This is a genomic window from Curtobacterium flaccumfaciens (assembly GCF_004361695.1).
In the GTDB taxonomy this organism is placed as follows: domain Bacteria; phylum Actinomycetota; class Actinomycetes; order Actinomycetales; family Microbacteriaceae; genus Curtobacterium; species Curtobacterium flaccumfaciens_B.
The window spans coordinates 1-114014 of record NZ_SNVW01000012.1; the positions used below are offsets into that span (position 1 = coordinate 1).

The 114014-nt window shown below is 72.5% G+C and carries 104 protein-coding genes and 1 tRNA gene (1 of these 105 running past the window's edge); 52 read left to right on the forward strand and 53 right to left on the reverse strand.

The window, feature by feature from the left end:
* Window positions 1–5 precede the first annotated feature (5 nt).
* Window positions 6–104 carry an IS3 family transposase gene (locus EDF64_RS18685; RefSeq protein ID WP_432207034.1) on the forward strand — a complete coding sequence of 33 codons (99 nt, stop codon included), beginning with the start codon at window positions 6–8 and terminating at the stop codon, window positions 102–104.
* A gap of 76 nt (window positions 105–180) precedes the next feature.
* Here the strand turns inward: EDF64_RS18685 and EDF64_RS14915 are convergent, their stop codons facing one another.
* The gene (locus EDF64_RS14915; RefSeq protein ID WP_133520757.1) at window positions 181–633 is read right to left on the reverse strand and encodes an SRPBCC family protein; all 453 of its coding nucleotides are present in this window, start codon (window positions 631–633) and stop codon (window positions 181–183) included.
* A gap of 145 nt (window positions 634–778) precedes the next feature.
* Here EDF64_RS14915 and EDF64_RS14920 point away from each other — a divergent pair, with 145 nt between their 5' ends.
* Both EDF64_RS14920 and EDF64_RS14925 read left to right on the forward strand, forming a co-directional pair.
* Entirely contained in the window at window positions 779–1321 is a 543-nt protein-coding gene (locus EDF64_RS14920; RefSeq protein WP_208108919.1) for an amino-acid N-acetyltransferase, read from the forward strand.
* A gap of 64 nt (window positions 1322–1385) precedes the next feature.
* Window positions 1386–2078: a hypothetical protein gene (locus EDF64_RS14925; protein ID WP_133520758.1), complete on the forward strand. Its 693-nt coding sequence runs from the start codon at window positions 1386–1388 to the stop codon at window positions 2076–2078.
* Window positions 2079–2282: 204 nt separating this feature from the next.
* Here the strand turns inward: EDF64_RS14925 and cspE are convergent, their stop codons facing one another.
* On the reverse strand, window positions 2283–2489 hold the full coding sequence (cspE, locus tag EDF64_RS14930; protein ID WP_065963953.1) for a transcription antiterminator/RNA stability regulator CspE: 207 nt from the start codon (window positions 2487–2489) through the stop codon (window positions 2283–2285).
* A 304-nt stretch (window positions 2490–2793) separates the two neighbouring features.
* On the opposite strand from cspE, the gene EDF64_RS14935 reads away from it, so the two are divergent.
* Window positions 2794–3177, forward strand: a complete 384-nt coding sequence (locus EDF64_RS14935; RefSeq protein WP_133520759.1) for an SseB family protein — start codon at window positions 2794–2796, stop codon at window positions 3175–3177.
* A gap of 95 nt (window positions 3178–3272) precedes the next feature.
* On the opposite strand, the gene radA is transcribed toward EDF64_RS14935, so the two are convergent.
* Window positions 3273–4634, reverse strand: coding sequence for a DNA repair protein RadA (radA, locus tag EDF64_RS14940; RefSeq protein ID WP_133520760.1), 1362 nt, complete (start codon window positions 4632–4634; stop codon window positions 3273–3275).
* 10 nt (window positions 4635–4644) lie between these two features.
* Complete coding sequence (locus EDF64_RS14945; protein WP_071293386.1) at window positions 4645–5622, reverse strand: SGNH/GDSL hydrolase family protein; 978 nt, start codon at window positions 5620–5622, stop codon at window positions 4645–4647.
* Between the two features lie 142 nt (window positions 5623–5764).
* On the opposite strand from EDF64_RS14945, the gene EDF64_RS14950 reads away from it, so the two are divergent.
* Both EDF64_RS14950 and EDF64_RS18450 read left to right on the forward strand, forming a co-directional pair.
* A tRNA-Ser gene (locus EDF64_RS14950) sits at window positions 5765–5854 on the forward strand.
* Between the two features lie 133 nt (window positions 5855–5987).
* Window positions 5988–8165: a GNAT family N-acetyltransferase gene (locus EDF64_RS18450; protein ID WP_208108920.1), complete on the forward strand. Its 2178-nt coding sequence runs from the start codon at window positions 5988–5990 to the stop codon at window positions 8163–8165.
* Window positions 8166–8206: 41 nt separating this feature from the next.
* On the opposite strand, the gene EDF64_RS14960 is transcribed toward EDF64_RS18450, so the two are convergent.
* On the reverse strand, window positions 8207–9037 hold the full coding sequence (locus EDF64_RS14960) for a LysR family transcriptional regulator (RefSeq protein WP_133520761.1): 831 nt from the start codon (window positions 9035–9037) through the stop codon (window positions 8207–8209).
* A gap of 124 nt (window positions 9038–9161) precedes the next feature.
* Here EDF64_RS14960 and EDF64_RS14965 point away from each other — a divergent pair, with 124 nt between their 5' ends.
* Window positions 9162–9878 carry an SDR family oxidoreductase gene (locus tag EDF64_RS14965; protein ID WP_133520762.1) on the forward strand — a complete coding sequence of 239 codons (717 nt, stop codon included), beginning with the start codon at window positions 9162–9164 and terminating at the stop codon, window positions 9876–9878.
* A 27-nt stretch (window positions 9879–9905) separates the two neighbouring features.
* Here EDF64_RS14965 and EDF64_RS14970 read toward each other — a convergent pair whose 3' ends face one another.
* Both EDF64_RS14970 and EDF64_RS14975 read right to left on the reverse strand, forming a co-directional pair.
* The gene (locus tag EDF64_RS14970) at window positions 9906–10307 is read right to left on the reverse strand and encodes a hypothetical protein (RefSeq protein ID WP_133520763.1); all 402 of its coding nucleotides are present in this window, start codon (window positions 10305–10307) and stop codon (window positions 9906–9908) included.
* Window positions 10308–10543: 236 nt separating this feature from the next.
* On the reverse strand, window positions 10544–16000 hold the full coding sequence (locus EDF64_RS14975; protein WP_133520764.1) for a discoidin domain-containing protein: 5457 nt from the start codon (window positions 15998–16000) through the stop codon (window positions 10544–10546).
* 252 nt (window positions 16001–16252) lie between these two features.
* On the opposite strand from EDF64_RS14975, the gene EDF64_RS14980 reads away from it, so the two are divergent.
* Genes EDF64_RS14980 through EDF64_RS14995 form a run of 4 tightly spaced genes read left to right on the forward strand, consistent with a single transcriptional unit; the run spans window position 16253 to window position 22872 of the window.
* Window positions 16253–19012, forward strand: a complete 2760-nt coding sequence (locus tag EDF64_RS14980) for an FtsX-like permease family protein (protein ID WP_133520765.1) — start codon at window positions 16253–16255, stop codon at window positions 19010–19012.
* Complete coding sequence (locus EDF64_RS14985; protein ID WP_133520766.1) at window positions 19009–21210, forward strand: FtsX-like permease family protein; 2202 nt, start codon at window positions 19009–19011, stop codon at window positions 21208–21210. Before EDF64_RS14980 ends, EDF64_RS14985 begins: the two co-directional genes overlap by 4 nt.
* A complete protein-coding gene (locus EDF64_RS14990; RefSeq protein WP_133520767.1) occupies window positions 21207–22175 on the forward strand; it encodes an ABC transporter ATP-binding protein in 969 nt (322 codons plus the stop codon). Before EDF64_RS14985 ends, EDF64_RS14990 begins: the two co-directional genes overlap by 4 nt.
* Window positions 22168–22872, forward strand: a complete 705-nt coding sequence (locus tag EDF64_RS14995; RefSeq protein WP_133520768.1) for an ABC transporter ATP-binding protein — start codon at window positions 22168–22170, stop codon at window positions 22870–22872. The genes EDF64_RS14990 and EDF64_RS14995 overlap by 8 nt, the downstream gene beginning before the upstream one ends.
* Window positions 22873–22896: 24 nt before the next feature.
* Here the strand turns inward: EDF64_RS14995 and EDF64_RS15000 are convergent, their stop codons facing one another.
* Both EDF64_RS15000 and EDF64_RS15005 read right to left on the reverse strand, forming a co-directional pair.
* Entirely contained in the window at window positions 22897–23580 is a 684-nt protein-coding gene (locus EDF64_RS15000) for an SDR family NAD(P)-dependent oxidoreductase (protein WP_208108921.1), read from the reverse strand.
* A gap of 170 nt (window positions 23581–23750) precedes the next feature.
* Window positions 23751–24998 (reverse strand): glycosyltransferase 87 family protein, encoded by a 1248-nt coding sequence (locus EDF64_RS15005; RefSeq protein ID WP_133520770.1) that lies wholly within the window; start codon window positions 24996–24998, stop codon window positions 23751–23753.
* A 132-nt stretch (window positions 24999–25130) separates the two neighbouring features.
* On the opposite strand from EDF64_RS15005, the gene EDF64_RS15010 reads away from it, so the two are divergent.
* Together EDF64_RS15010 and EDF64_RS15015 are read left to right on the forward strand one after the other, a co-directional pair.
* A complete protein-coding gene (locus tag EDF64_RS15010; protein WP_166645758.1) occupies window positions 25131–26363 on the forward strand; it encodes a sensor histidine kinase in 1233 nt (410 codons plus the stop codon).
* Window positions 26360–27052, forward strand: a complete 693-nt coding sequence (locus EDF64_RS15015; protein WP_133520772.1) for a response regulator — start codon at window positions 26360–26362, stop codon at window positions 27050–27052. The genes EDF64_RS15010 and EDF64_RS15015 overlap by 4 nt, the downstream gene beginning before the upstream one ends.
* A gap of 111 nt (window positions 27053–27163) precedes the next feature.
* Here the strand turns inward: EDF64_RS15015 and EDF64_RS15020 are convergent, their stop codons facing one another.
* Both EDF64_RS15020 and EDF64_RS15025 read right to left on the reverse strand, forming a co-directional pair.
* Entirely contained in the window at window positions 27164–28348 is a 1185-nt protein-coding gene (locus EDF64_RS15020; RefSeq protein WP_133520773.1) for an MFS transporter, read from the reverse strand.
* Window positions 28349–28449: 101 nt separating this feature from the next.
* On the reverse strand, window positions 28450–29196 hold the full coding sequence (locus EDF64_RS15025; RefSeq protein ID WP_071293490.1) for an SDR family NAD(P)-dependent oxidoreductase: 747 nt from the start codon (window positions 29194–29196) through the stop codon (window positions 28450–28452).
* Between the two features lie 95 nt (window positions 29197–29291).
* Here EDF64_RS15025 and EDF64_RS15030 point away from each other — a divergent pair, with 95 nt between their 5' ends.
* On the forward strand, window positions 29292–29921 hold the full coding sequence (locus tag EDF64_RS15030; RefSeq protein WP_071293491.1) for a TetR/AcrR family transcriptional regulator: 630 nt from the start codon (window positions 29292–29294) through the stop codon (window positions 29919–29921).
* A 92-nt stretch (window positions 29922–30013) separates the two neighbouring features.
* On the opposite strand, the gene EDF64_RS15035 is transcribed toward EDF64_RS15030, so the two are convergent.
* Window positions 30014–31156, reverse strand: a complete 1143-nt coding sequence (locus tag EDF64_RS15035; protein WP_133520774.1) for an acyl-CoA dehydrogenase family protein — start codon at window positions 31154–31156, stop codon at window positions 30014–30016.
* A gap of 117 nt (window positions 31157–31273) precedes the next feature.
* On the opposite strand from EDF64_RS15035, the gene EDF64_RS15040 reads away from it, so the two are divergent.
* Window positions 31274–32545 carry a glycosyltransferase gene (locus tag EDF64_RS15040; protein ID WP_133520775.1) on the forward strand — a complete coding sequence of 424 codons (1272 nt, stop codon included), beginning with the start codon at window positions 31274–31276 and terminating at the stop codon, window positions 32543–32545.
* A gap of 90 nt (window positions 32546–32635) precedes the next feature.
* On the opposite strand, the gene EDF64_RS15045 is transcribed toward EDF64_RS15040, so the two are convergent.
* The 4 genes from EDF64_RS15045 to EDF64_RS15055 form a co-directional block, all read right to left on the reverse strand.
* Complete coding sequence (locus EDF64_RS15045) at window positions 32636–33364, reverse strand: SDR family oxidoreductase (protein WP_133520776.1); 729 nt, start codon at window positions 33362–33364, stop codon at window positions 32636–32638.
* 81 nt (window positions 33365–33445) lie between these two features.
* Window positions 33446–34684 carry an FAD-dependent oxidoreductase gene (locus tag EDF64_RS15050; RefSeq protein WP_133520777.1) on the reverse strand — a complete coding sequence of 413 codons (1239 nt, stop codon included), beginning with the start codon at window positions 34682–34684 and terminating at the stop codon, window positions 33446–33448.
* A 141-nt stretch (window positions 34685–34825) separates the two neighbouring features.
* Window positions 34826–34960, reverse strand: coding sequence for a hypothetical protein (locus EDF64_RS18615; protein WP_279512739.1), 135 nt, complete (start codon window positions 34958–34960; stop codon window positions 34826–34828).
* A gap of 281 nt (window positions 34961–35241) precedes the next feature.
* Complete coding sequence (locus EDF64_RS15055) at window positions 35242–36024, reverse strand: Pr6Pr family membrane protein (protein WP_133520778.1); 783 nt, start codon at window positions 36022–36024, stop codon at window positions 35242–35244.
* 229 nt (window positions 36025–36253) lie between these two features.
* On the opposite strand from EDF64_RS15055, the gene EDF64_RS15060 reads away from it, so the two are divergent.
* Window positions 36254–37126 carry an MBL fold metallo-hydrolase gene (locus EDF64_RS15060; RefSeq protein WP_133520779.1) on the forward strand — a complete coding sequence of 291 codons (873 nt, stop codon included), beginning with the start codon at window positions 36254–36256 and terminating at the stop codon, window positions 37124–37126.
* Window positions 37127–37157: 31 nt separating this feature from the next.
* Here the strand turns inward: EDF64_RS15060 and EDF64_RS15065 are convergent, their stop codons facing one another.
* From EDF64_RS15065 to EDF64_RS15105, 9 genes are all read right to left on the reverse strand, one after another.
* Window positions 37158–38387: a sensor histidine kinase gene (locus tag EDF64_RS15065; RefSeq protein WP_133520780.1), complete on the reverse strand. Its 1230-nt coding sequence runs from the start codon at window positions 38385–38387 to the stop codon at window positions 37158–37160.
* A complete protein-coding gene (locus EDF64_RS15070) occupies window positions 38377–39054 on the reverse strand; it encodes a response regulator transcription factor (RefSeq protein ID WP_133520781.1) in 678 nt (225 codons plus the stop codon). Before EDF64_RS15070 ends, EDF64_RS15065 begins: the two co-directional genes overlap by 11 nt.
* 221 nt (window positions 39055–39275) lie before the next feature.
* Entirely contained in the window at window positions 39276–40331 is a 1056-nt protein-coding gene (locus EDF64_RS15075; protein WP_133520782.1) for an amidoligase family protein, read from the reverse strand.
* A gap of 74 nt (window positions 40332–40405) precedes the next feature.
* The gene (locus EDF64_RS15080) at window positions 40406–41173 is read right to left on the reverse strand and encodes a hypothetical protein (protein WP_133520783.1); all 768 of its coding nucleotides are present in this window, start codon (window positions 41171–41173) and stop codon (window positions 40406–40408) included.
* Between the two features lie 77 nt (window positions 41174–41250).
* Window positions 41251–41826 (reverse strand): DUF4232 domain-containing protein, encoded by a 576-nt coding sequence (locus tag EDF64_RS15085; protein WP_071293500.1) that lies wholly within the window; start codon window positions 41824–41826, stop codon window positions 41251–41253.
* A 43-nt stretch (window positions 41827–41869) separates the two neighbouring features.
* Window positions 41870–43138, reverse strand: a complete 1269-nt coding sequence (locus EDF64_RS15090; protein ID WP_071293501.1) for an LCP family protein — start codon at window positions 43136–43138, stop codon at window positions 41870–41872.
* 94 nt (window positions 43139–43232) lie between these two features.
* Window positions 43233–46010: a helix-turn-helix transcriptional regulator gene (locus EDF64_RS15095; RefSeq protein WP_133520784.1), complete on the reverse strand. Its 2778-nt coding sequence runs from the start codon at window positions 46008–46010 to the stop codon at window positions 43233–43235.
* Entirely contained in the window at window positions 46010–47041 is a 1032-nt protein-coding gene (locus EDF64_RS15100) for a hypothetical protein (RefSeq protein ID WP_133520785.1), read from the reverse strand. Before EDF64_RS15100 ends, EDF64_RS15095 begins: the two co-directional genes overlap by 1 nt.
* Before the next feature lie 113 nt (window positions 47042–47154).
* Complete coding sequence (locus tag EDF64_RS15105; protein ID WP_166645759.1) at window positions 47155–48513, reverse strand: amidohydrolase family protein; 1359 nt, start codon at window positions 48511–48513, stop codon at window positions 47155–47157.
* 203 nt (window positions 48514–48716) lie between these two features.
* Between EDF64_RS15105 and EDF64_RS15110 the strand changes: the two genes are divergently transcribed.
* From EDF64_RS15110 to EDF64_RS18305, 3 genes are all read left to right on the forward strand, one after another.
* A complete protein-coding gene (locus EDF64_RS15110; protein ID WP_133520787.1) occupies window positions 48717–49535 on the forward strand; it encodes a hypothetical protein in 819 nt (272 codons plus the stop codon).
* Between the two features lie 90 nt (window positions 49536–49625).
* The gene (locus tag EDF64_RS15115; RefSeq protein WP_133520788.1) at window positions 49626–50429 is read left to right on the forward strand and encodes a GNAT family N-acetyltransferase; all 804 of its coding nucleotides are present in this window, start codon (window positions 49626–49628) and stop codon (window positions 50427–50429) included.
* Complete coding sequence (locus EDF64_RS18305) at window positions 50426–50569, forward strand: hypothetical protein (protein ID WP_166645760.1); 144 nt, start codon at window positions 50426–50428, stop codon at window positions 50567–50569. The genes EDF64_RS15115 and EDF64_RS18305 overlap by 4 nt, the downstream gene beginning before the upstream one ends.
* Before the next feature lie 30 nt (window positions 50570–50599).
* On the opposite strand, the gene EDF64_RS15120 is transcribed toward EDF64_RS18305, so the two are convergent.
* Both EDF64_RS15120 and EDF64_RS15125 read right to left on the reverse strand, forming a co-directional pair.
* Window positions 50600–52441, reverse strand: a complete 1842-nt coding sequence (locus EDF64_RS15120) for an AfsR/SARP family transcriptional regulator (RefSeq protein WP_133520789.1) — start codon at window positions 52439–52441, stop codon at window positions 50600–50602.
* A 53-nt stretch (window positions 52442–52494) separates the two neighbouring features.
* Window positions 52495–53208, reverse strand: a complete 714-nt coding sequence (locus EDF64_RS15125) for a DUF4232 domain-containing protein (RefSeq protein WP_166645761.1) — start codon at window positions 53206–53208, stop codon at window positions 52495–52497.
* 156 nt (window positions 53209–53364) lie between these two features.
* Between EDF64_RS15125 and EDF64_RS15130 the strand changes: the two genes are divergently transcribed.
* The 6 genes from EDF64_RS15130 (at window position 53365) to EDF64_RS15155 (ending at window position 58848) form a co-directional block, all read left to right on the forward strand.
* On the forward strand, window positions 53365–54300 hold the full coding sequence (locus tag EDF64_RS15130) for a 1,4-dihydroxy-2-naphthoate polyprenyltransferase (RefSeq protein WP_243736412.1): 936 nt from the start codon (window positions 53365–53367) through the stop codon (window positions 54298–54300).
* 45 nt (window positions 54301–54345) lie between these two features.
* Window positions 54346–55503, forward strand: a complete 1158-nt coding sequence (locus EDF64_RS15135; RefSeq protein ID WP_133520791.1) for a glycosyltransferase — start codon at window positions 54346–54348, stop codon at window positions 55501–55503.
* The gene (locus EDF64_RS15140) at window positions 55500–55994 is read left to right on the forward strand and encodes a hypothetical protein (RefSeq protein ID WP_071293509.1); all 495 of its coding nucleotides are present in this window, start codon (window positions 55500–55502) and stop codon (window positions 55992–55994) included. The genes EDF64_RS15135 and EDF64_RS15140 overlap by 4 nt, the downstream gene beginning before the upstream one ends.
* A 117-nt stretch (window positions 55995–56111) precedes the next feature.
* A complete protein-coding gene (locus EDF64_RS15145) occupies window positions 56112–57542 on the forward strand; it encodes an FAD-binding oxidoreductase (protein ID WP_133520792.1) in 1431 nt (476 codons plus the stop codon).
* 38 nt (window positions 57543–57580) lie between these two features.
* On the forward strand, window positions 57581–58075 hold the full coding sequence (locus EDF64_RS15150; protein ID WP_166645762.1) for a nuclear transport factor 2 family protein: 495 nt from the start codon (window positions 57581–57583) through the stop codon (window positions 58073–58075).
* A gap of 47 nt (window positions 58076–58122) precedes the next feature.
* Window positions 58123–58848 carry a hypothetical protein gene (locus EDF64_RS15155; RefSeq protein ID WP_133520793.1) on the forward strand — a complete coding sequence of 242 codons (726 nt, stop codon included), beginning with the start codon at window positions 58123–58125 and terminating at the stop codon, window positions 58846–58848.
* A 6-nt stretch (window positions 58849–58854) separates the two neighbouring features.
* On the opposite strand, the gene EDF64_RS15160 is transcribed toward EDF64_RS15155, so the two are convergent.
* On the reverse strand, window positions 58855–59433 hold the full coding sequence (locus tag EDF64_RS15160; RefSeq protein WP_133520794.1) for a hypothetical protein: 579 nt from the start codon (window positions 59431–59433) through the stop codon (window positions 58855–58857).
* A 113-nt stretch (window positions 59434–59546) separates the two neighbouring features.
* Between EDF64_RS15160 and EDF64_RS15165 the strand changes: the two genes are divergently transcribed.
* From EDF64_RS15165 to EDF64_RS15180, 4 genes are all read left to right on the forward strand, one after another.
* Window positions 59547–59885, forward strand: a complete 339-nt coding sequence (locus tag EDF64_RS15165) for a cupin domain-containing protein (RefSeq protein ID WP_133520795.1) — start codon at window positions 59547–59549, stop codon at window positions 59883–59885.
* Window positions 59886–60021: 136 nt separating this feature from the next.
* Window positions 60022–60285, forward strand: a complete 264-nt coding sequence (locus tag EDF64_RS15170; RefSeq protein WP_071293514.1) for a DUF4190 domain-containing protein — start codon at window positions 60022–60024, stop codon at window positions 60283–60285.
* A gap of 178 nt (window positions 60286–60463) precedes the next feature.
* Window positions 60464–61621 (forward strand): glycoside hydrolase family 76 protein, encoded by a 1158-nt coding sequence (locus EDF64_RS15175; RefSeq protein ID WP_208108922.1) that lies wholly within the window; start codon window positions 60464–60466, stop codon window positions 61619–61621.
* Window positions 61618–62550 (forward strand): ROK family protein, encoded by a 933-nt coding sequence (locus EDF64_RS15180; protein ID WP_166645763.1) that lies wholly within the window; start codon window positions 61618–61620, stop codon window positions 62548–62550. Before EDF64_RS15175 ends, EDF64_RS15180 begins: the two co-directional genes overlap by 4 nt.
* Before the next feature lie 70 nt (window positions 62551–62620).
* Here the strand turns inward: EDF64_RS15180 and EDF64_RS15185 are convergent, their stop codons facing one another.
* Window positions 62621–64402, reverse strand: a complete 1782-nt coding sequence (locus EDF64_RS15185; RefSeq protein WP_133520798.1) for a class I mannose-6-phosphate isomerase — start codon at window positions 64400–64402, stop codon at window positions 62621–62623.
* Between the two features lie 254 nt (window positions 64403–64656).
* Window positions 64657–65691 (reverse strand): LacI family DNA-binding transcriptional regulator, encoded by a 1035-nt coding sequence (locus tag EDF64_RS15190; protein WP_133520799.1) that lies wholly within the window; start codon window positions 65689–65691, stop codon window positions 64657–64659.
* 97 nt (window positions 65692–65788) lie between these two features.
* On the opposite strand from EDF64_RS15190, the gene EDF64_RS15195 reads away from it, so the two are divergent.
* The 4 genes from EDF64_RS15195 to EDF64_RS15210 all read left to right on the forward strand — a co-directional run bounded on the left by EDF64_RS15195 (window position 65789) and on the right by EDF64_RS15210 (window position 72080).
* The gene (locus EDF64_RS15195) at window positions 65789–67090 is read left to right on the forward strand and encodes an ABC transporter substrate-binding protein (RefSeq protein WP_166645764.1); all 1302 of its coding nucleotides are present in this window, start codon (window positions 65789–65791) and stop codon (window positions 67088–67090) included.
* Window positions 67087–68037, forward strand: a complete 951-nt coding sequence (locus EDF64_RS15200) for a carbohydrate ABC transporter permease (RefSeq protein WP_133520801.1) — start codon at window positions 67087–67089, stop codon at window positions 68035–68037. Before EDF64_RS15195 ends, EDF64_RS15200 begins: the two co-directional genes overlap by 4 nt.
* Before the next feature lie 13 nt (window positions 68038–68050).
* Window positions 68051–68869 (forward strand): carbohydrate ABC transporter permease, encoded by an 819-nt coding sequence (locus EDF64_RS15205; RefSeq protein WP_133520802.1) that lies wholly within the window; start codon window positions 68051–68053, stop codon window positions 68867–68869.
* A gap of 94 nt (window positions 68870–68963) precedes the next feature.
* Window positions 68964–72080 carry a glycoside hydrolase family 38 C-terminal domain-containing protein gene (locus EDF64_RS15210; RefSeq protein ID WP_133520803.1) on the forward strand — a complete coding sequence of 1039 codons (3117 nt, stop codon included), beginning with the start codon at window positions 68964–68966 and terminating at the stop codon, window positions 72078–72080.
* Between the two features lie 49 nt (window positions 72081–72129).
* On the opposite strand, the gene EDF64_RS15215 is transcribed toward EDF64_RS15210, so the two are convergent.
* Complete coding sequence (locus EDF64_RS15215; protein ID WP_133520804.1) at window positions 72130–73179, reverse strand: carboxypeptidase-like regulatory domain-containing protein; 1050 nt, start codon at window positions 73177–73179, stop codon at window positions 72130–72132.
* 183 nt (window positions 73180–73362) lie between these two features.
* On the opposite strand from EDF64_RS15215, the gene EDF64_RS15220 reads away from it, so the two are divergent.
* Complete coding sequence (locus EDF64_RS15220; RefSeq protein WP_243736413.1) at window positions 73363–74388, forward strand: LacI family DNA-binding transcriptional regulator; 1026 nt, start codon at window positions 73363–73365, stop codon at window positions 74386–74388.
* Window positions 74389–74436: 48 nt separating this feature from the next.
* Here EDF64_RS15220 and EDF64_RS15225 read toward each other — a convergent pair whose 3' ends face one another.
* From EDF64_RS15225 to EDF64_RS15245, 5 genes are all read right to left on the reverse strand, one after another.
* On the reverse strand, window positions 74437–76881 hold the full coding sequence (locus EDF64_RS15225; RefSeq protein WP_133520806.1) for a TIM-barrel domain-containing protein: 2445 nt from the start codon (window positions 76879–76881) through the stop codon (window positions 74437–74439).
* Entirely contained in the window at window positions 76881–77783 is a 903-nt protein-coding gene (locus EDF64_RS15230) for a carbohydrate ABC transporter permease (protein ID WP_133520807.1), read from the reverse strand. The genes EDF64_RS15225 and EDF64_RS15230 overlap by 1 nt, the downstream gene beginning before the upstream one ends.
* Window positions 77780–78736 (reverse strand): carbohydrate ABC transporter permease, encoded by a 957-nt coding sequence (locus EDF64_RS15235; protein WP_133520808.1) that lies wholly within the window; start codon window positions 78734–78736, stop codon window positions 77780–77782. Before EDF64_RS15235 ends, EDF64_RS15230 begins: the two co-directional genes overlap by 4 nt.
* A gap of 29 nt (window positions 78737–78765) precedes the next feature.
* A complete protein-coding gene (locus tag EDF64_RS15240; protein WP_347813193.1) occupies window positions 78766–80109 on the reverse strand; it encodes an ABC transporter substrate-binding protein in 1344 nt (447 codons plus the stop codon).
* 105 nt (window positions 80110–80214) lie between these two features.
* A complete protein-coding gene (locus EDF64_RS15245) occupies window positions 80215–81066 on the reverse strand; it encodes an alpha/beta fold hydrolase (protein WP_166645765.1) in 852 nt (283 codons plus the stop codon).
* 163 nt (window positions 81067–81229) lie between these two features.
* Here EDF64_RS15245 and EDF64_RS15250 point away from each other — a divergent pair, with 163 nt between their 5' ends.
* Both EDF64_RS15250 and EDF64_RS15255 read left to right on the forward strand, forming a co-directional pair.
* Window positions 81230–82231 (forward strand): aldo/keto reductase, encoded by a 1002-nt coding sequence (locus EDF64_RS15250; protein WP_133520810.1) that lies wholly within the window; start codon window positions 81230–81232, stop codon window positions 82229–82231.
* Window positions 82232–82250: 19 nt separating this feature from the next.
* Window positions 82251–82610 (forward strand): UBP-type zinc finger domain-containing protein, encoded by a 360-nt coding sequence (locus EDF64_RS15255; protein ID WP_133520811.1) that lies wholly within the window; start codon window positions 82251–82253, stop codon window positions 82608–82610.
* A gap of 27 nt (window positions 82611–82637) precedes the next feature.
* Here EDF64_RS15255 and msrA read toward each other — a convergent pair whose 3' ends face one another.
* The 3 genes from msrA to EDF64_RS15270 all read right to left on the reverse strand — a co-directional run bounded on the left by msrA (window position 82638) and on the right by EDF64_RS15270 (window position 84623).
* Window positions 82638–83162 carry a peptide-methionine (S)-S-oxide reductase MsrA gene (gene msrA / locus EDF64_RS15260; protein ID WP_133520812.1) on the reverse strand — a complete coding sequence of 175 codons (525 nt, stop codon included), beginning with the start codon at window positions 83160–83162 and terminating at the stop codon, window positions 82638–82640.
* A 155-nt stretch (window positions 83163–83317) separates the two neighbouring features.
* Window positions 83318–84139 carry an aldo/keto reductase gene (locus EDF64_RS15265; protein WP_133520813.1) on the reverse strand — a complete coding sequence of 274 codons (822 nt, stop codon included), beginning with the start codon at window positions 84137–84139 and terminating at the stop codon, window positions 83318–83320.
* 37 nt (window positions 84140–84176) lie between these two features.
* Complete coding sequence (locus tag EDF64_RS15270) at window positions 84177–84623, reverse strand: MarR family winged helix-turn-helix transcriptional regulator (RefSeq protein WP_133520814.1); 447 nt, start codon at window positions 84621–84623, stop codon at window positions 84177–84179.
* A gap of 183 nt (window positions 84624–84806) precedes the next feature.
* On the opposite strand from EDF64_RS15270, the gene EDF64_RS15275 reads away from it, so the two are divergent.
* From EDF64_RS15275 to EDF64_RS15285, 3 genes are all read left to right on the forward strand, one after another.
* Complete coding sequence (locus EDF64_RS15275; RefSeq protein WP_133520815.1) at window positions 84807–85460, forward strand: hypothetical protein; 654 nt, start codon at window positions 84807–84809, stop codon at window positions 85458–85460.
* 97 nt (window positions 85461–85557) lie between these two features.
* The gene (locus EDF64_RS18310) at window positions 85558–86442 is read left to right on the forward strand and encodes a S26 family signal peptidase (protein ID WP_166645766.1); all 885 of its coding nucleotides are present in this window, start codon (window positions 85558–85560) and stop codon (window positions 86440–86442) included.
* Window positions 86439–87293, forward strand: coding sequence for a LamG domain-containing protein (locus tag EDF64_RS15285; protein ID WP_133520816.1), 855 nt, complete (start codon window positions 86439–86441; stop codon window positions 87291–87293). The genes EDF64_RS18310 and EDF64_RS15285 overlap by 4 nt, the downstream gene beginning before the upstream one ends.
* A gap of 183 nt (window positions 87294–87476) precedes the next feature.
* On the opposite strand, the gene EDF64_RS15290 is transcribed toward EDF64_RS15285, so the two are convergent.
* The 4 genes from EDF64_RS15290 to aztB form a co-directional block, all read right to left on the reverse strand.
* A complete protein-coding gene (locus EDF64_RS15290; protein ID WP_133520817.1) occupies window positions 87477–88661 on the reverse strand; it encodes a hypothetical protein in 1185 nt (394 codons plus the stop codon).
* A gap of 25 nt (window positions 88662–88686) precedes the next feature.
* Complete coding sequence (locus tag EDF64_RS15295) at window positions 88687–89556, reverse strand: metal ABC transporter substrate-binding protein (protein WP_133520862.1); 870 nt, start codon at window positions 89554–89556, stop codon at window positions 88687–88689.
* Window positions 89557–89642: 86 nt separating this feature from the next.
* Window positions 89643–90839: an ABC transporter gene (locus EDF64_RS15300; protein WP_133520818.1), complete on the reverse strand. Its 1197-nt coding sequence runs from the start codon at window positions 90837–90839 to the stop codon at window positions 89643–89645.
* Entirely contained in the window at window positions 90836–91663 is an 828-nt protein-coding gene (gene aztB, locus EDF64_RS15305) for a zinc ABC transporter permease AztB (protein ID WP_133520819.1), read from the reverse strand. Before aztB ends, EDF64_RS15300 begins: the two co-directional genes overlap by 4 nt.
* Window positions 91664–91713: 50 nt before the next feature.
* On the opposite strand from aztB, the gene EDF64_RS15310 reads away from it, so the two are divergent.
* Together EDF64_RS15310 and EDF64_RS18315 are read left to right on the forward strand one after the other, a co-directional pair.
* Window positions 91714–92340 (forward strand): ATP-binding cassette domain-containing protein, encoded by a 627-nt coding sequence (locus EDF64_RS15310; RefSeq protein WP_243736414.1) that lies wholly within the window; start codon window positions 91714–91716, stop codon window positions 92338–92340.
* Window positions 92341–92414: 74 nt separating this feature from the next.
* Window positions 92415–92573, forward strand: a complete 159-nt coding sequence (locus tag EDF64_RS18315; protein WP_166645767.1) for a hypothetical protein — start codon at window positions 92415–92417, stop codon at window positions 92571–92573.
* 18 nt (window positions 92574–92591) lie between these two features.
* On the opposite strand, the gene EDF64_RS15315 is transcribed toward EDF64_RS18315, so the two are convergent.
* Window positions 92592–93824: an MFS transporter gene (locus EDF64_RS15315; protein WP_133520820.1), complete on the reverse strand. Its 1233-nt coding sequence runs from the start codon at window positions 93822–93824 to the stop codon at window positions 92592–92594.
* 229 nt (window positions 93825–94053) lie between these two features.
* Here EDF64_RS15315 and EDF64_RS15320 point away from each other — a divergent pair, with 229 nt between their 5' ends.
* Window positions 94054–94713: a TetR/AcrR family transcriptional regulator gene (locus EDF64_RS15320; RefSeq protein ID WP_133520821.1), complete on the forward strand. Its 660-nt coding sequence runs from the start codon at window positions 94054–94056 to the stop codon at window positions 94711–94713.
* Between the two features lie 99 nt (window positions 94714–94812).
* Here EDF64_RS15320 and EDF64_RS15325 read toward each other — a convergent pair whose 3' ends face one another.
* Genes EDF64_RS15325 through EDF64_RS15335 form a run of 3 tightly spaced genes read right to left on the reverse strand, consistent with a single transcriptional unit; the run spans window position 94813 to window position 98256 of the window.
* Window positions 94813–95553, reverse strand: a complete 741-nt coding sequence (locus EDF64_RS15325; protein WP_133520822.1) for a copper homeostasis protein CutC — start codon at window positions 95551–95553, stop codon at window positions 94813–94815.
* A complete protein-coding gene (locus EDF64_RS15330; RefSeq protein WP_133520823.1) occupies window positions 95550–97079 on the reverse strand; it encodes a M81 family metallopeptidase in 1530 nt (509 codons plus the stop codon). The genes EDF64_RS15325 and EDF64_RS15330 overlap by 4 nt, the downstream gene beginning before the upstream one ends.
* Window positions 97072–98256 carry an ROK family protein gene (locus EDF64_RS15335; protein WP_133520824.1) on the reverse strand — a complete coding sequence of 395 codons (1185 nt, stop codon included), beginning with the start codon at window positions 98254–98256 and terminating at the stop codon, window positions 97072–97074. Before EDF64_RS15335 ends, EDF64_RS15330 begins: the two co-directional genes overlap by 8 nt.
* 237 nt (window positions 98257–98493) lie before the next feature.
* Between EDF64_RS15335 and EDF64_RS15340 the strand changes: the two genes are divergently transcribed.
* The 5 genes from EDF64_RS15340 (at window position 98494) to EDF64_RS15360 (ending at window position 104977) form a co-directional block, all read left to right on the forward strand.
* Entirely contained in the window at window positions 98494–100290 is a 1797-nt protein-coding gene (locus tag EDF64_RS15340; RefSeq protein WP_133520825.1) for a peptide ABC transporter substrate-binding protein, read from the forward strand.
* 95 nt (window positions 100291–100385) lie between these two features.
* Window positions 100386–101345 (forward strand): ABC transporter permease, encoded by a 960-nt coding sequence (locus EDF64_RS15345; RefSeq protein ID WP_133520826.1) that lies wholly within the window; start codon window positions 100386–100388, stop codon window positions 101343–101345.
* Window positions 101346–101400: 55 nt separating this feature from the next.
* A complete protein-coding gene (locus EDF64_RS15350) occupies window positions 101401–102291 on the forward strand; it encodes an ABC transporter permease (RefSeq protein ID WP_133520827.1) in 891 nt (296 codons plus the stop codon).
* Window positions 102291–104009, forward strand: coding sequence for a dipeptide ABC transporter ATP-binding protein (locus EDF64_RS15355; protein WP_133520828.1), 1719 nt, complete (start codon window positions 102291–102293; stop codon window positions 104007–104009). The genes EDF64_RS15350 and EDF64_RS15355 overlap by 1 nt, the downstream gene beginning before the upstream one ends.
* Window positions 104006–104977, forward strand: a complete 972-nt coding sequence (locus tag EDF64_RS15360; RefSeq protein ID WP_243736415.1) for an ROK family protein — start codon at window positions 104006–104008, stop codon at window positions 104975–104977. Before EDF64_RS15355 ends, EDF64_RS15360 begins: the two co-directional genes overlap by 4 nt.
* A gap of 167 nt (window positions 104978–105144) precedes the next feature.
* On the opposite strand, the gene EDF64_RS15365 is transcribed toward EDF64_RS15360, so the two are convergent.
* The gene (locus tag EDF64_RS15365; protein WP_133520829.1) at window positions 105145–105603 is read right to left on the reverse strand and encodes a DUF4383 domain-containing protein; all 459 of its coding nucleotides are present in this window, start codon (window positions 105601–105603) and stop codon (window positions 105145–105147) included.
* Between the two features lie 206 nt (window positions 105604–105809).
* Between EDF64_RS15365 and EDF64_RS15370 the strand changes: the two genes are divergently transcribed.
* The gene (locus EDF64_RS15370; protein ID WP_133520830.1) at window positions 105810–106697 is read left to right on the forward strand and encodes an SDR family oxidoreductase; all 888 of its coding nucleotides are present in this window, start codon (window positions 105810–105812) and stop codon (window positions 106695–106697) included.
* 70 nt (window positions 106698–106767) lie between these two features.
* Here EDF64_RS15370 and EDF64_RS15375 read toward each other — a convergent pair whose 3' ends face one another.
* Window positions 106768–107124: a VOC family protein gene (locus EDF64_RS15375; RefSeq protein WP_133520831.1), complete on the reverse strand. Its 357-nt coding sequence runs from the start codon at window positions 107122–107124 to the stop codon at window positions 106768–106770.
* 173 nt (window positions 107125–107297) lie between these two features.
* On the opposite strand from EDF64_RS15375, the gene EDF64_RS15380 reads away from it, so the two are divergent.
* Window positions 107298–107594, forward strand: a complete 297-nt coding sequence (locus EDF64_RS15380; protein ID WP_133520832.1) for a Dabb family protein — start codon at window positions 107298–107300, stop codon at window positions 107592–107594.
* A 63-nt stretch (window positions 107595–107657) separates the two neighbouring features.
* On the opposite strand, the gene EDF64_RS15385 is transcribed toward EDF64_RS15380, so the two are convergent.
* Window positions 107658–108161: a MarR family winged helix-turn-helix transcriptional regulator gene (locus EDF64_RS15385; protein WP_133520833.1), complete on the reverse strand. Its 504-nt coding sequence runs from the start codon at window positions 108159–108161 to the stop codon at window positions 107658–107660.
* 391 nt (window positions 108162–108552) lie between these two features.
* On the opposite strand from EDF64_RS15385, the gene pcp reads away from it, so the two are divergent.
* Entirely contained in the window at window positions 108553–109200 is a 648-nt protein-coding gene (gene pcp / locus EDF64_RS15390) for a pyroglutamyl-peptidase I (RefSeq protein ID WP_133520834.1), read from the forward strand.
* A gap of 28 nt (window positions 109201–109228) precedes the next feature.
* Here the strand turns inward: pcp and poxB are convergent, their stop codons facing one another.
* A complete protein-coding gene (gene poxB / locus EDF64_RS15395) occupies window positions 109229–110953 on the reverse strand; it encodes a ubiquinone-dependent pyruvate dehydrogenase (protein WP_133520835.1) in 1725 nt (574 codons plus the stop codon).
* Between the two features lie 111 nt (window positions 110954–111064).
* Here poxB and EDF64_RS15400 point away from each other — a divergent pair, with 111 nt between their 5' ends.
* Window positions 111065–111775, forward strand: coding sequence for a phosphatase PAP2 family protein (locus tag EDF64_RS15400; RefSeq protein WP_133520836.1), 711 nt, complete (start codon window positions 111065–111067; stop codon window positions 111773–111775).
* A gap of 97 nt (window positions 111776–111872) precedes the next feature.
* Here EDF64_RS15400 and EDF64_RS15405 read toward each other — a convergent pair whose 3' ends face one another.
* On the reverse strand, window positions 111873–113147 hold the full coding sequence (locus tag EDF64_RS15405) for a multidrug effflux MFS transporter (protein WP_243736416.1): 1275 nt from the start codon (window positions 113145–113147) through the stop codon (window positions 111873–111875).
* A gap of 24 nt (window positions 113148–113171) precedes the next feature.
* On the opposite strand from EDF64_RS15405, the gene EDF64_RS15410 reads away from it, so the two are divergent.
* Window positions 113172–113618: a MarR family winged helix-turn-helix transcriptional regulator gene (locus tag EDF64_RS15410; RefSeq protein WP_243736417.1), complete on the forward strand. Its 447-nt coding sequence runs from the start codon at window positions 113172–113174 to the stop codon at window positions 113616–113618.
* Between the two features lie 106 nt (window positions 113619–113724).
* Here the strand turns inward: EDF64_RS15410 and soxR are convergent, their stop codons facing one another.
* Window positions 113725–114014 carry the 3' portion of a redox-sensitive transcriptional activator SoxR gene (gene soxR / locus EDF64_RS15415; RefSeq protein ID WP_133520837.1) on the reverse strand. 199 nt of this gene lie beyond the right edge of the window, so 290 of the gene's 489 nt are visible here — the last part of the coding sequence; its start codon lies beyond the right edge, outside the window; its stop codon occupies window positions 113725–113727.

Sequence of the window (114014 nt, forward strand, 5' to 3'; positions counted from 1 at the left end):
CCGCGATCCACGACTACATCACCTGGTGGAACACCGACCGCTCCCAGGCACGACTCGAGGGCATGAGCCCGGTTCAATACCGAGCTCACGCCCTCGCGGCCTAATCTGACTTCACGGTCCAACAAACCGGGACCAGTTCACAGCTGGCACCGCGCCTCCAGTCCGATCCTGGGTTGCGTCCTAGGCCTGGACGTCGCCTCGCCAGCCGGGTTCGGTCGGGGCGTTCTCGACCCGCTCCTTGTAGTTCTGCAGGTCCTTCTTGACGGCGTGGCCGCCGATGCCGACGGCGGAGCCGAGCTTCTCGAGGAAGCCGGACGGCTCCCAGTCGATCTGCGCCGTGACTCGGGTCTCGCTGTCCGACAGCTTGTGGAAGGTGACGACGCCGGCGTGGTCGGTCTCGCCGTCCTTCACGGTCCAGGCGACACGCTCGTCGGGGTGCTGCTCGGTGATGACCGCGCGGAACTCGCGCTCCTGGCCCGCGACCTTCACGGTCCAGTCGGTGGTCTTGTCGTCGACCTGGACGATCTTCTCGACCTCGTCGAGGAAGTGGGGGAACTCCTCGAAGCGAGTCCACTGGTCGTAGGCCTGACGGACGGGGACGGTGACGTCGACGGTTTCGATGATCTGGGGCATGGGCTGGACGGTAGGCGGCTGCGGCTGGACGCCGTACAGGGCGGTGTCCCCCGGTCGCCGGGTGCCGTCGTTCAGGGCGGTGCACCCGGCCGCTGGGTGCCGCCGTTCAGGGCGGTGTCCCCCGGTCGCCACTATGGTGAGGCAGATGACTGAGCACGGGAAGCACGCGTTCCACGAACGGGACGACCACGGCATCCTGGTGCGTCCAGCACTCGCCTCCGACGTCCCGCACATCCAGCGGCTGATCGCTCCGTACGTCGACCGGCGCATCCTGCTCGGCAAGGAGAACGTCGCGCTCTACGGCTCGATCCAGCAGTTCCGGATCGCCGAAGGTCCCGACGGCGTCCCGATCGGATGCGGCGCGCTCGCCGTGTTCTGGGACGACATCGCCGAGGTGCGCACCCTCGCGCTCGACCCGGAGTGGATCCACAAGCGCGTCGGACACCGGATGCTCGAAGCGCTCGAACACGACGCCCGCGAGCTCGGCGTCGCACGCATCTTCTGCCTGACGTTCGAGGTCGAGTTCTTCACGAAGCACGGGTACCTCGAGATCGGCGAGAGCGTCGTCTCGCCCGACGTCTACGCCGAACTCGTCCGATCGTCGGACGAAGGGGTCGCGGAGTTCCTCGACCTCGCCCGGGTCAAGCCGAACACACTCGGCAACACCCGCATGCTGAAGATCCTCTGACGCTTTCCGGCGTCGCCCGGCGGGGTGGCCTCGCCGCGCCCGCGCCGTTGTCTACCCTGTGCGCATGTCGTCGTTCCGTCACCCCGTCGGGCCCGAGAAGCCGGGCGTCTACTGGCGCCGTCGCGCCACCGTCATCGGGGTGCTGCTGCTCATCGTGGTCGTCGTCGTGCTGATCGTCGTCGGGCGGGGGAGCGGGGCCAGTTCGGCGGAGCCCTCCGCGTCCGCGACGTCCTCGACCGGCTCGACTGCTGCGTCGACCGCTGCCGCTGCGCCGTCATCCGGGTCGTCGGCCTCGTCCACGCCCCGCGCGACCCCGTCGGCGTCGGCGTCGCCGTCCGGGTCTGCCGCTGCCGGGTCGACGTGCGCCAAGGACCAGGTCCAGCTCACCCCCGTCGTCGACAAGACCGCCTACGGGCCCACCGAAGACCCGAAGATCGCGATGTCGATCAAGAACACCGGCTCGGCGTCGTGCCACATGGACCTCGGGTCCGCGCAGCAGGTGCTCACCATCAGCTCGGGTGAGGAGCAGTACTGGTCGTCGAAGGACTGCCAGACCGGCGGCACGAACCAGGACGTCACGATCAAGGCCGGCCAGACGCTGACCACGCCGGCGATCGCGTGGGACCGGACGCGCTCGTCGACGACGACGTGCGACTCGTCACGGCCGTCGGTGACCGCCGGGGGAGCGAGCTACCACCTGCAGGTCGCGGTGGGGAACCTCGAGTCGAAGGACTCGGTGCAGTTCATCCTCGGCTAGGCGTGCTGCTGGCATTCATGCAAGTGGATCGGGAGTGCCCCGGTCGGCGTCGAACCCCTGGCTCAGGCCGGGGGTTCTCGCTGTGTACGGGGGAGCAGCAGTGGGCTCCGCTCGCGTCATCCGGGCCTCGCGACTCAGGTGTCCGGAGATGCAGAACGGGCCCGCCGTCCAGAGGACGACGGGCCCGTTCGAAGCTGAGGGTGATCAGCCGATGACGGTGATATTCTCCGCCTGCGGGCCCTTGCGGCCCTCGGTGATCTCGAACTCCACCTTCTGGTTCTCCTCGAGCGACTTGTAGCCGTTGCCACCGATCGCGGAGAAGTGGGCGAAGACGTCAGCGCTGCCGTCGTCCGGCGCAATGAAGCCGAAGCCCTTTTCGTTGTTGAACCACTTGACGGTTCCAGTTGCCATGATGGCGTTCCTTACTTTCTTGCCAGGCGAGATTTTCGCTGCCTGTCTTGCGAAGCGGTACTTGCTACCGCCGATCCGACAACCGATTGCTGTCTGATCGATGCGCCCCGCGGGCATTGGGCCGGCGGAACGGGTTCGGGGCCAGGCGGCCGGGGAAGGCCAGTGACCGATGGCGCTCGAGGTGCAGGGCACCGGAAGAACGATGGACTCCCGCCGAAGCGGTTGGTACCAACTTACAGGCTCACGGCCGCAAGGGAAGAGCCGGAGTCGCTGAACCGTCATGAATCTGGTGGACTAGGGCGTGATGGCAGACAAGGAACAGCGCTTCCGGAGCGAACAGCTCGAGGAAGCCCTCGCACAGCAGGACGTTGCAGCGGTGGCGTTCGCGCTCCGCAACGACATCGTGATCGTCCCCCGGCTCGTCACCGGCAAGAAGGACATGCAGGTGCGGGTCTTCGGTCGCGAAGGGTCCGAGAAGCGCATCCTGCTGCTGTTCTCGTCGGCGGACGCCTACACCGCGATGGTGCCGGACGAGAAGATCCGGCAGGTCATGGTCTACGACGGCGCGCGGCTCGAGGAGTTCCTCGCCGCCCACCTCGACTCACTCGAGGGCGTGTTCTTCGACATCGCCGGACCCCACACGATGCAGGCGACACCCGGCGACCTGCTGGCCGCGCTGCGCGCCTGAGCGGTTCGGCGCGGATCGCGTCCTTCGGCGTGTCACGGTCGTCGGCGAACGCCGCCGGGCGGCCCGACGTCGGTCGGCGGGCGGCCCGACGTCGTTCAGAAGGCGCGGTCGAGTTCGCGTTCGCGCTCGTTGCTCGCCAGGGAGAACGCGACGCGCAGGGCTTCGCGGAGGTGCTGCGAGTCGGCGCCGAGCACCGTCGTGAACCCAAGGCGTGCGGCTTCGTTTGCGCGCTGCTTCGTGCCCGTGGTCGGTCGGATCTCACCAGCGAGGCTGATCTCGCCGACCGCGGCCAGTGAGTGCGGGAAGGGACGGTCGCGTGCGGCGCTCGCCAGAGCCAGGGCGATCGCGAGGTCCGCGCCGGGCTCGGTGAGCTTCATGCCGCCCACCGTGGAGACGTAGACGTCGGCGTCGGACAGCTTCAGGCCGGCTCGTCGTTCGAGGACGGCGAGCAGCATCGCCACGCGGGACGAGTCGACGCCGTTCACGACGCGACGCGGCTGCGGCGCCGAACTCGGCACGACGAGCGCCTGCACCTCGACCGGGAGAGCCCGGCGTCCTTCGAGGGCGACCGTCACGCAGGTGCCCGACACCGGGGCGCCGTTCTTCGACATGAAGAGCCCGCTCGGGTCAGGGACCTCGTGGATGCCGTCGCCGGCCATGTCGAAGCAGCCGACCTCGTCCGTCGGGCCGAAGCGGTTCTTGAGCGCGCGGACGAAGCGCAGCGCCGTCTGGCGGTCGCCCTCGAAGTGGCACACCACGTCGACGAGGTGCTCGAGCAGCCGCGGGCCGGCGATCGTGCCGTCCTTGGTCACGTGGCCGACGATCAGGACGGGGAGTGCGCGGTCCTTCGCGATCCGGATCAGCGTGGAAGCGACCTCACGCACCTGGGACGTGCCACCGGCGATGCCGTCGATCGCACTGGACGAGATCGTCTGGACGGAGTCCGCGATGAGGAGGTCCGGGCGCACCTGGTCGATCTGGCCGATGATGACGCCGAGGTCGACCTCGCTCGCCAGGTAGAGGTCATCGTGCATGGCCCCCGTGCGCTCGGCCCGGAGACGGACCTGGTCCACCGATTCCTCGGCGCTGACGTAGAGGACGCGCTTGCCGGACGCCGCCGCGCGTGAGGCCACCTCGAGCAGGAGCGTCGACTTGCCGACGCCGGGCTCGCCGGACAGCAGGACTGCGGCACCCGGGACCACGCCGCCGCCGAGGACCCGGTCGAACTCGCCGATGCCGGTCTGCCAGCGCTGCACCGTGGTGCCCCGCGCTTCGGTGATGGGACGCGCGACCCGGTTGCCGGCGACCGCGACGGCACTCGTCCCGCGTGCGCTGACCGTGGCGGCTGCGGTGTCCTCGACGGTGCCCCACGCCTGGCACTCGCCGCACCGGCCGACCCACTTGATGCTGGTCCAGCCGCACTCGGTGCAGCGGTAGAGAGACTGGGGGCGCGCCATGCTCGTCAGGTTAGGCCGTGCCGCCGACACCACCGGACTGGTCGTCCGGGTCGTCGTGCCCTGCTCCTGGGATCGGGACCGACCCCGTCATGCGCTGCCGGAGCCGGTCGATGCGCCCGGGACGGTCGGCGTGGTCGAGTGCCTCTGCGCCTTCCACGTCCTGCTCGGCACGTGCCGTCGCCACTGCGCCCGCACCGGCGCCGAGGTCCTCGGCCTCGCGCGCGGAGAGGTAGTGCCGGATCGCCGCGACCACGTCCACGCGGGCGTCGACGGCGGGCTCGAACGCGCTCGCCCAGATCTCGTACCCGCGGTCGTTCGGGTGGAACAGGTCCCCGTAGCTGTTGAAGAAGGTCCGACGCAGCCCGACGCGCTTCGTGATGGTGTGCAGCGGCGCCACCGTCAGACCGAACTCGTCGGCCACCCGGTGCACGATCTCGTTCGCCACGGCGACCTTCCGCTCACGGTCGGGCACGAACATGCACGGCAGCTCGGCCACGATGGCGTGGGACGGCACGGCGCCGTAGATCTCGCGGATGTTCCGCTCGAACTTGTCCGGGTGGAAGTCGGCGATGTCGTTCGCACCGATCGACACCGTGCAGATGTCCGGCGAGTAGTGGCGGAGCTTCGGCAGCTGGTCCTTCCGAGCGCCCCACGTCGTCGACCCGGACACGCTGAGGTTCACGACGCGGACGGAGGTGCGGGAACGGTGTCGGATCCGGCGCGCGAGCAGCCCCACGTAGCCGCGGTGCGGTTCACTCGCCCCGACCCCTTGCGCAGCCGAGTCGCCGATCGCCAGGTAGGTGATCTGCCCGTCGTGCTGCAGGCGCTCGCGCCACCAGTCCGCGTGCACGGGGAGCATGTCGACGACGCGTCGAGCGGCGGCGCGTTGCCCGCGGACGCCGGCGCGGGCGCCGAACGTCGCGCCGCCGAGGACGGCGAGGCCGCCGCCGATCGACGTGAGCAGGGCGATGAGGGTGCGCGATCTCATTCACCGGACGGTACGCCGTCCAGCCAGGTGCTCGATGAGGGGTGCCTGAACTGTGGACGGGGGCTCGAGACCGGCCACCTGTGGAGGGTGAGCCGACCTGCGGTGGTGCGACGGGCCTCCCGGATCGTGTAAACTCTTTCCCGGTACCGTGTCCGAGCGGCCGAAGGATCATGTCTCGAAAACATGTGTGGGGGCAACTCCACCGTGGGTTCAAATCCCACCGGTACCGCCACAGAAAGCCCCCGTTCACGCGGGGGTTTTCTTCGTTCACGGCACCATTCCGACGCAGGTCCCCCGCACCTTGCAGCCAGCCTGCGCAGTTCCGCTGATGCGGTCGCCGCCGTGCGCCTGCGACGATCGCGATCGTGCCGTCCTTCCTCCTGTGCTCGCCGCCCGTGCACGGCCACGTCACACCGGTGATCGAGCTCGGACGAGGGCTGGTGGAACGCGGCGACGCAGTGACCGTCCTGACCGGCCGTCGGTACGAGGACGCCGTGCTCCGGTCGGGTCTCGCCTTCGCGCCACTGCCGGCCGAGGTCGACTTCGACGACAGCGACCTGGACGCCTGGCTTCCCGGTCGTGGCAAGGCGAAGGGGCTCGCGGCGGTGCGCCAGGACATGATCGGCATGTTCGCCCGCGTGCTCCCCGGGCAGTGGCGGGCCGTCGCGGCGCTGTTGGCGTCGCAGCGGTTCGACGGGATCATCGGCGACGCGACCTTCACCGGGCTGGCCCCGTACGCGTCGCGGCCGGCTGCCGAGCGGTTGCCGGTCGTCGGGGTGTCACCGGTTCCGGTCGTCCTGACCAGTGTCGACACCGGGCCGTTCGGACTGGCGCTCTCTCCTGCCCGGTCGGTCATCGGCCGCCTCCGGAACCGTGCGCTGAACCCTATCGTCCTCCGCGGGCCCTTGGGGCCCATCGGGGTCGCTGTGGACGAAGCGCTCGCCGAGGTCGGCGAGCCACCCGCGACGATGCCGTTCTCCGACTACCCGTACCGCTCCTACGATCGCCTGTTCCAGCTCAGCATCGCGGAGCTCGAGTACCCGCGCCGTGAGCTCCCGGAGACCGTCCGCTTCGTCGGTCCGCTGCGCCGCCGGAAGGGGGTCCGCGCCGACGGCCTGCCGGCGTGGTGGGGTGACCTCGATTCCGATCGACCGGTGGTGCACGTCTCGCAGGGGACGATGGACAACCGCGACCTGGGGCGGCTCGTCGTCCCGACGCTCCGTGCGCTCGCGGACGAGGACGTCCTGGTCGTCGTCGCCACCGGTGGTCGTCCGGTCGACGAGGTCGTGCGTGCCGTGGGCGGTCGGCTGCCGTCGAACGCCCGCGTCGAGGAGTACCTGCCCTACGACGAGCTCCTTCCCAGGTGCGATGCGTTCGTCACCAACGGCGGGTTCGGTGGCGTCCAGCGCGCGCTCGCGGCAGGAGTCCCGCTCGTGGTGGCCGGCAGTACCGAGGACAAGCCGGAGATCGCCGCGCGGGTGCAGTGGGCGGGGTGCGGCATCGACCTCCGCACCGGGACCCCGACGCCCGGGCGGGTCCGGGCTGCCGTGCGGCGGGTCCTGAGCGACGGGATCCTGCGTCGTCGCTCTGCGGTCCTCCGTGACCGGATGGACGCACTGCCGGACCCGGTCGACATCGTCCGGGACGCCCTGATCGAACTCGCCGCCGCCGGATCCGCCGGTGACGCGAACGGGCCCTCGAGGCTCCCCAACGAAAGGCCTTCCGTGTCACTTCGCACCCTTCCCATCGCCGACGTGCAGCAGATCGAGCAGGCGGAGGCCGACTACTTCCTGCGGTTCCTCGCCGGAGCGTCGGCACCGGACCGGGAGGCCCTCGGGATCCGGACCGCGAGGTACGGTGGCGCGACGGCCGCGGCGATGGCCAGCGACCCGACGGGCTACTGGAGCAAGAGCATCGGCCTCGGCTTCGACGTCCCGCTCGACCGTGCGGTGCTGACCGACGTGCTCGCGTTCTTCCGTGCGTCGGGGCGGCAGTCGGCGCTGGTCGCGGTTGCACCACAGGTGCTGCCGGACGACTGGGACGCCATCTGCGCGGAACTGGGTCTGACGGCGAGCCCGTCGTGGGCCAAGTTCGCGTGCCCGGTCGACGAGTTCGTGCCGGGGGAGACCGACCTCGACGTCCGGGAGCTGACGGCGCACGACACGGCGGCCTGGGCGCGGATCATCCGGGAGGCCTTCGGGATGACGGACCCTGATCTCACGCCGATGCTCCGCGGGGTGTTCGACGACCCCGAGGCGCGGGTGTTCGGCGCCTGGGACGGCGATGAGCTCGTCGGGGCCGGCGCCGTGCACGTCGTCGGCGAGGTCGCCTCGATCAACACCGGCGGGACGCTGCCGTCACACCGGAACCGCGGCGTGCAGGCCGCGATCCTCACCGCGCGCCATGCGGCTGCGGTCGAAGCCGGCTGCCGGCTCCTGGCGGCCGAGACCGGTCTGTCCACGAGCAACCCGTCGTACCGGAACCTCGTGCGCTCGGGCTTCACCCACCACTACGACCGGACGAACTGGCTCTGGAACGCCTGATCGGCCGGTCGCCGCGGGCGTCCGTCAGCGGGGGGCGGCCGTCACGAGCCGGCGCTGCGGACCGCGTCGGAGAGCGCACCGGCGACGGCGTCCCACGGGCCCACCGACCGCGCGACGACCGCGACGTCTCGGTGGAGCGGCGGGTCGAGCGGTGCTCGTGGGTGGTCGCCGGCGACCGCGGACACCGGCACGACGGCGACGCCGAGCCCCGCCCCGGCGAGTGCGGCGGCGGCGCGGGGCGACCCGACCGTCGTCACCGGTGACACGGCTCGCCCCGCGAGGGTCTCGGTGAGCCACTGCCCGTAGCCGCTGGCGGGGTCGATCCCGATGAAGGGACCGGCAGCGACGACGTCGAGCGAGACCGACGGCGCCTGCGCGCCGGCCGCGACGATCTCCTCGTGTCCGGCGGAGCGCACCACCAGGTCGGGCGCGACGACGGGACCCGGCACGACGGCGAGGTCCTGGTCACCCCGGCGGACGGCCTCGACCATCGAGGTGGCACTCGCGCCCTCGGTCAGACGGGGCAGCAGGCGCCCGGAGGAGTGGAACGAGCGCAGCACCGGCACGATGAACGGCTCGGTGAAGGACTGCGCGACGACGATCCGCAGCGCGACCGTCCCCCGTGCGGCGTCCTCGGCCCGCCGGGCGGCGTCGACCGCGACCCGTGCCGCCGGCGCGAAGGCCCGGCCCGCCGCCGTCAGGGTGGCTCCGTGGCGACCGCGATCGAGGACCGACACCCGGAGCTCGCGCTCCAGGGACGCGATCTGGTGCGACACGGCCGGTTGCGTCAGGTGCAGCGTGCGGGCGGCCCGCGAGATCGAGCCGGCGTCGACCACGGCGAGGAACACCTCGAACGCACGCAGGTTTGCCATCAACACATCTTATGGCTGACCCAGAGAACATCGAAGAGACTTCGGGAACCGATGGCGGCGGCCGGTCGTTCTCCTGTGGTGCACGGCGACCGCCGCGCACCAGGCACCAGGGGAGGAACCCACCATGACGAACCACGACCAGAAGCGCATCCTGCTCGTCGGCGGCGGCTCGGGCATCGGTCACGCGATCGCCGCGGCCCTGCTCGAGCGCGGCGACCAGCCGATCATCGGGGCACGTGACCCGGAGCGTGCGACGGCGGCGCTGCCCGCGGCGCTCCGCGATGTACCGGTCGTGCGCGCCGACGTCACCGACGAGGAGACGATCGCCGCACTCACCGCGTCGGGCCCGTTCGACGCGGTCGTCTCGCTGGCCGCGGGCTCGGCGAACGGGCCGGTCGGGTCGCTCGACCAGGCAGCGGTCCGCAACGCGTTCGACGCGAAGGTGGTCGGACCGATGCTGCTCGCGAAGCACCTCGCGCCCTCGGTGCGTCCCGGCGGCGTGTTCGTGCTCTTCTCCGGCGTCGCCGCCTGGAAGCCGGCGCCCGGACTCAGCGTCATGGCGACCGTGAACGGCGCGGTGTCGTTCATGGCGGAGGCGCTCGCCGTGGAGCTCGCCCCGGTGCGCGCGGTCGCGGTGTCGCCCGGCATCATCGACTCCGGCCTGTGGGACTTCATGGGCGAGGACGGCAAGCGCGACTTCTTCGCCTCGACCGCCGCGACGAACCCGGCACGACGCGTGGGGACACCGGACGACGTCGTCTCCGCGGTGCTCCTGGCGGTCGACAACACCTTCGTCACCGGGACCACGCTGCACGTCGACGGCGGCGGCCACCTGGCCTGAGCGACGTCGCGGCGCGGACCGGCCCGATCAGGCTCGGTCCGCGTCGACGACCAGCCAGCGGAGCAACTCGGTCGTCGACCGTCGGTCCGGCGCAGCGCCACCGAGAGCGGCAGCCGCCCGCTCCGCGACCGCGTCCGGCAGGAGGGCCAGGAACCGCTCGACGGCCATCGGACCGGACGGGTCGGCGCGCGCGTGCAGGGTGCCGCTGCCGATGCCCGTGGCCTCCGCGAGGAAGGTCACGGGGAAGCCCGCCTCGCGGGCAGCACCGATCAGGCGGCGGGTGTCGCGGAAGCGCCGGAGCCGGTCGTCGCCCGACGTCCGCCGTTCGACCGCGAGCGCTGCGAGCAGGAGCCGGGCGACCGCGCGGCGCGCGGCCTCGGACGCGGTCGGCAGCGGTGCGGTCGGGAACGGCTCGGTGGAGAGGGGCACCCGCCCACCCTGGTCGAGCGCTCCGTCGCGTGCATCCGTGACTCCACCGGTCTCCGCGACCGGCCACGATCCGACGGGAGGCGCGGGGCGGCGCCGTCACGCGCCTCCAGGCCGTCCGCTGGTCGCGCAGGGCGGTGGGTCCGGCCGTCGTCCGTCGTGTGCGGGGGCGGACGCACGAACGCCCCGCCCGTCCGTGCGGACGAGCGGGGCGTCGTGCTGGTGGTCAGCGCTGCCGGTCAGCGCAGCTGCAGGGAGTACACCGAGTAGCCGTACGGCGTGGCACGGTGCACGCCGTGCAGCCGGACGTACCGCCAGTCGCCGGAGAGCGTCACGTCGTCCGCCCCACCGTCACCGTCGGTGACCGACGCGATCGTGGTCCAGTCGTCGGTGCTGCTGTTCCGACCCTCGATCCGGTAGGCCGACCCGTAGGCGACCTCCCAGTCGATGTGCGCCGAGCGCAGCGTCCGCGCCGTCCCGAGGTCGAGCTGGAGCCACTGGTCGTCGGAGTGGCCGCTCGCCCAGCGGGAGGTCGCGTCGCCGTCGACCGCGTTGCGTGGTCCGACCGACGAGGACTCGCTGCTCGAGGCCGTCACCACCGCGTTCCGGGCGAGGTCCGGCGACGGTGCACCCTTGGTCGAGAACACCTTGACCGCGTAGAGCGAGTAGCCGTAGGCGGTCGCCCGCTTCCCGCCGAGCATCCGGACGAAGCGACCCTGGACGCCCTGCAGGTCGTGCGTGTCCACACCGCCCGTACCGCCCGTCACGTCCGCCACGGTCCGCCAGTCGTCGGAGGCGCTGTCGCGGACCTGGAGCTGGTACGTCTTCGCGTACGCACCCTCCCAGTCGAGCTCGACCCGGTCGATCGGCAGGACCTCGCCGAGGTCGACCGTGATCCACTCGCCGTCGCGCGCGGCACTCGCCCAGCGCGTGGACGGGTCGTCGTCGACGGCCTGGATCCCGGACAGGTCGCCGCGCTCCGCCGACGACGTGCTGACGGCCTTGCCGACGGCGACGTCACGCGAGGTGCCCGACGGAGCGGTCGGGGCCGGGGCCTCGTTCCGCACGGCGGTGACCGTCGCGGTCCCGTGGAGCGGGCCGACCGTGGCCGTCACGGTGGCCGTCGCACCGGCGTCGGCCGGGGCCGTCACCGTGCCCGAGGCGTCCACCGACCCGCCGCCGACGACGGACCACGAGGCGTCCGACCCGACCGGACCACCGAAGCCGTTGCCGTCGAAGGCGTACGCGCCGAGCTCCGCCGTCGCGCCGGGCAGCACCGCGCTGCTGCGCGGCGACACGAGGAGTTGCGTCGGGGTGATCGCGGCCTCGGCGGGGGTGCCGGAGATCGCGAGGTCGAGGATGGAGTAGCCGTAGCTGGTCAGACGCGTGATGCCGTGCATCCGGACGTAGCGCCCGGTGCCGGCGACGTCGAGGTCGTCCGGCTTGGCGTCCTTCTTGCTGACCGTCGTGATCGTCGTCCAGGGGCCGGACGCGGCGTCGGCCACCTGCAGGGAGTACTGCTTGGCGGCAGCCGTCTCCCAGTCGATGTGGACGTGCGCGACGTCGGTCTCCTTGCCGAGGTCGATCGTCAGGTCGGCGTCGTCGGTCCCCTGGGTGCTCTCCCACCGCGTCGACGGGTTGCCGTCGAGCACGTTCGCCGGCTTGTTGCCGACGGTGTTCGACGTCGCGGTGGCGGTGGCACCGGCACTCGCGACCGGGATCGACGCGACCGACGAGGCGACGGCGCTGCCCTCGACCGATCCGGCGGTGGCGACGACGTACCCGGCACCGGGGCCGCTCGTGGTGAGCGTGCCGTCCGCGGCGATCGTCCCCGGGCCGGTGTACGACCAGGTGGTGCCGGACGGCAGGGCGAACGGGTCGCCGTACTGGTCGGCGCCGGCGGCGGCGAAGCGCTGGGCGGAGCCCACCACGACCCGGTGGAAGCCGGGCGTGACGTCGATGCTCGTCAGCACGGGTGCGGGAGCGACCCGGAACGCGTAGCCGTCGCTCGTCGAACCGACCGTCGCGGTGACCGTGGCGTGGTCGACCGCGGCGCTGGTGGTCAGCACGCCGGACGACGAGACGGTCCCGGTGCTCGACGTCCACTGCACGTGGTCGAGCGGGATCGTCGCGCCGTACTGGTCGTAGCCCGTCGCGGTGAAGGTGGTGGCGGAACCCGGGGTGAGGGTCTTCGGGCTGCCGTCCGTCCCGACGACGACCTTCGCCAGGTGCGCGTCGAGGTGCGACGTGATCTGGGTGTGGGCCGGGACCGCGACGGAGCCGATGACCTTCGTGCCGTCGTACACGTCGTACGACTGCTGCGTGTCCCCGACGTTGTCGAGCACGTACGACCAGTTGCCGTCGGCGTCACGGAACGCCTGGCTGAGCGGGTCGCTGGTGTGCCGCGTGGTCGACTCGGTGCCGAGCGTCAGGTTCGACATGCCCTGCCAGTAGTTCATGCCGGCCATCGACTTGCCCGTGACCGCGCCGTCCTTCGCCTTCCACAGCGCCGCGTGGATGTCGGCGTAGGTCGCCGGGTCGTACTGCAGCAGGAAGCCGAGCACGACCTCGCCGAGGGCGTCGCCCATGTCGCTGATGACCCCGGCGGCGCGGGCCGTGTCGACCCCCGGCGTGTAGTGCGTCGGGTCGAACGAGTACAGCCGGTCGACCGTGTCCGTGTCGGCGGTGTAGTTCGTCGACAGGTAGGGCATGAGCGGCGACGCGTGCGTCCACTGGCTCGGCTTCTCGTCGGCCTCCGCCGCCGAGATCTCGGTCGGGACCAGTGATGCCGGCAGCGTCGTGGGCGTCCAGTGCTCCTTCGGGAAGGTCACCTTGCCCGTGGAGTCGACCGAGACGAGGAGCGTGTCCGTCGACGGGTCGTACAGCGGGTTGTCGGCGGTCTTCGCTGTCGCGTAGCCGGGGTGGTTCTTCTCGGCGGAGCGGATCGCGTCCTCCAGCTCGCCGATCGCGGCGTTCTGGTCCTTCGTGATCGCGACGGAGCCGTAGGTGCCGATGCCGTACCACTTCTTGGTCAGCATCTGGATGTGGTCCTGGTTCGCGGACTTGACGTCCGCCTCCCCCTGCTCCTTCGGGCGTTCCTCGAGGATCGTCTTCAGGATCGAGGCCGAGAACTCCTTGTCCCAGCCGAAGTAGCCGAACCACGGTGCGGTCGGCATCCACTGGATGCCGCCCTTCCACGCGGCGTCACCGTCGAAGTACGTCGACCACGCCTGTCCCCAGTCCTGCAGCATGCCGGCCTGCGGGTGCTGGTACTGGCTCGGGAACGCGCCGTTGCCGTCGTACGTCGCCGAGTCCGGGTTGCCGTGGACGTTCTGGTAGTAGTCGCGGACGGCGAGGCGCTCGTTGACGTACTCCATCGCACCGGTGGCCTGCATGTCCTCGTTGCCCAGGACGGTGCCGAGCAGGAAGAGTCCGGCCTCGGACTGGATCGCCTCGGACGAGGACTCCTGGTTCTGGCCCTGCGGCGACGAGACGCCGGCGGCGTTCGAGTGGCCCGCCCAGACGCCGAAGGTGCGCAGGTGCGGGAACGCGTCGTCGTCGCGGTCCCAGTTCGCGTACTCCTTCGTGACGAGCGTGGCCATCCCCTCGTACTGCTTCACCCACGCCGGGTCGACGGCGCCGAGCAGCGCGGTCGCGACGGCGAAGTAGCCGTAATGGAAGTGCTGGTCGTTGAGCTGGCCGGAGCCGTAGGAGTCGGCGAACCCGACGAGCGCACCCCAGGTGGGGTACCGCGCGAAGAAGTCCTGCTTCTCGCCGGTGGTGTACGTGTACCAGTCGGTGAGGGACGTCTCGAGGGTCGCCTGCATCTTGGCGGCGTCGTCGGTGTCACCGATCTGCTTCGCCACCGTCATGTACTCGGCGAGCTGCTCGAGGCACTTGCCCTGCCAGTAGGTGTCGCCCGTGCAGGCCGGCATCGTGGAGTAGTCGGACAGGTACTTCTGCAGCACCGGGTCGGACGCGGCGCCCTTCGGCGTCCCGGCGATCGGCGTCATGCCCTCGAAGGGGTAGTCGATCGTCCAGTCGTCCCCACCCACGGCGGTCTTCATCGTGCCGCGCGGGGTCGCGTACTCCGCCCCGGTGAGGGAGAAGTTCGTGGTGCCGTCCTCGTACTGGTGCTGGAGCCAGCCCTGCACCACGCTGTGGTCGGAGCCCTGCAGCAGGTCGGTCGTGACCTTCCACCGCTCGTGCACGATGCCCTTCGCGGAGTCGTAGGAGTAGTCCATCCGGGTGTCGCGCGGGATCGCGCCGGCGTGCTGCTGCAGCTGCGCCATGGTCAGGCCGCTCTTCGGGACCGCGCTGACCGCCAGCCAGGTGCCGGTCGTCGCGTCGATCGTGTTCCCGGTCAGGGTGAAGGTCGTGCCGTCCGCGGCGTGGACGCCGAAGACGTGTCCGCTCTGCCGGACCTCGAAGCTGTTGCCCGTGAACGGGAAGGCGATCGGCTGCCCGTCACCGTCGGTGAACGTCGCGCCGGACTCCGTCGTGATCCGCGGGGTCTCGTCGTGGTACTCGAACCACTGGTACGGCTCGCCCTGCACGCTCGTGACGTCCATGTACTGGCCGCCGTCACCCTTCTGGGGCATCCGCCAGCTCACGTTCCAGTCGCCCCACCGCAGCGCGTCGTTCTCCGTCGCGGAGAACGCGGTGCTGCCGTGGTCGGCGATGTCGGCGCGGCTGTCGGTGAGGGTCACCTGGTCCACCATGAGGTGCCCGTATCCGCCCTTCGTCTGGTCGACGAAGCGGATCTGGGCCTGCTGCCCCCGGTAGGCGCTGACGTCCCAGCTCGTCCACGCCAGCTGCTCCGACTGCTTGCCGGTCGCGGTCGCGACGACCTTGCCGCCCACGAGGAGCTCGGCCTCGTCGACGCCCGGGTCCGGGTAGCTCCCGCCGCCGAGCAGGAACGCGATGCCGGAGCGGTCGATGGTGAACGGCGCCGTCGTCAGCGTGCCGGTCGCCGCGTCGCCGTTCTTGGCGCCCCAGGACGTCAGGTAGCCGGAGTCCTTCCAGCCGACGACCTTCGACTGGCCGGCGCCGGTCCCGCCCAGCGTGGTGAACGCGGTGCCGGTGGCGGTCCAGCCCGAGGGGATGCCGTGCTCGAAGTCGGCGAGGACCCGGTCCGTGGAGGGCGGCGGCGTCACCGCGCCCGAGACGGTGATCGCGTGGTTCTGCACCATCTGCGACCCGTCGGCGTTCCACGAGTCCGGGTACGTCACCTTCGTGCCGGCGGCGCTGTTCGACGAGACGAACGGGTTCGACCAGAGGTCACCCGAGAACCCGTTGCCGTTGTGCACGATGCTCGTCCACCACTGGTTCGAGGGCACCGGCTTGCCGGCGACGGACGGGTCCACGTGCACCTTCTGGCCGAGGAAGGCCTGCACGTCCCCGATGTCGGAGATGGAGTCCGGCGGCGTCGGCGCGTAGGAGCCGGCGCCGACGTGGACGCCGTCGACGGCGGGGGCGGACCCGGACGGTGCCGGGCTCGCGGCAGCGGGCGGCGGGGGCGAGGGATCCTCCGAGGTGGTCCCGCTCGCGGCCGTGGTCGAGGGGGTCGCGGCGGAGGCCGCGGTGGACGAGGAGACGAGCACTGCACCGGGCAGTGCCGCGAGCGCGACGAGGGCGACGGTCGCGGTCAGCGACCGCGCACGCGTGTGTCGGACGAACCAGTTGTCTGTAGGCACGGGGCGACGGTAGCCAGCGGACGGAGCCGACAGCGTCAGCGGTTCTGCGGACAAGCACCGCCCGAGAGGCCCCCAGTTCGGGGGTTCGGAGCCCGGCACGGTCGGTGTTGCCAGTGGAAACACGGAGATTGCGCCGAGGACGACGCGCGGCTCCCTCGAACCCCTAACGTTGTCCCGACCACCGAAGACCCGAGCGATCGTCGCGCGGACGAACGGCCCCACCTGCCGCTCGCCGAACCAGGAAGGGGCAGCATGTTCGTCGCGATCCGCCCGTGGCTCCTCCGGTCCCGCGCCCGGGCAGGACTGCTGCTCGTCGTCACCCTCGTCGCCGCGGTCCTCGCCGCCGTCGTCGGAGTGACCCTCGTCCTCGTCCTCCAGGCCCCGACCACGGACCTGCGGAGCGCGCTCCACGGGATCCCCGTGGCCTCACGCACCCTCGAGATCGAGGCGTCGGGGGACCCGACGAGCCAGGGCCGCGCCTTCCGGGGTCTGGTGACGCGGACCTTCGGTGCGGTTCCGGTGCACGTCCGGACCGAGGTCCGCGGCGACACGTCCGAGTGGCGCGTCAGCGCCGATGCGGACCGGATCACCGCCGAGGACCTGAGCGGTCTGCAGTCCGGGTTCACGAGGCTCCCCTCCGCGGCCGCCGAGCGGTTCGCGGTCGACGGCGGCACCACGACCCGGCACGCCGCCACCGTGCGTGCCGATGCGGCGGTGCTCGCCTCCGCGGCGTCCGCCGTCCGTGCCGCCGCGCCCGTCCCGCTGTCGATCGTCGTGATCGCCGGCGCGGTCGCGCTCTTCCTGACGGGCCGGTTGCTCGCAGGGGCCCGGGTTACCGAGGACCGGCTGCTCCGGGCACGCGGTGCCTCGGACGCCCGCATCGTCGGCCTCGCGGGGCTGGAGGGACTCGTCACCGGTGCGATCGGTGCCGCGGTGGGCAGTACGGCCGGCACGCTCTGGGCTGCTGACCGCTGGGGCATCGCCGGTGCGGCGACCAGCGTCGACGTCGTCGTCGCGGCCGCGTCGGTGACCGTGCTGACGGTCGCCGCGACGACACTGGCGGCCGGCCGACGTGCGCGGTCCGCAGACGCTCGTCCCGCCGATCGGGCGTCCCGTGTCGCTGCTGCCCGGATCGGCGCCCTCGTCGCGCTGCTCGACCTCTTCGCCGGCGTCGCCGTCTGGCGGTACAGCAGCCCGGGCGCCGCCGCAGCCGGGGACGCGCTCGCCGTCGTCGCCCCCGCCGCGCTGCTGACGGCGCTCGCCGTGACCGGGGCGCTCCTGCTCCCGCCGACCCTGGCGCTGCTCGCTCGCCTGGCCGAGCGTCGCACCGGCTTCGTGCGCCCGGTGGGCCTGCGGCTCGCCGCGCGCGACGGCCGGCGGCTGTTCGTGCCCGCGGCGCTGCTGGTGCTCGCCGTCGCGTCCGGGGTCCTCAGCGCCACCGTCGACGCCTCCACCCGTGGCTTCCTGCACGACAGCACCCGGATCGAGCACGGTGCCGCGCTCCGGGCGGACGTCGGTGGCCCGATCCCGCTGAACGGGGTGTCCGACCTCCTGCCCGTCGGCGTCCGCGACCAGCGTGCCCAGGACCGCGGAGTCCGGCCGGTGCTCCGCGTGACGGGCACCACGGGTGACGCCGCGCAGGCCGAGGGATCGGTGCAGGTCGTCGGCGTCGACGCCTCCGCGGTGCCCGCGATGCTCCCGGTCTCGCCACGGACCCTCGACGTCCCGGAGACGGTCCGCGGGCTGCGCCAGAGCCTGCCCGGCGTGGAGCTCGGAACCGGCCGGAGCCGCGCGGCCAGCACGCTGGAGATCGGGATCCGCAGCTCGGTCGCGCCGACGCCCGTCGTCGGCGCGGACGTCCAGGTGCAGGCCGTCGCCTGGGTCGTCGACGGGGTCGGCGACGTGGCACCCGTGACGACGGCGGCGGGAGCGCTGCCGACCGGCGGCCGTCCGACGGCGCAGGCACTGCGCGCCACCCTGCCGAGCGGCGGCCCCTGGCGACTCGCGGCGCTCGACCTCCGCTTCCGTGGCGACGCCGACGTGACCGGCGTCAGCCTCGCCGTCGGGTCCCTCGCCGTCGACGACGTCGCCGTCGCGCTGCCGAGCCGGTCCTGGACGGCCGCGCCGGACGCCTACGACGCCTCCGGCCTCCGCGCCGGTGCGTCCGCGGGGAGCGGCGCGGCGTCCGGTCCGATCGGTGTCCACGCCGCATCGCTCCAGCTCGCGGCCCAGTCCGGGAGCAGCTCCGCGATCCGGCTGATGCCCGTGACGGGGCGCGTGGTCCCCGTGCTGGCCAGCGCGTCGAGCGGCGCGGCCGTCGGCGACAGCGTCTCGGTGGCCGGCGACTGGGCGAGCTTCCGCGCGCGGGTCGTCGGCACTGCTCCGACGGTCCCCGGCACCGACGGCGGAGCGGCGTACCTGGCCGACCTCCCCACGCTGGACCAGGCCGTCCTCGCCGCGTCCCAGCGCCCTCCCCGCATCCGAGAGATCTGGGCCGCCGACGCGGCCGCCCGTTCCCTGGTCGCCGACGCCGCCCCGGATGCGACCCTCACGGTCCCCTCCACGGCACTCGAGGCACCCTTCGCCCGCTCGGTGGTCCTCGCCCTGCTGGCCGGTACCGCTGCCGCACTCTTCTGCGCCGTGCTCATCCTCGCCGCGACGGCCGTGTCCGTCGCTCGGAGCCGTCGTGCCGAAGCGCTGGGACTCCGGATCGTCGGGGCCTCGGCGTCGCAGCAGTCGCGTCTCCGCGCGATCGGTCCGGCGCTGACCGGCACCTTCGGCCTCGTCGCCGGCCTCGTCGCCGGTGTCGCGGCCGCCGGCCTGGTCGGCGTCGCCGCGGTCCGGGCGAGCGCGCCGCGCGCGCCCGTCGGGCTCGGCGTCCCGCTCGCCCCGGCGTGGTGGGACGTCGGAGTCGTCGTCGCGCTGGTCGTCGTCGCCGTGGTGGTCGTCACCGCCGCGCACGCAGTCGCGGTCCGTCGAGCGGCCGGCCGCACCGGACGGGAGGCACGATGAGCGTCCACGACACCGGTCGCGCCCGGCACACGGCGCGTCCCGGGCGCAGCGCACCCTGGCCCGGACGTCTCGTCCGGCGGTCGCTCGCCGACCAGGCGGCGGCGCTGCTGGCGCTCGCGGTGCTCGTCGCGGTGACCACCCTGGCAGCGGTCGGGACCCCGAGACTGGTGACGTCCCTCCTGGACGCCGACCTGAACCGGACCGTCGCGAGCGCGTCACCGTCCTTCCGCGACCCGGCTGCCGGCGTGTCCCTCGCCGTCGACGACACGGTGTCGTCGCCGGGCGACTTCTTCCCGCGGATCTGGAACGCGCTGCCGGACCGACTCCGGACCGCGCGTGCGCACACGGCGCCGGCACTCCGCGCGCTCCTCGACGACGGGCACGTCTCGGGTCGCGCGGTCGGGCTGCACGCCGGTCCGCCGGCCGCGGGCGCCGTCACCGAGTTCGCCGCGAGCGGTCTGCGCGGCGGTCTGTCCGTCGCGACCGGGTACCGCATCGACGCCTACCCGGGCCTGCGCGCCGACTCCCGCCTCGTCCGAGGGCACTGGCCGGCCCCCGCCTCGAGCGTCGGCGCAGGCTCCGTGCTCGAGGTGGTGGTCACCACCCGCACCGCACGCGAGATGCAGTGGCGGGTCGGCGAGGAGCAGCAGCTCGCGCAGGAGGGCGGGACGATCACCGCTCGGTTGGTCGGGCTCGTGTCGCCACGGACGACCGACTCGGACTTCTGGGCGCTCGATCCCGGTCGGAGTCGGACGTCCGTGACCTACGACCGGTACCAGACGCCGACCCGGCACGGGATCGTGTTCGTCGATCCGAGCACCTGGCCGCAGATCGGTCCGCAGCTCGGCGGCACCGACGTGGCGACCTGGTACCACCTCGACACCGCATCGATCTCGACGGCGAGCCAGCCGGCCATCAGCGCGGGCCTCGACCGGCTGCTCGCGAACCCGCCGACGGTGACCACCCCGGCGGGGGACCTGCGCGTCCTGCGCTTCAGCTCGTTCCTGCCCCGGCTCTTCGCCATCGCCGAGCAGCGCGCCGCGTCGTCCGGGGAACTGCTGGCGGTGTCGGCGACCGGACCGCTCGGCGTCGCACTCGTCGTGGTCGTCCTCGCGACGTCCGTCGTCGTCGCCCGCCGTCGGCCGGACCGTGCCCTCCTCCGGGCGCGCGGGACCGGTGGCGGGGCGACGGTGCTGCGGACCGTCGCCGAGACCGCGGTCGCCACCGTCCCGGCCGCGGTGGTGGGGTGGCTCGTCGCCGTGGCCGTCCTGCCGCACGTGCCCTGGGCCGCAGGCCTCGCAGCGGGTCTGGCCGGGATCGTCCTGCCGCCGGCGGTCGCTGCGGTCGTCGCCGTCGCCGAGGCCGTCGAGGTCCGCGGACCACGGGCGGCACCGTTCCGGTGGGTGCTCGAGGCGCTGGTCGTGACCGGGGCCGTCGCCGCAGCCGTCGCCGTGCTCCGCCGGGCACCGAACGGCGCCGGACCGCAGTCGATCGTCGGCGACCCGCTCGTGGTCGCCGCGCCGCTGCTCGTCGCCGCGGTCCTGGTGGTGGTCCTCCTCCGACTCCGCCCGACGCTCGTCCGCTGGACCGCGCGCCTGGTGCGGGACCGCAGCGCCGCAGCGTTCGTCGGCACCGCCGAGGACGCCCGCGGCGGGAGCGCACCGGCCTGGGTGCTCGGAGCGGTGGTCCTCGCGACCGGGACCGGCGTGGTCGCCGCGGCCCTGCTCCGCGCGGTCGGGGCGGCGACCGCCAGCACCACGGGGGCGACGACGGGGTTGGACCGGAGCGTCCTGGTCGGCGGTGCACCGACCGTGGTGGTCGGCGGCCTCGCCCTCGCGGCCGTGCTCACCGCGGTCGCCGTCGTGATCACGGTGGTCGCCGCGGCGCCGGAGCGGCGTCGTCGGAGTGGGCTCCTCAGGACCTTCGGACTGTCCGGGCGGGACCGCACCGCGGTCACCGTGTGGGAGCTGATCCCACGCTGCGTGGCCGGGGTGCTCGGTGGGACGGTGGCGGGTCTGCTGTCCGCGATCGTCGTCGTGCCGGCCGTCGTCCCCGGCTCCGGAACGGTGTGGCCGGCTCCGCTGCCGGTCGTGGCCACCGCCCTGGGCTTCGGACTCGCAGCCTCGGTGGCGACGGTCGCCGCGGTCCTCTCCGACCGGCGACGGCCGGCCCTCGTCGACGACAGGAGTGCAGCATGACCGACACGACGCCGACCGCCAGCAGCGGACTGCCCGCCGTGGGACCGGACCGAGCGATCCACTGCCGGGAGCTCGTCCGCATCTACGTCTCCGACGACGTCGAGGTGCAGGCGCTCCAGGGCCTCGAGCTCGACGTGGCGAGCGGTGAGCTCGTCGCGCTGGTCGGGGCGTCCGGCTCGGGGAAGTCGACCCTCCTGGGGATCCTCTCCGGTCTCGACCGCCCGACGGCCGGCTCCGCCCTGGTCGCCGGCGTGGACCTCACGACGATGACGCGGAAGACCCGGCTGCACTACCACCGGCGGGTCGTCGGCTTCGTCTGGCAGCAGACCGAACGGAACCTGGTGCCGTACCTGACGATCGCCGACAACGTGCTCCTCGCGATGCAGATCGGTGGGACGCGCGACCGTGCGGGGCGCCTGGACACCCTCGTCGAGCTGCTCGACCTCGGCGACGTCCTCGAGCGTCGACCCGCCGACGTCTCCGGTGGTCAGCGGCAGCGCGCGGCGGTCGCCGTCGGGCTCGCGAACAGCCCGTCGGTGCTCCTCGCGGACGAGCCGACCGGTGAGCTGGACGAGTCCACGAGCGCCCAGCTGCTCGAGACGCTCCGCACCGTGAACCGCGAGACCGGGACGACGACCCTCATCGTCACGCACGACGCCGCCGTCTCCGAGCACGTCGAGCGGACCGTGCGCATCCGCGACGGGCGGACCTCCACCGAGACGCTCCGGTCCACGACGACCGGGTCCGCACCGGACGGGGACGCCCAGGAGTTCGCCCTGGTCGACCGTGCCGGTCGGCTGCAGCTCCCGCAGGACTACGTCGACCGGCTCGGCCTGCGGGACCGCGTCCGCCTGGCGATGCGGCCGGACCACGTCGGCGTGTACCGCGGCGACGACGCACACCCCACCGCCCACGACGCGCCGCGGTCGGCGGCGGACGACCGAACGGAGCACGACGATGTCTGAGGCCGTGGTCGACGCGATCCTCACCGCTGAGGGGCTCACCCGCCACTACGGTGACGGCGAGGCGCGGGTGGTGGGTTGCGAGGACGTCTCCCTGGCCGTCCGGCCGGGCGAGCTCCTCGTCGTCCGCGGTCGCTCCGGGGCGGGCAAGTCCACGCTCCTGCGACTGCTCGGCGGGCTCGACCGACCGACCGCGGGTGCCGTGCGCATCGGGGACCTCGACGTCGCCGCCGCCACCGAGGGGGAGCTGGTCGAGCTGCACCGCGACGTGGTCGGGTTCGTGCACCAGGAGTTCGGGCTGCTGCCGACCCTGACGGCCGCCGAGAACGTGGAGCTCCCGCTCCGCATCGCCCGACGTGACGCCGGCGAGCGAGTGGCCCGCGTCGCCCAGGCGCTCGCCTCGGTCGGGCTCGACGGGCACGAGAACCAGCGCCCCGGGCAGCTCTCCGGCGGTCAGCAGCAGCGGGTCGCGATCGCCCGGGCACTCGTGTCCCCGCGGAGCGTGCTCATCGCGGACGAGCCGACCGGGCAGCTCGACAGCGAGACCGGCGCGCAGGTGATGGACCTCGTGGTCGCCCTCACCCGCGAGCGCGGGGTCGCGACGGTCGTCGCGACCCACGACCCGCTCGTCATCGCCATGGCGGACCACGTCGTCGAGCTGCGCGACGGTCGGGTCCGTGCGGTCGGCGACGAGGACTGACGACCGGACGTCCGGACGACCGGGTCACTCCGGGTCGGGCGCGGCCTCGACGAGGGGCTCGGCGAGCGCGGCCTTGAGCGCTGCCGAGTGCGCGTCGGCAAGGATCTCGAGCGCGCCGGCCTCGTACCGGTCGTACGCGGTCCGGACGACGTCGGCGGGCCGGTTCACGTCCGGCATCCCGGGGAAGAAGGTCCGGCGCAACGCCGTGTCGGTGAACGAGAGCACGAGCCCGACGACCCGGATGCCGCGCGGGGCGAGCTCCAGGCGCATGCCGTTCGTCGCCGCCCAGAGCGCCGCCTTCGAGACGCTGTAGGACCGCAACCAGTGGTCCCACGCCGCCCCGGACAGGACGTTGAGGATCGCGCCGCCGCCGTTCGCCTCGAGCAGGGGCGCGAACGCGCGCGCCACGCGCAGGGACCCCCACAGGTTCGTCTCCACGACGTCCCGGAGCTGGTCCAGGTCACCGGTGACGAGCGACGCCGCGGAGCCCGTGCCCGCGTTGTTCACCACGATCCTCGCGTCCGCAGCGGCCGTGGCGGCTGCCTCGACCGACGCGCCGTCCCGGATGTCGACGACCAGGGGACGAACCCGGGGGTCCGACCACCGGTGGGGCTCGAGCGTCGCCGCGTGGACGACCGCGGCGCCCCGGTCGAGCGCCTGGGCCACGAACTCCGCGCCGAGTCCGCCGTCGGCGCCAGTGACGAACACGGAGGCGCCCGCGATGGGGACGGGGGAGGATGACCGGGGCAGGGGTGTCGGTGGGGTCATGGTCGATGGTGTGCACGGCACCCGCCGCTCCACCACCGGGGAACCACTGACCCGACCCCGACCGACCCGACCGACCCGGCCGGGCGGGGGCCGACGCGCTGACCGCGGGATCAGCTCGTCACGAGCGGCCGGTCCGGTGCCGTCCGGCGGGGCGACGTGGTCGCCAGGACCGCGATCAGGCCGGCACCGCAGAGCAGGAGCGACTCCCGCCAGACCGGTGCGACCGCGGCGGCCCAGGGCGCGTCGCTCTGGATGAAGTCGGCGAAGCTCGGCCCCGGGACGACCAGCAGGAGCAGCCCGACGGCGATCGCGGTGCGGGTCCGACGGTCCTCGACGGCGCGGAGGGCGACGAGCGCGGCGGGGAACAGGTACACCCAGTGGTGGATCCAGCTGATCGGCGAGAGCATCGGCGCGAGGAGCCCGATGACGAGCACCGCGGCGACGGGACGGCCACGCCGGTGCACCATCGCGGCGACCGCGAGTCCGGCGATCCCGACGACCACGACGAGCGGCGTCGTCAGGCCGGCCCAGTCCGGGGCGAGCCCGGCGATCGCGCCGGCGACCGAGTTGTTGCCGGAGGAGGCGGAGGCGCTCCCCGTGAGGTCGACCCGGTCGGACAGGTGGAACACGGTCGAGGTCCAGAAGTGGAGGCTCGCCGTGGGTGCGACCACGAACCCGATCGCCACGGTCGCGACGGACGCCGCGCTCGACCAGCCGAGTCGGCGCCACTGCCCGGTGACCGCGAAGTACACGATGAACAGGGCCGGCGTCAGCTTCACGCCCGCGGCGATGCCGACGAGGAGGCCCGTCGGGCGGCGGTGGCCCCGGATGCGGTCCGGCAGCACCAGGTCCGCGAGGACGAGCGCCATCAGCAGGAGGTTGACCTGGCCGTAGACGAGGTGCTGCACCGCGACCGTCGTGCTGCAGGCCAGCAGGAAGAGCCCGAGGTGCCGGTACCCGACGTCGGCGGCGCTCCGGCACCCTGCGGACCAGAGGACCGTGACGAGGAGGATCGCGACGCTGAGGACGGTCCAGCCGACGAAGGCCGCGTACCACGGCAGGAGGCCCGTCGGCGTGAACAGGAGCGCGGCGAAGGGCGTGTAGGTGAACGGCATGCCGACCGGGCCGAGCTCCGGGGCGCGGAGGTTACCGGCGTACACGTCCCCGCCGCGCAGCAGCACCGGGACGACATCGCGGTACACGAGGAAGTCCACCGGCAGCATGTGCGGCAGGAACGGGAGCAGGGCGAAGACCAGGACGACGGTCGCGGCTGCCACGACGAGGGCGACCACGGGTCGACGGCTGGTGGCCGATCGAGTCGGGCGGGGCGTGGACGTCAGGACGGTGTCGGTCGGCATCCCGGAACGCTACGGCCGGGGACCCCGTCACCGGATCGGCCCCGACGGTGACCCTCATCCGGAGACCGGGCGAACCGGTCTTCCCCCGATCGGACGATGTCCGGTGCGTCCGGAGCGGGATACGGTTCGCTGGTGGAACGGAACGAGGGCGGTGTGACCGAGCGCGCGGTCCCCACCCTGCGGGCGGTCGAGTCGTTCCTCCGACAGCTGCCACCGGCGGACGTCCTGCTCGGGCTGGCCATCGTCGGCGCCTCGTTCGCTCCGTTCGTGGTGCGTCCCTTCCTGTTCGGCGTCCCCTCGCCGGTCGCGCTCCTCCTGGGGTTCGTTGCGGTGGCGGTGCGCCGCCGTCCGGCCCTGACCACCGCCGCGACGCTCCTCCTGGTGGTCCTCCAGCCCTTCCCGGGCGACGGGCTCACGCCGCTGGTCCTGACGTACGTCGTCGTCGTGTACAGCCTCGCGCTGTACGGGGCTCCGCTCCTGCGGATCGCGAGTGCCGTCGGGGCCGTCGTCGGCGGCGCCTACGCGGCGTACGACTTCTCGTTCGCCGGCGGCCGCCTGGTGGCGGGGATCGCGAACGACCCCGACACCCGGTGGCCGGCGCTGGTCGGGCCCGCTGCCGTGCTGTTCGTCGCGTGGTCGGTCGGGCTGGCGGTGCGCCTGCGCCGGTCCGCCGTGGCGGAGACGGCGCTGCGGCAGCGGGCGCAACGACGCGCGGTCGACGCGACGGAGTCCGCACGCATCGACCGGCTCCGCGCGGACATGGCCCGGAACGTGCACGACGTCGTCGGGCACTCGTTGGCCGTGATCGTGGCGCAGGCGGACTCCGCGGCGTTCACGGACGACCCGGACGAGCTGCACCGCATCTCCGGGAACATCGCCGCGGCCGCGCGGGCCTCCCTGCACGAGGTCCGCGACGTGTTGGCCGGGATCGACGCCGAGCCGAGCGCGACGGACGCGATCGGCCTCGCCGAGGTGGTCGAACGCCTCCGCGAGACCGGGCTCACGGTCGAGCACGCCGTCCGTGGGCATCGCGGGCGGCTGGCCGCACGCGAGGGCGCGGTGGCCCGACGGATCGTGCAGGAGATGGTCGCGAACCTGCTGCGGCACGGCGACGCGGCCGCGGTCGTGTCGGTACGGGAGACCTGGTGGCCGGACGTCGTGGTGCTCGAGATCGAGAACCGGACGTCACCGGACGCCGAACCGGGGTCGGGACGGGGGCTCGGGAACATGGCTCACCGCGCGCGCGAGGTCGACGGCGCCTTCGAGACGATCACCGACGACGAGCGCTTCGTCGCCCGTGTCCGGCTGTCGGTCGAGGGTTCGGCGGACCCCGGCGCGGCCGCTCCGGACGGCGCGGCCACGTGATCCGCGTCGCACTGGTCGACGACCAGGAACTGTTCCGCGCCGGGCTCCGCTTCATGCTGGACAAGCAGGCCGACATCGAGGTCGTGGGCGAGGCCGCGGACGGCGAGGCGGGGGTCGACCTCATCCGGGAGACCGTGCCGGACGTCGCCCTCCTCGACGTGCGGATGCCACGGCTGGACGGTGTCGAGGTGGTGCGGCGTCTGCTCGGCGACGACGGCCCCGAGATCGCGACGAAGATCATCGTCCTGACGACGTTCGCGGTGGACGATGCCACCGCGGAGGCGGTCCGGCTCGGCGCCGCCGGCTTCCTGCTCAAGGACGCGACCCCGGACGCCCTGCTGACGGCGATCAGGACCGTCGTCGCCGGGAACGCCGTGGTCAGCCCGGATGACCTCGCCGCGCTCCTGCGACTCGAGTCGGGGACCCACGCGCCCCCGGCGCCGGCGGCGTTCCGCTCGCTCGCACCCCGCGAACGGATCGTGTTCGACCACGTCGCGGCGGGCCGGACGAACGTCGAGATCGCCCGGATCGAGTTCGTCAGCGAGTCGACGATCAAGACGCAGGTCAGCAGTGTCCTGACCAAGCTCGGCCTCCGCGACCGCGTCCAGCTCGTGATCTACGCGCACCAGTACCGGCTCACGGGCGACCGGACGGCCGGTGGGGACTCCCCGCCGATCCTCGCGTCCTGACCACGGGCAGCACCCGCACGTGCCGACGCGCGCCGACGCCGGCCCGGGGTCCGGGTCGGCGTCGGCGGGTGGTGCCCATCGTCCGGTGCGGCCGGCGGCGGGGTGCTGGGGCTACTGGTGTGCGACGGCCAGCCGGCTGCGGGTCGAGCGCACGCCGAGCAGGACCAGGACGGCGGAACCGAGCAGCGCGACGACGGCGGCGAACCCGAAGTCGGCGGCGAGCCCCGAGACCGATACCGCGACGCCGCCCAGCGTGGAACCGACGGCGAGGGCGACCTGGATGGTCGTGACGAACATCGCGAGTCCGGCCTCAGCGCCCTCGGGCGTCGCGCCCGCCATCCAGGTCTGCAGGCCGAGCGGCAGCCCGCCCCAGACCAGTCCCCAGACGACGAGCAGTGCGAACACCGCGAGGGACAGGTGCGCGACGAGGGGGAGGAGCGCGACGGCGGCGGCGAGTGCGAGCCCGCCGGCGACGAGTGTGCCGAGCACCGAGCGGTCGAGGGTCGCGCTGGCCACGAAGTTGCCGACGATGCCGCTGACGCCGAACACGAGCAGGGCGACCGACACGACGTCGGGGCTGAGCTTCGCGACGTCCTGCAGGAACGGGCTGATGTAGGTGTACGCGGCGAACTGCGCGGCGAACAGGAACGCGGCGACGACGAGTCCGACACGGGCCCGCGGCACACCGAACAGGCTCGTGAGCGCCGTGGCGCGGATGCGCTGCTGCGAGGGGATCGTGGGCAGGGCGACGAGCTGCAGGACGAGCGCGACGACGCCGAGCGCGGCGCCGATGACGAACGCGAGCCGCCAGGTCGAGAAGGCGGCGACGAGCGCACCGAGGGGGAGGCTGACGACGGTGGCGATCGAGATCCCGGCGGTGATCAGGGACGTGGCTCGGATGGTGTCCTTCGCGGCGACGAGGCGGGGAGCGATCCCCGCGCCGATCGCCCAGAACCCGCCGAGCGCGACGCCGAGCAGGACCCGGGCGACGAGCAGGACCGGGAAGACCCCGGCGATCGCGGCGACGACGTCGGCGAGGACCAGGACGGCGCTGAGACCGATCAGGACCACGCGACGGTCGAGGCGGGACGTGGCGACCGTGACGACGGGGGCGGCGACCGCGGCTGCGAGACCGGTGACGACGACCATGAGCCCGGCGGTGCTGATCCGGACGCCCAGGTCGGCCGAGATCGACGGCAGCAGCCCGATCGGCAGGAACTCGGACAGGACGGTCCCGAAGGACCCGACGGCGACCGAGGCGACCCCGAACCACCCGTTGCGGTGTGTGCGTGACATGTTCTTCCTCCTCTTCCTGCCGGACGTGGGGCGTCCGGGTGGTGGCCGCGACCGCGGGTGCGGTCGCGGCGGTGTCCCGTCGTGGGGCGGGGCCGGGTGGATCAGACGATCGTGCTGCCGCCGTCGACGGCGAGTTCGCTGCCGGTCATGCCCGAGCTCTCGTCCGAGACCAGGAACAGCACGGCTGCGGCGACCTCCTCGGGGAGCAGGACGCGGCCGAAGGGGAGCTTGCTGGCGATCGCGGCCAGGAGCGCGTCCGGGTCGTTCGGGGCGAGGCCCTTGAGTCCCGGGGTCTCGGTGGGGCCGGGCACGACGGTGTTGATCCGGATGCCCCGCGGCGCGAGTTCGGCCGCCCAGGTCCGGGTGAGGGTGGCGACGGCGGCCTTCGAGGCGCCGTAGAGGCCGAACGCCGGTTCGGTGCCGGACGCCGACGACGAGCCCGTCACGACGATCGCCGAGCCCTTCCCGAGGAACGGCAGGGCGCCCTGCACCGTCAGGGTGGTGGCGCGGACGTTCGTGCCGAAGGTCTCGTCGATGTCCTCTGCCGTGACCTCGGCGAGCGGCTTGAACTCCCCGATGCCCGCGTTGACGTGCACCGCGTCCAGACCGGCACCGCGCGCTGCGACGGCCCGGAAGACGGTCTCGATGCCCGCGGGCTCGGTGGCGTCGGCCTGCACCGGCGTGACGTGGTCGCCGAACTCCTCGCGGAGGGCGTCGAGCGCCTGCTGGCGTCGTCCGGTGACGAAGACGTGGGCTCCCTCGGCGACGAACCGACGGACGACCGCCAGGCCGATCCCGGAGGTGCCGCCCGACACGAGTGCGGTCTTGCCGTTCAGTGTTCCGACCATGATGTGCTTCCGTTTCCTAGTTGTTGACTGCTTAGTCCAGAACGATAGGGCATAATGGACGCTTCAGTCAATAACCGGTTCGAGGAGGATCGCGAATGCCACGACCACGCATGTTCGACGAGGCAGAGGTCATCGACCGCGCGCGGCGCACCTTCGCCGAGACGGGTTTCGCCGGCACGTCCCTCGACGACCTGCTCGAAGCGACGGGCCTCGCACGCCAGAGCCTCTACAACGCCTTCGGCGGCAAGAAGGAACTCTTCATGCGGGCCTTCCTCAGCGACACCGCCGAGGCGGTGGACGCCGTCAAGACGAGCCTGCAGAGTGCCGAGCACCCGATCGTCCGCATCCGCACGGTGCTCGTCTCCGCCGCGGTCGAGCACGGCGCCGGCCAGGCGCCGCCCTCCCTGTTCCTGCGGGCGGCGGTCGAGCTCTCCAGCCGCGAGGTCGAGGTCGCCGCGGCCGTCGCGAGCGCGTTCGACGCCATCCGGGCCGACTACGTCGCGTGCATCGTCGACGCGCAGGCCGCCGGCGAGATCGAGGCCGACGCCGACGCCGAGGCCCTGGGGACCTACTTCTGCGCGGTCATCGAGGGCATGTCCACGCTCGGCCGCGTCGGCGTCTCGCGTGCGACGCTGCTCCAGATCGGCCTCACCAGCCTCGCGACGGTCCCGATCACGTCCGTCGGACGCGAGCACCTGGGCACCGACGACGGCGACTGGACCTGACCGTCGGCACCGCCGACGGACAGCACCGCTGACAGACGGCACCGCTGACGGACGGGAGGCGCGGGGCGGGCCCGCACCGCGCCTCCCGTCCGTCACCCCCCGGTTCCACGGCACGGTCCCGGCCCGTCGTCCGCGATGAGGAGGGCACCCGCTGCCGGGTAGCCCGTGGCCGACTGGTTGCCGTGCCGGAGTGCGGTGGCGCCGTCGCGCAGCACCCGCTCGAGCGCGGAGCCCCGACGGAGGGACGCCGAGCCGCCCAGCGCGGCCGCGGCCTGGAGCGCGTCCGAGGCGACCTCGGCCGCGTGGAACATGCTCGCCATCGTCCGGGCCCGCTCCCGGGGCGGGACCGCTTCGCCGGCGGTCCGCCGACGCTCGACCTCGGCCGCCGCGTCGAGCAGCCCGCCGAGCGCGGCCCGTAGTGAGGCGTCGGCGCGCGCGAGGCCCATCCGGTGCACGGGGTCGGCGCCCCGCCGGGGATCCTCGCGGAGGCGCTCGGTGGCGAGGTCGAGCGCGCCACGCGCGATCCCCAGGGTCACTGCCGAGACGCCCGGCGCCACGAGCAGCAGGGGCGTGAACCCGTCGGGCTCGGCGGAACCCGGTGCGGGACGCATGACGGTGACGAGGTGGTCGAGCACGGCCGCACCGTCGGCGACGACGACCCGGTTGCCCGCTCCGCGGAGACCGGTGCCGTCCCAGTCACCCTCGATCCTGACCTGGTCGGCGCGCAGTGGCGTCCGCAGGACCGTTCCCGGCGCATCGCCGTCCTCGGCCAGCGCCCCGAAGACGAACCAGTCGGCCGTGTCGGCACCCGACACGAGCGGCCACCGCCCGTCGACGAGCCACCCCGTGGGAGTCCTCCGTGCTCGACCCGGCTGTCCCGCGTTGGCGAACCGAGGGGTCCCGTCCCGCGCGCCGCTGTGGAGTGCATCTCGCCCGGCCGGTCCGAGGAGGTCGTGGAGGAAGCCGAAGTTGCCGTTCCACACGCGCCACGCGATCGAGGCGTCGGCGCGGGCGATGCGCTCGTAGGTGCGGAACACGGCGGGGAGCGGAACCCGGGGCGAGCCGTCGGGCGGGGTCGTGAGCATCTCGAACAGTCCGCTCGTCCGCAGCTCGGTCAGGAGGTCCGCGGGGACGGAGGCGTCCTCGTCGATGGCCGGGGCGGCGTCCCGCAGCCGGTCGAGCAGCCGGTCGGTGTCGGGGAGTTCGTCGACGGGCAGGGGTGTGTGCGTGCGCATGTCGTGACTGTAGGAACGCCGCGGCGTCTGGTCGTCCGTGGTTCCACCCGGGCCACCCGACGCTCAGTGGGACCACGGGGGTGGAGTCGAGTGCTGCTCGGTACCGTTCCGGCCACGATGCAGATCACGTTCATCACACCCGGCACCCGCGGCGACGTCCAACCCGCTGCGTTGGTCGCCGCGGAACTCCACCGCCGGGGACACCGGGTCGTCCTGGCGACCGCCGACGACCTCGTCCCGATGGGCCGCGCGCTCGGCCTCGAGACGGTCCCGCTCGGCGTCGACATCCGCGCCTTCCTTCGGTCGGACGAGGGCAGCGAGTTCCTCCGGACCGGCGGGACCCGCGCCTACCTCACCGGGATCGCCGCGTTCAAGCAGCGCATCGCGCCGACCTTCTTCCCGGCGGTGATCGCGGCGAGCTCGGGTGCGGACGTGATCGTCGGCAACCACCTCACGATCGAGGAGGTGCGACACATCGCCGGCGTCGCGCGCATCCCCGTGGTCGCCCTCGTCCACTCGCCGCGACGGTCGAACCGGTTCTTCCCCGCGTTCTCCGTGTCGACCGCACGGCTCCCCGGTGCGGTGAACCTGATGACCCACCGGATCGCCGCTCGCCGCGACCGCATCGCGAACGCGGAGTACCTCGGCGACTTCCGCCGCGCGCTCGGACTCACCCGGCGTCCCGAGGACCGGGGTGAGTTCCCACCGCCGGACCTCGAGGTGCAGGCGTACAGCAGCCTGCTGGTCCCCGAGCTCCGGGACTGGTCGCCGATCCGGCCGTTGACCGGGTTCCCGCGGGCCACCGCGCACGACCACACCCGCTGGGGCGACGCCGGCGTCGACGGACGGCTCGAGGAGTGGCTCGCCGCCGGGGAACCGCCGGTCTTCTTCGGGTTCGGGAGCATGCCCGTGCGGGACCCCGCTGCGATGACGGCGCTCGTCACCCGCGTCTGCGCCGAGCTCGGCGTCCGCGGGCTGATCGGCGCCGGCTGGTCCGACTTCGGCGACCGGGAGGACTCCGAGCGCGTCCGGGTCGTGGGGTCGGTCGACCACGCTGCGGTCCTGCCGCGCTGCGTCGTGGCCGTGCACCACGGGGGCGCCGGCACGACGGCGGAGGCAGTGACCGCCGGGATCCCGAGCGTCGTCTGCGCGGTCTCGTTCGACCAACCGTTCTGGGGGCAGCGTCTCGAGGACCGCGGACTCGGGACCTGGATGCCGTTCGCGCAGCTGACCGGCGCCCGCCTGGTCGAGGCGATCCGGCCCCTGCTCGGGCCGGACGCTCGCCGACGGGCTCGCTCGTTCCGGACGTCGCTCGCCGCCGAGGACGGGACGCGCGGGGCAGCCGACGCGATCGAGGCCGCGGGGGCGCCGGCCCGGCGGGGCCGCTGACGGCGGCGCCCGCGCGGGGGTTCGTCCTCGGTTCCTCGGTTCCTCGGTTCACTCGGGTCCTCGGTTCCTCGGTCCGCTCGGGTCCTCGGTTCAGAGGAGTCCGAGCTGCTCGAGCTCGGGGTACGCCTCTCCGAGCGGCAGCGCCAGCGTCTGCCGGACCGTGTGACTGCGCTCGTCGGCGAGGACCTCGAGCGCGCCCGCTTCGATCTGGTCGTACGCCGACCGGACCACGTCGACTGCCTCGCCCATGGGCGGCATCGGGACGTCGTACTTCGTGAGCATCGGCGTGCGGGTGAAGCCGAGGTGCACCCCGACAACGCGGACGCCACTCGGCGCGAGTTCCAGACGCAGGACGTTCGTCGCCGCCCAGAGCGCGGCCTTGGACACGCTGTAGGCACCCAACCGGTGCGCCCAGCTCGCCGCCGACAGCACGTTGACGAGCGTGCCGCCGCCGTTCGTCGCCATCACCGGCGCGAACGCCCGCGCGACGCCGAGGGCGCCCCAGAGGTTGGTCTCGACGACCTGGCGCAGCACGTCGACGTCACCGGTCGCCAGCGGCTCCAGGGAGGCGATCCCCGCGTTGTTCACGGTGATCGTGACGTCGTGCGCCACCTCGGCCGCTCGCTCGACGGCTCGGGGATCGTCGACGTCCAGCGCGATCGGCACGACGCGGTCGTCGTCCCAGTCACGGTGCGTGCGCGTGGTCGCGTAGACCCGCTCCGCGCCGCGCGCGAGTGCCTGGTCGACGAACTCGACCCCGAGTCCGCCGTTCGCTCCGGTCACCAGGATCCGGGAGCCTTCGATACGAGGCAGGTCCATCGGTCTTCCTCTCCGACGCTCCACCACCGGAGCGCCTTCCGAGTGCATCGTCGCGCGCCCGCCCCGGCCGGGCATCGGTGATCACACGGGTCGTCGGCGACCCGCACGGGGGACCGGGCCGGAGTCGTCGGTCGCCCACCGTGCCGCGACGGCCCCCGGGGACCACGGCTCGTCCAGCGAGACGGCCGGTGCGGGGCGACAGGTGTGACCGTCGCGTCGGCGCAGGTACTCACCCGGGGAGTCGTCGTGCATGAACCACCGGAGGCTCCGGTGCGCCGCCGCCGCGTTCGGGGCCGCTCGGCGCCACATCCTCGCCTCGTAGGCGACGAGTGCCTCGTCGACCGTCGCGGCGCCGTCCAGTGCGTCGGCGAGGTCGGCGGCGTCGAGCAGCGCGCCGTTGGTCCCGAGCGCGCAGAACGGGGACTGCAGGTGTGCCGCGTCGCCGACGAGCGTCGCGGCCAGGGGACTCGCCCACCGGTGGCCGGCCGGGTGTTCGAACACCGGACGGACCGTCCCCGGTTCGGCACCGGCGGACACGAGCTCCAGGAGCGACGGGGCCCACCCGGAGGCGTCGAACGCCGTTTGGAGTCCGGCGCGAAGCCGCTGCACCGGTGTCTCGCGCACGCGTGCGAGCTCCGCGCGGAACGCGACGTACACCCGCGCGTTCCGCCCGATGCGCTGCGCGATCAACCCGAGGCCGCTGTCGGCGCCGAAGAGCGTGCCCCGGCCGATGGTCTCCGCGACGCGCGGGAAGTCCCGCTCGACGTCCGGGAACCGGCGGTCGAGGAACGTGATCCCGCTGTAGACCGGCTCGGTCCCGCCCACCGCGGCGCGGACGCGCGACCACGCACCGTCCGCTCCGACGACGAGGTCGGCGACGGCCTCGGTGTCGTCGTCGAACCGGAGGCGCACCCGCCCGCCGTCGTCCTCGAGCGCACGGACGCGGTGCCCCCACTCGACGGTGCCGCGTGGGAGCCGGTCCAGCAGCAGACGACGGAGGCGCGGCCGTTCGACCTCGGCGTCGCCGGAGTCCGTCACCCCCGGCGACTCGCGCAGCACGGTCCCCGCGGCGTCGACGAGCCGCCCGACCGCTGCCTCGGGGTGGGCGATCTCGGCGAAGGCCGCGTCCAGGCCCATGCGTCGGAGCACGACGCGGCCGAGCGCACCGTCGATCCCGATGCTCCCGCCCTGGTCACGGGCGTCGGCGTCGGCGTCGCGCTCGTGGACACGGACCCGGTGCCCTGCGCGGGTGAGCAGCAGCGCGGTCGCGAGGCCCGCGATGCCGCCACCGCAGACCGCGATGTCCAGTACTCGTTGCATCCGACCTGCACGTCCTCACGTTCCGTGCGCACTGCGCGCCTGTTCCGTGCCCGTACCTGGTCGACGGACAGGAGCAGCATCGGGTCGGACGGCTCGTGGTCGCATCCGTGCGACCACGGGGAGGGCCGGCGGACGCGCCCGTCACCAGTCGCTGCGTGGCTGCGCGTGCTGCTCGTCCGGCCGGACGTCGTCGTCGCTGGCGGGGGTGCTCGTCGTCCCCGGTCCGGTGGTCCCGTCGAACGGCACGTCGGCATCGTTCACATGAGAGTGCATCATGCGAGCATCCTCGACGGCCGCTCCGGCTTCTCCCTCAGGGTTCCCACCGGTTCCCGTTCCGGCGCGGGCCGGGCACAGAGGCCGGGGGCGGGTGGTCGGTGTCCGGTGGTCCCACCGATGCACGACCGACCGGTGTCGCGGATCCTGGTGCGGACGCGGCCGTTCGGGTCGGCCCGTCGCTGGAGGCCGTGCCGGGGAACCGGGTCCCGCTCGGGGCCACCCGGCGGGGACCGTGGGGGTTCCCGCCGCGGTTCCCCGGTGCGGGTTCCGTCCGGCGCCGTTCACTCGTGGACCCCGTCCCCGGGACGGCGCGACGTCGACGGTCGCGGATGCCAGCGCAGCCGCGTGGACCAGCACAGCGCCAGCGTGGTCACCGTGAGGAACAGCAGGAGGGCGAGGACGTACGCGGCGACCGAGGCGTACCCGTACCGAGACGTGTCGGGGTCCAGGAATCCGTACGGGTAGTAGTGGACCGCATCACTCGCCTGGTCTCCGGTGAAGGGTCCCCGCGTCAGCGTGACGACGAGCCACACGACCGGCGCAGCGGCCACGAGGCCGACCGTCCGCAGTCGGAGGGGGAGCCGGACGCGGTCCGGGGCGACGAGCCAGTCGAGGAGCACCAGCGCGGGGCCGACGATGTGCACGACGTCGTCGGCCCAGGGGAGCACCGAGCCGTCCGGGTGCGGCAGGCCGCGGAGCAGCACGTTGTCGGCGACGGCCGTCATCACGACGCAGACCGTCACGGCGAGCCGTGTCGTCGTCCACGCGGTCGTCGGGCGGACCGCCAGCGCGAGCCGCACCACACCGACCACCAACACGACGACCGCCGCGGCGTTCGAGTCCTCCGTGAAGAACAGCGCGAAGTCGAGGGTCTTCCCCGGGATGCTCGTCACACCGATGTGGTGCCAGAAGACCACGCTCTGCCCGTACTGGGCAGCGAGTGCCAGGGCGATCAGGGTCGCGACCGCCGCCCGGGCGCTCGCGATCCCGGTCGCTGGCGCGTTCCGTGTCGACGGTGCGGACGTCGGACTGGACGTCGACTGGTGCAGCTGGAGATCAGCCACGATGGTCCTCCTTCGATCGCCCGGCCGGGATCGACCGGGCGCCACCACCCTCGGCCGAGCGGCCACGGTCGGCATCCGCAGGGCTGCTGAAGTCCACGCCGCCCTCCTGCGCCGTCCGGCGCCCTGTGCGGGTCGGCGTCGACCTCGGTGAGAGTGCGGAGGTGTCAGCGGCGCCCGGCCGCGCAGACTGTCCCCGTCCTCACCCCCCGACCACGGACTGGAGCCTCCTGTGCCCGCATCCCCCGCTGCCGTCACGAGCCTCGACCTCGGCGGCATCACCCTCACCTACGTGCCGGACGGCGAGTTCCGCGCCGAACCCGCGCTCGCCTACCCCCGCGGGCACGACGCCGTGCTGTCCGACGGCCTCGACGTGCTCGACGACGACGGGATGCTCGTCCTGAGCGTCGGCGCGATCCTCATCTCGACGCAGGGACGTCGCATCCTCGTCGACGCGGGCATCGGCAGGCGGACCATCCCGCTCGTCCGACCCGGGACGACACGCGACGCGTTCATGCGCGGCGGCATGCTCCTCGACAACCTCCGCACGATCGGGGTCGAGCCCGGCGACGTCGACACGGTACTGCTGACCCACCTGCACGCCGACCACGTCGGGTGGATCGGGGACGAGGACGTCGACGGGGTCCACACCTTCCCGAGCGCGGAGTACTGGCTCGACGACGCCGAGTGGGCGTTCTGGAACCGACCCGAGCACCGCTCCGACGCAGTCGCCCCGCGACCGAACGAGCTGGCCCTGATCGACGAGCGCCGACACAGCCTCACCGAGGGTGCCCGACCGGTCGAGGGCGTCACCGCCGTCGCGACGACCGGGCACACCCCGGGCCACCACGCGTTCGCCGTGCAGGGGAGCCGCTCGACCGCCTTCATCGTCGGCGATGCGGTGCACTGCCCAGGAGAGGTGTTGCACCCCGACGTGGTCTGGGTCGGGGACCACGACGCCGAGGAAGCCGTCCGGACCCGTCGCGCCATCGCGCGTCGTGTCGGCACCGAGGACGTGGTCCTCGTCGGCCCGCACTTCCCGGACGCGGTGTTCCGCCGGTTCGACCCGGACGCCGCACGACCGGTCACCGACGCGCTGCGGTAGCCGAGCGGCGGGGCCGGGTGTGGGGCCCGGGTCACCGTGGGGCCGAGCGCGGTCGTCGAGCGCTCGGCCCCGGGAAGGTGAGCGTGACGCGCAGCCCGTGTGGTTCGGCGTCTCCGAGGGTGAGGTCGGCCCCGTGCACGTCGGCGACCCAGGACACGATGGCGAGCCCGGTGCCGGTCCCACCCGCAGCGGTCGTCCGTCCACCCTCGAGCACCCCGCGGCGTCGGCGGACCGGGATCCCCGAGCCCCGGTCCGTGACCGTCAGCACGTCGCCGCGGAGCGCCACCACGACCGGGCCGGTGCCGTGGCGGAGCGCGTTCTCGACGAGGTTCCGCACCGCCTGCGCCAGGAGCTCCGCGTGCCCGACGACCACCGACGGGTCGAGGTCCAGCCGGACGTCGGACCCGCCCTCGGTGTCCTCGAACTCCTCCACGGCGAGTTCGATCACCTGGTCGAGGCGGACGGGCTCGAGCTCGAACGACGCGGGGTCGGCGCTCCGGATGCGCGCGCGGTCGAGGAGCCGGCCCACCAGCGCCGACATCCGCGTGACCTGCGTCGAGATCGACCCGAGGTGCGGCGACCCGTCGTCGAGCGCGAGCCGCATCACGGCGAGTGGCGTCCGCAGTTCGTGGGCAGCTTCGCGGAGGAACTGCTCGTGCTGCTCGATGCTCCGGATGGACGGACGCACGGCGAGTCCGGAGAGGAGGTGTCCGAGCGCGGTCCCGAGGGCGCAGAGCCCGGCGACCGTCAGGACCAGCAGGAGATCGAGCCGACGGTGGTCGGGTGGGGCAGTGGCCGAGGCCCCGGCGAAGACGACGGTGTCGGAGTAGGGGACCGCCAGGACGACCCAGTCGACGGGCCGACCGCTCCCGACGGCGGGCGCCCTCGTCCGGACGGCCCCGTCGCCGTGCCGTGCTCGTGTCATCAGGTCGGTCATCGTCGCGGACGTGGGGAGCGCACGCTGCGACGGCGAGGCCACCACGATGCCGGCCGGGTCGACGTACGCGAAGGTGCCGTCGATCGACGTCCAGGTCGCGACGTCCTGCGCGTCGAACCGGACCTCGGGGCCGGACGACTCCGCCGACCGGGCCAGCTGCTCCGCGAGCACGGTGAGTTCGCGGTAGGTCTCGCGCGTGTGCGAGCGCGAGTCGATGACGGACGCCATCACGGCGAGGACCACCAGGCACATCGCCGTCGTGATCGCGAAGAGCACCGTGCCTCGCCACCGCAACCGGCGGAGGTGCCGCGCTTCAGGCGTCACCGGCCGCCTCGTCCCCCACGCGGTAGCCGACGCCGCGCACCGTGTGGATGGCGGGCGGCGACCCGAGGCGCTTCCGGAGCTGCCCGATCACGACGTCGACGACGTTGGACGCCGGGTCGTGGAGTTCGTCCCAGCACCGTTCGACGAGCTCGGCCCTCGTCACGACGCCGCCGCCCGAACGGAGCAGTTCCTCGAGCACGGCGAACTCCTTCGCGCGGAGGAGCAGCTTCGTACCGTGCCGGTGCACCGTGTGCCGCTGCACGTCCAGGTGGATGCCCACCGCATCGAGCACCGGGGGGAGCGTGACCTGGCCACGACGGCTGAGCGCACGGACCCGTGCGACCAGCTCGACCGCGGCGAAGGGCTTCACGAGGTAGTCGTCCGCGCCGAGGTCGAAGCCCCTGACCCGGTCGGCCAACGCGTCCCGTGCGGTGATGAGGATCGCGGGCGTCAGGTCCCCGCTCCTCCGCAGCGCGGCGACCAGCTCCGAGCCGTCGCCACCGGGAACGCTCCGGTCGAGGACCAGGCACGCGTAGTCGCCGGAGACCGCGGCGACGTCGGCGTCCTGGTAGGTGCGGGTGACGTCGACCGCGTACCCCGCACGACGCAGGACGCGTTCGACCTCGGTCGCGAGGGACCGGTCGTCCTCCAGCAGCAGGACCTTCACGTCGTCGCCGTCCCACGCTCGCCGACGGACGGGGACGACCCGGCACCGGTCGGCCGGGTGCCGTCCGGACCGCTCACCACCGGAGCGCTCCGCGTTCGTGCTCGCCCGCGTGCCGGTCGGGCCGGACGCACCGCATGCCGTAGACGTGGCAGCGGCACTGCGGTGCTGCGGGGAGCGCCCAGGTCGTCATCGTCCCGCCGGTCGGCATCGGCCGCGTCAGGTCAGACGACGTGGTCGGCGAGCGCACGGAGGTCACCACCCGCGCGCTCGGGCGACGGAACGGGTTCCGACAGGAGGCACCGGTCGAGGAGCCGTTCCACGAGCGCGGCGCGCTCGGTGATCCCGTCGGCGTCGATCGAGCCGGGCAGGATCCGCACCTCGACGGTGTCGCGGACCGGGTCGGCGTCGAGGAGCGCGGTGAGGTTGACGTCGAAGAACTTGGTCAGACCGACGCCGGCCGCCGCGGTCTGCAGAGCGGGCCAGCCGTCGGCGGTCTCGACCAGTGCGAGGAGTTCGTCCGGCAGCCGACGGACCCTCGTGGCCGCGGGGTTCGAGCCGAGCGCCGATCGGAGCTCATCCCGCCAGAGCGCGAACAGCCGGACGAGGTTCGCGAACGGTCCGGGCGCTCGGAAGGGCGCTCCGTCGAAGTGCAGGTGCACCGCCGCTTCCCTGGGCACGGTGAAGCCGAGCGCCCGGGCCCGGCCGAGCAGGAGCTCGAGGGTCGCGTGGTGGTCGGCGGTCAACGGGGCCGTCACGATCTCGCACGGGCGGTCGCGTCCGCGCGCGAGTGCCGTCGCCATGGCGAGGGTCGCTCCGCTCTCGTCGTCGAGCCGGCGGACGGGACCGATGACGTCGACCCGGGTACCGAACAGTTCCGCAGCCGACCGGAGGACGCGGTCGAACGGTGCGCCGGGGGTCTCGTGGCGCTCGACGAGCCGGAGCAGACGGGGCTCGTCGGACAGGATCCGGTACCAGCCGTCTTCCGCGCTCGGCACGTCCGTCGGGTCCGCGAGGTCGCGGAGGTCGTCGACCAGCGTGATGTCGTCGACGAACGACGCGACCGGTCGTCCGGCACCGTCGGTCACGGCGAACCCCGGGGTCAGGTGCCAGAACTGCCCCATCCCGGGGACGAGCGACGGTTCCGAGTCCGTGTGGAACACGGTCGACACGCGGCCGCCGACCTGGTCGGCCACACTCCGTGCGAGGGCACGGCGGTCGGAACCGCGCGGAGCCAGCAGCTCGATCTCGAAGCCGATGCGGCGCCTGAGGGTGGTCATCGTGGGTCCTTCGTGCGGTGGAGGGGAGATGCGGGACCGGTGCCGGGTCCGGGGACCCGGCACCGGTCCGTCGGTCACGGCTGGATCGGGAGCGGGATCTGCGGGGAGCTCAGCAGGTCCTGACCGGCCTTGACCTTGGCGCTGTAGGCGTCGATCTTCCAGATCTGGGCCAGCTTCTCGGCATCGGCGTAGTCGTACCCGGCGTTCGCGAACGCAGTGGCAGCGTCACCGGCCGAGGGCGTCGGGTGCTCCAGCGGGACCGGCTGGTTCGCCAGGGCCAGTGCGCCGGCCTTGGCCTTCGCGGTCTCCGGGGACACCTTCCACGAGGCGGCGAGGCGTGCCGCGAGCCCGCCGTCGTCGACCTCGGCGATCTCGAACGCGTGCACCTGCTGCGCCCTCGTGTAGCTCCGGGCGAACCCGGCGCCGGGAGCGAACGGCAGCGTGTGGCCGGCACGGAGCTCCGCCCCGGCGGTGAACTTTGCATGGTTCCGGTCCGAGGCGTTCCACAGGGCCGCGAGGTCGAGCGCGTCCTCGTACTTGTAGCCCGCCGCGTAGTACGCGTCGAGGTTCTTCGTCGTGGGGTCGTTCTGGATCTTGCGGATCGCGGCGTCCTTCTCCGCCTTGGCGCGCTGGGCGCCGGTCGCAGCCGCCGCGGGGACGGTGCGGTCGGACGTCGTGCGCACCGCGGTGGTCGTCGTCGCGGCGTGGTGCGTCACCGTCGCCTGGGCGGGCAGCGTGCCGAAGAGTGCTGCGACAGCGCACGCCGCAGCGCCGGTGACGAGGGCTGCGCCGCCGATGCGTCGGAACGCGCGGCCCCGTGTGCTCGAGGTGTTCGTGTTCATGGTCGTTTCCTTCCGATGGTGGAGTGGGACTGACTTCGCCGGATGAGTTCAGGAGGGACGAGCGCATCGCGCCGACCTCAGAGGGGGAGCACCGCCTGGATGCCGATCAACGTCGCCGTCTCCGCGCGACAGGTCGATCCGAGGTACCCGGTGGGCAGGCCGGCCGTCAGGGTGCTCTCACTGTGCGGCAGCACCACCGCCAGCGCCTCCGGCTCGGCCTCGACGCAGTCGATCGGCGACTCCCCCGCGTGCAGGGCGACGTACACCTGTGCGCGCTTCGCCGGGCGGAGTGTGACCGCCGGCGAGGGGACGGCTCGGATCTCGAGGGCGTCCGGACCGAAGGGGCTCCCGTGGGAGACCAGGCGTGCCGTGGGCCATCCCTGCAGGACGCAGCTGTGGTCGCCCTCGTTCGTGAAGACGACGGCAAGGAGCACCGCACCCTCGTCGGTCGGACGGGGCGGCAACGCCGTTCCGTCGCGGCCGCTCACGCTGGCCGACAGCGAGGAGTCGTGGCACCGCGGCGACCGCAGGCTCTGCACGTGCTCGTGGTCCCGGCCGGTCGGGCGTGTGGACGACGTGCAACCGGCCGAGGTCACGGCGAGGGCGACCACCAGGGTCGCGATCACCGTCCCTCGGAGCGTCAGCTGCTGCATACGGAAAACCTGACACTGGCGGCATGAGACGACGATGAAGCGGTCACGACCCGACGGTGCAGGTCTGCTCCGCCGCGCTCTGCCCCGTGATCGCCGACGGCAACGGGGTGGCTGACGGGCCCGGCTCGGCGGGCTGCGCCCGGGTGGTCCCGGGAGCGCCGGCGCTGCCGTGCGCGGCCCCTGCGCTGCCGTTCGCGGCGTCGGACGACGGCGGAGCAGCGGTGACCGGCGTGGACGCCCGCCCCGTCGTGGAGTCGCTCAACGACGTCCGCTGGTCGTCCTGGATGGCGACGTCGAGCGCGTGAGCGGGCTCGGGCTCCGGGAGGACGTGCGCGGGCGAATCGGGGTCGTCGGTGACGGGGTACTGCACGAAGAGCATGTCCGACGTGTCCATGGACCGGAGCATCGACGCCAGTCCCACGATCGTCCGGGGCTGGTGCAACCCGTCGGACAGCGTCATGTTGCTCAGCGCCGCACCGGCGAGACGGTAGAGCGTCACCGGATCGCTCAGCGTGCCGTTCGACGTCACCTTCCGGAGGAGCGCCGAGAGGAACACCTGCTGCGAGCTGATGCGGGCGAGATCGCTGGCGTCACCCACGCCGTGGCGCGACCGCAGGAACTCGAGCGCCGTCGCACCGCTGAGCGCGTGCGTCCCCGCCGAGAGGTGCAGCCCGACGTAGTCGTCGTCGATGGGCTTGGCGACGCAGACGTCGACACCACCGACGGCGTTCGACATCGCGATCACCCCGTCGAAGGTGATCAGACCGGCGTACGGGATCGTCACGCCGGTGAGGTTCTCGATGGTGTCCACGACGCACGAGATCCCGCCGTGGCCGAGCGCGGTGTTGAGCAGGGCCTTCGCGGCGGCGGGGTAGGTCGTTCCGCTCTCCGGGTTCCTGCAGGACGGGAGCGGGATCTCCAGGTCGCGCGGGAAGCTCACAGCGGTCAACCGGGTGTGGTCGGCCGAGACGTGGACGAGGATCGTCACGTCGTTGCGCGCGCCGGCGAGCCCGTCGGCCGCGTCGAACTGTCCGACGCGGGTGTCGGATCCGATCAGCAGGATGTTGGCGCCGCCCGGGATCGCGGTGATGTCGGCGGCCCGCGCCACGCTCTGGTCGTCGGTGCTGAGGGCGACCGTGTGCGGTGCCGCGTCGAGCTGCGCACCCGCGATCGCGACGAGACTGGTGGCACTGACCAGGACGACGGCCGCCGCTGCGCCGACGATGCCCGTCACGCGGCCCCATCCGCGCCGGCGCGGAAGCCGTCCGTGACGGGCGATGCCGAGGGGCTGCGACCGGTGGCGCTGTGTCATGGGTACTCCGTTCGGTTGTGGTGCCGACCGGTCCTCCGGCTCCGCCCCGAGGCGGAGCCGGGGCCGGAGCCGGAGCCGGACGCGTGTCCGACGCTCATGCGGGGCCGGAGCCTCGGCCAGGGCTCGGGTCGTCTTGGCCGAGGTCGTTCAGGGCGAGGGCGAGCTGGGTGCGCGTGCGGACGCCCATCTTGCGGTAGGCGTTGCCGAGGTGCGTCTCGACCGTCCTGACGCTCACGAACAGCTGGGCGGCGATCTCGCGGTTCGTCCGTCCGGCGGCAGCCGACTGCGCGACCCGGGTCTCGGCGGCCGTCAGCAGCGCTCGACCGTCGACGGTGTCGGCCGCCTCGGCCAGACGCAGTGTCCGGGCGGCGATCCGCGGGTCGTCGGCGTGGATCCGGCTCGTCGCGACGTCGGCGAGCACCTGTCGTGCCCGTCCGCTGCGGCCGGCGTCCAGCAGGAGCTGCGCACGGTCGAGTTGCGCGCGCGCCGACTCGGGTGCGAAGCCGCCGCGGCGGAGCTCCTCCACGGCTTCCTCGGCGAGCCGGAGCGACTCGTCCTGCTGGCCCCGCCGCATCGCGACCATCGCCCGGATCCGGAGTGACTGGCCGTGGGCATGGGGTCGCCGGTGGGACTCGTCGAGCGCGGCGAGTCGACGGGCGAGGTGTTCGGCGCCGTCGAGGTCGCCGAGGTGGACACGGGCACGGGCGAGCTCGATGTCGATCCACAGGCGTCGTCCCGGCTCCACGATGCCCTTCGCCTCGGCCAGCTCCAGGGCCAGCTCGAGCTCGGTCCGCGCCTCCGTCCAGTTCTCGGACCAGGCCGCGTCGATGCCGGCGAGGCCGTGGACGAGCAGGCTGCCGCGGATCGTCGCCGCCGGGCTCGACCACCCGGTCAGGATCTCCTCGAGCGTCTCGCGGTCGTTCCGGGTGAGTGCGAAGAGTCCCCGGGCGCGGGTGAGCGGAGCCGGCGGGTCCACCAGGCGGAGCGCGTGCTGCTCGGCCTCGTGGAGGAGCGATGCCGCCTGGACGACGCGTCCGGCGAGGATCTCGACGATGGCCGCGTGCGCGAGCGCACGGGTGGTGGTCGGGTGCGCACCGAGCAGTTCCGCGGTCCGGACGAAGGCGGTGAGTGCGGGACGCGAACGGCCGAGGTCGTCTGCCTGGTAGGCGCCCGTCGCCTCGATGGACGCCGCGCTCGAGGTCAGGTCCAGCGTGCCGCTGGCCGACTCGACGGCCCGGGTCCTCGCGATGATCTCCGACGAGAGTCCCTCGCCCGCGTCGAGGAGCCGGAACGCGAGGTCCTCCAGCGCTGCGCGCAGCGTGTTCGGAGCGACCTCGGGCGGGAGCTCGGCGGCGCGGTCTCCGAGCTCGTGCGCGACGTCGCTCGCTCCACCGGAGGACCAGAGGATCCGGAGCACGTCGATGATCGATGCGCGCACGTCGCCCGACTCGAACGACCGTCTGGCGTTCGCGAGCCGACGGTCGAGCGCGTCGACGCCGAGGTCCTGCGCGATCGCCTCGGCGCTGACGACCGCGATCCGGTCGAACTGCTCCGGTGCCAGGACGGCGGGGTCGAGGGTCGCCGACAACCGCCTGACGAGCGCGGCATCGCCGTGCGCTCCCGCGAGTTCCGCGGCGTGCAGGACGCGGTCCACGTGCGCGTCGGAGCGTCCGTCGGACCGCGCGACCGCGCGCATCGCCAGGCGCAGCGCGTTCGAGGTCGTCCCGATCCGGCGGGCGCGGCCCGAGGCGGCTCGCAGCTCCTCCGCGAGGTCCGGTCGCGGCCCCGGCAGGACGGCGTCGTCGCGGTGCTCGAGTCGTTGTTCAGCGGGCAGGGGGGACTCGGCGAGCCCGGCGTGCAGCGCTCGCCGCTCCTGCGCGGACAGCCTCGCCGACATCGCGGCACGCAGGAGCGGGGTCCGGACGGCGACCTCGTGCCCCTTGGTGCTGAGGACGCCGAGTGCGACGCCCTCGGCGAGGGCGTCCTCCGCCTGCCCGACCACGTGGAAGAGCGCCTCGACGGTGCCACCGCGCATCGACGCCGTGACCGCGAGGACTTCTCGGACGGCCGGGGGGAGTCGTTCGATCCGACGGATCGTCGACGCGAGGGCACGTGACGTCGACGCGGCCGTCCGGTCGTCCCCGGAGAGCCGCGTGATCGCCAGGTCGATCGCCCACGACGGGTTGCCGCCGCTCTCCGTCGCGATCTCGTTGAGGTCCGTCGCGGAGAGGCCCCCGAGCTCGGAGTCCTTCAGGACGCCGGCGACCGCCGCGGGGCTGAGCGGCGCCAGGAAGGCGAGTTGCGACGCGGTGAACACCACCTTCCACGAGGTGACCGGGCCGCCGGCGTCCAGCTCCCGCGCGACGATGAGCACCGTCCCGGCGGCCTCGTGCGGTGGCCGGAACATCGGGGCCATCAGGTCGACGGACTCCCGGTCCGCCAGGTGCGCGTCGTCCAGGATCACCACCGTGTGCGCTGCGGCGAGGACGTTGCAGAGGTGCCGCAACGCCGCTTCGAGCATCCGGTGGTCGGCGAACCCCGGGGGAGCGGTCTGGAGCACCTGCTCCAGGACCGCCCGGTAGCCGATGGGCAGGGTGCGGAAGATGCGGTCGGGAACGAGTCGCAGGAGTGTCCTGACCGCCGCGTACGGGCCTGTCGTCCCCTCGTCGAACCGCAGCATCAACACGATGCGGTCCTGGGCCAGTCGGCCGGCGAGCGCCTCGAGCATCGTGGTCTTCCCGACGCCGGGTTCCCCGACGATGGCCAGGCGGCCGCCGCGTTCGCCGGCGACGCGCACCATGCGCTCCAACAGGTCGCGACGCTCGAGCGGGATGCGGTTGTGCGACGGCTGCTCGTCGCGTTGTCGGGCCATCAGGAGCGACCCTCGAACAGCGCGTCGGTGTGGGCGAGCGCCGACTTGGTCGGCGAGAGCGCCGTGTGCCGCGCGCCGACGGCGACGTCGCGGACCGTCCGCGCGAGCGGGTGCCCCGTGCGCAGTGCCGCCGCTCCGGTCCCGCTCACGAGGAGCGGGAGCGCCTGCTCGGCCGCGGCGAGTGCCTGCACGGCGAGGTCGGCCGAGGTGGCACGGGCCACGGCGGGCAGCGCGTCCACCTCGTCGCGGGTTCCGAGGGCGCCCGACGCAGCCGCGCGCAGACCCGCGGCACGGGCCACGTCGCGGGCAGCGGCACCGACGGCTGCCCGCACGTCGGCTCGGGCGGATCGTTCCCCGTGGGCTGCGACGTCGTCGAGGACCCGGTCGAGCGCGGACTCGACGGCGCCGATCAACGGGGCGGCGAAGAAGATCGTGGCGAAGAACGTCAGCGGAGCCACCGACGGCGCCGGCGCGAGGGTCCGGGTCCTCCGAGCGGGCACGACGACGTCCTCGAGGTGCGCGGTGTCACCACCGGAGTCCTGCAGGCCCGAGGCGTCCCAGGTCGTCTCCACGCGGACGTCCGCGATGGGGACGAGGACCCGCACCAGCGCGCCGGAGTCGGCGTCGCGGACCGTCGCCATGACCCAGTCCGCCCAGGGCAGGCCGCTCGCCGGGGTCGAGACCGCGCGCACGTGGAACGCGCCGTCGGTCCAGGTGCCGGTGCCCTGCGGGGCGAGGGTGCCGGCCACGAGCGTGTCGCCGTCCGACTCCCAGACCTCGTGCAGCGTCTCGTCGGGGAACTCCGCGACCGCGAGGTTCGTCACCGCGGCGACCGCGCCGATCCACCCGAGGTCGGCGTCCGCCGCGCCGAGGTCGCGCAGGCGATCGGCGATGTCGGCGACGGTCCACGGGGTCGGACCACCGCGGTCGGGGCGCCAGGCGTCGAGCACCCCCGAGCGCGCGAGGTGCTCTCGGACTGCGCCGCGGTCGTGCTGTGTGGTCGGCTTCGAGACGGAGGGGGACATGGGCATCGGGCATCCTCAGGGCGATCGGTCGGTGCGGACGGCTCGCTGGGAGTCGGCATCGGGGGTTCATCATCGGTCGGCGGTGTCGACGTCGTGTCGACGTCACGCCACCGGACGCATCAGGGGCGCCACGTCCGCTCCCGAGCGCGAGCCCGTGGGTCGAACGCGCGCCGGTCGAGGCGACGACCCCGGGTGATGGTCGTCGTGATCGACCGCAGCGCCGACAGGTCGGACGTGGGGTCCTCCGCGGTGGCGATCATGTCGGCGCGTGCGCCCGGTGCGATGCGCCCGAGGTCGGCGGAGCGCCCGAGTGCCGCCGCGCCGCCGACCGTCGCGGCGGCGAGTGCGCGGGCCGGGGTGAAGCCGGCCTGCTCGACCAGCAGGGCGAGTTCCCGGTGGATCGCGGGGAACGGGTCGTCGGGCGTCGTCGGGAAGTCGGTCCCCGCGGAGACCACGACACCGAGCTCGGCGGCACGGGCGGTGATCCGTGCGGCAGCGGACAGGCGGGGCGTCGGCGTGCCGGTGTGGGCGTCGACGAACAGCGTGGCGTCGAGCACGCAGTCACGACGACGCATCTCCCGCAGCAGCGTGTCCACCGACTCGGGGACCCGATCGCGGAACCGATCCAGGTCGATGTCCTGCCGCGGCGGTGCGTAGGCGGCGGGGACGGGTCGGCCCTCGTGGCCGAGCAGGCAGGCGTGGCTCACGGAGTCCACTCCTGCCGCGACGACCTCCGAGGGGCCGGACGGGAACACGGTGCCGTGCGCCCAGACCAGGAGGCCCTGGCGGTGCGCCTCGTCCGTGATCCGACCGACGGTCTCAGGGGCGAGGTCGGCGTAGACCTTGATCGCGCGGGCGCCGGTGCCGCGGGCGACCGCGACCGCCTGCGCCAGATCGGTGTGCGTGTCGACGGCCTGCATCCACGGGGCCGTCCCCGGCTCGTACCCCGCCGAGGCGACCCGCACCCGTTCGTCGTCGAAGAACGACGGACCGGCGAAGAAGGCCGCGAAGGCGATGTCGGGGGCGGGGAGCTCGCCGGCGGCGGAGGCCCGCGCGAGTTCCGCGACGACGCGGAGGTCGTCGGCCATCACCCGGATCGTGGTGACGCCGCCGTACACCTCGCGCTCGAGCTGCGCGGTGGCGTACGGCACGCACGGCGGGGTTGCGACGTGCTGGTGGCTGTCGACCAGTCCGGGGAGGAGGAAGGCGCCGTCGAGGTCCACACGCACGGTGCTCCCGGGTGCGGCGGAGGCGAGTGCGCGACGTGTCCCCACGGCGAGGATCCGTTCGCCCCGCACCAGGACGGCTCCGTCGGGGACCGGCGCAGCGCCCGCTCCGGCCAGGACCGTCGCGTGCTCCCAGAGGACGTGGCGGTCGCCGTCGAGGTCGGGGTGGTCGTGGTCGATGAGGAGCTCCTGTCGCTCGTGGTGAGCCGATCCGCCCGCGGACGTTACGGCGTCCGGCCGGGCCGGCACCACGGTGGTATCCCCGAGACGGCCGCGGGTAGCCGGTACTGGACCGATTGGTCTCGAACTGTACGCTTTATGGATCGACCGGTCAAGAATGTTCGGCCACACCACGCCGCGCCTGCGTGGACGCTCAGGACGAGCACTGGTCACGATGGCCGAGAGGTGCTTCATCCACATAGGTCGGTCACAATCGACCGACGAGAGGACCACCCGTGCCACAGGAAGCCCGACGGATCGCCGAGACCGCACACTGGTGGGTCGACCGAGCGGCCGACCTGTCCACCGCGCCGCTCCGCGCGGACCGCCGCGAGCAGTGGCACGCCGACGTCGCGGCCGCTCCGGAGGTCGGCGTCCCGCGCACGGCCCTCGTGCTCGGGATGATCACGACCGCTGCCTTCCACCGCTCCGCGCACCCCCGACCAGGAGGATCGATGAACCCGTCCCGTCCCGCGCACGCTCGCCCCGCCCGGCTCCTCCTCGCTGCCGCCGTCCTGTCCGTCGTCGCCGCGTCCGTCCTCGACCAGACGGTGTTCTTCGTCGTGTCCAGCACCGCGCAGTACCGCGTGGGCGAGGCGTTCGAGGTCGTCCTCGGCTTCCTCGTCCCGCTGGCCCTGGTGCTCGTCGCGCTGTCCCGCGTGACCACGAGCCGCCGGCGGTGGGGCGCGGCCGCGGTCACGGCCGTCGCCGGCTCCTGCACGGTCGCGGTCGGCGTGGTCCTCGGCGGTGCGGTCTGGTTCGTCGCCGCGAGCATCGGGTTCGCCGCCCTGCTGGCCGCGTGGTTCCTCGCGAACGCCGTGCGGCCTCGCGCCCGGTTCCTCGTCGGGGCGCCGGCCGTGGTGCTCGTCGCCATCGGCCTGGCCGCGCTCGTCGCCCGTGCCGCCGTCGACGCGTCGACGTCGACCCGCCCTGTGCTGTGGCAGGTGGAGGGCGTGGTCACGCTCGCGGCTCCGCTCGCCGTGGCCGTCGCCGTCGCCGTGCTGCTGCCGCTCCGGACCGTCGACCGCTCCGGCGGCCAGCGGGTGGCCGCCTGACGGAACCGCTCACCCGTGCGACCGCCCCGGGCACAGCGTCCCGGTGATGTCACCGATGCGGGGTCCGCCGGCTGCGGCGAGCATCGCGCCATGACCACGAAGACCGCAGTGCTCCTCCGACAACACGTCCACGCTCTCCAGCGGCTGACGGCGGCCAGCCCGGTCGGACGGGTCGCCCGCGCGGGCTCGCTCGCGTACACCGACTCCGGCATCGACGTCGCGGCGTTCAACGCGATCACGGTGACGGGTGCGGCCTGGTCCGCCGGCGACCTCGACCGGGCGGCCGGACTCGCCGCGGCGAGTGGCCGGCCCTGGTCGATCACCGCCCAGCGGGGGACGGGGACGGTCCGGGACGGGGCTCGCCTGCGTGCCGTCGAGCACGCCGCCGCGTGCCACGGTCTCACCGAGCGGGACGAGGACCCGTTCCTGGTGTGCCAGCGCGCGGACTTCCGACCGGCGACCCGGTCGGGACCGGCGGACGGACCGGCGGCGCGGATCCGGGTCGACACGGTGTCCGCCGACGCGTGGGGTGCGTACACCGCGACCGTCGCGGCCGGGTTCGAGGTACCGCGAGCGGCGTTCGGCTCGGTCTTCGGAGGCGGACTGCTCGACGACCCGCTGGTCACCGGGTACGCCGTCCAGCTCGACGACCACGTCGTCGGTTCCGGCCTCGGCGTCCGGACGGACGACGGGCTCGGGGTCCACAACATCGCGGTCCTGCCCGGTGAACGCTGCCACGGCGCAGGGCGGGCGGTGACGGAACGGGTCGTGCAGGACGGCTTCGCCGACGGCGCGACCGCCGCGTACCTCGTCAGCTCGGTCGACGGGCTCCGGCTGTACCGGTCGCTCGGGTTCCGGCAGGTGGACACCCTCGTCCGGTGGTCCGCGGCGTGAGCGCGCGTCACGCCCGGTCCCTCGTCGCGCTGGGCATCGGCGTGGCCACGGCCTGGGTCGTCTGCCGCGCGCTCCTCCGGTGGGTGGTGCTGCAGCTGGGCGGAGTCGGTCCCGACCCGCTGCTGCCCGAGGACGACTGAGGTGCCGCCCTCCGCCGTCGAGCGCGGTCGTCAGGCCACGCGCTCCCGCACCGGCTGCCGTCGCGCGAACGCGCGGACCAGGGCGAAGAAGCCGTACCGCCCGCCGGGCTCGGCGACGATCAGGTGCGCGTCGAGCAGGTCCTCGACCACCGCACGCGTCGACCTCGTGTCACGGCGGAGCGCACGTGCCGCCTCCTCCACGGAGAACGGTCCCTCCGGCAGGTGCGACAGCCGGTGGAAGGCATCGCGCTGGTCCTCGCGCAGCCCGGCGGACGCGCGTCGGAACGGCGCGTCGACGATCCGGCAGTCGGCGTGCATCACGACCGGCTGGTCGAGGTCGTCGTAGAGCTGCTGCTCGATCTCCGCGACGGTCCAGGTCGGCCGGTCCGCCAGGCGGGCAGCCGCGACACGGACGGCGAGGGGCTGGTGGGAGCAGGCGGCCGCGAGCCTGGCCGTCGGCCCCGGCTCGGCCGCGAGCCGCTCGTGACCGACCAGTCGACCCATCAGGTCGATCGACTCCTCCGGCGCGAGGGGGAGCAGGGTCGTCCACCGCGTACCCGGAAGGTCGAGGAACCGTCGGACCGATGTCACGAGGGTCAGCGAGCCCGGTCCGGACGGCAGCAGCGGACGCACCTGGGTGCTGCTCGCCGCGTCGTCGAGGACGAGCAGCACCCGACGGTCGGCGACCAGGGACCGCCACGCCGTGGAGCGTTCCTCCAGACCGTCGGGGATCGTCGACCGTGGGACGCCGGCGGTCCGGAGCAGCGACAGCAGGGCGTCCGAGGCGGTCAGCGGGTGCCCGCCGGCGGCGCGGAGGTCGACGAAGAACTGCCCGTCGGGGAAGGCCGTGCGCACCCGGTGGGCCGCGTGCACCGCGAACGCCGTCTTGCCCATGCCGCCGAGTCCGGTGATCCCGAGGACGCCGCCGGACGAATCCTGGGCGACGACGCGTCGGACGCGCTGGAGTTCGTCGGCACGGCCGACGAAGTCGGCGAGGTCCGGGGGCAGCTGGGCGGGCGCCGCGGCGGTGGGCGGTCGGACCGGCGGGCCGGGAGGCGCGGTGACGGACGCGGGGGGCGCCTCCAGTCCGACGGCCGGTTCCGTGACGTCGTCCTGCAGCAACCGTTGGTGCACCTGCCGCAGCGCGCTGCCGGGGGAGACGCCGAGCTGGTCGGCGAGCCGGTGCCGGAAGTCGTCGTACGCGCCGAGGGCCTCGTTGCGGAGGCCGAGCGCGAGGAGCGTCTCGAGCAGGAGCGCGGCGACGCGCTCGTCGAGCGGACGGTCCTCGGCCACACGTCGGAGCTCCGGCAGGGCGTCCTCGTACCGACCGAGCCGGACCTCGAGCGTCGCGCGCCCGAGGGCGACCTCGTCGTGGAGCTCGCCGAGCCGGAAGCGCTGGGCGTCGGCCCACGAGCCGGGCAGCCCTCCGAGTGCGGTCCCGGTCCAGCGGGCGGCCGCGGCCGCGAGCTCGTCGGCGGCTCCGGTGACGTCACCGACACGGACCAGTTCGCGGGCGCGACGCCGGGCCGTCTCGACGACCGCGACGTCGAGTTCGGCAGAGCCGCGGTCGAGGTGGTAGGCCCCGCCGTCCGTCCCGATCACCAGCCCGTCGGCCTCCGCGTGGGGTGCGAGCACCCGTCGCAGGCGGTACACGTACGTGCGCAGGACGCCGGCGGCGCTCCGGGGCGGGGTGTCGCCCCAGATCCGGTCCACGACCGTGTCGACGTCCACCGGGCGTCCGTCGGCGAGCAGCAGCATCGCCAGTACGGCTCGCTGCTGCGGCGACCCGATGTCGAGGTCGACACCGTGCGCGGCGGCGGTGACCGGCCCGAGGACGGCGAACCGGACGGTGGGGAGCGCGGATGGGCGCATGGGCGTGCTTCCTGTGCAGATCGGTCCCGGTGCCCGGGACACGAGCGCCCGCGTCAGAACGACGCGAGTGCGGTGGTGGTGAGCTGGTGGATGCTCGTCGAGGCGCAGGCCTCGAACAGCGAGCCGGAGGCGGCGACGAAGAGCGACTGCCGCGATCCCGGCGGGATGACCCGGAACCCGTCGGTCGTGCGCGGCTCGCAGGTCGCGGCGTCCCAGTCGCCCGACTGCTCGACGGTCACGACCGCCTGGACCTCGTGGCCCGGTCGGAGCGTCAGGGTCGGGTGCGGCGCGGACCGGTCGAGCGTGGCCGGGTTGCCGATCTGCGCGCCGTCGCCCCCGCCCACGAAGGACACGCCGGGCCAGCCCTGCAGGGTACAGGACCGGGTGCCGGAGTCGCGGAGGACGATCGCGACCCGTTCGGCTCCCGCGCCGCCACCCCCGCCGCCGTCCGCGATCGAACCCGACAGCTCGGCGACGGTGCACCGGGCGCCGTCGGCGTCTCCCGCCCCGGCAGGCGACGCGCCGGACGCGGTGGTGGAGCCACTCGGTGCGGCGCTCGCGGGCGCGGTCCCCGGCGTCGAGGGGGTCGTGCCCTGACCGGACGTGGGCGTCGCGGTCGGGGCGGAGGTCGTCGCACCGGTGCTCGCAGCCTCCGGGGTCGAAGCGCTCGAGGCGCCGTTCCCGGTGGCGGCGCACCCGGTCAGCAGTACCGCGAGCGTCACGATCGCGATGGTCGGCGTGAGGAGCCGTGCACGGGGAGTCGTCATCGTCTCAGCGTGCGACCCCTCGGGGGTCCGGGCCACGGCTGTCAGGATGACCCGCATCACCCTGGAGGATGAATGTTCCGGGTCGGTACCACCGGACCGGACGAGGTCGGTGGTTGTACGGATGCCGGCGCGCCCGGTCGCGACGACCCTTGCCCCATGCCGGAACCCGAAGTCATGGCCGCTCGCCCCACGACCCGCCAGTGGATCAGTGGTGCCCGACCGCGCACGCTGCCGCTGAGCGTCGTCTCGGTGCTGCTCGGGACGGGCGTCGCCGTCGCCGGCACGGACGGCGGCGCGGCGGCGTGGGCCGGCCACGGTCGGCACGTCGGCATCGCCGTGCTCTGCCTCGTCGTCGCCCTCTGCCTGCAGATCGGTGTCAACTACAGCAACGACTACTCGGACGGTGTGCGCGGGACGGACCGCTTCCGCCGTGGTCCGGCGCGGCTGACCGGCGCCGGCACCGCGACGCCGCGGGCGGTCCTCCGCGTCGGCCTGACGTTCTTCGGGATCGCAGCGGTGGCCGGACTGGTCATCGTGCTGCTCACCGGACTCTGGTGGATGCTCGTCGTCGGGGCGGTGACGATCGTCGCCGCCTGGTACTACACGGGCGGCAAGCGGCCGTACGGGTACCGGGCGCTCGGCGAGGTCTCGGTGTTCGTGTTCTTCGGGCTCGTCGCCGTCCTCGGCACCCAGGTCGCGCAACTCGGGCACGTCACCGGGCAGGGCTGGGCAGCGGGCACCGCCGCGGGGCTGTTCGCCTGCGGGGTCCTCATGGTCAACAACATCCGTGACCTGGAGGTCGACCGGCTCGCCGACAAGCGCACCCTCGCGGTCGTCGTCGGCGAGCGGGGCGCGCGCTCGCTGTACGCGTTCTTCATGCTGGCGCCCTTCCTCGTCCTGCTGGTCTTCGTCGTCGCCGCTCCGCTGACCCTCGTCGCGGCCGCAGCGCTCGCCCTGGCCCTCCCGGCAGTGGCCATCGGCTCCCGGCCGGCGGAGGCGCCCCGGCTCATCGCGGCGCTCCAGCTGTCGTCGTTCGCCTCGTTGGCGTTCGGCGTGCTCCTCACGGTGGCGCTGGTCACCAGCGCCGCCTGAGCGACGCCCCCACTCTCGTAGTCCCACTCCAGACGGAGGTCCACCATGCGCATCGTCTTCACCGCCAACCCGCTCCCGGGGCACATCGTGCCGATGGTCCCGCTGATGCGTGCCGCCCTCGCTGCCGGCCACCGGGTCGCCCTGGTCACCGGTGCCGACGCGGCGGACTTCGTGCACGCGCAGGGCAGCCCCGACATCGAGGTCCTGCCCGCCGGCCCGCCCACCCTCGTCGCGATGGCCGACATGCAGCGGGAGACCGGCACGAGCCCGGCGACCGCGCCGCGGCCCGACACCGTCGCCGAGTACTTCGCCGTCCGGCGGGTCACAGCGGCTGTGGACGACGCCGTCGAGGCCGCACGGGCCTGGCACCCGGACGTCGTCATCAGCGAGAGCCTCGACCACGTCGGGCCGTACGTCGCCGCGGCGCTCGACGTGCCGTTCCTCCGGCACGGCTTCGGCCCGGAGCGCCCGGAGCCCGTCCTGGCCGCGATGGCCGCGGCGTCCGCGCGTTCCGCCGCGGCGCGCGGTGTCGAGCTGCCGCCGGTGGCGGCGTGGATCGACGTCTACCCGGCGTTCCTCGAGGCTGCCGGGACGGTCCGCGAGGGTCGTCGCATCGCCCTGCGCCCGTCGGCGCACGGAGCGGTCGGGGCGTCGGACGCCCCGGTGTCCGCAGCGCCTCGGACCCGTCCGCGGGTGCTCGTGACGATGGGCACCGTGTTCACCGACCAGGCGCTGCTGGACCGCGCGGTCGCCTCGTCGGAGCGGGAGGGACTCGCGGTCGACCTCGTGACGACCGCCGTCAACGGCGTGCAGGCCCGTGCGGGTTCGCCCGACTCCGCCGTGCGCGTCGTCAACGTGCCGTTCCGTCCGCTCGCCGAGCTGCTCGCCGACGTCGACGCGGTCGTCACCGTCGGCGGCGCCGGCACCGTCCTCGGGGCGCTCGTCGCCGGGGTCCCGCTCGTGGTGATGCCGCTGGGTGCCGACCACTCCGTGAACGCCCTGCGAGCGACGGCAGCCGGTGCCGCCGTGACCGTCGACTCCCCGGAAGCCGTCGGTCCGGCGCTCCGCCGCGTCCTCGAGGACGAGGGCCTGCGTCGGTCCGCCCGGGACGTCGCAGACCGGATCCGTGCGCTGCCGTCGGTGGAGTCGGCGCTCGCCGAGGTCGAGCAGGTCGTCGCTGCCGCGACCCGGGAGCGCGTGTGACCGCCGACCAGCGGGTCGCGGACGGTCGTGCTCCCGCGTTGGTGCCGATGCCCGCGCTGACCCTCGCCGTGACCTCCGGCAGGAGCGCAGGGTTCCGTCCGGCTGCGACGCACCGACGTGCCGACGAACTCCTCCGTGACCTCGTCTCGGAGCTCGCCGACCAGGGCGTCAGCAGCACGGGCTCTGCGTCGATGACGATCGTCGCCGCGGACGACGCCGGCATCGGCATCGAGGTCGGAGTGGTCGTGCACGAGCCCGTGGTCCCGACCGAGACGATCCGGGTCGTCGAGCGTCCGAGCCACGAGGCCGTGACCCTCCTGGTCCCGGGGGACCAGACCGACCGTGACTGGGGCCGGTTGCGGGTGTTCCTCGCCGAACTCGACGTCGTGGCGCACCGCCGGTCCTACGTCTCCTTCCACCACCCACCAAGCCCTGACCGGGCATCGCGCTTCACGCTGCTCGTGCAACCCGTGACGCCCCGCCACGACTGACCCATCGGCACGCTGCCGATCGGGCGTCGACGGTGCATCGACCCGACGTCGACGCCGCGCTGGTGTGCTCGATCCCGACCAGCCCCGTGCGGGGCGCGATCACTCTTGGAGGACCCCTTGTCCCAGACCATCCCCGACGACACCGAAGACACCGACGACACTGTCGACCACGGCGCGCGCGCCGCGTTCCGTGAGGCCGTGGAGACCCTCGACGCGACCCTCGACGGTGCCGCGCTCACCCCGGAGGACGCCGACTACCCGGCTGCGTGCGCCGGCTACAACCTGGCCGGCGAGCGACACCCGGACGTCGTGGTGACCGCGCACAGCGCGAGCGACGTCGTCGAAGCGGTGTCCTTCGCCGCCGCGCACGGCCTGCCCGTCGCCGTCGTCGCGACCGGCCACCACGGCACACGCCCGCTCCGGGGCGGGCTGCTCGTCACGACGGCGGCGATGAACGAGGTGCACGTCGACGCTGCCGCTCGCCGAGCCGTGGTCGCCGCCGGCGCACGCTGGAGCGACGTCGTGTCCCGCACCGCGGCGCAACGCCTCGCGCCCGTCCACGGCTCGTCCGGGCAGGTGGGAGCGGTCGGCTTCACGCTGGGCGGCGGGCTGAGCCCCGTGCTGGGGCGCAAGTACGGGTGGGGGTCCGACCACGTCGTCTCGCTCGACGTCGTGACGGCCTCGGGCGAGCTGGTGCGCGCGTCCGCCGAGGACGACGCGGACCTGTTCTGGGCCCTGCGCGGCGGACGGAGCAACCTCGGCATCGTCACGTCGATGGAGATCGAGCTGTTCCCGGTCGAGCGGTTCATCGGCGGCGGCCTCTTCTACGACGGCGAGCACGCCGCTGCGGTCCTGGCTGCCTTCGCGACGGCGACGGCGACCGCCCCGGACGACCTCACACTGTCGCTGGCCTTCCTCCGCCTGCCTCCGGTGCCCGGGATCCCCCCGCTGCTCGCCGGGCGCTTCGTGCTGCACCTGCGCGTGGCGCACCTCGGGGACGCCGCCGGCGCCGACGCGCTGCTCGCGCCGCTCCGTGCCGCCGCCCCGGTCGTCCTCGACACGATCGAGGAGACCCGAGTCGAGGACTTCGAACGGATCCACAACGACCCGGTCGACCCGGCCCCCTTCTCCGAGGAGACGGCGATGCTCGCCGACCTCGACCCGTCGGCGCAGCGCGCGCTGCTGGACGTCGTCGGACCGTCGACCGACACCGGTCTCCACATCGTCGAGCTCCGGCACCTCGGCGGAGCCTTCGACGTCACCCGCCCCGGTGCCGGCGCGATCGTCGCACCGTCCGCCTCCTACGTCCTCTGGGCCGTCTCGATCGGCATGCCCGAGTCCGACGCGGAGGGTATCGCGCAGGCGCGGGCGCTCGTCGAGGCCATGCGGCCGTCCAGCACCGGAACGCGGTACCTGAACTTCGCGCCCGACGACGGGCACCCCGAGCGGTCGTTCTCCGCGGCCGACTGGGAGCGACTGCTGCGCGTGAAGGCCGCCGTCGACCCCCGGAACCTCTTCCGCACGCAGCAGCCGCTCATCGAGTCCTGACCATCCGACACCACCGACCTTCCCGAAGGAGCACCACCGTGACCACCACCGAGATCACCACCACCCTGCCGATCGAGACCGAGTGGGAGCTCGGGCGGCTCCCACTGCTGTGGGCCCGCGCGCTCGACACCGCCGACGCCTCCGTGCTCGAGGACCTGCTCACCGAGGACGTCGTCGTTGACATGACGCCCGCCACGACGAAGATCGGGCTCGAGTTCCCGGTACTGCAGGGGCGCGAGACGGTGATCCCGACCATGATCGGGGCCGTCGGGCCGCTCGACACCATGCACGCCGTCAGCAACGTCTCCGCACGTGGGCTCGGCGACGGCTACCTGGTGGAGGCGTACGCACTCGCCCAGCACTACCTGCCGGGCGAGGGGCCCGACGTGCGCGCGACGCGGCACGCCCTGATGGGGAACACGTGGACCTTCCACGTCCGTGCCACCCCGGCCGGCCCCCGTGTCGCGCGGTTCACGATGGACTGCCGGTGGATGGAGGGCGACCCCACGGTCCTCCTCGCGGCGATCAGCTGAACGCCGGCCAGCCGCACCGGCCCCGAGGGCAGACCAGAGGACGACCGTTGCGCCTGCCCTCGCTGTCGCGCCTCGTCGCGGCGATGTGGTCGCGGCGGGGGAGTGCGGCCTACCGCCGCCACCCGAGACCGGAGAGCACGACCCCGGTCCGGGTCGCGGGCCCGCACCCGCTGCGCGTCCTGGTGTTCGGCACCGACGCGGCCAGCGGCTGGGGCGTCCTCCGGCAGGACCTCGCGCTGCCCGGACACCTCGCGCGGGCGCTGCGCGGCACGACGGGTCGCGGGGTGCACGTGACGCTGGTCGACTGCGGCGTGGCCCGGGTCGCGGACCTCGCGGCGGTGGCGAGCGTGCTGCCGACCGCTGCCCACGACGTCGCGGTGGTCATCGGCGGTGTGAGCGACGCCGTGCGCCTCGGCGACGTCGAGCGGTGGCGGACTGCGATGGCGGTCGTCCTCGACGCAGTCCTGACCCGGTCCGGAGCGCACGTGTTCCTCGTCGGGATCCCCAGGCCGAGCACGCTCCCCGCCTTCCGGCTGCCGGCAGGGGGCGCCGCCGACCGGGCCGCCGAATCGTTCGACCGTGCGTCCCGGGAGCTGTGCCGGTCGAGGCCGCGAGCGGCCTTCGTCCCCGCGATCTCCCACGCTGCACCGGTGTCCCGCGACGAGCGCCTGGTGTCCGCCGACAGCTACGCGGCGCTGGCGAGCCACCTCGCCGCGGCCGTCACGGCGCACGTCGACCGTCCCACTCGGCGTGCGGACCCCGGCTCGGCGTGACCGGACTCAGCGCGCCCGTGTGCGGGCGACGAGGCGGAGTGCGGACGTCCCGAGGGCGGCGAGCAGGACGGTGACGGCGCCCAGCTGACGAGCGAGCCCCCGCATCCGTGGTCCCCGTGATCCGTCCGACGCGATCGCCCGGATCGCCTGCCCGACCTCGGCCGCCGAGCGCACCACGACACCGGCGCCGACGGAGGCGAGTGCCCGGCCGACACCGTCCTGTGCGTCGCTGGCGGGGAACACCACAACGGGGACCCGGTGCTGTGCGGCGGCGAGGGCGGTGAGCGCGTCGCCGGACACGACGGCGACGTCCATGCCCTCGAGCAGCTCGGGGAGCGCCTCGTCCACCGCGTAGACCAGGTTCCGCGACGGCTCGGTCGACGGTGTCCCGGAGCCCTCGGCGAGCCGGACCACCGTGTTGGCCTGCGATGCCCCGATCGAGGCGAGCACGGCGTCGAGCGTCTCCGGATCGCGGTCGGGGAGCGCCACGAGGACGTTCCAGCGGTACTCCCAGCCGTCGGTCAGCGGGTTCGTCCAGCGGTGCCGGCCCTCGCTCCCGCTCCGACTCGCGCGTTGCTCGTGCATCGCACCATGCTGCGGATCGGGGTCGACGGGGCGCGTCCGTGCAACCACTGAGTGGCCCGCGCACCCGGCCGGACCCGCGACGAGGGGGAGGTGCGCAGTCGTACGATCCCGTCATGCCCTTCTCCGTCGTGCACGTGTCCGATGTCCCCGCCAGCGACTCGGAGCACCCGGCGTCGAGCCCCTACGACCGACGACTGACGGGTCCGCTCGGGATCACGCGGTTCGGTCTGTACGAGGTGGACCTGCCCGCGGGAGCGGCCACGGTGCCGCACGACCACCGCGACGACCACGCCGAGGACGCGTACGTCGTCGTCCGGGGGTCCGGGTGGCTCGTGGTGGACGGTGCCGAGACCGCCCTCGTCGCCGGGGACAGCGCCGGTGTGACGGAGGAGCCCGAGCGGTGGTTCCGTGCCGGCCCCGAGGGGTGCACGCTCATCGCGATCTGCGCCTGACCGGGAAGTACCGCGGCGGAACGATCATCCTGCGGGGGATCGGCGTCATCCGCACGGCCGTCGAACCCGTTCGGCTGCGAGCGCACGCTGGTCTCGACGGACGCCGAAGGTGTCCGACCTCACCGAAGGAGACCCCATGTCCACCCTGGACCAGCAGACCGCAGCCCCGACCCCCACCGACCGCCTCAACACCCTGTCGATCGTCGGGTTCGTGCTGGCGTTCGTCGCGAACATCGTCGGCCTGGTGGTGTCGGTCATCGCCCTCGTCCAGATCGGCCGCACCGGCGAGCGGGGCCGAGGCCTGGCGATCGCGGGCATCGTCGTCGGCGGGTTCTGGTTCGTCGTCTTCGGCGGCGCGCTCCTGCTGCACGCGATCGTCGTGGCCACGCACGGCGCGTGAGCGGGGGCGCGGAGGGGGCTTGTCCGGTGTTCCCGATGAGGTTATGGTAACGATACCAACCGACGGGAGAGCGACGATGCTCGGAACGACAGCGACAGCGACAGCGACAGCGACAGCGACAGCTCGGACGCGGCGCCGCCATGCCGCCCGGATCACCACGGCCGCGATCGTCCTCGGGGTGGTGGCGAGCACCGTGCCGCTCGCAGCGGAGGCTGCGACCCCGCCCCGACCGACCCCGGACCCGGTCTGGCAGCAACGGGCGAGCGCGACCTACGACGCGATGCAGGACAACCTGTACACCGGAGCCGCAGGACACGGGCTCTACCGCGAGAACACCGACACGACCACCGGCAACCCGTACTCGTTCCTCTGGGAGTACCGCGAAGCGACCCAGGCGGCCCTCGACCTCCAGGGGATCGACGGCGTCGGACCCGCGTACGCGAACTCCGCCGCCGCGCGCGTCGACGGGTTCGAGCACTACTTCGCCGTCGCTCCGGGTGGCCGCCCCGGGTACGAGTCGTACCTCCCCGCACCGCTCGGTTCCGGTGGAGACGTCTACTACGACGACAATGCCGTCGTGGGCCTCTCGTTCGTCAGCCAGTACCGGGCCACCGACGACGCCGCCTCCCTCGACCACGCGCGGGCGGCGTTCGACGTCGCCGTCCGCAGCTGGAACACGGATGCATCGCTGACGTGCCCGGGTGGATCCGACTGGATCGACCGCCCGGACAACGCGACCCGGGCGGCGAACGTCACCGGACTGACCGCGCAGCTCGCGGCGCACCTCTACGAGGAGACCGGCGACGCGTCGTACCTGCGCTGGAGCACCCGGCTGTACGACTGGAACAACCGGTGCCTGCGGCAGTCGGCCGGGCTCTACCGGAACAGCCTCGGTGACGACGGCAGCGTCGACCCGACGCTGTGGACGTACAACTCCGGCGCCATGATCGGCACCGCGACGATCCTCTACCGCGCGACCGACGACCCGAAGTACCTGCGGCAGGCCTCGGCGGCGGCACGGGCGTCGCTGCGCTACTGGAACGCGGACGGTCGTCTGCAGCAGCAGCCCGCGGTCTTCAACGCGTTCTACTTCAAGGACCTGCTGCTCCTCGACTCCGTGCAGCACGACCCCTCCTACCGGGCAGCCGCCGAGCAGTGGGCCACCGCGACCTGGCGCGACAACCGCGACCCGGCGACCGGCCTGTTCCACTTCCAGCCGAGCGGCGGCGGCGACCCCGCCTGGGACCGCCCAGCAGCGACGCTCGACCAGGCGGCGATGATCCAGGTCTTCGCGGTGCTCGGATGGCCGTCGGGCCGGCTCGGGGACGCCAGTTGACCGCATCGCACGCGACCGCGACCCCCGTCGGCGTCATGGACGTCGGCGGGGGTCACGTCACGGCAGCGCTCGTGGACCCGGCATCCGTGGGGGAGGTCCTGGTCGAGCGCGGAGCGACGATCGACCCTCACGCGGACCGCGACGTCCTGCTCGACCAGCTCGCCGGCCCGGGTCGCGCGCTCGGACCCCTCCGAGCCGGATCGGTGCCACTCCGAGGCTGGTCGATCGCCATGCCCGGACCGTTCGATGCCGCGGCCGGCACGGGCACGTTCGCGGGCGTCGACAAGTTCCAGTCGATCGCCGGGATCGACCTGCGCGCGGCGCTCGCCGAACGCCTCGGGGTTCCGCCGAGTGCGGTGCGTTTCCTCAACGACGCCGTCGCCTACGGCATCGGCGAGTGGGCCGCGGGGGCCGGAGCGGGTGCGGGCCGGATGGTCTGCATCACGCTGGGCACCGGCGTCGGGTCGGCGTTCCTCGTCGACGGCGCAGCGGTGGACTCCGGTCCGACGGTCCCGGAACAGGGGGAGGTGCACCGCCTCGCGATCGACGGACGTCCGCTTGAGGAGACGATCTCGTCGCCGGCGCTCCGTCGCGCCGACCACGAGCGGTCCGGACGGGATCGCTCGGTCGAGGAGCTCTGCGCGGCCGCTCGTGGCGGTGACCCCGTGGCGCTCGACGTCGTGGGGACGGCGATGTCCGCACTGGGCGGCGCGCTGCGACCGTGGGTGGAACGGTTCGACGCGACTCGGGTCGTGGTCGGCGGGTCGATCGCGCGCTCGTGGGACGTCATCGCTGCGCCGTTGCACGCCGGGATCACGCGGGACGGTGGGACGGCCACCCGAGGCCCGCAGCTCGTGCCGGCCGCGCTCGGATCCCGCGCCCCGCTCGTCGGCGCCGCGGTCGCGTGGACACGCGACACCGACGGCTAGCGACCCGCGGCGGCGCCCCGCACCCGCACCCGCACCCGCGCCCGCGCCCGTGCGCCGGCGCACCGGTTCCTCAGTCGCTGAGACCGGTCCCGCGGACCGAGGCCTTCACGGTGCCGAGGCGCTGCCCCACGCCGCGCCCCCACGGCCGGATCGTGTAGCGGCCGACGCTCGCCGGCACGATGAAGGTCTCGGCGTAATGCACGACGAACGGCTCGAACGCACCGTCCGGGCTCTCGACGACGGCCTCGGCGCCCTCCACGAGGTTGAGGACGTTCACCGTGCCGTCGGTGTCGTGCGGGACGACGCCCTCGAACCAGTGCCGCCGGACCTCGATGAACTCAAGCTCGTGCAGACCGGTGCGTTCCTCGACCCAGCCGTCGCCGCGTGCGACCTCGGTGACCTGATTGACGAGTTCGTCGCGTGCGAAGTCCGTGCGACGGTCCCACTGGATGTTCGCGAACGCGTGGTCGAGGTGGACCGGCCGCGGGACGCCGTCGAGTCCGACTCGACCCCAGTCCCACATCTTGAACGTGAAGATGTACGGCGTCGCCGAGATCTCGAGGACCATCGAGTCCGCGCCGGAGCAGTGCACGGTGCCGGCCGGGATGAGGAAGTGGTCGTGCTTCTTCGCCGGGAAGGTGTTCACGTACCGGGCGGCGGGGAAGGGCTCCTCGCCGACGGAGGCCGTCCGCAACGCGGCCTGCATCGCCGCGGGGTCGGCGTCGTCGCGGACGCCGAGGTACACGACGGCGTCGTCCGCGGCGTCGAGCATGTAGTAGCTCTCGTCCTGCGTGTAGGGCATCCCGAACACGTTCTGCATGTAGTCGGTGAGGGGGTGGACCTGCAGGGAGAGGTTGCCGCCCGCCATGGTGTCGAGGAAGTCGAAGCGGATCGGGAACTCCGCGCCGAACCGGGCGTGGGTCTTCACACCGAGGAGCTCTCGTGGGTGCCGGAAGACCAGGTCGAGCGCCGGGAGCTCGACGACGGTGTCGCGGATGCGGAACAGCAGGCTGTTCTCCTCCGGGACGCAGTCGAAGCACCACGCGTAGTTGTCGGCGTCCCCGACCTCGAGGACCTCCTTCATCCACTGCCCGCCCCAGACGCCGGGGTCGAAGAACGGCACCACGCGGAAGGGACGACGGCTCGCGAGCTCGAGGCCGGCGAGGAAGGTCCCGGCCTCGACGAGCTTCGCGTCGGCCATCGAGCCGTTGGCGTCGAGCACCAGGTCGATCCGCTCGAACAGCTCGCGCTTGTGTCGGTCGGCGACGCGCCACTCGACGAAGTAGCCGCGCTTGACCTTGCGGAGCTGGTCCTCGTCGCCGTTGTCCGCGCGCCAGTTCGGCGCCCCGGCTCGCTGTCGACGCTGGATCTCCCAGCGAGCGAGGTCCGCGAGCACGACGGTGTCGAACGACGTCGGCACGAGCGTGGCGCCCCAGCCGTACACGACCACGGGCCCGTCGGTGGTGCGGACCCGTTCGGCCACGCCGGTCAGGCGGTCCGCGTCGTAGAAGTCGGACAGCACCTGGTGGCCGAGGACCCCGAAGACGCGGTCGTCGGTGAGGTTCGCGGCGATGCGCTCCTCGATCACGGAGTTCGGCAGGGCCGCCGCGTCCTCGACGTCGATGAGCACCGCGTCGGGCACGGCCGCCGCGACTGCCCGGCGCAGACCGTCGAGGTCGCTGCCGGGGTAGGTGTCCACCGCCATGGTGCGTCGACCGGGCCCGGAGAGGAGCGAGGCGAGGCGCTGCCAGGCGGCCGTACCCGCCCAGACGTCGTGTCCGGGCGGCAGGTCGATGACGGGCGTCTTGTCGTACTGACCGACGGTCACTCCTGTGGGCAGGAAGGCGGACATGAGGCCCCTTTCGCGCTGATAACGTTACCAACACTACAGCGGAAGCGGCGCGAGGACGCAAGCCGCGCCTCCAGGCCGACGGTGCCGCACCGGATGGAACCGCCCGAACCGCACCGGATGGAACCGCCCGAACCGCACCGGACGGAACCGCCTGCACCGGACCGCACCGGACGGAACCGCCTGCACCGGACCGCACCGCACGGAACCCCGAACCGCACCGGACCGCCCGACCGGACCCGCACCCGACCCCGCGCTCAATGATGGACGATGTGCACCGGCAACTCGACGAGCCGCGGCGGCTCCCCGTCGGCCGTCCCGTCCAGCCGCGACAACAGCATCCGCGCAGCGACCCGCCCGAGCTCGGCGGGATCGTGGTCGATGACCGACAGCGGGATCGGCGCCATGTCCGCGAAGTCGAACGAGTCGAAGGCGAACAGGCGCGGCGGCGAGGCGATGGTGCCGTCCGCCACGGCCTTCGCGATCGCCCGGATCGCACCGACGCTGATCCGGTTGTTCGCGGCGAACACGGCGGTCGGCGCGTCCGGACGCTCGAGCAGGCGTCGCATCGCCCGCTCGGCGGTGTCGGTGTCCTGCAGTTCGAGCACGACGAGCGAGTCGTCCGGCTCGACCCCGTGCGACGCGAACGCGTCCCGGAAGCCGGCGAGGCGGCGCTGACCCGTCGAGACCGTGACCTTGTTGCCGAGGAAGGCGATGCGCCGGTGGCCGTCCTCGAGCATGAGCGCCGTGGCCTCTCGTGCGCCGTGCACGTCGTCGATGAGGACGGCGTCGGCGGCGACGTCGTCGACGGTGCGGGAGGCGAGCACGAGCGGGGCGTCGTGCAGGCGGTCGGTGGTGAAGCGCTCGCCGTCCTGGCCGACGGGGACCACGATGAGCCCCTCGACCTGGCGGCCGAGGAAGTCGGAGAGCAGCTGCCGTTCGAGGTCCGAGTCCTCGTTGGTGGTGCCGACCAGGATGCGGCGGCCGGTCGCGGCGACGACCTGTTCGATGCCCTGCACGACGCCGGCGTAGTACGGGTTGCCGATGTTGGTGATCATCACGCCGACCAGTCCGGAGCGCTGTCCGGGCCGGAGGCTCCGGGCGTTCTCGTTGCGGTGGTAGCCGACCTCGGCGATGACGCGTTCGACGTGCTCGCGGAGCGCGGGGCGCACGTTCTTGCCGCCGGAGAGCACCCGGGAGACGGTCATCGGGCTGACCTCGGCGACCCGTGCGATGTCCTTCACGGTCATCGCGGGCTTCCGTCCGGGTCCGGATCCCGCGGCTGGCTGCATGTGTCCCTGTATACCGGACATCCCCCTTGCGGCTGGTCGCGTGCCGTGTATGCTCCGGTTGGTAACGTTATCAATTCATCGTCGAATGGAACGCCCGATGCCCAACCCGTTCTCCCGAGGGCCCGCCGTGACCCGCCGCACCGCGCTCGCGCTCGGCGGTGGCGGGCTCCTCGCCCTGACCCTCGCGGCCTGCGCCCGCGGCTCCGACACGCAGCCGTCGGCGCCCGGCACGGTCACGCTGAACAGCGACAACCCCACGTGGGGTCCCGGGTACGCCGCGGCCTCCGCCGTGCTCGCGAAGCGCATCGGGTACCGGATCACGTCGCGGTCGATCGCCAGCGTGAACAACTACACGCAGGTCATCAGGATGACCGCGCAGACCGACAGCACGACGGACCTCATCAAGTGGACGAACGGGTACCGGCTGCAGGACATCGCGCGCGCCGACATCCTCACCGACCTCAACCCGGTGTGGGACTCGGCCGTCGAGCGCGGCTGGGTGGACCCGGCGCAGCGCGAGTCCTTCAGCTACCGCGGCAAGGCCTACGGCGTCCCGCTCTACAAGAGCTACTACGCCGTGTTCTACAGCAAGAAGGCGTTCGCCGAGCACGGGATCAGCGTGCCGACCACCTTCGACGAGATGCTCACCGCCGCACAGCAGCTCAAGGACGCCGGCATCACCCCGTTCCTCTCGCCCGGTGCCACCACGTGGGAGGCCGAGATCTGGTTCATGCAGCTGCTCGCGTCGATCGACCCGGACTACTACAAGGCCGTCACGACCGACAAGGCCAGCTACACGGACGAACCGGCGAAGCAGGCGATGGACCTCTGGTCGTCGATGTACGCCGACGGGTTCTTCTCGGCGCCCGACGTCACGTCGAACGACCTCCCGGGGCTCGTCAGCAAGGGGAAGTTCGGCATGATGCTCTACGGCACCTGGTTCGCGAACACCCTCCTCGCCGCCGGACTGAGCGACGCGGACATCGGCTTCTTCCGGGTCCCGCCCCGCGGTTCCGCCGCACCGGCCATCGTCGTCGAGAGCGGCTCGCTGTCGGTCCCGGTGAAGGCGCACCGCCACGGCGCCGCGGTGGACGTCGCGGAGAACTGGCTCGCCACCGACGTGCAGACCGCCTGGGTCGGCTTCCTCGGCGACACGAGTCCGAACCCGCACGCGCTGCCGAAGTCCCACCTCGTGCAGGACCTGGCGAAGGACATCGCCGAGACGCGCCCCGTCGAGCTCACCCGCTACTGGGAGGCCTCGCCCACGCCGCTCATCGAGGGGAACGTGCAGGACCTCGGGTCCTTCATGGTCAACCCGTCGAAGGCGAACGGCGTCGCCACCCTGCGATCCATGCAGAACCGAGCAGTGACCGAGTGGAAGACCTGGAACGCCGCATGACGCTCACACAACCGCCCGTCCCCGACACGGTCGTCGACCTGGAGGCGCGTCCCGCGTCACGACGTCGGCCCACGCCGACGAGACGCGCACCCCTCAGGGCGCGGATCACCGGGGGCGCGTTCCTCGCCCCGTCCGTGCTGCTGGTCGTCGCGCTCCTGGTCGTCCCGTTCCTGTTCACGATCTACCGCAGCTTCTTCGACGACAACGGCTTCACCCGGCGCTGGGTCGGGATCGCCAACTACCAGGCGATGTTCGCCGACCCGGCGTTCGGGCAGTCCGTGCTCAACACGTTCCTCTGGGTGGTCGGCACGCTGCTGCTCCCCGTCGGGATCGGCCTGGCGATCGCCGTCGGGACGTGGAAGCTCAGGCTCGGCGGCCTCGCCCGGTTCGCGATCGTGCTGCCCTACGCCATCTCGGGCTCCGCCACCGCGGTCGTCTGGACGTTCATGCTGTCGACCGACGGCGGACTCGACACGCTCCTGCGGATGGTCGGCCTCGGCGGGCTCGTGTCGCAGTGGCTGCTGCAGTGGCCGCTCAACACGGTCATGATGATCATCGCGACGACGTGGCAGGCCACCGGTGCGTGCGTGATCCTCTTCCTCGTCGGGCTGCAGTCGATCCCGCCGAACACCCTCGAGGCCGCGCAGATCGACGGTGCCTCCGGATGGCGGCTCTTCTGGTCCGTCACCTTCCCCCAGCTGCGCCCTATGACGGTCGTGGTCGTCGGGATCTCGATCGTCGGCAGCCTGAAGGTCTTCGACCAGGTGCTGCTGCTCACGAACGGCGGCCCCGGCACGGCGTCCGAGACGCTCGCGCTGACGATGTACCGCGAGACGTTCACGCTCTCCCGGTACGGCTCGGGCGCAGCGGTGGCCGTCTTCCTGACGCTCGTCGTCGTCGTGGCCTCGTGGGCGTACCTCCGCCGTCAACTCCGCCCGACCGACTAGCTGGAGCAGCTCGATGACCAAGACCTCCCGCCGCATCCTCGCGGCCGTGCTGACCGTCGTGTCGCTGATCTGGCTGATCCCGTCGTACCTGCTCGTCGTGAACGCGTTCACGAAGAGCGCCGACTACTCGGGCACGCCGTCCTGGTGGCCGACCTCGTGGTCCCTGTTCGACAACATCGCCACGGCGTTCCAGAACGCGAACGTCGGCCAGGGCATGGCGAACAGCCTGCTCTACTCCGTCGTCGGAGCGGGCGCCGCGGTGTTCATCGCGGCGCTCGCCTCGTTCGCGGTCACGATCATGCCGGTGAAGCGCCCGACGTTCTGGTTCTGGGTGATCTACATCGGCACGATCCTGCCGCTGCAGGCCTTCCTGTCGCCGCTGTTCACCGGGTACGCCGCCGCGTCGCTGTTCGACACGCAGTACGGCATGCTGCTCGTCTACGTCGCGCTGACGATCCCGTTCGCGTTCTTCGTGGTGCGCGGGCACATGACCGGGCTGCCGAACGAGGTGCGCGAAGCCGCGTCGCTCGACGGGGCCGGGTGGGTCCGGATGTTCTTCCAGGTCCACCTGCCGCTCTCCACGAGCGCGCTCCTCGCCGCCTTCGTCTTCCAGTTCACGTGGATCTGGAACGACCTGCTGTTCGGCCTGACGCTGTCGTCCAGCCCGAACATCCGTCCGGTGATGGCGACCCTCGCCGACCTGACCGGCAACTACTCGACGTACGGGCCGCCGGTGGCGCTCGCCGGGGCGCTCGTCGCGTCCCTGCCGACGATCATCGTGTTCTTCTCGTTCCAGCGGTTCTTCGCCCGCGGCCTGAACCCGACGGCCTGACCCCGACGGCCTGACCCTGACGGCCTGACCCCGACGGCCTGACCCGTCCTCCGTCCCACTCCCTGCTCCGACCACCGAAGGAAGTCCTGCTCCGATGACCGAACCCGCCCTCGTCTCCGCCCAGCCCTGGTCGCACCTGGAGGCCCGCGACGGACTCCTCGACCGGGCGACCGTCGCCACGGGCTCGATCGGGGGCGTCCGCGTGCGGGTCCTCCCCGAGCCGCTGCAGACCGAGCGGGACGGCACCACCGTGCAGGCCGTGCGACTCCTCGTCGACGGACGGCTCCCCGCTCCGGAGGCCGCGACGCTCACCGGGCCGGCGGGCGAGCTCGTCGTCGGCAGCGCTCCGGCACCCGACGACACGTCCGTCCGGCTCCTCGTCCGTGCCGTCACCGAGCCGACCGAGGTGTCCCTGGCGCTGCCCGACCTCGGCGACGAGTCGATCTCCTTCGTGCTGCTGCCCCAGCGGCAGTGGTCCGTGCACGTCGTGCACCACTCGCACTTCGACTTCGGGTACACCGACCCGCAGACCACGGTGATCTCGTCGCAGCGCTCGTACCTCGACTCCGCGGTGGAGCTCGCCGCGGCGACGAGCGAGCGGCCCGACGCTGCCCGGTTCCGCTGGAACGTCGAGGCGCTCTGGGCGTTCGCCGACTGGGAGCGGCACCGTCCGGCGGCGAAGGTCGCCGAGTTCGTGCGGCTCGTGCAGCAGGGGTCGATCGGCCTGAGCGCGATGCCCTACAACCTGCACACCGACACGTGCTCGACCGAGGAGCTCCACGAACTCCTCCGCGAGGCCCGGCGCATCCGTGAGCAGTACGGCATCGACTTCACCACGGCCATGCAGACCGACGTGCCCGGACAGGTCGCGGGCCTGCCCGACGCCCTGCAGGAGGTCGGCGTGCGCTACCTCGCCGTCGCGCACAACTGGGCCGGCCGGTCGATGCCGCACCAGAACGGCGCCCTCGACCTGCCGCGCCTGTTCCGGTGGCGCACCCCGGCCGGCAACTCGGTCGTGGTCTGGATGACGGACAGCCCGCACGGTCTCGCGTACATGGAGGGACCCATGGTGGGGCTGACCGAGTCGTACGAGGTCGCCGAGACGTACCTGCCCGCCTACCTGACCGCGCTCGCGACCCGCGGCTACCCGTTCCCGCCCGGGGTCTTCGGCGCGCACGGCGAGACGGCCGAAGGGCGACCCGGCTACCCGTGGGAGGTCCTGCACCTGCGGACGCAGGGGTTCATGGGCGACAACGGGCCGGCGCGACTGCACCTGTCCGAGGTCGTCCGCCGGTGGAACGAGACCTGGACGTCGCCGACCCTGCGCGTCTCGACGAACGAGGACTTCTTCGCCGAAGCCGAGGCCCGGCACGGCGACGAGCTCGTCACGGTCGAGGGGGACTGGGGCGACTGGTGGGTCGAGGGCGTCGGGTCCGCAGCCGTCCCCCTCGCCCTCGCGCGTGAGGCACAGGCGACCGTGAGCGACGCCCGCTCCTTCTCGCAGGCCGCCGCGTGGCTCGGCGGGCAGGCGGTCCCGACGGAGCGCGCGGACGCCGACGCCGCCTACGACGCGATCTCGATGTTCAACGAGCACACCTGGGGTGCGAGCAACTCGTGGACCCACGGTGACGAGGGCTACGACTCGGGCGAACGGCAGTGGCAGTGGAAGGTGGCGCAGGCGCTCACCGGCCACCAGCGCGGACGCGACCTCGAGGAGCACGCCCTCGTCTACCTGGCGGACACCGTGGCCACGCCGGACGACGCCCTCGCGGCGATCGTCGTCGCCAACGCCTCCGGAGCCACCCGCACCGGCGCCGTCCGCTTCCTGCTCAAGGAGTCGACCGTGCCGCTCGACGCGCACGTCGCAGTGCGCGACGGCCGCACCGGCGAGCGGCTCGACCCGGTGCTCGAGCCGCAGTCGAACTCCCTGCACCGTGAGTCCGGTCGCTGGGTGACCGTGCAGCTGCGCGACGTGCCCGCGTTCGGGTTCGTCCGGATCGACGTCCTGCACGCCGACCAGGGCGCCGTGGTGCCGCGGACGCACGACGCGCTGACGACCCCGGCGGCCGACCTGTTCACGCTCGAGAACGAGTACCTCCGCGTCGTGGTCGACCCGCAGACCTCCACGATCCGCTCCGTCGTCGAGCTGGCGACCGGACGCGAGGTCGTCGAGCAGCACGCGCCCGCCGGATTCAACGGGTACGTCTACGACGAGTACGGGTCGTCCGGTGCCGGCGTGAACCACCTCTCCAACAAGCTGTGGAGCTCCGACCGCCTCGAGCTCCTCGCCAGCCGGACCACCGGCGGTCCGGCGGTCCTGGTCGAGCGGGTGTCGGACGCGGTCGAGGAGCGGCTGGTCTACCGGTTCGCGGCCGCCGGCGTGGACAGCGTCACCGTCACGCTCCGTCTCCGGCACGGTGAACCCCGACTCCGCATCGAGAACCGTCTCGAGAAGCCGGTCACCCGCACGAAGGAGAGCGCGTTCTTCGCGTTCCCGTTCGCCGCGGCCGAGCCCGTCGTCCGCTACGAGGTCTCCGGCGGCGTGACCGGCGACGGCCTGGCGCACGTCCCCGGCGCCCCGCAGCACATGCGCGCGATCCGGAACTGGGTCAGCGTGCAGGACGCCGACGACGCGGTGGTGTGGGTCACGAAGGACGCTCCGCTCGTGCACCCGGGCACGATCTCGCTGCCGTACGCGCCGTTCCCCGCCAGCACCAGCCCGGCGCGGGCGGCGACCGTCTACTCGTGGCTGCACAACAACGTGTGGGACACGAACTTCCCGATCGAGCAGGGCTTCACCGCGACCTTCGAGTACGCGATCGGGGTCCGCTCGCACCCGGCCGAACCGGTCGAGGCCGTGGCGGTGCAGACGACCGCCGACCTGGTCCGACCGCTCTCGGCCGTGCCGGCGTCCGGCTCCGGTGGTGCGGGTGTGGCGTCGGCCGAGCTCCTCACGATCAGCGACCCGCGCGTGCGGCTCGTGTCGGTGGTCGCCGGCGACGACGACGGGACGTCCGTCGTGCGGCTCCAGTCGTTCGCGGACGTCCCCGTCGACGTCGAGCTCGCCTTCGGGGCCCCCGTCGCGACGGCCGTCCGGACGACCTACCTCGGGGACGCGACCGGCGTGCCGATCACGCTGGACGCCAGCGTCGCGCGGACGACGCTCGCGCCGTTCGAAGCGGCGGCGGTCAGCATCGTCACCACGGTGTGAACCGCGGTGCGGCCCGGCGGCGAGCCGGGTCGCACCGGGACACCGTCCGTCAGCGGGTGCTCCAGAACGAGATCGACCGGCTCTGGTCCCCGCTCATCACGACGGTGTGCGACGCCGCCCGGTCCGCGACCGGCCGGTTGCCCTCGCCGCCGTACCAGTACGACACGTAGCGGCGCTGGCTCGGCGACCACCCGACGACCTCGACCTTGTAGCGCCCGGCGCTCAGGACCGACCCGAAGAGACCGCCGCGTCCGGGCGACCAGTACAGGACCGTCGTGTCGAAGGTGCTGCCGATGGACTCGCCGTACACGTGCACGGTGGCGTTCGTGAAGTCGGTGTCGAGCTGCGGGTTGAGGATGCCGGTGAGCGTCACGCCCTCGGTCGATGCGCCGTCGATCCCGTCGACCACGGTCTCGGGCCGGCCGACGGCCTCGTGCGACACCCGGACGTACGTGCGCTCCGCGGTGGACCCGGGATCGCGGTGGAACCCCCACGACTGGTTCTTCAGCGCAGGCCATGAGTCGAGCGTCTCGTCGTGGGCGTTCACCTGCACGCTGTAGTCGTCGCTCGGCAGCCCGTGCACCCAGTAGTGGCCGTCGGGCGACGAGACGGTGCGCCGCACGGTGCCGGTGTTCCAGCCGCGCACGACGACCGAGGCGCCGGACAGGTCCGCCCCGTACGGGTTGCGGACCGTACCGCCGATCGAGGCCCCGGTCCGCATGACGAGGACGACGGTGTCGTGTTCGCCGGGCGCGACGACGACCCCGGTGCGCGTCGCGGGGATCGTGTCGGCGAACCCGTACGACCCCTCGCGCTCGCCGTGCAGCGTCCAGGTGCCGGCGGGGACGTCGTCGAAGGTCAGGCGTCCGCGCTGGTCACTCGTCGCGGACATCGCGGTGCCGCCGTCCGCTCCGCGCAGGTCGACGGCGACGCCCTCCATCGCGATCGGTCGCTTGTCCGGATCGGTCAGCATCACGGTGAGTGCGCCGTCGTCCGGCACCGCCGCGGTCGCGGTGACCGGTGTCACCAGCACGCCGATCAGTGTCGTGGCGATCACGGCGGTGGTGATGCCGGCCGTCGTCCGTCGTCGTGTGGTCATGGTGGGCCCCTGATCCCTGTGCGGGACCCCCTGGCCCCGGTGGAGTGGATGCTAACCACATGCGCCGCCGCCCGCGCCGCCACAAGCGCCGCCGCCCGCGCCGCCGCCCGCGCCGCCGCGCGTGCGCCACGAGCACTGCCGTGGAGACCGTCCGCGCCGCCCCGCGCCCGGTACGGTGGCCACGTGGGCACGGTCACGCTGCAGGACGTCGCGGACCACGCCGGTGTGTCGATGAAGACCGTGTCGAACGTGGTGCGCGGCTACCGGCACGTCAGCGTGGCCATGCGCGACCGCGTGCAGGCCGCCGTCGACGAGCTCGGCTACCGCCCCAACGTCTCCGGCCGGAGCCTCGCCACCGGCCGCTCGAACATGCTCGCCTTCGCGTTCCCGGACCTCCGCCGGCCGTACTTCGCCGAACTCGCGCACGTGTTCTCCCGTGTCTGCGCGGACCGCGGGTACCAGCTGCTCCTCGAGGAGACCGGCGGCACGGCGGACGGTGAGCGCTCCGCGGTCCGTGGTCGCGAGGCCGGTGTGGTCGACGGCGTCGTGATCCACCCGCAGGTGCTCACCCCGGAGTACATCGACGGCATCCGCGGGGACACCGTGGTGGTGTTCCTCGGCGAGGACGTCCGGCCGGAGTGCTCCGACCAGGTGGTGATCGACAACGTCGGTGCGGCCACGGATGCGGTGGACCACCTCGTCGCGCTCGGTCGGCGACGGATCGGGTTCCTCGGGCACGAGACCGGACCGGCGTCACGCACCTCGACGTTCCGGCTCGAGGGCTACCGCGCCGGCCTGGAACGCGCGGGCCTCGCCGCGGACGACGGCCTGCTCGTCGCACGCGAGATCGGTGACGCCGCGGGCGCCGAGGCAGCATTCGGTGCGGCCCTCGACGCCGGTCTCGACGTCGACGCACTCCTCTGCCGCGACGACCTGGCGGCGATCGGTGCGCTCCGCGCGATGCGCCTGCGCGGACTCGAGGCACCGGACGACATCGCGGTGGTCGGGTGGGACGGCTTCGGCCTGGCCGCGAGCCTCGCCCCCAGCCTCACCTCGGTCGCGCCGGACACGGTCGCCCTCGCCGAGTCCGCACTCGACCTGCTGCTGGGACGCATCGACGGTGACGACGCGGCCGGCCGCCTCGTCACCGTCGGCCACCGGCTGGTGGTGGGGGAGAGCGCACCGTACGCGGACGGTTCCGTCGACTGACCGGAGGCGCGGGGCGGGGCCGCCACGCGCCTCCAGTCCGTCACACCGTCAGTCCCCACCCGTCTGGTCGCTGTCCGGGTGGACCGCACCGAGCAGCTCGACCAGGGCGGCGCGGAGCGCGACCGGCAGGTCGACGCTCCCGAGTTCGGCGATCCGGTCGGCGCGGGACGCGTCCCGCGCCACGACGGTCCACGCCTCGAGCTTCTCCGGGTTGCCGGCCTGGGCCCGTTCGAGCAGGCGGCGTGCGCCGTCGCGTGCGTCGACGCCCACCGACGGCGGGCCGGCGAGGGCGAGCACGACGCCGTCAGCGGTGTCGACCTCGAGGTCGACCGAGAAGCGGTCCGCACCCTGCGCGTCCACCGTCTGTCCTGCTGCCGGGGCCGCGAGGAAGGTGACCCGCCAGTGTCGGTGCGCGGGGACGGACGAGCGATCCCCCTCGGCGGCGTGCACCCGGAAGACGGACTCGTCGGCATCCCACGACAGGCGGGTGGTGCAGACCGAGCCCGGGTCGTCCTCACGGTCCTCGACGAGGGTGAACGAGCCGGACGCGCCCGGCGCGACGAGCACCTCGAGCGACGTCGGGTTCACGGTGGCGTCGACCTCGTCCTCGGCGGCGAGCGGCAGGATCCCGCCGGCGCGGAGGAGCACCGGGATGCCCTCGATGCCGCGGTGCAGCTCGACCCGGCGGTCGCCGGCGTAGGTCGTGCCGGTGAAGACGTCCGTCCAGGTGCCGGGCGGCAGCCAGGCGCGGGCGCGACCCAGCAGGGACTCCGGGTCACGCGGCTCCACGATCGGCGCGACCAGCAGTTCGCTGCCGAACGCGTACTCGTTCGGCACCCCGTACGCCTCGTCTCGGTGCGGCTCCAGGTGGTAGACCGGTCGCACCAGCGCGGTGCCGGCGACAGCGCGGTGGTTCATGGTGTGGAGGTAGGGGACCAGCCGGTGGCGGAACCGCAGCGCCTCGCCCATCGCGTCGCGGGCCTCGGCGGGGAAGGCCCACGGCTCCTTCCGGATGAACGGGTTGTTGGCGGAGTGCAGCCGCATGATCGGCGAGAACACCCCGAACTGCACCCAGCGTGTCGCCAGCTCGTCGTCGCGGACACCGCGGGTGTGCCCACCGACGTCGTGGCTCCACCAGCCGTACCCGATGTTCGCGGCGGTCGCGGTGAACTCGGGCTGGAACGCCAGCGACGCCCACGAGACCACGGCGTCGCCGGAGAACCCGACGGCGTAGCGGTGGCTGCCGGGGCCCGCGTAGCGCGAGAACGTCATGCCGGCACCGCCGTCGCGAGCGGAGTCGAGGTGGTGGAAGTGGTTGAGGAGCCACAGCGGGTCGACGCCGGGCAGGTTCGTGGTGCGGCCCTGCTGCCAGTCGATCCACCAGAAGTCGACGCCCTGCTCCTCGAGGGGGTGGTGCAGGTCGGCGAAGTACGAGCGGAGGAACGTCGGGTCGGTCGGGTCGAACGGGACGGCCTGCTCGGACGCCGGGTCGATGCCCATCGCCCGGGCGACGGCGGGGTAGGCGTCCTCGAACGCGCGGACGCCGTCGGCGGGGTGCAGGTTCAGCGTCGTGCGCATCCCGCGGCGGTGCAGCTCGGCGAGGAACGCCGCCGGGTCGGGGAACAGCGACGGCTCCCACGAGTAGCCGGTCCAGCCGTTGCCGAAGCGCTCCGGGACGGAGCCCACCCGGTGCCAGTCCATGTCGATGACGGCGACCGAGAACGGCAGTCGTTCCTCGGCGAACCGGTCGACCAGGGCCAGGTACTCGGTGTCCGTGTACGGGTGGTACCGGCTCCACCAGTTGCCGAGCGCCCACCGCGGCAGGAGTGACGGCGCACCGGAGACGGCGTGGAAGGCGTGCAGTGCGGCGTCGTAGTCGCGGCCGTACGCGAAGACCGTGACGTCGCGGCGACCCGGGATGCGGGTGCCGATCCAGCCGTCGTCCGTGAACAGGAAGGAGTCCGAGTCGTCGAGCACGGTGATGCCGTCGCGCGCGAGGATCCCCGACTCGAGCGGCATCCGACCGTCGACGTCGTCGAGGGTGCGTCCGGTGCCGCCGAGGTCGCGCGGCTCCTGGCCCCACCGCCACCGGTTGGCGTCCGGGCCGAGGGTCTCGACGGTGAAGCCGCCGGGCGAGAAGGGGCGGCCGTCGTAGCGCAGGCGGGCGCGGGCGGTGGTGACGACGACGCCGGTGGCGGACTGGCTGCGCGCGGCGTCCGCGGTACCGGCGGCGTCCGCGGAACCGGCGGCGTTCGCGCTGCCGGTCCGCTCGACGGTGAACGACGGGACCGGCAGGTCGCGCCGGAGGGCGAACGTCGAGGCGCGGTCCTCGAACCCGCCGTCGTCGCTCCACTCGACGCGGAACACCCCGTCGGCGAGCACGGTCACACGCCAGTGGTCGCCCGTGATCGTGGCGGCCGGGTCGGCGCGGGGCGCTGCGCCGGGGAAGGGGCGGATCACGTCCGCGGTGGCCTGGGTCTCAGTCGATGCCATCAGTTCTTCACCGCTCCCTGGGTCACACCCGAGATCACCCAGCGCTGGGCGAACAGGTACACGATGATCGTCGGCGCCATCGCCATCAGGTAGGACGCGAACGCCACGTTGTAGTTCGTGCCGAACTTGCTCTGGAAGATGTTCTGCACGACCGGCAGCGTCTGCATCGTCGGGTCGGCCGTGATGAGCGACGGCAGCATGAAGTCGTTCCACGAGGCCAGGAAGGCGAAGATGCCGACCGTGGCGTTCATCGGCGCGAGCAGCGGCAGGATGATCTGCCAGAAGATCTGCCACGTGCTCGCCCCGTCGATGCGGGCGCTCTCCTCGAGCTCGACCGGGATGGACCGGAGGTAGGCCGAGTAGAGGAGCACGCTGAACGACAGCTGGAACATGGCGTGCAGGATCCCGACGCCGATCGGGTTGTCGAGGCCGAGCTGCGCCGTGAGCTTGATCTGCGGCAGGGCGATGACCGGGAACGGCAGGAACATCGCCGCGAGCAGGTACACGAACGAGAAGCGGAAGAACCGCTTGTGCCAGTTCCGCACGATCGCGTACGAGGCGAACGAGCTGAGGAGCAGCGTCGCGACGACGGTGAGCGCGGCGACGCCGACGGACACGGAGAACGAGACGGGGAAGCGCGTCAGCTGCCACGCCTCGACGAAGCTCGCCGGGTTGAACGGCGCGGGCAGGGACAGGGCGTTGCCGTCCACCGACTGCGCGCTCGTCTTGAACGCCATCGCCACGGTGACGTAGAGCGGCACGAGGACGGTCAGGGACGCGACCGCGAGCAGGATCGTCAGCGGCCAGTTGATCCGGCCGAGGCGTCCACGGCGGCGGGGCGGCTGGCCGGGGTCGGTCGGTGTCGTGCGGGGGACTGGGGTGCGGGTGTCGACGGCGGTCATGCGAGTCGCAGGTTCCTTCCACGGGTCGCCGCGAGCTGCAGCACGGAGATGAGGACGGTGATGATGAAGAAGACGGTCGCGTTCGCCATCTGGTAGGCGTAGTCGCCGCCGGTGAAGCCGCCGAAGATCGTCATCGCGACGCTGCTCGTCGCGGTGCCCGGGCCACCGCCGGTGAGCCCGACGATGACGTCGTACGCGCCGAGGTAGCCCTTCACGCCGAGCACCGTGTTGATGACGATGAACCCGCTGATGAGCGGCAGCGTGATGGAGCGGAGCTGCTTCCAGGCGCCGGCGCCGTCGAGCGCACTCGCCTCGTACAGGTCGTTCGGGATCGACGTGAGCCCCGCGGTGTAGACGAGGAGCGCTCCCGGCACGGTCTGCCAGGCCGAGACGATCACGATCGACAGCCACGCCAGGTTCGGGTCGCCGAGGATGCTCTGCTCGAGCGGCCCGAAGCCGACTGACGTGGCGAGGGCGGGGAGCGTGTTCGAGAACAGGTAGTTGAATACGTACGCCACGACGATGCCGGAGACGACCATCGGGATGACGAACACCGAGCGGAGTCCGGCGGCGTACTTGACCTTCTTCGTCAGGCCGATCGCCAGCGCCAACGCGATGACCTGCGTGACGACCACCGTGACGAGCGCGAACCCGAGCGTGAACCCGTACGAGGCGAGGATCGACGGGTCGGACACGAGCGCCTTGTAGTTCTCGAGCCCGAGGAAGTGCCACGCGCCGAAGCCGAGGTAGTCCGTGAAGCTGTAGAAGATGCCGACGCACGCGGGCGCGACGACGAACGCGGTGAACAGCACGAGGGCCGGCACCACGAAGAAGTAGTACATCCGCTCCGTGCGGTGCAGCGAGCCGACGCGACGGTGCACGCGCGTGGCCGCCGTGGCCGGGCCGGGTGCTGGCTGATCGGTCTCGCGGGCGAGTGGGGTCTGCATGGTCATGATCGCTCCTGGGGTCCTGGTCGCCGGGCTCAGACCGTCGCCGACCGGCCGGCGAGCCGCCGCCAGTCCGCGTCGAGTCGCCGCAGCATCGAGGTGAAGTCGCCGCTCCGGATCGCCGACTGCAGGTAGTTGCCGAGCGGGATGGAGGTCGGGATGAAGGTGCCGGCGCCCTGGTAGAACGCGGCGTCGTCGACGTACTGCTGCAGGCCCGCGAGTCGCTCGTCGTTCTGCGGCGGAGCGCCCTTCCGGGTGGAGTACGCGAGGTTGTCGCGGTTGTACGCGTCGATGACCTCGTCCTGCATGAGGAACTCGACGAGCTCGTGCGCCTGGTCGACGTGCCCGCTGGCCTCCGGGATCCAGAGTCCGAGGTCGACGTTCACCCGGGCCTTGCGGTCGGCGGGGTCGTTCGACACGGGGAGTGCGAAGGTGCCGACCTCGAGCTTGTCGTCGATGAGCGCGATCTGCCCGAGCGCCCACGGCCCCTGCAGGTACATCGCGGCCTTGCCCTGCCCGAACGCCAGGTTGCCGTCGGCGTACGACCGGGTCGCGTGGTCCGGGTTGAAGAACGACGAGATGGTCTTCGCGCGCTCCATCGGCACGGCGAAGGTCTTCTCGAACGACACCTCGGAGTCCGGCCCGACGTCGGCGCCGATCGTCTTCATCTTCCGGAAGAACTCCCCGGTGTCGACGAGGCTGCCCACCGAGTAGTCGAACAGGCCCTGCCAGAGCGTCCACGTGTCACGGTCGGTCGCGTAGACCGGCGTGATGCCGGCCTTCTGCAGCTCGGTGCAGACGTCGACGAACTCGTGCCAGGTGGTGGGGACCGGCAGTCCGTGGTCCGCGAAGATCTTCTTGTTGTAGATGACGCCGGCAGCGGCCAGCGAGTACGGCAGGACGCTGACGCGGCCCGGGTACTTCGCGTACTGGTCGCCGAGCGCCGCGATGCTCGGGCGGATCCGGTCGGCGGACGGCAGACCGCTGAGGTCGCGGAGCACCCCGCGCTCGACGTACCGGGCGAGTTCGAGGTTGTCGTTGAAGCACCCGACGTCGGCCGGCTGGCCCCGGACGAACTGCGGCGCGATCGCCGTGGTGCTGTCGTGGACGACGGAGACGCCGGCGTGCTCGCGTTCGAAGCGGCGGAGGAGCTTGTCGAAGTAGGCGATCACCTCCTGCTTCTGCTCGTAGAAGCGGAGCGTGGTGCCGCCCGCTGCGGCCTGGCCGGGTGTCGCGCACCCCGCCAGCGCCAGCGTGCCGAGCGCGATCCCGCCCGCCGCCCCGGCGAGGAACCCACGCCGTCCGAGCGTCGTCCCGATGGTTCCTGTCCTGCTGCCGACCATTGCTGCTCCCTCGTGCGCTCCCTCGCGCGTGGTCATGTTTACAGCGCTGGAAACCGCAAGTCAACGTTGTAATCCGGACAGGAGGCGCGGTGCGCGTCGTTCTCGTCGCTGCGGTCCGCCTCGGGGTCGCGCCCGGCGGGCTCAGTGCGGCGGGCGCTCCTGCCCCGCGTCCGCCGCCCCGAGACCGGCGCGCTCGAGCCAGTCGCCGAGCAGCCCCCCGACGAGCCCCGGCCGCTCGTGGGGCAGCGCGTGCCCCGCGTCGGCGACCGTGACCACGGTGGCGTGCGGGTACAGGTCGCCGTCGCCGAGCCGCTCCTGCCGCTCCCACCCGACCCAGCGGTCGCGTCGGCCGGACAGCACCAGCACGGGTGCGTCGACCACCACCGCGTCGGGGTCGGCGACGTGCGGACCCGTCGTGATCGCGCGCTCCAGGGTCTCGTCGTCGACCGGGCCGGCCGCGGGCACCACGGCGGTCCGGAACCGTTCGAGCGTCGCCGCGGTCCGGACGACGAAGTAGCCCTCGTACTCGGCACGCTGGTCGTCGTCGAGCTGCGCCGAGACACCGTCGTCGCGCACCACCGCGGAAGCGGCCGGACGCAGCTCGCCGGGCACGACGGTGCAGAGCAGCGCGAGGCCGGCGACGCGGTCCGGGTGCCGCGCGGCGACGGCGCGGGCGAAGTGGCCGCCGTACGAGTGTCCGAGGAGCAGGAACGGGCCCTCGGGCACCTCGGCGTCTAGCAGCAGGTCGACGGCGTCGAGCACGTCCTCCGACGACCGGAACCCGCTCGACGGGCGTGAGTCGCCGTGGCCGGGCAGGTCGACGTACACCCGACGGAGGGCGCGGTCGCCTCGGTCGGCGAGCACCGGCTCGAGGAACCCGCGCACCTCGACGCGTGACGAGTACGCGCCGTGGAAGGCGAGGAGCGGCATCCCGCTCCCCGAGGTGTCGTACGCCAGCGATGCCGACGGGCCGGACCGGACCTGACGGGTCATGCCGTCCATGGTCCTCCCCACCCGAGGTGCCGTCCACCCGCAGGACGCAACGGTCCGCAGCGTCGTCGACACCGCGGCGCACGCCCGAGCACGAGCGCGCCGCGGGAGGCAGCGGACACGGTAGCGTCGACGACGGCCTGTCCCCGACCCGGATCGAGCAACGATGCCTGACGTCCACCGCCCCGCCGACGACCGCTACGAGCAGCTCCCGTACGAGCGCGTGGGGAAGAGCGGCCTGCTGCTGCCGCGGATCTCCCTCGGCCTGTGGAACAACTTCGGCGCGGACCGCGCACTCACGACGCAGCGCGACATCGTGTTGCACGCGTTCGACCGCGGGGTCACCCACTTCGACCTCGCGAACAACTACGGGCCGCCTCCCGGTGCCGCCGAGGAGCAGTTCGGCCGCATCCTCGAGTCCGACCTGCGCCCGTTCCGCGACGAGCTCGTGGTGTCGACCAAGGCCGGCTACGACATGTGGCCCGGCCCGTACGGCAACTGGGGCTCGCGCAAGTACATGCTCGCCTCGCTCGACCAGTCCCTCGGCCGCATGGGCCTGGACTACGTCGACGTCTTCTACTCGCACCGCCCGGACCCGGAGACGCCGATCGAGGAGACGGTCAGCGCCCTCGTGACCGCCGTCCGTTCGGGCAAGGCTCTCTACGCCGGCATCTCGAACTACGACCCGGCCCAGACCGCCGCCGCGGCCGAGGCGCTCGCCGCCGAGAACATCCACCTGCTCATCCACCAGCCGCGCTACAACATGTTCGACCGGGTCCCCGAGGACGGCCTCTTCGACGAGCTCACCCGGCTCGGCACCGGCGCGATCGTCTTCTCGCCGCTCGCCGGCGGGCTGCTGACCGACCGCTACCTCGACGGCTCGGTGCCGGTCGGGTCGCGTGCGGCTGAGGGGCGCTGGTTCACGGCGGAGCGGATCGACGACGAGTACCTGAGCACGGCGCGGGCGCTCAACGACATCGCGGCGGCGCGCGGCCAGACCCTCGCGCAGCTGGCGATCACGTGGGTGCTCCGCCAGCCCGCGGTCACCTCGGCACTGGTCGGGGCCTCGAGCGTCCGCCAGCTCGACGGGACGCTCGACGCCCTGTCGGGTGCGGCCCTGTCGGACGAGGAGCTCGCGGCGATCGACGCGCTGGTCCCGCGCGGCTGAGCGAGGCCATGGTGGGGGCATGACGGAGCAGGACGAGATGATCCACCCCGAGGTCGCGCCGAGCGGGGACGGGTGCGTCGAGTGCGACGCGACCGGCTCCTGGTGGGTGCACCTGCGGCGGTGCGCCGCGTGCGGCCACGTCGGCTGCTGCGACGACTCGCTCAACACCCACGCGACGCGGCACTGGCAGGAGACGGGCCACGCCGTCATCCAGAGCTTCGAGCCCGGTGAGACCTGGGCCTGGGACTACCGCGACGACTCGCAGTTCGAGGGGCTGGAGCTCGCGGCGCCGACGAGCCACCCCGTGGAACAGGCAGTCCCCGGGCCGGCGGATCGCCTTCCCGGGGACTGGTTGGAACTGCTCGGCGGGTCGCGCTGACCGAGGTCAGCGCGACCCGCTGACGGATCAGACCGCCGCGGTCGCCTCGTCGCGGTGCGGGAGCTTCCAGCCCGGACGCACGAAGTGGCAGGTGTACCCGGCCGGGTACTTCTCGAGGTAGTCCTGGTGCTCCTCCTCGGCCTCCCAGAACGGGCCGGCGGGGGCGATCTCGGTCACGACCGGGCCCGGCCAGATACCGGACGCGTCGACGTCCGCGATCGTGTCGCGGGCGACGCGGTCCTGCTCGTCCGAGGTTGGGAAGATCGCCGAGCGGTAGCTGCGGCCGACGTCGTTGCCCTGGCGGTCCTTCGTCGACGGGTCGTGGATCTGGAAGAAGAACTCGAGCAGGTCGCGGTACGAGATCACGGACGGGTCGAAGACGATCTCGACGGCCTCGGCGTGGTCACCGTGGTTGCGGTAGGTCGCGTTCGGGGTGTCGCCGCCGGAGTAACCGACGCGGGTGCTGATGACGCCCGGGCGACGGCGGAGGAGCTGCTGCGCTCCCCAGAAGCAGCCGCCGGCGAGGATGGCGGTCTCGGTGGTGGTGGTCATGGTGGCCTCCTGGGCTCTCGTGCCGCTGGCTGCGGCACCGTACTGTGCAACCGGCGACGGGGGTGTCCTGTTCCCGTTGCGGGCCGGGAGGCGCGGTGCGGGCTGGCACCGCGCCTCCAGGCCGCCGTGTGGTCGCGTCTGGATCCGCGGTCGCGTCAGTCGGTCGTGTCCTGCAGCGCATCCAGCGCTGCCACGTCCTCGGCCGACAGGACGAAGTCCACTTCGGCGTTCTCCGCGATCCGCGACGGGGTCGTCGACTTCGGCAGCGGGAGGACGTCCTGCTCGAGCAGGTAGCGGATCGCGACCTGCGCGACGCTCTTGTCGTACTTCGCCGCGATCTCGCGGATCTGCGCGTTCTCGAGCAGGCCGCCGGTGGCGAGCGGCGAGTAGCCCTCGGTGAGGATGTCGTGCTCGCGGTCGAACGTGGTCGTCTCGTCCTGCGTGTTGCCGATGAACCAGCGGATCTGGTTGGCGTGCGGGACGACGTCGGTGCGGCCGAGCAGGTCCTCGAGGTCCGCGACCGTGAAGTTCGAGACGCCGATCGAGCGCGTCCGGCCGGCGTCGTAGAGCTCCTCGAACACCTTCCAGACCTCGACGTTGCCGTCGCGGTGGTCGGACCCCATGTCCGACCAGGGCCACGGCGCGTGGATGAGGTACAGGTCGACCACGCCGAGGTCGAGGTTCCTGCTCGACGTCGCGAAGGCCTCGCGGGCGCCGGCCGCGGTCTTGATCTCGGCGGGCAGCTTGGTGGTGATGAAGACCTCGTCGCGGGGGACGCCGCTGTCGCGGACGGCTTCGCCGACGCTGGCCTCGTTGCCGTAGGCGAGCGCGGTGTCGATGTGCCGGTAGCCGAGGTCGAGCGCGGTCTTCGTGGCGTCGTAGGCGTCGCTGCCGGACGGGATCTGCCAGGTGCCGAACCCGATCTTCGGGATGTGCAGGCCGTTGGACATGGTGAACGTGTCGATGAGAGCGGGCATGCTCCGGACGATACGCCCGTGACCGTGGCGTCGTCGGTCAGGGCATCGCGTCGCCGGCCGAGCCGTAGAGGCTCGTCGCCAGCTCGCCGAGCACCGCGAGCAGGTCGCCGCCGTGCGCCGTGTCGACCGCCCGGAGCACCGCGGTGTAGCGCTCGCGGTAGTCCGCGACCACGGCTTCGCCCGCCGGTAGCAGGCGGAGGAGCGACCCGCGCCGGTCGTTCGGGTTCGGTGCGCGCTCGAGCAGTTCCGCGCTGGACATCCGGTCGATCATGTTCGTCACCGCGCCCGAGGTCAGTCCGAGGAACCCGGCGACCTCTGTCGGTGTGGAGTACCCGGTGTCGCTCACGAGCACGAGCGCACGCAGCGCGTTCTCGTGCACGCCCGCGCGGGCACTGAGCTGGCGCACCAGGCTCGCGTTCGCGCGCACGACCGCGTCGAAGGCCGTCAGCATGTCCGCTGCGTCCGTCTGACCTGTCCGGGTCACAGGTGCTCCTCTTGTCGTTTCGGTGTCGCCGGGGCCGCCGCGGATCGGCGCACCCCTCGCACTGGGGTCAGTCTACGAGTGGTTAACTTGGTCAAGCGTTAAGTATCTTGATCATTGAAGCAAGAGAGCCCGAACCCCTTGCTCCACCACACACCCAGACTCCCTGATCGAAGAGGTATCCCCGTGTCCGACAAGCTCCGCACCTCCGCACTGAAGCGGATCCGCTTCGCCCCCGTCGCGCTCCTCGCGGGCATCTTCGCGGCCGTCCTCCTCTCCCTCTCGCTCACCGGCACGCTGTCCGGGTTCGCGGCGAGCATCACCAACAGCAGCAACACCGCCGCGAGCGGCACGCTCATCATGCAGGAGCAGAACGCCGGCGCCACGGTCACCTGCCTCAGCACGGACGGTGGTTCGGTCTCCACGAACGCGGCGACCTGCTCGACCATCAACAAGTTCGGCGGCAGCACCACGATGACCCCGGGCAACACGGTCAACACCGCCATCTCGATCAAGAACACCGGCACCGCGAACGCCGCCACCTTCACGCTCACCCCGGGCGCGACCTGCACCCAGTCGGCCAACGGCACGATCAACGGCTCCGCCACCGACCTGTGCGCCAAGATGAACCTCGTGATCACGTCCGGCGCGACCACGGTCTTCAACGGCACGCTCGCCAGCTTCAAGGGCGCCGCCGCGTCGGCCTTCACCATGCCGGCCGCCCCCGCCGCCGGTGCCAGCGTCCCCTTCACCTTCGCCGTGACGCTCGACCCCTCGGCCGGCAACGCGTACCAGGGCCTCTCCGCCTCGGTGCCGATGACCTGGACCTTCACGGCCTAGTCCCCTTGACCGCGACGCTCGGCCGACCCCCTTCCGGTCGAGCGTCGCCCCCCATCACCCCGCACCACCCACGTCGACCCACAGGACGGAGCAGCACATGAGCCAGACCGCAGCGATCCCGCTCAGTGGCACGCTCGACCGTCCGCTCCTCGGCGCCCCCACCGCCACCCGCTTCGAGACCGTGCTCGCCTGGTCGGTCGCCCTCGTCGCCGCGGTCCTCCTCACCGCCGCCGTGCTCTTCCTCTCCGCCGGCGGTCGCTGGTTCGTCGTCGAGACCCCCTCGATGGGCGAGGCCGCCCCGGTCGGCACGCTCGTGCTCGACCTCCCCGTGGACGTCGCCACCCTGCACGTCGGCGACGTCGTCTCCTTCGAGACCGCCGCCAACCGCGGCGTCGTCTACACGCACCGCATCACCGCCGTCGACGCCGACGGCGGGCTGCACACCCGCGGCGACGTCAACGGCGCGACCGACCCGTGGACGCTCACCCAGGACGACGTCATCGGCACCCCGGCGCTCCTCGTCCCGCACCTCGGCTGGCTCTTCCGTGCGGCACCGCTCCTGCTCATCGGCACCCTGGTCATCTGGACGCTCACCAGCGTCTTCACCGACCGGGTCACCCGCTCGTGCCTCCGCATCGCGGGTGCCGCGCTGACCGTCTCGTACGCCGCGTTCGTCCTCAAGCCGTTCGTCAACGTGACCACCATCACGAACACCTCGAGCCCGTCCGGTGTCGAGGCGACCATCGTCTCGTCGGGCATGTTCCCCGTCCGGGTCGAGGCGCAGGGCGCCGACAGCGTGCACCTCGTCGACGGTCAGGTCGGGCGGATGGTCATCCACGAGCTCACGGCGAACGGGCACTACCAGCTGACCTCGAACATCGACCTCGGCCCGATCGGGTGGTCGCTGCTGATCGCCGCGTGCCTCGTCCCCCTCGTGCTCTGCCTGTCGGTCGGCCGCGTCGAGGCGGTGCGTGCCTCGTGAGGCTCCAGCACCTGCGCGACGGTCGCGTGATCGCCGCCGTCCTCGTCCTCGGGCTCGTCGTCGTCGCGCTCCTCAACGCGTTCTCCCCGACCCGCTCCGCCTACAGCGCCGTGGTCACGAACTCCGGCAACTCCGCCGCGACCGCGCCGTACTTCACGTGCACGGCAGCGGTCGGCGCCGACACCACGAACGCGCTCTTCGCGTACCGCCTGACCGAGGCCACCGGGGCGTCGACGGCCACCGACTGGTCCGGCAGGAGCGCGAACGGCACCTACCAGGGGTCGATGACCGCCACGACCCCGAGTCCGAACGCCTGCCCGCGGGACACCGGCAGCTCGTACCAGCTGAACGGCTCGACGAGCTTCGTGTCCACGCCGCGGTCGTACACGAACCCCACCACGTTCAGCGAAGAGGTCTGGTTCAAGACCACCGTCGCGGGCGGGATGCTCATCGGCTTCGGCAGCAACCAGGTCGCTACCTCCGGGCAGCACGACCGGCAGGTGTACCTCAACACGGCCGGCCAGCTCGTCTTCGGGACCTACAGCGGGACCACGCAGGTCGTCACGTCGCCGAAGACCTACACCGACGGCGCGTGGCACCACGTCGTCGCGACCCTGTCCGCCGGCACCGGGATGCGCCTGTACGCCGACGGTGTCCTCGTCGCGTCGAACACGGCGTTCACCGCCGCGGAGCCGTACACCGGCTACTTCCGCATCGGGTACGATACCGTCTCCGGGTGGCCGGGGCAGCCGTCGAACTTCTTCTTCACCGGGTCGATGCGGTACGCGGCCGTGTACAGCACGGTGCTGTCGGCGACGCAGGTCGCGAACCACGCGGCGGCCGGTCGCTGACCGGGCCGGCGGGCTCGCCGGCCGTTGCCCGCTGGCGACGACTTCACGGGCTCAGCGACACCTCACGGGCCGCAGAGGCCGTGAGGTGTCGCTGAGCGCGAGGGTCGGTGCGTGCGGATCGGTCACGAGCCGGCGACGGGACCGGCACCGCGCCTCCAGTCCGCAGCTGGTCGCGGCGGGACGCTAGGCGACCGCGATCTCGTTGGGTACGCCCGGCAGCTCGTCGCTGGAGGCGACGACCTCCCCGGTGGTCAGGTCGACCGCGTGCACCGTCCGCTCGGCGGGGTCGGTGACGTACGCGACGTCACCCGCGACCCACAGGGCCGGGTGGGCGTCCTGCCACTCGGCCGGGCCTTCCCACGCGTCGATCACGGGGAACGAGTCGAGCTGGTCGCCGGTGGTCGCGTCGAAGGTGTGCAGGGCGCCGTCGTCGCCGAGGACCACCGCTTCGTCGCCGGGGCCGCGGGCGAGGTCGCGGAAGGTGAAGCCGACGCCGTCGGGCATGTCCACGACGCTGTACTTCCCCGTCGCCGCGTCGATCAGCGCGATCTGGTCGAGCAGGTAGCCCTCGCTGTCCGGGTCGTCGTTGTAGTCGCCGACCGCCACGGACGAGGAGTCCGTGGTGAACAGGTTGCCGGTCCGGCCGTACTCGGTCGGGGCGTCGATCTTCTCGAACGCGCCGTCGGCGTAGACGAGCGCGCCGTCGGTGCACCCGAACACCGCGACCTCGCCCCGCACCGCACCCTCGCCGTGCACGTCCGGGCAGGCCTCGGACCGTGCGAGCTCCTCGCCGTCGGCGTCGAGTGCCCGGACGCCCGAGCGGCTCTCCTCGGTGCCGATGGTCATCAGAAGCGTTCCGTCCTCGAGCTCGATCGCGACGCCGTGGTGTGCGGCCTCGGACCGGGTGGTCGTGGTCTCCGGCAGTTCGTCGCCGTCGAGTGCGGTGTTGTCGAACGTGGTCACGTCGCCGCTGCCGTCGGCGAACAGGGCGGTGCGGTCGCCGTGCACGACCGCGTGACCGCCGGTGTCCGCGGGGAACACCGCGTCGGTCAGGGCCGGGTCGGCGGCGGTGTCGAGCACCCGGAACCCGTCCGGCACGGTCACGAGCACGTGCCGCCCGTCGCCCGCGGGGTTCACGCGGGTGAAGCCGTCGATCGCGTCGTCGGACACGACCCGCAGGTCCTCGTCGAGCACGAGCAGGCCGCCGTCGTAGGTCAGCGTGATCCGCGTGCCGTCGGCGCTCGGCGTGGCGTTCCGGTCCGCCTCGGCGTCCGCGGGGTCGGTCGCGCACCCGGTCAGGGCGAGGGCGGCGGCCCCGAGCAGGGCCGCGGGCGCAGCGGCCCGCATGATCTTCTTCTTCGTGGTCATATCGAAACTGTATTGATTCTCATTCTCAATGACCAGTCGACAGGCCGTCGACGATCGCCGCCGTGTTCGAGCGCATCATCCCCAGGTAGGTCGAGGCGTCCCCCTCGGCCGTCAGTGACTCGGTCGCCAGGGAGCGGATCGACACGTGCACGTCGACCTCGTCGGCGAGCACCTCGGCCAGTCGTGCCGGTTGTGAGGCATCCGCGAAGATCGTCGACACACCGGCCTCGTCGATCGCGTCCGCGAGGTCCCGCAGGTCCGCCGCGCTCGGGGAGGCCAGGGTGGTGCCGCTCGGGATCACGGCGCCCACCACCCGAAAGCCGTACCGGTCGGCGAGGTACCCGAAGACGTGGTGGTTCGTCACCAGCGCCCGACGGTCCTGCGGGACGCCGGCGAAGGCGGACACCATGTCCCGGTCGAGGTCGTGCAGCCGGTCGAGGTACGCCGCGGACCCTGCGGCGTCGATGCCGACGTCCCGGAGTGCGTCGTCGAGCACCTCGACGACGTCGACCATCCGCGCGGGGTCGGTCCACACGTGCGGGTCGGGGCCGCTGTCGTCCTCGGTCGTCCATTCCAGGGCGTCGATCACGTCGCCGGCGGTGAACACCGAGACGCCGTCCTCGGCGGCCGCGGTCACGTGCTGGGCGACGCCCTCTTCGAGTCCGAGGCCGTTCTCGACCACGAGGTCCGCGGTCCGGAGCCGGGAGGCCTCCTTCGCCGAGATCTCGAACGAGTGCGGGTCGGCGCCGGGCGGCATGAGGACCATCACGTCCGCGGCGTCCCCGACGACCTGACGTGTCACGTCGCCGAGGATGTTCGTCGTCACGGCCACGAGTGGCCGGTCCGACCCCGCCGACGTGCAGGCCGTCGTGCCGGCCGTCACCGCGACGAGCACCGCAGCGGCGGCGAGCGTCCGGGCGGGCCACCGGGCAGGCCACGGGGTGGACGGCCTCCGCCGCGTGGTCCCCGGCTCCGGCCGGCTCACAGTCCGACCTCGGCGAACGCGGCGGGCGCGATCGGCAGCTCGATCGTGCGAGCGACGCGCCCGCCGTCCGCGAAGTCGATCTCGTGCACGACGCCGTCTTCCGGATCGGCCAGGTAGGCGCGCTGGGCGTCGAGCTGCAGGAGTGGTACGGCGTCGGCGTCGGCATCGATCAGCGGCTCCGTCGTGGCCACGACGACGGTCGCGGCCGTCAGCACGACCACGCGTCCCTGGTCGTCCACGCCGACCACGTGCTCGTCGGCGTCGTCCACGGCGACGACCGTGCGGAGCGGTCGTTCGGTGGCGAGATGCCGCCAGGAGCGGTCCCGTGCATCGAGCAGCCAGGCGCCGGTGGCCCCGGCGACGCCGGCGACGGTGGGCCGTCCGGACCGGGCGGCGAAGGAGGTCGGGCGCTCGGCACCGTCGGGCAGCGCGACGAACGTCGTGCCACCGTCGTCGTCCACGACCACCGCTCCGTCCGCGCACCCGACGACCGCGCCGGCACGGGTGACGATCCCCCCGGTCGGGTCGGTGCACGCCTGCGGCGCCGTCCCGCTGGCTGCTCGGCCGTCACTGTCGAGGACGCGGACGCCGTCGTCGTTCGCCTGGACGAGGTGTTCCCCGAACGGCAGCAGCACCGAGGCGTCGACCGCCGCGCGCTGCTCGACGTCGCCCCGGCCAAGGGCGTCGCGGTCGAGCGCGACCGCCTCGCCCCGTTCTCGCCAGGTGATCGTGGTCGTGGTCTCGGACGAGTGCACCTCGACCGGTCCGCCGCCGTCGAGCGTGCCGACCACCCGCGGTTCCGCCGCGTAGTAGTGCGTGTGGTCGCCGTGGTCGACGGTCCAGGCGCCGCCGTCGACGACGGTCGTCCGCTCCATGTCGCTGGTGACGAGGAACCGACCGTCGGTGGCGGAGTGGCGGGGAGCGTCGATCGGGTCGAGCGTCGTGGTCTCCGCGGTGAGCAGGTCGTGCAGCACCGTCTCGCCGGTCGCCGAGACGGCCAGGAGGCGCAGCTGCGGTTCTCGGGACTCAGTCGCCCCGTCGACGAAGCCGTGTGGCACTGCGGATCCGGTCGCGCCGTCGGCTGCCGGCGACGGCTCGGTCGCCGAGCAGGCCGCGGCGGCGAGGGCCAGGCCGGTCGCGAGACCGAGTGCGCCCAGGACGCGCGTGGATGCTCGGTGTGTGGTGGGGTTCATGGTGCCTCTCGAGGTCGTGTTGCGGATCGTGTGACGCGCGACACCGCGACACCGGCCACGGCGACCGCGGCGATGCTCGCGCCGGCTGCCGTGCCGAGGTGCCACGAGACGAGCAGCCCGGCGGTCACGGCCGCTGCGCCGACACCCGCGGCGAGCAGCATCGTCGTCGCGACGGATCGGGTCCACGCACGAGCGGCGGCGGCCGGGGCGAGCAGGAGCCCGACCACCAGGAGCGTGCCGACCGCGCGGTACGAGGCGACGACCGCCAGGGTCACCAGCGCGATGAGCACGACCTCGGCCAGTCGTGGGCGGAGCCCGAGGGTCGTGGCCTTGCGGACGTCGAACGCCGCCGCGGTGAAGGGGCGATGGAAGGCCGCAGCCAGCGCGAGGGCCACCGCGACGGCGATCCCCAGCCCGACGAGGTCCGCGCGTGTCACGGCGAGGACGTCCCCGAAGAGGATCGCCGTGACGTCCGTGGCGAAGGACCGCGACGACGACACGATGATGACCCCGAGGGCGAGCATGCCGACGAAGAGCAGGCCGATCGAGGTGTCGTACGACAGGCCGCTCCGCCGCTTCAGTGCTCCGATGCCGACCACCATCACGCCGGCGCTGACCGCGGCGCCGATGACGGTCGGGATCCCGGTGAGCGTGGCGATCGCGACGCCGGGCAGCATGCCGTGCGACAGCGCTTCGCCGAGGAAGGCCATCCCGCGCACGAGGACCCACGTGCCGACGACCGCGCAGAGGACTGCGGCGAGGGTGCCGCCGACGAGGGCGCGGACCATGAAGTCCGCAGTGAAGGGGTCGGTGAGCCAGGCCATGAGCTGTGACGCTACATGAAAATGACTATCGATACTGATAGCGTCTTCAGGTGCACACCTCGACCGACATCCCTGCCGTCAGGACGTCCGGCCTCGTCGTCCGACGCGGCGACCGGGTCGTCCTCGACGGCCTCGACGCGACGTTCCCGGCCGGGAGCGTCACCGCGCTGACGGGGGTCAACGGGTCTGGGAAGTCCACGCTGCTCGACGTGCTCGCCGGGGTGCTGCGGCCGTCTGCCGGACGCGTGACGGGCCTCCCGGCCGACGGTGCGTCGTTCGTGATGCAGGCCGTCCCGCCCGGCGCGCTTCCGCTCACCGTCCGCGCGACCGTCGCGATCGGACGGTGGCGGGGTCGGGCCTGGTGGCGCCCACTCGACCGCGACGACCGCCGGATCGTCGACGTGCAGCTCGAGCGGTTGGCGATCAACGGACTCGCGGACCGGCCGCTCGACGAACTGTCCGGCGGGCAGCGGCAGCGCGCGCTCGTGGCGCTCGGACTCGCGCAGCGGGCACCCGTCCTGCTCGTCGACGAGCCGACCGCCGGCGTCGACCAGGTGTCCGCCGCGCTCGTGGTGGCGGCGCTCGCCGACGAGGCCGCTCGCGGGGTCGTCGTCGTGCACGCGGCGCACGACCCGGGGGGCATCGCGGCGGCGGACCGGGTGGTGTCGTTGGGCTGACGAGATCAGACGCGCTGACCAGTTTTTTCTGAGCTAATTGCATAACTCAGAAGATCGGCGGGTGGAAGGATCACATGTCGGAAACGTGGCCCGGACTCGCCTTCGAGGACCTCGAATGGGAGAGCCGGTACCTCGTTTCGAAGAACGAGTACCGACACGGCGTGCTGTACCGGAACGACGAAGTCCTGCACGCCCTCGATGCGTTCGCGGCGCGCGCTGGACGCCGACGGTAGGTCGACTCAGGTGCCGACTCAGGGGCAGGCGACCGCGACCGAGCCGGTGGCCGTCGTCTCACGCGCGACGGGCTCGGCGGTCGGTGCCGCGTTGGACCGCCGCAGCCCCATCGACACGAGCACGACCGCGCCGATCACGGCGACGGCGCCCGCGAGCCAGAAGTCCGCGGCGAGCCCGAACGACGACACCGCCGCCCCGCCGAGCACCGATCCGGCGGCGATGGCGAGCTGGATCGTGGTGACGAACAGCGCGAGGCCGGTCTCCGAACCACTCGGTGACGCGGTCGACATCCACGTCTGCATCCCGAGCGGCAGCGCGCCCCAGACCAGGCCCCACACCACGAGCAGGACGAAGACCCCGACGATCGAGTGTGCCAACAGCGGCAGCAGGACGACGGCTCCGGCGAGCACGAACTTCGCCGAGCCGATGGTGCCGAGGACGCTCCGGCCGAGCGTGAAGCCGGCGGCGAAGTTGCCGACGATGCCGGCGACGCCGAAGACCAGCAGCGCGATCGTGATGGTGTCCGGACCGACCCCCACCAGGTCCTGCAGGTACGGCGCGATGTAGGTGTACGCGGCGAACTGGGCGGCGAAGAGGAACGCGGCGGCGATGAGGCCGACGCGTGCGCGCGGGACGCGGAGCAACGAGCCGAGCGTCGAGAACCGCACCTGCTGCAGGGCGGGGATCTTCGGGAGCATGGCGAGCTGCAGGCCGAGCGCGACGAGACCGAGCACCCCGCCGATCACGAACGCCAGGCGCCAGCTCGCCAGGGACGACACGAGGGCGCCGAGGGGAAGGCTCACGACCGTGGCCACCGAGACGCCCGCGGTGATGAGCGAGGTCGCGCGGATCACGGCGTCGGAGCGGACGAGTCGGCCGGCGATCCCCGCACCGATCGCCCAGAAGCCGCCGATGCCGACACCGAGGAGCATGCGGGCGCCGAGCAGGACCCAGAACGACGGGGCGATCGCGGCGAGGCCGTCGGCGACCACGAGCAGGACGGTGAGCGACACGAGGACGATCCGGCGGTCGATCCGGGAGGTCAGCACCGTGACGACGGGTGCGGCGACGGCACCGACGAGGCCGGTGGCGACGACCATCAGGCCGGCGGTGCCGATGCCGACGTCGAGGTCCGACGCGATCGCGGGGAGCAGGCCGATCGGCAGGAACTCGGACAGGACGAGGACGAACGATCCGAGTGCGACGGACGTGACACTGAGCCACCCGCGGCGCTCTGCTGACGAAGTCATGCGCTGCTCAAGCGCCGGAGTGTCCACGCCATTCCCGTGTGGCGCGGTGTGGCGGGGACGGCGCGGCGGGGGCGGCACAGCACGGTGCCGGTGATGCCGCCGTTCGGGTTCGGCGGCATCACCGTGCGGAGGACGGTCCGCCTAGGGTGCGGGCCGTCCCACTGAGAACCTAGGCAGACCGATATGTGGAGTCAAGCGTCCACATAAGACCCACGATTAGGGTTCTCTCATGTCCCCAGGCGAGCGCGTCCGCGCCGAACGGGTCGAGGTGCGTCGGAGCCGCGAAGCGATCCTCGCCGCGGCCGAACGGCACTACGCGGTGCGCGACGCCGACCCCACGATGGCGCAGCTCGCCGAACTGGCCGGGGTGGGGACCGCCACGCTCTACCGCCGGTTCCCGAGCATCGACGACGTGGTGCGCGAGCTGCACGGGCGACTGCTCGAGGAGTTCGCCCGGGTCGAGGCGGCCGTCGCCGCGCAGCCGACCGGATGGGACGGTGTCGTCGCCCTCGTCACCACGATCATCGACGTCCTGCAGGACCACCCCGCCATCCCACGACTCAACCGGAAGATGGTCGCACTCGACGACGACCAGCAGCTCAGTGCCCGGTGGGCCGATCGGCTCGACGCGCTCATCGCGGCCGCGCAGGCCGAGGGCACCCTGCGTCCGGACGTGACGGCCAACGACGTCACGTTCGCGGCCTTCCGGCTCGGCAGCTACTCGAACCTGCCCCCGGACGAGGCCGACCGGATCATCGGTCGGCAGCTCGGCATCGTGCTCGACGGGCTCCGTGCCGACGGCGTTCGCCACCCGTTGCCCGGTGCGGCGATCCGGCCCGACGACCTGCACCGCGTGTTCCGCTACGAGGTGACGCACCCCGTCGAGTGACGACGGGCCAGCCGGGTGTCCGGTGTGCGCACGGCGTCACCATCAACGTCCCGCTGTCGCGTTGTTAATGTTAACAAGCACTGTGCCTGTCGCAGGCGATCAGGCGTCGAGCGCCGCCCGGGCCGCGGCGACGACGGACTCGTCGGTCACGAAGTGCGCGGAGCCGTCGTCCGCTCCGCCCATCGGCACACCGGCGTGCGCGCTGTCCGCCGCCGGGCGCTTCGCGGAGAGGTGCACCGCGTCGACGCCGGTCGCGACGAGCGCGGGGACGTCGGCGGGGACGACACCGGCGCCCGCCATGACCTGCACGGGGCCGGCCGCCTCGACCATGCGGGCGATCGTCGCCGCACCGGTCAGGGCCGTCGGTGCGGCACCGGACGTCAGCACCCGGGTGAACCCGAGGTCGGCCAGGGATGCGGCCGCCGCGACGGGGTCAGCCGCGTGGTCGATCGCCCGGTGCAGGGTGACCTCGGCGACGGCGCTCACGGAGCGGGCCGCGTCGACGAAGCGCCGGAGGGCGTCGACGTCGAGCGTGCCGTCCGGACGCAGTGCCCCGACGACCACACCGGCGGCGCCCGACCGGAGGACCGTGCGGACCTCGCGCTCCATGAGGTCGACCTCGTCGCGGTCGTACACGAAGCCGCCGGGCCGGCACCGCACCAGCGCGTGCGCCGGGATGCCGGTCTCGTGGGTCGTCTCGACCAGGGCCTGCGAGGGGGTGAGCCCACCGAGCTCGAGTCCGACGCACAGCTCGACCCGGTCGGCGCCGCCGTCCCGCGCGACGACCGCCCCGGCGGGCGAGGTGACGGCGATCTCGAGGCTGACGGGGGAGTGGCTCATGCAGTGGCTCCGAGCGGTTCGTTGGAGGCGGGGACGATCCGGGCGCGGAGGTCCGGCGCCGACGGGAACACTCGATCGTAGGGGAACATCGGCCGCTCGATCCTGTGGTGCCCGAGGCGCTCGAGGTCCTGGTCGACGCCGCCCGGCGTGAGGGCGAGCATCCAGTCGGCGGACATGTCGAACAGCTCCGGTTCGAGGTACCCGATCTTCACGATCACGACGTCGGCCTGCCGCGGTGTGAGGTCGAGGTCGGTGAAGTCGTGCTCGTGGTGGTACGGCTTCCGGAGCTTCGTGAGGATCGCGAACACGCTGCCGACCTGCAGCACGACCTCGGTCTCGGCGTCGCGGTCGCCGTGCTTGATCGCGTGCACCCGGCCGGTCATGGTGATCGGACCCGCGTGGACGTCGTCGACCGTCGCACCCGCGGTCACGGTGACGGTCGCGCCCACGCCGGCCTCGACCGCGGTCGCCACGGCAGCGGCACCGGGGACGCTCGCGTAGATGACGATCGGCCCGGTCGGGTCCTGGAACTCCGGGCGAGCGAGCACCTGGGTGAGCCCCCACGTCATGTCGCCCGAGCCGCCCGCGGTCGGGTTGTCGCCCGAGTCGGAGATGAAGTACGGCTTCGCGGCGCCCGGCGCGAGCGCGGCGGCGAGGCACTCGTCGAACGAGCCGGTCGGTGCGACGAACACGAAGTCCTCGCGGGCGTCCCAGAACGCCGTCGCGAGCCGCTCGGCCCCGGCGGCCACCGCGTCGGCGTCCCACCCGGTGACGACGGTGACGGCGCGGTCCCGCGGCTGGTCCGCCCACGCGTAGCCGACCCAGATCGCGGCGTCGAGCACGCCCTCGGTCGCCTCGACCTCCGGCACCTGCGCGTAGAGGGACGCCGCGGGCTCGATGCGGGTCGAGGTCTGCTCGCCGGGCAGCAGCACCGGGATCGGGATCCACGCCTTGACCGGGCGCTGTGCGCCGACGGGCCGGGTGGTGAGCACGTCGACCAGGTTCCGGACGGCGCGTTCCTTCGTCTCGAGGGCGTCCTCGTGCGGGGCCATCCGGTAGCAGGTGACGAGGTCGACCTGGTGCGCGAGCTCGGCGGTGACGTTGCCGTGCAGGTCCATCGACGCGGACACGATGACGTCCGGACCGATCACGGCGCGGATCCGGCCGAGCAGGTCCGCCTCGGCGTCGTCCAGTCCCTCGACGACCATCGCGCCGTGGATGTCGTACCAGAGCCCGTCCACGTGCTCTGCCTCGACGATCGACCGCAGCCGCGCGACGATCTCCGACGCGAGCGACTCGTACGACGCCCGGTCGACGATCCCGCCGGGCAGCGCGTGCCCGATGAGCGCGCCGCGGAAGTCCGCACGCGACGACAGCGGCCCGAGGAAGCCGTACCGGGCCACGACCTCGTCGCCGCGGTCCGGGTGGAACGCCGGCGCGAGGGTCCGGGTCGGCGTGAAGGTCGACGTCTCGATCGCGAGACCCGCGATGGCGATGACCGGACGACGGGTAAGGGGGTCAGACACGGACGCTCCTGTTCCTGGTGGTGGACTGCGGGATGGGCGCGGACAGTTCCTCGAGCGAGGCGGCGAGGCCCCGCTGCAGGGCGAACTGTCCGGCCCCGACGAGCCCCGCGTCGGCGCCGAGCGACACCGGCTCGATGGCGAGGTGCTGCGTCATGAGCGGGTGGCAGCTCTCGTAGAGCTGGCTGCGCACGGCGGCGATGAACGGGTCGAGGGTGGAGAGGATGCCGCCGAGGTAGACGGCGTCCGGGTTGAAGAAGTTCACGTTGGCGGCGAGCACCTCGCCCAGGTACTTGCCGGCCATCCGCACCGCCCGAGTGGTCTCCGGGTGCGCGTCCGAGGCGAGCCGGACGACGTCGGCGGTCGAGGACACGTCGACCCCGGCGGTCGACAGGATCCGCACGAGGGCGGCACCGGAGGCCACCGTCTCGAGGCACCCGGTGTTGCCGCACGAGCACGGGGTGTCGCCGGCGGCGTCGATCCGGACGTGCGTGATGTCCCCGGCGGCGCCGGTCGAGCCCCGGTACAGCCGGCCGTCGATGACGATCCCGGCGCCGATCGCCGACCCGGCCTTGATGGTGATGGTCTGCCGTCGGCTCGGGTCCTGCACGGTCTGCTCGCCGGCGGCCATGCAGTTCGCGTCGTTGTCGACGATCGCCGGCAGGCCGAAGCGCTCGGACAGCCACGAGGCGACGGGGAACCCGTTCCACCCGGGCATCCGGCTCGGCAGGTCGACGACACCGGCCTCGACGTCGACCGGCCCCGGCAGGCTCAGTCCGACCCCGCGGAGGCCGTCGCGACCACGGTCGTCGGCGAGCCGCTCGAGCAGGGCGGCCAGTCGCTGCAGGCCGGCGGTCGGACCGTCGGAGAGCGCGAACGGGACGTTCGCGACCGACTCGAGCGCGCCTCCCGGCAGCACGATGCCGATGCGCGCGTGCCCGCCGCCGACGTCCGCGGCGACCGCGAACTCGTCGGCGCCCCCGATCCGGAGCACCTTGCGGGGGCGACCGCCGGTGGAGACGTCGGTGCCCTCCTCGGCGAGCAACCCGTGGGACAGCAGCTGGGCGACCACGTGGGACACGGTGGACGGAGCGGCACCGAGCAGGGATGCGATCTCGGTGCGGCTGGTCGCCTGCCCGGACGCGACCAGTTCGAGGACGCGGGCGCTGAGGTCCGGCACGACTTTCTCCAATCCGGGCGGAAGGGGATCGGAGGACCCGATCTGCGGCGAGCCTACGGGGCGGAACAGGCGGTCGACCCTTTCGTCCGATCGGCAGTAACGCAGTTTTTACATCAAGATGTTTGTTTTTCCAATCGCTTTGGTCCTTGACTGTCCTCGTGCCTCCGGGCACGTCTCGTGCTCCACCTCCCCGAACCCCCGACGCCGAACCGGCGTGACCGCACAAGGAGACACCGCATGTCCAAGCCCCGTCGCTGGGCGCTCCTCACCGGAGCGGCGATCGCCGTGAGCGCCCTGCTCGCCGGATGTTCCGGAGGCGGCTCCACCGCGTCCGGTTCCGACTCCGACGCGATCAACTACGCGCTCCCCGCCAACTTCACGCCGAACTGGATCCTGCCGATCGGCACGGCGGCGCACCTCAACACGAACAACGGCTCGATCGCGCAGTCCCTCTACGAACCGCTCGTCGCCTACGACGGCTCCACCGGCAAGATCGCGTGGAACAAGGCCGGCTCCGTGGCGACCGACGCCGAGTTCGCCGCGGACAGCAAGAGCGTCACGATCACGCTGGGCGACCGGCACTGGTCGGACGGCAAGCCGATCACGAGCCGCGACGTCGCGTTCTGGTTCAACCTCATCAAGGCGAACAAGGACCAGTGGGGCTCGTACTCCGAGGGCAAGGCGCCGGACAACTGGACGTCGTTCAAGACGGTCGACGACACGCACTTCACGATCACGTTCGACAAGGCGTACAACTCCGACTGGATGCTCGCCAACCAGCTGAGCCACATCATCCCGCTGCCGCAGCACGCCTGGGACAAGACGAGCGCGAGTGCGAAGGTCTCCGACGCCGACGAGACCACCGCCGGTGCGAAGCAGGTGTGGAAGTACCTCAACACCGCGGCCGGCAAGATCTCCGACTACGCCAGCGACGACCTGTGGAAGACGATCTCCGGCCCCTACGGCGTCAAGTCCTTCACGACCGCCGGCAAGGTCACCCTCGCCGCGAACACGAAGTACGACGGCGGCGAGAAGCCCTCGATCAAGACCGTGAACCTGCTGCCGTTCACCACGAGTGACGCCGAGGTCAACGCGGTCCGCTCCGGCGAGGTCGACTACGGCTACATCAACGCCACCGACATGGACCAGAAGTCGTCCTTCACGGCGAAGGGCTACTCCGTCGAGCCCTGGACCGGTTGGGCGATCACGTACATGCCGTACAACTTCAACAACCCGGACATGGGCGCCGTCTTCAAGCAGCTGTACGCCCGTCAGGCCGTCCAGATGTCGATCGACCAGAAGTCGCTGTCGAAGGTCGTCTTCAACGGCACCGCCACCTCGACCTACGGGCCGATCCCGCAGGCGCAGGAGTCCGACTACGTCTCCGACGTGCAGAAGTCGAACCCGTACCCGTTCAGCACGAAGCAGGCCAAGGAACTGCTGACCAGCCACGGCTGGACCGAGCAGGGCGGCACGATGGTCTGCACGTCCCCGGGGACCTCCGACAGCCAGTGCGGCGAGGGCGTCGAGCAGGGCACGAAGTTCACCATGCAGGTGCTCTCGCAGTCCGGCTCGACCGTCACCGACAACATGATGAGCGCGATCCAGTCGTCACTCCAGAAGACCGGCATCGGCTTCACCATCAAGACCGCCCCGGTCTCGAGCGTGCTGTCGCAGACCCCGACCTGCACCTCGGACGAGGCGAGCTGCAAGTGGGACCTGTCGTTCTTCGGCACCGCGGGCAGCTGGTACTTCCCGGCGTACCCGACCGGTGAGTCGCTGTTCTCCACCGGCGGTTCGGCGAACTTCGGCAGCTACTCCAACAAGGAGGTCGACGCCCTCATCGACGCGACCACCACCTCGCCCGACGCCTCCGCCGTGCAGGACTACAGCGCCGCGGTCGCGAAGGACCTGCCGGTGATCTGGCTGCCCAGCCCGGACTACCAGATCTCGGTCGTCAAGAAGGGTCTGACCGGGTTCGACCAGGACTCGCTCGCCAACTTCCACCCCGCCCAGTGGAAGTGGAGCAAGTGAGTCGCTGACGCGACCGGGCCTGGAGGCGCGGTGCGGGTCCGACCCGCACCGCGCCTCCAGGCCCACTCACCAACCATCCCGACGACGGAAGCCGCATGAACACAGCTCTCTACCTCACCAGGCGCGTCCTGCAGGCGCTCGCGGTGATCCTCATCGTCACGATCGTCGTGTTCTGCCTGCTGCACGCCCTGCCGGGCGGGCCCGCCCGCGGTGTCCTCGGCGTCTCCGCGACGCCCGCGCAGATCACGGCCTTCAACCAGGCGCAGGGGCTCGACCAGCCGCTGCCCGTGCAGTACCTCCGGTTCCTCGGCCGCCTGCTCACCGGCGACCTCGGCACCTCGTACACGCTCAACGAGCCGGTCTCGCAGCTCATCACCGAGCGCCTGCCGAAGACCCTCGTCCTCACCGGGATGTCCGCCGTGCTCGGCATCGTCATCGCGATCCCGGTCGGCATGTGGCAGGCGGTCCGCCGCAACGGCGCGGTCGACTACGCCGCCACCGCCCTGGCGTTCGTCTTCTACTCGACGCCGGCGTTCTTCCTGGGCCTCGTCCTCATCATCGTGTTCAGCCAGCAGCTGCCGTGGCTGCCGTCCCAGGCGCCGAGCGGGAACACGCTCGCCGAGGTCTTCCAGGACCCGGCCGGACTCGTCCTGCCCGTCGTCACCGGAGCCCTCGCGATGATCGCCGTGTTCAGCCGGTACATGCGGGCGTCCACGCTCGAGAACCTGCACGAGGACTACGTGCGCACCGCCCGCGCCGGTGGGGCGTCGACGGCGACGATCCTCCGACGACACGTCTTCCGGAACTCGCTCACCCCCGTGGTCGCGATGCTCGGCTACTACCTGCCGGTCCTGTTCGGCGGGGCGCTCGTGACCGAGCAGCTGTTCAACTACCCCGGCATGGGGTTGCTGTTCTGGAACGCGGCGCAGACCTCGGACTACCCGACGCTGCTCGGCTGCGTGCTCGTCATCTCGATCGCGACGGTCGTCGGCACGCTGCTGGCCGACGTCGCGCAGTCCCTCATCGATCCCCGAGTGAAGGCAGGCCGCGCATGACCGCCGCGTCGATCATCGATACCGCGTCCACCCGCGACGTGATGGGAGGCCGCGCATGACCGCACAGCTCGCACCCGAAGCACCCGGCGCACCCGTCACCGTCGCGGCGACCGGCTGGAAGCTCGCCGTCCGCCGCTTCCGCCACAACACCCTCGCGGTGATCGGCCTCGTCGTGATCGTCGTCATCGTCCTGTTCTGCTTCGTCGGCCCGTTCGTGTACCCGACCGACCAGACCCACACGCAGCTGTCCCAGGCGAACCTCGGCCCGAGCGCCGCGCACTGGTTCGGCACCGACGCGGTCGGCCACGACGTCCTCGGTCGCCTGATGTTCGGCGGCAAGGTGTCGCTCATGGTCGGGATCGCCGCCGGCGTCCTCGCCACCGTGGTCGGCACCCTGTGGGGCTCCATCGCCGGGTACGTCGGCGGCTGGGTCGACGCCGTCATGATGCGCGTGGTCGACGCGGGCATCGCGATCCCCGCGCTCTTCATCCTGCTCGTCATCTCCGCGATCACGACACCCGGCGTGTGGGGGCTCATCGTCATCCTCGGCTTCGTGTCGTGGCTCGTGCCCTCCCGGCTCATCCGCGCCGAGACCCTGACGCTGAAGAACCGCGACTACGTGCTCACCCTGCGCGCGATCGGCGGGTCCCACGCCCGCGCGATCGGCCGGCACCTGCTGCCGAACTCGGTGTCGACGATCGTCGTCGCGGCGACGTTCCAGGTCGCCGACGCGATCCTCCTCGTCGCCTACGTCTCCTACCTGGGCCTCGGCGTGCAGGCGCCGGCGACGGACTGGGGCGGCATGCTCTCGGCGGGACTCACCGCCGCGTACTCGGGACGCTGGTGGCTCATCGTGCCGCCGGGTCTCGCCGTGATCCTCGTCGTCTGCGCGTTCAACGCCGTCGGCGACGGGCTCCGGGACGCCTTCGACGTGAGGGGCCGTTGATGTCCATCCTGACCACCACCGACCTCGGGGTCACCTTCCGCACCGAGTCCGGCACCGTCGACGCGGTCCGTGGCGTCACCCTGCACGTCGAGCCGGGCGAGACCCTGGCGCTCGTCGGGGAGTCCGGTTCCGGCAAGTCCACGGTCGCGCTCGCCGCGATGGGTCTGCTCTCCGGCAACGCGACGGCCACCGGCAGTGCGGTCGTCGACGGGCACGAGATCGTCGGCGCCCCGGAGGACTCGCTCCGCGGCCTGCGCGGCAAGACCGTGTCCATGGTCTTCCAGGAGCCCGCGACGGCCCTCGACCCCCTCACGCGCATCGGTGCGCAGATCGCCGAGGTGGTCCGGAACCACCGGTCGGTCAGCGCCGCTGAAGCCCACACCGAGGCCGTCGAGCTCCTCCGCCGCGTGGGCATCCCGTCGCCGGAGACCCGTGCGAAGGCGTTCCCGTTCCAGCTCTCCGGAGGCCAGCGGCAGCGTGTCGTCATCGCGATGGCGATCGCGAACTCGCCGGCGCTCCTCATCGCCGACGAGCCGACGACCGCGCTCGACGTGACGGTGCAGGCCGAGATCCTCGAGCTGCTCCGGAAGCTCGCCGCCGACACCGGCACGGGAGTCCTCCTCGTCACCCACAACATGGGCGTCGTGGCGGACTTCGCGGACCGGGTCGCGGTGATGCTGCAGGGCGAGATCGTGGAGACCGGGGGCGTCGAGGACGTCCTGCTCCGTCCCGAGCACGACTACACGAAGCGGCTCCTCGCCGCAGTGCCGCGGCTGGCCGTCGCCGGTGCGGCCGGTGTCGGCTCCGGTTCCGCGCCCGCCGCTGGTGCGTCCGCCACGGACCGTGCGTCCGTCGACGGTGCCGTCGACCCGGCCGGGAGGCGCGACTCGCCCCCGGTGGTCGACCTGCGGGACGTCTCGGTGACGTTCGGGCGCGGGGCGCGCGCCGTTCACGCCCTGAGCGGGATCGACATCGTCGTGCACGCGGGTGAGACCGTCGGCCTGGTCGGCGAGTCCGGCTCCGGCAAGTCCACCGCGGCGCGGGTCGCGCTCGGCCTCGTCAAGCCGACGTCCGGCAGCGTGCACCTGTTCGGCTCCGACCTCCGCACCGCGCGGGGCCGCGACCGCCGTGCGCTCCGGTCCGGGATCGGCGTCGTGCTGCAGGACCCCGTGGCGTCGCTCGACGCGCGGATGTCCGTCGCCGAGTGCATCGCCGAACCGCTCGCCGTGCACCGTCGGGGGATGTCCTCGGCCGACCGACGCCGACGCATCGACGAGGTCCTCGACGCCGTGCGACTGCCCCGGACCCTGGCGACGCGTGCGCCGCGGGAGCTCTCCGGTGGGCAGCGGCAGCGGGTCTCGCTCGCCCGCGCGCTCGTGCTCTCGCCGCGGCTGCTCGTCGCCGACGAACCGACCAGTGCGCTCGACGTCAGCGTGCAGGAGACCGTCCTCGAGGTCCTCCGCGAGCTGCAGGGCGAGCTCGGGTTCGCGTGCCTGTTCGTGTCCCACGACCTCGCCGTCGTGCAGCAGTTCGCCGAGCGCGTCGTCGTGATGCGCCAGGGCGTCGTCGAGGAGCAGGGCACCACCGGCACCACGCTCCTGCACCCCACCACGGACTACACCCGGCGGTTGCTGGCGGCGGTCCCCGTCCCCGATCCGATCGTGCAACGGCAGCGCCGGGCCGAGCGGCTCGCGACCCTCGCGGCGGTGACCGCGTGACCGGCGGAGCACCGGCCGTCGTGGACCGCGAGGCCCGGGGGACCGACGCCGTCGTCGCGGGCGTCGACGTCGGCGGGACGAACACGAAGGTGCTCCTCGCCACCCCGTCCCTCGACGTGGTCGACCGGATCGACCTGCCGACGCCCGCCCACGCGGGTGGCGCGGCGATCGTGACGGCGGCCCTCGGTGCGGTGACCGAACTGCTCGACCGGCACCGCGCCTCCTTGACGGGTGTCGGGGTGGGCGCGGCCGGCGTCGTCGACGCGACCACGGGCACGGTGCTCGTGACCGGGAACTCGTTCACCGGCTGGGCCGGGTTCGGCGTGACCGACGCGGTGACGTCGGCGCTCGGCGTCCCGGCGACCCTCGACAACGACGTGAACGCGTTCCTGCTCGGCGAGGTCGCGACCGGTGCGGTCGCCGGCGAACCCGACGTGCTCGGGATGACGCTCGGCACCGGGGTCGGCGGGGCGCTCGTGCTCGGCGGCTCGCTGTTCGCCGGGCCCCGCGGTGCCGCCGGTGAGATCGGGCACGTGCCGGGCTTCGGCGACGCGCTGTGCACCTGCGGACAGATCGGACACCTCGAGACCATCGCCGGCGCCCGTGGCATCGCCGACCGGTACGCCGAACGGACCGGACGGCGGGCCTCGGTGCGCGAGATCGCCGAGGCCGCGCGTGCCGGGGACACCGACGCCGCACGCGTGTTCGAGACCGCCGGGTGGGGCCTCGCGCGTGCAGCCCTGCTGACGGCCGGGATCCTCGACGTGACCACCCTCGTCATCGGCGGCGGCATCGCCCGGTCGTGGGACCTGCTCGAGCCGGCGATCACGCGGGCGATCGCGCTCGAACCGCCGGTGAGCGGGGCGCCGATCCGGCTCGCGCAGTCGACCCTCGGGGCCGACGCGGTCGCACTCGGCGCGGCCGCCCAGGTGCGCGACCTCGTGCTCGGTGGCGCCCCCGCGCGCTGAGCCGCGCGCCGCGCGCCTGGCGCACCTCGCACGGTGCGCGGTGCGCTCCGCACAACGCAAGTCGGCCCGAACCACCTGATCTCGTGGTTCGGACCGACTTGGGTTGTGCGCTGGTCCCCGCGCCGGGCGCGGGACCCTCGCGGACGCGCGCCGCGCGCCCCGCGGGACTACGCCCGACGTGCTCCGACCCGCGGCAGCAGCAGCCCGAGGACGATCATCGCGACGGCGAGCACGAGGTGCAGCACGTTGTCGGCGCTGTTGAGCGGCACGAAGTTCGCCGGGTCCGCCATGCCCGCGGTGAAGAGGCCGTAGACGAAGAGCACGGCGTAGACGATCCCGCCGACGACCAGGTAGAGCCGGGCGCCGCGTGCCGAGCGGGCGGCGAGCAGCCCGACGACGCCGAACAGCAGGTGCACGATGTTGTGGAGCACCGACACCTGGAACAGGCCGACGAGCATCGCCATCGAGCCGTGACCGGCCACCGACATCGTGCCCATGTCCATCGTGAGGCCGGGGACGAAGCCGGCGATGCCGACGAGCAGGAAGACGACGCCGAAGACGAACGCGCCCTTCTGGGTCCAGGTCGAGCCGTACCCGGTGCGGTTGCGGACTGCGTTGCTGGTCATGGTGCGACCTCTCTCTCGACGAGACCGACGCTCCGATGCGACGGCCCGGACGCTCATGACGTCCACAGCACCTTCGGAGCACTCGCAGAGTCGGTTTGCAGCAGAGCGACCCTGTCCACGCAGCGCAGCCCGCCCTGTCCGCACAGCGCAGTCCGGCGTGGACGCGCTGAGCGGTCGAGGAGGGCCGCCCGAGCATCGTGGACGACATGAGCCAGTACGAGAAGCGCGACCCGAACACCCTCTACCCGAAGCCGCCGTTCCCGAAGCAGGAGCAGTCCCTGCCCGGAGCCGCGTGGAAGATGGATCCGACGCCCGACCACGGCGAGCAGAGCTACGTCGGCCGGGAACGCCTGACCGGCTTCCGCGGGATCGTCACCGGCGCCGACTCCGGCATCGGCCGCGCGGCCGCGATCGCGCTCTCCCGCGAGGGGGCCGACCTCGTGCTCTCCTACCTGCCCGACGAGCAGGAGGACGCCGAGCAGGTGCGCGACCTCCTCGAGGGCGAAGGGCGCCGCGCGGTGCTCTTCCCGGGCGACATCTCGGACGAGCAGTACTGCGGGGACCTGGTGCAGAAGGCAGTCGACGAGTTCGGCGGGCTCGACACCCTCGTCATGGTCGCCGGCCGCATGGACAGCAACGACGACATCCTGACGCTCGACACCTCCATGTTCGACTCCACGTTCAAGACGAACATCTACTCGCTGTTCTGGCTGACGAAGGCTGCCGTCCCGCACCTGGAGCCCGGCTCGACGATCGTCACGACCGGGTCGATCCAGGCCTCGACACCGTCGCCGGACAAGATCGACTACGCCGTGTCGAAGGGCGCGATCAAGCTCTTCACCGAGGCCGTCGCCCAGCAGCTCGCGCCGAAGGGCATCCGCGTGAACTCGGTCGCTCCGGGGCCGGTGTGGACGCCGCTCCAGCCTGGCTCCGACGACGCCGAGACGGTGTCGCACTTCGGTGAGAGCTCGCCGTTCGGTCGTCCGGGCCAGCCGGCCGAACTCGGTGCCGCCTACGTGCACCTCGTCAGCCCGGAGTCGAGCTACCAGTCCGGTTCGACGATCACCATCTCGGGCGGGACGCCCGCCTTCTAGACGGAACGGCAGACGGACTGGAGGCGCGTGGCGGGCCAGCCACGCGCCTCCAGTCTGCCACCGGGTCGCGTCAGCCCTGCGGCGGCGAGTACAGCTGCAGGTCGTTGCCCTCGCTGTCCTTGAACGGCACGATCCTGCCCCACGGGTGCTCGCTGATCTCGCCCTGCAGGTCGGCGCCCCGCGACCGTAGGTCGGCGACCTCGTCCTCGATCGACCCGTCCGGCTGGAAGGTGACGACCGCGCCGCCGCCGCTCGAGGGCGATGCCGACTCGCGGGCGTTCAGGCCGAGCCGCAGGCCGTTCGCGTCGATCTCGCTCCAGTCGTCGGACTCGCTGGCGACCTCGAGGCCGAGCGTGTCGCGGTAGAACGCGACCGCTCGCCGCATGTCGCTGACCGGGACCCAGACTGCTGCAACTCCACGTGCCATGGTGATTCCTCTTCCGCTTCCGCTGTGTCGGTTCGTCGTTCGCGGTGGACGGTAGGAGCCGCGGATGTGCACGGGCACAGGGGTGGTGGTGTCTGCGGACGCGTCGGTCCCGCGAGTGGCACGATCGGCTGCGGGCCCGTCGCGGGTCCGGACGCATCGACGGGGAGCAGCAGATGGCAGGCGTGACGCACGTGGTCCTGGTGACGTGGGAGCCGGGGACGGACCGGGCGACGGAGGCGGACGCGGTCGTCGCGGAGCACCTCGCCCGCATCGACGGCGTCGAGGACGTCCGCTCCGGCACGAGCGTGAGCACCGAGGGGCTGGAGGGTGGCTTCGACTGGATGCTCGTCGTGCGCTTCCGGGACCGTGCCGCGCTCGCGGGCTACCTGCCCCACCCCGAGCACCGGCCGGTCGCGGAGTTCATCGGTGGCGCGAGCGACCGCGTCGTCGTCTTCGACCTCGAGGACTGAGCACGGCGTTCGCGACGCGGCCGGTCGGAGTCGCGACGCTGCCAGTCTGAGTCGCGGCGCTGTTCAGGCGCGCTTCCGGCGGGGTCGGGCTGATCGCGGCGGGATCGTCCGCATGTGGTCCCGCACCCGACCGAGCACGTCCGCGAGCACGCTGATGTCCTGTGCGGAGAGCGGGTCGAGGAAGAGCTGCTGGAGCACCTCGACGTGCCCCGGGAACACCCGCGCCAGCACGTCCCGCCCCGCGTCCGTGATCGTCACCGTCACGCCGCGCTCGTCGTCGACCGACGGGCTCCGGGTGACGAGCCCCGCCTGCTCGAGCAGGCCGACCTGGTAGGTCAGACCGCTCCGGCTGTACACGACGCCGTCCGCCAGGTCCGTCATCCGACGGCTGCCGTCGGCCGCGTCACCGAGCGTGGCGAGGAGCTGGAACTGCACGTAGCTCAGGCCGCCGGCGTCCTTCAGCTGCTGCTCGACGGTGTGCCGGAGCAGGCTGCTCACCTCGATGAGGGCGAAGTACGCGCCGAGCTCGGCGGGGTCGAGCTGTGGTGCGGGGGCTTCGGCGGTCATGCACCGATCCTACGGTGCTCCGAATTCGAAGCGACGTACCGGGCAGTGCCGCCTCCCGACGTCGTCCCGATCGTCTATCGTGGAAGCACGACGGGCCGGTTCCCGGAACGTCGCCAGCCGAAGGCCCCGCTCGCGGGGCCTTCGTTCTTCGTGGCACGCGTGTCAGGGCACCCAGTTCTCCTCGTGCGCGACCGCGGGTGCGATCAGGCGCCACTGCCGTTCCAGCGTCCGCACCGCTGCGGGGTGCGGGTTGGACTGACTGTCAGCGGGGCGGACCGTTAGTGGGGCGGCGGGGTTCGGGGCGGCCCGAGATGGTGACCATCTGACGAACGGGAGGCGCGGTGCGGGCCCGCCCCGCGCCTCCCGGCCCGCGTGTCCGTACGCTGGGACCGTGGCTGCCGCGACCGAACCGACCGTCCTGCTGACCGCCTTCGAGCCCTTCGGCGGTGACGCCCGGAACCCCTCGCGGGACGCCGCCGAGCGCCTGGCCGCGACGTGGGAGGGGCCGGCGACGCTCGTCGTCGAGCAGCTGCCGGTCGTCTTCGCCGAGGAACGCTCCCGGCTGGCCGCCCTCATCGCGAAGCACCGGCCGACCGTCGTCATCGCGACGGGTCTCGCTGCCGGACGGGCCGCGGTCACCCCGGAACGCATCGCGATCAACGTGATGGACGCCCGGATCCCGGACAACGCCGGAGCGCAGCCGGTCGACGAACCGATCGACCCGTGCGGCGCGCCCGCTGCCTTCTCGGGGCTGCCGATCAAGCGGATCGTGCGGGACGTCCGTGCCGCTGGCGTCCCCGCTGCCGTGTCCAACACCGCCGGCACGTTCACCTGCAACCAGGTGTTCTACGAGCTGATGTCGTTCGCCGAGCGCGAGGGGTTCCGGGCCGGTTTCGTGCACGTGCCCGCGACGCCGGACATCGCGGGGGACGGGCCGTCGCTCGAACTCGACCAGATCGTCATCGCTCTCGACGCGGTCGTCCGTGCGTCGATCGACCCGTCGGCGGACATCGTCGAGCAGGGCGGCGCGGAGTCCTGAGACCGCCGCGCCGCCCCGGCTCACGCGTTCAGATGAACTGGCGGAAGTTGGTCGACGCCAGGTCGAGCAGCTCGTCGCCACGGCCGGACAGCACGGTGCGGATCGCGTAGAGGGTGAAGCCCTTCGCCTGCTCGAGCGTGACCGCAGGCGGCATCGACAGCTCCTGCCGGTCCGCCTTCACCGAGACGAGCGCCGGACCGTCGTGCGCGAGCGCCGCCGCGAGGGCGTCCTCGAGCTGGTCGGACTCGTCGACGCGGAAGCCCGCGATGCCGATCGCCTCGGCGACCTTCGCGAAGTCCGGGTTCTGCAGCTCGGTGCCGTAGGTCACGAACCCGGCGGCCTTCATCTCGAGCTCGACGAAGTTCAGCGACGAGTTGTCGAACACCACGATCTTCACGGGCAGCTTGTTCTGCACGATCGTGATCAGCTCGCCGAGCAGCATCGTCAGGCCGCCGTCGCCGGCGAGCGCGATGACCTGGCGGTCGGGGTGGGACGCCTGCGCGCCGATCGCCATCGGCACCGCGTTCGCCATCGTACCGTGCACGAACGAGCCGATCAGGCGTCGGTCGCCGTTCATCGTGAGGTAGCGCGACGCCCAGACGACGGGGGAGCCGACGTCGGGGATGAAGACGGCGTCCTGCGCGGCGAGCCGGTCGAGCACCCGTGCGACGTACTGCGGGTGCAGCGGCTTGTGCTTGCCGGCGGGCACGGCCAGGTCGTCGAGCTTCGCGCGGGTCTTCGTGTAGTGCCGACGGGCCTCCTCGAGGTGCTTCGTCGGGTGCGAACCGGTGAGCAACGGGATGAGGGCGAGGGCGGTGTCCTTGACGGTGCCGACCAGGCCGATGTCGACGGGGTGGCGCCGGCCGAGCTGGGAACCGCGGATGTCGACCTGCACGTGCTTCGCCTTCGCGGGGAAGAACTGCTGGTACGGGAAGTCGGTGCCGAGCATGAGCACCACGTCGGCGTCCTCCATCGCGCGGTACCCGGACGCGAAACCGAGCAACCCGGTCATGCCGACGTCGTAGGGGTTGTCCCACTCGATGTGCTCCTTGCCGCGCAGGGCGTGCACGATCGGGGCCTGCAACCGTTCGGCGAGGGCGACGACCTCGTCGTGGGCGCCCGCGACGCCGGCGCCGGCCAGGATCGTGACCTTGTCCGCACCGTTGAGGAGTGCGGCGGTGCGCTGCAGCTCGGCCTCGCTCGGCACGATGCGCGGCGTGGTGCGCTCGATGCGGGTGACGCGGTCGTCCTTCGCCTCGGCCAGCAGGACGTCGCCGGGGATGACGAGGACCGCGACGCCGCGCTTCTCGATCGCCTCGCGCATCGCGATCTCGAGCAGACGGGGCATCTGCGTGGGGTCGGCGACGTACTCGACGTACACGGAACACTCGCGGAAGAGCTCCTGCGGGTGGGTCTCCTGGAAGTACCCGGACCCGATCTCCGCCGTCGGGATGTGCGCGGCGATCGCCAGGACCGGCACGCGGGAGCGGTTCGCGTCGTACAGACCGTTGATCAGGTGCAGGTTGCCGGGGCCGCAGCTGCCCGCGCAGACGGCGAGGTTCCCGGTCAGCTCGGCCTCGGCGGAGGCGGCGAACGCGGCGGCCTCCTCGTGCCGGACGTGCTCCCACCGGATCGACCCGTCCTTCCGGAGTGCGTCGGTGAAGCCGTTGAGGGAGTCCCCGGGGAGACCGTAGATCCGCTCGACGTGGTTCTCGCGGAGGGCGGCGACGATGTTCTCGGCAACGGTTGTCATGCACTCGTGTCTAGTCGTGGATGCTGGTGCTCGCCCGTCGCTGAGTGCTCTCGGATCGACGATCACCGCACTCCGGGGCTCGAGCGGGCTCGGGTCTGCGACGATGAGCGGATGTCCGACGCCGCGATCCGCCCCCGCCGACGACCGAACGACGTTGAGGGGATCCTCGTCCCGAGCCGGTACCCGCTCGCGTCGGTCGCGATCGCCGTCGCCGCCGTGATCGTCATCACGATCGTCGGGTTCACCCTCGGCACGGTCGACATCGGGCTCTCGAAGGCGCTCAACACGCTGCACACCGGGGCGATCGGGGCGTTCTCGACCGCGGTCTACCACGTGATCAGCCCCGGGCCGGCGATCGGCATCACGGTCGTGGTCGTCGCCGTGATCTGGTGGCGGGCACGCGACCTCCGTCCGGCGCTGGCCTTCGGTGGCACGATCGCGATCACGTGGGTGCCGTCAGCGGTCGTCAAGGAGATCGTGCACCGGGCGAGGCCGGACGTGGCGGTGCTGCCGCACCCGTTCCCGGTGCAGCCGGACCCCGGCTACCCGAGCGGCCACACCGTGTACATCACCGCGTTCGTCATCGCGCTCATCTGGCTCCTGCGGGGGACCCGGTGGCACCGCCTGGCCCTGACGCTCGGGATCGTGGCCATCGTCGTGGTGTTCTTCGCGGTCACGATCGACGCCGTGCACTACCCGACCGACGCGATCGCCTCGATCCTGTGGGCGCTGGCGGTGGCCCCGGGGGTGCGCGTGGTGTGGGTCGACTGGCTCATGCCGCGGATCCCGTTCCTGCGGCCGCGCGGGTCGATCCGCGCGTAGCAGGACGAATCGCGCATAGGGCGCAGGAACTTCCTGCTCCCTCCGCGCGTAACGGCCCCCTACGCGCGGAACGGCCCCCTACGCGCGGAACGACCCCCTACGCGCGGCCGTGCCCCTCGCGCACACGACCCCGCGCGGCGAGCAGCGCCACGACCGCGATCACCGCGGCGGCGAGCATCACGATCGCGAGCGGTGCCGCGGTCGCCGAGCCGCCGATGCTCACGAGCGGCGAGACGAGGGCCGCCAGCCCGAACTGCAGCGCACCGAGCACCGCCGACGCGCTGCCCGCCGAGGACGGCACCGCGCCGAGCGCCAGCGCGGTCGCGTTCCCGAGCACCAGCCCGAGTGACCCCACCGCCGTGAACAGCGGCACCGCGAGCCAGAACTCCGGCGCCCCGGTGGCGACGAGGAGCCCGAACGCCACCGTCGACGCGAGCACCAGGACGATGCCGAGCGTCAGCACGCCGGCGACCGAGCGGGTGGCGGTGAGCTTCGCCGACAGGACGCTGACGCCCATGAGCGCCAGGGCGTTGAGGCCGAACGCGATGCCGTAGCCGACCGTGCCGAGCCCGAGCATGTCCTGGTACAGGAACGGCGACGCGGAGATGTACGCCATCATGACGGCGAACGCGAAGCCGAACACCGCGGTGTAGCCGAGGAACGTCCGCGAGCGCAGGGCGCGGAGCGGGGAACCGGGTCCCTGCCGTTCGGCGCGGAGGGCATCGCGGTGCGAGCGCAGGTGGGTCTCCCGCACGACGGCGAGCACGGCCACGAGCATCAGGACCGACAGCCCCAGCACGATGCCGAGCAGCCCGCGCCAGCCGATCGGGCCGGTGAGCAGCCCGCCGAGCAGCGGAGCGACCACCGGGGCGACACCGCCGACGATCATCATGAGCGAGAACGCACGGGCGGCCGGCTTCCCGGTGGCGAGGTCCGAGATCACCGCGCGACCGATCACCATGCCGGCGGCGCCGCCGAGGCCCTGCAGCAGTCGGGCGGCGACGAGGATCCCGACGTTCGGTGCCAGCACGGCGGCGGCGCTCGCGAGCACGCAGAGCACTGCGCCGGCGATGAGCGGCGGGACGCGGCCGAACCGGTCGGAGAGCGGCCCGAACACGAGCTGCCCGGCGGTGACCCCGACGAGGAAGGCCGTGAGGGTGAGCTGGACCGTCGTCGCGGAGGCCTGCAGCTCTCCGGTCATCTGCGGGAAGGCCGGCAGGTAGAGGTCCGTCGCGAAGGGTGCGACGGCGCTGAGCAGACCGAGCACGAGCAGGAGCCCCGTCGTGATGCCCTGCTGGCGGGTCGTGGGTGGCGCGGCGTGTGCGCGGATGGAGCCGGTGTCCGTCGTCATAATTATGAAATCATAACTCATTCTCGACGCCGCTACAGTGACGACATGGAACCCACGGTGTCCGACGACCTCCTCGCCGAGCTCGCCGACGTCGTGCTCCGCATCTCACGCGAGGTCGACCCGAACGGCGCACGGGTCCTCGACATCGTGCCGCTCACCGGCACCGAGGCCCTCGTGATGCGCTGGGTCGACCGGAACCCCGGGTCGACGCCGAGTGCGGTGGCCGAGTCGACGGCCCTCAAGCGCAGCAACCTCAGCGTCGCGCTCGGATCGCTCGTCGCGAAGGGCATGGTCGAACGCCGGCCCGACCCGGAGGACGCCCGCACCGTCCAGCTCTTCTCGACCGAACTCGCCGGGCAGAGCATCGCCCGCCTCCACGCGCACTGGGCAGCGCTGCTGCGCACGGCGCTCGCCGGGGACGAGGGTGGCGTCGAGGCGGCGTTCGCGCTGCTCACGCGGGTCGACGCGAACCTGCGCGACGCGGGTCGCTGACGGTGGACGCACCCGGCTGACGGCCTGGAGGCGCCGGGCGGGCCCGCCACGCGCCTCCAGGCCGTCACCCGGTCGGTGCGTCGCCGCTCTGGTGGCCGCGCCCGCCTCAGCCGGTCGCCTCCGGCACCTCGTCCGCGATCGGCAGCAACCGGCGGGCTCCGTGCCCCTCGGCTCCCAGGGCATCGCCCGGGTTCATCACCAGGCAGGCGTTCAGTGAGACGCACCCGCAGCCGATGCACTGGTCCATCTCGCGCTGCAGCCGCTCCAGTTCGAGCTGGCGGGCTCGCAGTCGCGCACGCCAGCGTTCGTTGAGCCGTTCCCAGTCCCGCAGCGACGGCATCCGGTCGGAGGGCAGTGCCTCGAACTGCTCGGCGACCTCGCTGAGGGGGATGCCGA

Coding starts and splice junctions, on each gene's coding strand:
- EDF64_RS14915 (WP_133520757.1), bottom strand. CDS start 633: ATGCCCCAGATCATCGAAACCGTCGACGTCACCGTCCCCGTCCGTCAG.
- EDF64_RS14920 (WP_208108919.1), top strand. CDS start 779: ATGACTGAGCACGGGAAGCACGCGTTCCACGAACGGGACGACCACGGC.
- EDF64_RS14925 (WP_133520758.1), top strand. CDS start 1,386: ATGTCGTCGTTCCGTCACCCCGTCGGGCCCGAGAAGCCGGGCGTCTAC.
- cspE (WP_065963953.1), bottom strand. CDS start 2,489: ATGGCAACTGGAACCGTCAAGTGGTTCAACAACGAAAAGGGCTTCGGC.
- EDF64_RS14935 (WP_133520759.1), top strand. CDS start 2,794: ATGGCAGACAAGGAACAGCGCTTCCGGAGCGAACAGCTCGAGGAAGCC.
- radA (WP_133520760.1), bottom strand. CDS start 4,634: ATGGCGCGCCCCCAGTCTCTCTACCGCTGCACCGAGTGCGGCTGGACC.
- EDF64_RS14945 (WP_071293386.1), bottom strand. CDS start 5,622: ATGAGATCGCGCACCCTCATCGCCCTGCTCACGTCGATCGGCGGCGGC.
- EDF64_RS14960 (WP_133520761.1), bottom strand. CDS start 9,037: ATGGCAAACCTGCGTGCGTTCGAGGTGTTCCTCGCCGTGGTCGACGCC.
- EDF64_RS14965 (WP_133520762.1), top strand. CDS start 9,162: ATGACGAACCACGACCAGAAGCGCATCCTGCTCGTCGGCGGCGGCTCG.
- EDF64_RS14980 (WP_133520765.1), top strand. CDS start 16,253: ATGTTCGTCGCGATCCGCCCGTGGCTCCTCCGGTCCCGCGCCCGGGCA.
- EDF64_RS14985 (WP_133520766.1), top strand. CDS start 19,009: ATGAGCGTCCACGACACCGGTCGCGCCCGGCACACGGCGCGTCCCGGG.
- EDF64_RS14990 (WP_133520767.1), top strand. CDS start 21,207: ATGACCGACACGACGCCGACCGCCAGCAGCGGACTGCCCGCCGTGGGA.
- EDF64_RS14995 (WP_133520768.1), top strand. CDS start 22,168: ATGTCTGAGGCCGTGGTCGACGCGATCCTCACCGCTGAGGGGCTCACC.
- EDF64_RS15005 (WP_133520770.1), bottom strand. CDS start 24,998: ATGCCGACCGACACCGTCCTGACGTCCACGCCCCGCCCGACTCGATCG.
- EDF64_RS15020 (WP_133520773.1), bottom strand. CDS start 28,348: ATGTCACGCACACACCGCAACGGGTGGTTCGGGGTCGCCTCGGTCGCC.
- EDF64_RS15025 (WP_071293490.1), bottom strand. CDS start 29,196: ATGGTCGGAACACTGAACGGCAAGACCGCACTCGTGTCGGGCGGCACC.
- EDF64_RS15030 (WP_071293491.1), top strand. CDS start 29,292: ATGCCACGACCACGCATGTTCGACGAGGCAGAGGTCATCGACCGCGCG.
- EDF64_RS15035 (WP_133520774.1), bottom strand. CDS start 31,156: ATGCGCACGCACACACCCCTGCCCGTCGACGAACTCCCCGACACCGAC.
- EDF64_RS15040 (WP_133520775.1), top strand. CDS start 31,274: ATGCAGATCACGTTCATCACACCCGGCACCCGCGGCGACGTCCAACCC.
- EDF64_RS15045 (WP_133520776.1), bottom strand. CDS start 33,364: ATGGACCTGCCTCGTATCGAAGGCTCCCGGATCCTGGTGACCGGAGCG.
- EDF64_RS15050 (WP_133520777.1), bottom strand. CDS start 34,684: ATGCAACGAGTACTGGACATCGCGGTCTGCGGTGGCGGCATCGCGGGC.
- EDF64_RS18615 (WP_279512739.1), bottom strand. CDS start 34,960: ATGATGCACTCTCATGTGAACGATGCCGACGTGCCGTTCGACGGGACC.
- EDF64_RS15075 (WP_133520782.1), bottom strand. CDS start 40,331: ATGACCACCCTCAGGCGCCGCATCGGCTTCGAGATCGAGCTGCTGGCT.
- EDF64_RS15080 (WP_133520783.1), bottom strand. CDS start 41,173: ATGAACACGAACACCTCGAGCACACGGGGCCGCGCGTTCCGACGCATC.
- EDF64_RS15085 (WP_071293500.1), bottom strand. CDS start 41,826: ATGCAGCAGCTGACGCTCCGAGGGACGGTGATCGCGACCCTGGTGGTC.
- EDF64_RS15090 (WP_071293501.1), bottom strand. CDS start 43,138: ATGACACAGCGCCACCGGTCGCAGCCCCTCGGCATCGCCCGTCACGGA.
- EDF64_RS15095 (WP_133520784.1), bottom strand. CDS start 46,010: ATGGCCCGACAACGCGACGAGCAGCCGTCGCACAACCGCATCCCGCTC.
- EDF64_RS15100 (WP_133520785.1), bottom strand. CDS start 47,041: ATGCCCATGTCCCCCTCCGTCTCGAAGCCGACCACACAGCACGACCGC.
- EDF64_RS15115 (WP_133520788.1), top strand. CDS start 49,626: ATGACCACGAAGACCGCAGTGCTCCTCCGACAACACGTCCACGCTCTC.
- EDF64_RS15120 (WP_133520789.1), bottom strand. CDS start 52,441: ATGCGCCCATCCGCGCTCCCCACCGTCCGGTTCGCCGTCCTCGGGCCG.
- EDF64_RS15125 (WP_166645761.1), bottom strand. CDS start 53,208: ATGACGACTCCCCGTGCACGGCTCCTCACGCCGACCATCGCGATCGTG.
- EDF64_RS15130 (WP_243736412.1), top strand. CDS start 53,365: ATGCCGGAACCCGAAGTCATGGCCGCTCGCCCCACGACCCGCCAGTGG.
- EDF64_RS15135 (WP_133520791.1), top strand. CDS start 54,346: ATGCGCATCGTCTTCACCGCCAACCCGCTCCCGGGGCACATCGTGCCG.
- EDF64_RS15160 (WP_133520794.1), bottom strand. CDS start 59,433: ATGCACGAGCAACGCGCGAGTCGGAGCGGGAGCGAGGGCCGGCACCGC.
- EDF64_RS15165 (WP_133520795.1), top strand. CDS start 59,547: ATGCCCTTCTCCGTCGTGCACGTGTCCGATGTCCCCGCCAGCGACTCG.
- EDF64_RS15170 (WP_071293514.1), top strand. CDS start 60,022: ATGTCCACCCTGGACCAGCAGACCGCAGCCCCGACCCCCACCGACCGC.
- EDF64_RS15185 (WP_133520798.1), bottom strand. CDS start 64,402: ATGTCCGCCTTCCTGCCCACAGGAGTGACCGTCGGTCAGTACGACAAG.
- EDF64_RS15190 (WP_133520799.1), bottom strand. CDS start 65,691: ATGCAGCCAGCCGCGGGATCCGGACCCGGACGGAAGCCCGCGATGACC.
- EDF64_RS15195 (WP_166645764.1), top strand. CDS start 65,789: ATGCCCAACCCGTTCTCCCGAGGGCCCGCCGTGACCCGCCGCACCGCG.
- EDF64_RS15200 (WP_133520801.1), top strand. CDS start 67,087: ATGACGCTCACACAACCGCCCGTCCCCGACACGGTCGTCGACCTGGAG.
- EDF64_RS15205 (WP_133520802.1), top strand. CDS start 68,051: ATGACCAAGACCTCCCGCCGCATCCTCGCGGCCGTGCTGACCGTCGTG.
- EDF64_RS15210 (WP_133520803.1), top strand. CDS start 68,964: ATGACCGAACCCGCCCTCGTCTCCGCCCAGCCCTGGTCGCACCTGGAG.
- EDF64_RS15215 (WP_133520804.1), bottom strand. CDS start 73,179: ATGACCACACGACGACGGACGACGGCCGGCATCACCACCGCCGTGATC.
- EDF64_RS15225 (WP_133520806.1), bottom strand. CDS start 76,881: ATGGCATCGACTGAGACCCAGGCCACCGCGGACGTGATCCGCCCCTTC.
- EDF64_RS15230 (WP_133520807.1), bottom strand. CDS start 77,783: ATGACCGCCGTCGACACCCGCACCCCAGTCCCCCGCACGACACCGACC.
- EDF64_RS15235 (WP_133520808.1), bottom strand. CDS start 78,736: ATGACCATGCAGACCCCACTCGCCCGCGAGACCGATCAGCCAGCACCC.
- EDF64_RS15240 (WP_347813193.1), bottom strand. CDS start 80,109: ATGACCACGCGCGAGGGAGCGCACGAGGGAGCAGCAATGGTCGGCAGC.
- EDF64_RS15245 (WP_166645765.1), bottom strand. CDS start 81,066: ATGACCCGTCAGGTCCGGTCCGGCCCGTCGGCATCGCTGGCGTACGAC.
- EDF64_RS15250 (WP_133520810.1), top strand. CDS start 81,230: ATGCCTGACGTCCACCGCCCCGCCGACGACCGCTACGAGCAGCTCCCG.
- EDF64_RS15255 (WP_133520811.1), top strand. CDS start 82,251: ATGACGGAGCAGGACGAGATGATCCACCCCGAGGTCGCGCCGAGCGGG.
- msrA (WP_133520812.1), bottom strand. CDS start 83,162: ATGACCACCACCACCGAGACCGCCATCCTCGCCGGCGGCTGCTTCTGG.
- EDF64_RS15265 (WP_133520813.1), bottom strand. CDS start 84,139: ATGCCCGCTCTCATCGACACGTTCACCATGTCCAACGGCCTGCACATC.
- EDF64_RS18310 (WP_166645766.1), top strand. CDS start 85,558: ATGAGCCAGACCGCAGCGATCCCGCTCAGTGGCACGCTCGACCGTCCG.
- EDF64_RS15290 (WP_133520817.1), bottom strand. CDS start 88,661: ATGACCACGAAGAAGAAGATCATGCGGGCCGCTGCGCCCGCGGCCCTG.
- EDF64_RS15300 (WP_133520818.1), bottom strand. CDS start 90,839: ATGAACCCCACCACACACCGAGCATCCACGCGCGTCCTGGGCGCACTC.
- aztB (WP_133520819.1), bottom strand. CDS start 91,663: ATGGCCTGGCTCACCGACCCCTTCACTGCGGACTTCATGGTCCGCGCC.
- EDF64_RS18315 (WP_166645767.1), top strand. CDS start 92,415: ATGTCGGAAACGTGGCCCGGACTCGCCTTCGAGGACCTCGAATGGGAG.
- EDF64_RS15315 (WP_133520820.1), bottom strand. CDS start 93,824: ATGACTTCGTCAGCAGAGCGCCGCGGGTGGCTCAGTGTCACGTCCGTC.
- EDF64_RS15320 (WP_133520821.1), top strand. CDS start 94,054: ATGTCCCCAGGCGAGCGCGTCCGCGCCGAACGGGTCGAGGTGCGTCGG.
- EDF64_RS15325 (WP_133520822.1), bottom strand. CDS start 95,553: ATGAGCCACTCCCCCGTCAGCCTCGAGATCGCCGTCACCTCGCCCGCC.
- EDF64_RS15340 (WP_133520825.1), top strand. CDS start 98,494: ATGTCCAAGCCCCGTCGCTGGGCGCTCCTCACCGGAGCGGCGATCGCC.
- EDF64_RS15345 (WP_133520826.1), top strand. CDS start 100,386: ATGAACACAGCTCTCTACCTCACCAGGCGCGTCCTGCAGGCGCTCGCG.
- EDF64_RS15350 (WP_133520827.1), top strand. CDS start 101,401: ATGACCGCACAGCTCGCACCCGAAGCACCCGGCGCACCCGTCACCGTC.
- EDF64_RS15355 (WP_133520828.1), top strand. CDS start 102,291: ATGTCCATCCTGACCACCACCGACCTCGGGGTCACCTTCCGCACCGAG.
- EDF64_RS15365 (WP_133520829.1), bottom strand. CDS start 105,603: ATGACCAGCAACGCAGTCCGCAACCGCACCGGGTACGGCTCGACCTGG.
- EDF64_RS15370 (WP_133520830.1), top strand. CDS start 105,810: ATGAGCCAGTACGAGAAGCGCGACCCGAACACCCTCTACCCGAAGCCG.
- EDF64_RS15375 (WP_133520831.1), bottom strand. CDS start 107,124: ATGGCACGTGGAGTTGCAGCAGTCTGGGTCCCGGTCAGCGACATGCGG.
- EDF64_RS15380 (WP_133520832.1), top strand. CDS start 107,298: ATGGCAGGCGTGACGCACGTGGTCCTGGTGACGTGGGAGCCGGGGACG.
- EDF64_RS15385 (WP_133520833.1), bottom strand. CDS start 108,161: ATGACCGCCGAAGCCCCCGCACCACAGCTCGACCCCGCCGAGCTCGGC.
- poxB (WP_133520835.1), bottom strand. CDS start 110,953: ATGACAACCGTTGCCGAGAACATCGTCGCCGCCCTCCGCGAGAACCAC.
- EDF64_RS15400 (WP_133520836.1), top strand. CDS start 111,065: ATGTCCGACGCCGCGATCCGCCCCCGCCGACGACCGAACGACGTTGAG.
- EDF64_RS15405 (WP_243736416.1), bottom strand. CDS start 113,147: ATGAGTTATGATTTCATAATTATGACGACGGACACCGGCTCCATCCGC.
- EDF64_RS15410 (WP_243736417.1), top strand. CDS start 113,172: ATGGAACCCACGGTGTCCGACGACCTCCTCGCCGAGCTCGCCGACGTC.